The organism is Stenotrophomonas sp. Steno-Z1 (genome assembly GCF_056393175.1).
Map to the genome: position 1 here is coordinate 112,038 of NZ_JBWJPB010000004.1, position 115,343 is coordinate 227,380.

At 68.4% G+C, this 115,343-nt stretch carries 90 protein-coding genes (1 of these 90 only partly in view); 39 read left to right on the forward strand and 51 right to left on the reverse strand.

Annotated features, from left to right (window positions below; all coding sequences use genetic code 11):
* The first annotated feature begins 36 nt into the window (after positions 1-36).
* The 4 genes from AC06FD_RS12975 (at position 37) to AC06FD_RS12990 (ending at position 8,192) form a co-directional block, all read left to right on the forward strand.
* A complete protein-coding gene (locus tag AC06FD_RS12975; protein ID WP_394164797.1) occupies positions 37-654 on the forward strand; it encodes a trimeric intracellular cation channel family protein in 618 nt (205 codons plus the stop codon).
* Positions 655-871: 217 nt separating this feature from the next.
* Positions 872-2,026 carry an MdtA/MuxA family multidrug efflux RND transporter periplasmic adaptor subunit gene (locus AC06FD_RS12980; protein WP_478078026.1) on the forward strand — a complete coding sequence of 385 codons (1,155 nt, stop codon included), beginning with the start codon at positions 872-874 and terminating at the stop codon, positions 2,024-2,026.
* Complete coding sequence (locus AC06FD_RS12985; RefSeq protein ID WP_478078027.1) at positions 2,023-5,130, forward strand: MdtB/MuxB family multidrug efflux RND transporter permease subunit; 3,108 nt, start codon at positions 2,023-2,025, stop codon at positions 5,128-5,130. Before AC06FD_RS12980 ends, AC06FD_RS12985 begins: the two co-directional genes overlap by 4 nt.
* On the forward strand, positions 5,127-8,192 hold the full coding sequence (locus AC06FD_RS12990) for an efflux RND transporter permease subunit (protein ID WP_478078028.1): 3,066 nt from the start codon (positions 5,127-5,129) through the stop codon (positions 8,190-8,192). Before AC06FD_RS12985 ends, AC06FD_RS12990 begins: the two co-directional genes overlap by 4 nt.
* Positions 8,193-8,470: 278 nt before the next feature.
* Here AC06FD_RS12990 and AC06FD_RS12995 read toward each other — a convergent pair whose 3' ends face one another.
* From AC06FD_RS12995 to AC06FD_RS13040, 10 genes are all read right to left on the reverse strand, one after another.
* Complete coding sequence (locus AC06FD_RS12995) at positions 8,471-8,764, reverse strand: hypothetical protein (protein WP_259210155.1); 294 nt, start codon at positions 8,762-8,764, stop codon at positions 8,471-8,473.
* 110 nt (positions 8,765-8,874) lie between these two features.
* The gene (locus AC06FD_RS13000; RefSeq protein ID WP_259210154.1) at positions 8,875-9,339 is read right to left on the reverse strand and encodes a hypothetical protein; all 465 of its coding nucleotides are present in this window, start codon (positions 9,337-9,339) and stop codon (positions 8,875-8,877) included.
* Positions 9,340-9,374: 35 nt separating this feature from the next.
* Positions 9,375-10,373: an RHS repeat domain-containing protein gene (locus tag AC06FD_RS13005; protein ID WP_478078029.1), complete on the reverse strand. Its 999-nt coding sequence runs from the start codon at positions 10,371-10,373 to the stop codon at positions 9,375-9,377.
* Complete coding sequence (locus tag AC06FD_RS13010) at positions 10,370-15,532, reverse strand: RHS repeat protein (protein ID WP_478078030.1); 5,163 nt, start codon at positions 15,530-15,532, stop codon at positions 10,370-10,372. The genes AC06FD_RS13005 and AC06FD_RS13010 overlap by 4 nt, the downstream gene beginning before the upstream one ends.
* Before the next feature lie 183 nt (positions 15,533-15,715).
* Positions 15,716-16,789, reverse strand: coding sequence for a 3-deoxy-7-phosphoheptulonate synthase AroG (gene aroG, locus AC06FD_RS13015; RefSeq protein ID WP_478078031.1), 1,074 nt, complete (start codon positions 16,787-16,789; stop codon positions 15,716-15,718).
* A 350-nt stretch (positions 16,790-17,139) separates the two neighbouring features.
* Positions 17,140-17,883 (reverse strand): DNA alkylation repair protein, encoded by a 744-nt coding sequence (locus tag AC06FD_RS13020; protein ID WP_478078032.1) that lies wholly within the window; start codon positions 17,881-17,883, stop codon positions 17,140-17,142.
* A complete protein-coding gene (locus tag AC06FD_RS13025) occupies positions 17,880-18,374 on the reverse strand; it encodes a MarR family winged helix-turn-helix transcriptional regulator (protein ID WP_478078033.1) in 495 nt (164 codons plus the stop codon). The genes AC06FD_RS13020 and AC06FD_RS13025 overlap by 4 nt, the downstream gene beginning before the upstream one ends.
* A 59-nt stretch (positions 18,375-18,433) precedes the next feature.
* The gene (locus AC06FD_RS13030; protein WP_259210144.1) at positions 18,434-19,057 is read right to left on the reverse strand and encodes a 2OG-Fe(II) oxygenase family protein; all 624 of its coding nucleotides are present in this window, start codon (positions 19,055-19,057) and stop codon (positions 18,434-18,436) included.
* A gap of 45 nt (positions 19,058-19,102) precedes the next feature.
* Positions 19,103-20,440: a HAMP domain-containing sensor histidine kinase gene (locus AC06FD_RS13035; RefSeq protein WP_478078132.1), complete on the reverse strand. Its 1,338-nt coding sequence runs from the start codon at positions 20,438-20,440 to the stop codon at positions 19,103-19,105.
* Positions 20,441-20,472: 32 nt separating this feature from the next.
* Positions 20,473-21,183, reverse strand: coding sequence for a response regulator (locus AC06FD_RS13040; protein ID WP_259210143.1), 711 nt, complete (start codon positions 21,181-21,183; stop codon positions 20,473-20,475).
* A 113-nt stretch (positions 21,184-21,296) separates the two neighbouring features.
* On the opposite strand from AC06FD_RS13040, the gene AC06FD_RS13045 reads away from it, so the two are divergent.
* Together AC06FD_RS13045 and AC06FD_RS13050 are read left to right on the forward strand one after the other, a co-directional pair.
* Positions 21,297-22,214 carry an aspartyl protease family protein gene (locus tag AC06FD_RS13045; protein ID WP_478078034.1) on the forward strand — a complete coding sequence of 306 codons (918 nt, stop codon included), beginning with the start codon at positions 21,297-21,299 and terminating at the stop codon, positions 22,212-22,214.
* Positions 22,215-22,307: 93 nt separating this feature from the next.
* Positions 22,308-23,474: a serine hydrolase domain-containing protein gene (locus AC06FD_RS13050; RefSeq protein WP_478078035.1), complete on the forward strand. Its 1,167-nt coding sequence runs from the start codon at positions 22,308-22,310 to the stop codon at positions 23,472-23,474.
* A 122-nt stretch (positions 23,475-23,596) separates the two neighbouring features.
* Here the strand turns inward: AC06FD_RS13050 and groL are convergent, their stop codons facing one another.
* Entirely contained in the window at positions 23,597-25,246 is a 1,650-nt protein-coding gene (gene groL / locus AC06FD_RS13055; RefSeq protein WP_259210140.1) for a chaperonin GroEL, read from the reverse strand.
* Positions 25,247-25,335: 89 nt separating this feature from the next.
* Positions 25,336-25,623, reverse strand: a complete 288-nt coding sequence (locus AC06FD_RS13060) for a co-chaperone GroES (protein ID WP_259210139.1) — start codon at positions 25,621-25,623, stop codon at positions 25,336-25,338.
* A 698-nt stretch (positions 25,624-26,321) separates the two neighbouring features.
* Between AC06FD_RS13060 and AC06FD_RS13065 the strand changes: the two genes are divergently transcribed.
* The 4 genes from AC06FD_RS13065 (at position 26,322) to AC06FD_RS13080 (ending at position 31,471) form a co-directional block, all read left to right on the forward strand.
* A complete protein-coding gene (locus tag AC06FD_RS13065) occupies positions 26,322-28,124 on the forward strand; it encodes an endonuclease (protein ID WP_478078037.1) in 1,803 nt (600 codons plus the stop codon).
* Between the two features lie 70 nt (positions 28,125-28,194).
* Positions 28,195-28,533: a divalent-cation tolerance protein CutA gene (cutA, locus tag AC06FD_RS13070; protein WP_259210134.1), complete on the forward strand. Its 339-nt coding sequence runs from the start codon at positions 28,195-28,197 to the stop codon at positions 28,531-28,533.
* Positions 28,533-30,896, forward strand: coding sequence for a protein-disulfide reductase DsbD family protein (locus tag AC06FD_RS13075; RefSeq protein ID WP_478078038.1), 2,364 nt, complete (start codon positions 28,533-28,535; stop codon positions 30,894-30,896). Before cutA ends, AC06FD_RS13075 begins: the two co-directional genes overlap by 1 nt.
* A complete protein-coding gene (locus tag AC06FD_RS13080) occupies positions 30,893-31,471 on the forward strand; it encodes a TlpA family protein disulfide reductase (RefSeq protein ID WP_478078039.1) in 579 nt (192 codons plus the stop codon). Before AC06FD_RS13075 ends, AC06FD_RS13080 begins: the two co-directional genes overlap by 4 nt.
* Here AC06FD_RS13080 and AC06FD_RS13085 read toward each other — a convergent pair.
* From AC06FD_RS13085 to AC06FD_RS13095, 3 genes are all read right to left on the reverse strand, one after another.
* Positions 31,468-32,763: an anti-phage deoxyguanosine triphosphatase gene (locus tag AC06FD_RS13085; RefSeq protein WP_449335122.1), complete on the reverse strand. Its 1,296-nt coding sequence runs from the start codon at positions 32,761-32,763 to the stop codon at positions 31,468-31,470. The two genes, AC06FD_RS13080 and AC06FD_RS13085, sit on opposite strands and share 4 nt — an antisense overlap.
* A gap of 261 nt (positions 32,764-33,024) precedes the next feature.
* The gene (locus tag AC06FD_RS13090) at positions 33,025-35,661 is read right to left on the reverse strand and encodes an excinuclease ABC subunit UvrA (protein ID WP_478078040.1); all 2,637 of its coding nucleotides are present in this window, start codon (positions 35,659-35,661) and stop codon (positions 33,025-33,027) included.
* A gap of 70 nt (positions 35,662-35,731) precedes the next feature.
* Entirely contained in the window at positions 35,732-38,296 is a 2,565-nt protein-coding gene (locus AC06FD_RS13095; protein WP_478078041.1) for a methyl-accepting chemotaxis protein, read from the reverse strand.
* 260 nt (positions 38,297-38,556) lie between these two features.
* Between AC06FD_RS13095 and AC06FD_RS13100 the strand changes: the two genes are divergently transcribed.
* From AC06FD_RS13100 to AC06FD_RS13110, 3 genes are all read left to right on the forward strand, one after another.
* Positions 38,557-39,357: an arylamine N-acetyltransferase family protein gene (locus AC06FD_RS13100; protein ID WP_478078042.1), complete on the forward strand. Its 801-nt coding sequence runs from the start codon at positions 38,557-38,559 to the stop codon at positions 39,355-39,357.
* Positions 39,358-39,509: 152 nt separating this feature from the next.
* On the forward strand, positions 39,510-40,361 hold the full coding sequence (locus AC06FD_RS13105) for an AraC family transcriptional regulator (protein WP_478078043.1): 852 nt from the start codon (positions 39,510-39,512) through the stop codon (positions 40,359-40,361).
* On the forward strand, positions 40,352-41,461 hold the full coding sequence (locus tag AC06FD_RS13110; protein ID WP_478078044.1) for an alpha/beta hydrolase family protein: 1,110 nt from the start codon (positions 40,352-40,354) through the stop codon (positions 41,459-41,461). Before AC06FD_RS13105 ends, AC06FD_RS13110 begins: the two co-directional genes overlap by 10 nt.
* 55 nt (positions 41,462-41,516) lie before the next feature.
* On the opposite strand, the gene AC06FD_RS13115 is transcribed toward AC06FD_RS13110, so the two are convergent.
* Positions 41,517-42,125, reverse strand: coding sequence for a M23 family metallopeptidase (locus AC06FD_RS13115; protein WP_478078045.1), 609 nt, complete (start codon positions 42,123-42,125; stop codon positions 41,517-41,519).
* A 164-nt stretch (positions 42,126-42,289) separates the two neighbouring features.
* Here AC06FD_RS13115 and AC06FD_RS13120 point away from each other — a divergent pair, with 164 nt between their 5' ends.
* From AC06FD_RS13120 to AC06FD_RS13145, 6 genes are all read left to right on the forward strand, one after another.
* Positions 42,290-42,433 carry a hypothetical protein gene (locus tag AC06FD_RS13120; RefSeq protein WP_259210122.1) on the forward strand — a complete coding sequence of 48 codons (144 nt, stop codon included), beginning with the start codon at positions 42,290-42,292 and terminating at the stop codon, positions 42,431-42,433.
* A complete protein-coding gene (locus AC06FD_RS13125; RefSeq protein ID WP_449335115.1) occupies positions 42,430-42,609 on the forward strand; it encodes a hypothetical protein in 180 nt (59 codons plus the stop codon). Before AC06FD_RS13120 ends, AC06FD_RS13125 begins: the two co-directional genes overlap by 4 nt.
* Before the next feature lie 55 nt (positions 42,610-42,664).
* Entirely contained in the window at positions 42,665-43,270 is a 606-nt protein-coding gene (locus AC06FD_RS13130; protein WP_478078046.1) for a biliverdin-producing heme oxygenase, read from the forward strand.
* A gap of 178 nt (positions 43,271-43,448) precedes the next feature.
* Positions 43,449-45,683: an ATP-binding protein gene (locus tag AC06FD_RS13135; protein ID WP_478078047.1), complete on the forward strand. Its 2,235-nt coding sequence runs from the start codon at positions 43,449-43,451 to the stop codon at positions 45,681-45,683.
* On the forward strand, positions 45,680-46,153 hold the full coding sequence (locus AC06FD_RS13140) for a response regulator (protein WP_259210116.1): 474 nt from the start codon (positions 45,680-45,682) through the stop codon (positions 46,151-46,153). Before AC06FD_RS13135 ends, AC06FD_RS13140 begins: the two co-directional genes overlap by 4 nt.
* Entirely contained in the window at positions 46,146-48,566 is a 2,421-nt protein-coding gene (locus AC06FD_RS13145; protein ID WP_478078048.1) for a hybrid sensor histidine kinase/response regulator, read from the forward strand. Before AC06FD_RS13140 ends, AC06FD_RS13145 begins: the two co-directional genes overlap by 8 nt.
* A 22-nt stretch (positions 48,567-48,588) precedes the next feature.
* On the opposite strand, the gene AC06FD_RS13150 is transcribed toward AC06FD_RS13145, so the two are convergent.
* Both AC06FD_RS13150 and AC06FD_RS13155 read right to left on the reverse strand, forming a co-directional pair.
* Positions 48,589-49,230: a response regulator transcription factor gene (locus AC06FD_RS13150; protein WP_478078049.1), complete on the reverse strand. Its 642-nt coding sequence runs from the start codon at positions 49,228-49,230 to the stop codon at positions 48,589-48,591.
* Positions 49,227-50,330, reverse strand: coding sequence for a sensor histidine kinase (locus AC06FD_RS13155; protein WP_478078050.1), 1,104 nt, complete (start codon positions 50,328-50,330; stop codon positions 49,227-49,229). Before AC06FD_RS13155 ends, AC06FD_RS13150 begins: the two co-directional genes overlap by 4 nt.
* A gap of 147 nt (positions 50,331-50,477) precedes the next feature.
* On the opposite strand from AC06FD_RS13155, the gene AC06FD_RS13160 reads away from it, so the two are divergent.
* From AC06FD_RS13160 to AC06FD_RS13170, 3 genes are all read left to right on the forward strand, one after another.
* Positions 50,478-50,900 (forward strand): DUF2141 domain-containing protein, encoded by a 423-nt coding sequence (locus AC06FD_RS13160; protein WP_478078051.1) that lies wholly within the window; start codon positions 50,478-50,480, stop codon positions 50,898-50,900.
* A 37-nt stretch (positions 50,901-50,937) separates the two neighbouring features.
* A complete protein-coding gene (locus AC06FD_RS13165; protein WP_478078052.1) occupies positions 50,938-52,461 on the forward strand; it encodes a carotenoid oxygenase family protein in 1,524 nt (507 codons plus the stop codon).
* 525 nt (positions 52,462-52,986) lie between these two features.
* On the forward strand, positions 52,987-55,797 hold the full coding sequence (locus AC06FD_RS13170) for a PAS domain-containing hybrid sensor histidine kinase/response regulator (protein WP_478078053.1): 2,811 nt from the start codon (positions 52,987-52,989) through the stop codon (positions 55,795-55,797).
* A gap of 33 nt (positions 55,798-55,830) precedes the next feature.
* On the opposite strand, the gene AC06FD_RS13175 is transcribed toward AC06FD_RS13170, so the two are convergent.
* Genes AC06FD_RS13175 through AC06FD_RS13195 form a run of 5 tightly spaced genes read right to left on the reverse strand, consistent with a single transcriptional unit; the run spans position 55,831 to position 59,986 of the window.
* Positions 55,831-56,532 carry a glycosyltransferase family 2 protein gene (locus AC06FD_RS13175; RefSeq protein WP_478078054.1) on the reverse strand — a complete coding sequence of 234 codons (702 nt, stop codon included), beginning with the start codon at positions 56,530-56,532 and terminating at the stop codon, positions 55,831-55,833.
* The gene (locus AC06FD_RS13180; RefSeq protein WP_394164055.1) at positions 56,529-57,116 is read right to left on the reverse strand and encodes a class I SAM-dependent DNA methyltransferase; all 588 of its coding nucleotides are present in this window, start codon (positions 57,114-57,116) and stop codon (positions 56,529-56,531) included. Before AC06FD_RS13180 ends, AC06FD_RS13175 begins: the two co-directional genes overlap by 4 nt.
* A complete protein-coding gene (locus tag AC06FD_RS13185) occupies positions 57,113-57,871 on the reverse strand; it encodes a PIG-L deacetylase family protein (RefSeq protein WP_478078055.1) in 759 nt (252 codons plus the stop codon). The genes AC06FD_RS13180 and AC06FD_RS13185 overlap by 4 nt, the downstream gene beginning before the upstream one ends.
* Complete coding sequence (locus AC06FD_RS13190) at positions 57,859-58,821, reverse strand: acyl-CoA dehydrogenase middle domain-containing protein (protein WP_478078056.1); 963 nt, start codon at positions 58,819-58,821, stop codon at positions 57,859-57,861. The genes AC06FD_RS13185 and AC06FD_RS13190 overlap by 13 nt, the downstream gene beginning before the upstream one ends.
* Position 58,822: 1 nt before the next feature.
* Complete coding sequence (locus AC06FD_RS13195; RefSeq protein WP_259210099.1) at positions 58,823-59,986, reverse strand: zinc-dependent alcohol dehydrogenase; 1,164 nt, start codon at positions 59,984-59,986, stop codon at positions 58,823-58,825.
* A gap of 153 nt (positions 59,987-60,139) precedes the next feature.
* On the opposite strand from AC06FD_RS13195, the gene AC06FD_RS13200 reads away from it, so the two are divergent.
* Complete coding sequence (locus AC06FD_RS13200; protein ID WP_394164053.1) at positions 60,140-60,304, forward strand: hypothetical protein; 165 nt, start codon at positions 60,140-60,142, stop codon at positions 60,302-60,304.
* A gap of 21 nt (positions 60,305-60,325) precedes the next feature.
* On the opposite strand, the gene AC06FD_RS13205 is transcribed toward AC06FD_RS13200, so the two are convergent.
* Complete coding sequence (locus AC06FD_RS13205; RefSeq protein ID WP_478078057.1) at positions 60,326-61,195, reverse strand: SDR family oxidoreductase; 870 nt, start codon at positions 61,193-61,195, stop codon at positions 60,326-60,328.
* Between the two features lie 98 nt (positions 61,196-61,293).
* On the opposite strand from AC06FD_RS13205, the gene AC06FD_RS13210 reads away from it, so the two are divergent.
* On the forward strand, positions 61,294-62,196 hold the full coding sequence (locus tag AC06FD_RS13210; RefSeq protein WP_478078058.1) for a LysR family transcriptional regulator: 903 nt from the start codon (positions 61,294-61,296) through the stop codon (positions 62,194-62,196).
* Positions 62,197-62,323: 127 nt separating this feature from the next.
* Here AC06FD_RS13210 and AC06FD_RS13215 read toward each other — a convergent pair whose 3' ends face one another.
* Positions 62,324-62,731, reverse strand: a complete 408-nt coding sequence (locus AC06FD_RS13215) for a hypothetical protein (protein ID WP_478078059.1) — start codon at positions 62,729-62,731, stop codon at positions 62,324-62,326.
* Positions 62,732-62,867: 136 nt separating this feature from the next.
* On the reverse strand, positions 62,868-64,856 hold the full coding sequence (locus tag AC06FD_RS13220; protein WP_478078060.1) for a PEP/pyruvate-binding domain-containing protein: 1,989 nt from the start codon (positions 64,854-64,856) through the stop codon (positions 62,868-62,870).
* A 164-nt stretch (positions 64,857-65,020) separates the two neighbouring features.
* On the opposite strand from AC06FD_RS13220, the gene AC06FD_RS13225 reads away from it, so the two are divergent.
* Positions 65,021-66,160: a hypothetical protein gene (locus AC06FD_RS13225; protein WP_478078061.1), complete on the forward strand. Its 1,140-nt coding sequence runs from the start codon at positions 65,021-65,023 to the stop codon at positions 66,158-66,160.
* A 268-nt stretch (positions 66,161-66,428) separates the two neighbouring features.
* On the opposite strand, the gene AC06FD_RS13230 is transcribed toward AC06FD_RS13225, so the two are convergent.
* Positions 66,429-67,199, reverse strand: a complete 771-nt coding sequence (locus AC06FD_RS13230; RefSeq protein WP_478078062.1) for an SDR family NAD(P)-dependent oxidoreductase — start codon at positions 67,197-67,199, stop codon at positions 66,429-66,431.
* Between the two features lie 79 nt (positions 67,200-67,278).
* Between AC06FD_RS13230 and AC06FD_RS13235 the strand changes: the two genes are divergently transcribed.
* Positions 67,279-68,202, forward strand: coding sequence for an AraC family transcriptional regulator (locus tag AC06FD_RS13235; protein ID WP_478078063.1), 924 nt, complete (start codon positions 67,279-67,281; stop codon positions 68,200-68,202).
* Positions 68,203-68,205: 3 nt separating this feature from the next.
* Here the strand turns inward: AC06FD_RS13235 and AC06FD_RS13240 are convergent, their stop codons facing one another.
* From AC06FD_RS13240 to AC06FD_RS13250, 3 genes are all read right to left on the reverse strand, one after another.
* Entirely contained in the window at positions 68,206-69,192 is a 987-nt protein-coding gene (locus AC06FD_RS13240) for an NAD-dependent epimerase/dehydratase family protein (protein WP_478078064.1), read from the reverse strand.
* Between the two features lie 28 nt (positions 69,193-69,220).
* Positions 69,221-69,769, reverse strand: coding sequence for a TetR/AcrR family transcriptional regulator (locus AC06FD_RS13245; protein WP_478078065.1), 549 nt, complete (start codon positions 69,767-69,769; stop codon positions 69,221-69,223).
* A gap of 72 nt (positions 69,770-69,841) precedes the next feature.
* Positions 69,842-70,297, reverse strand: coding sequence for a MarR family transcriptional regulator (locus AC06FD_RS13250; RefSeq protein ID WP_478078066.1), 456 nt, complete (start codon positions 70,295-70,297; stop codon positions 69,842-69,844).
* A gap of 104 nt (positions 70,298-70,401) precedes the next feature.
* Here AC06FD_RS13250 and AC06FD_RS13255 point away from each other — a divergent pair, with 104 nt between their 5' ends.
* Positions 70,402-71,664: an alpha/beta hydrolase gene (locus AC06FD_RS13255; RefSeq protein ID WP_478078067.1), complete on the forward strand. Its 1,263-nt coding sequence runs from the start codon at positions 70,402-70,404 to the stop codon at positions 71,662-71,664.
* Positions 71,665-71,928: 264 nt separating this feature from the next.
* Positions 71,929-72,333, forward strand: a complete 405-nt coding sequence (locus tag AC06FD_RS13260) for a tyrosine-type recombinase/integrase (RefSeq protein WP_478078133.1) — start codon at positions 71,929-71,931, stop codon at positions 72,331-72,333.
* Between the two features lie 230 nt (positions 72,334-72,563).
* On the opposite strand, the gene AC06FD_RS13265 is transcribed toward AC06FD_RS13260, so the two are convergent.
* The 6 genes from AC06FD_RS13265 to AC06FD_RS13290 all read right to left on the reverse strand — a co-directional run bounded on the left by AC06FD_RS13265 (position 72,564) and on the right by AC06FD_RS13290 (position 77,645).
* The gene (locus AC06FD_RS13265; protein WP_449335094.1) at positions 72,564-73,319 is read right to left on the reverse strand and encodes a hypothetical protein; all 756 of its coding nucleotides are present in this window, start codon (positions 73,317-73,319) and stop codon (positions 72,564-72,566) included.
* Between the two features lie 248 nt (positions 73,320-73,567).
* The gene (locus tag AC06FD_RS13270) at positions 73,568-73,945 is read right to left on the reverse strand and encodes a putative quinol monooxygenase (RefSeq protein WP_478078068.1); all 378 of its coding nucleotides are present in this window, start codon (positions 73,943-73,945) and stop codon (positions 73,568-73,570) included.
* Positions 73,946-73,995: 50 nt separating this feature from the next.
* Positions 73,996-74,664 carry a carboxymuconolactone decarboxylase family protein gene (locus AC06FD_RS13275; protein ID WP_478078069.1) on the reverse strand — a complete coding sequence of 223 codons (669 nt, stop codon included), beginning with the start codon at positions 74,662-74,664 and terminating at the stop codon, positions 73,996-73,998.
* Positions 74,665-74,890: 226 nt separating this feature from the next.
* Positions 74,891-75,244, reverse strand: a complete 354-nt coding sequence (locus tag AC06FD_RS13280; protein ID WP_478078070.1) for a cyclophilin-like fold protein — start codon at positions 75,242-75,244, stop codon at positions 74,891-74,893.
* Between the two features lie 137 nt (positions 75,245-75,381).
* Positions 75,382-76,590, reverse strand: coding sequence for an MFS transporter (locus tag AC06FD_RS13285; protein WP_478078071.1), 1,209 nt, complete (start codon positions 76,588-76,590; stop codon positions 75,382-75,384).
* Positions 76,587-77,645, reverse strand: a complete 1,059-nt coding sequence (locus AC06FD_RS13290) for an alpha/beta hydrolase (RefSeq protein ID WP_478078072.1) — start codon at positions 77,643-77,645, stop codon at positions 76,587-76,589. The genes AC06FD_RS13285 and AC06FD_RS13290 overlap by 4 nt, the downstream gene beginning before the upstream one ends.
* Positions 77,646-77,756: 111 nt before the next feature.
* Between AC06FD_RS13290 and AC06FD_RS13295 the strand changes: the two genes are divergently transcribed.
* Positions 77,757-78,650 (forward strand): LysR family transcriptional regulator, encoded by an 894-nt coding sequence (locus AC06FD_RS13295; protein ID WP_259210078.1) that lies wholly within the window; start codon positions 77,757-77,759, stop codon positions 78,648-78,650.
* A 33-nt stretch (positions 78,651-78,683) separates the two neighbouring features.
* Here the strand turns inward: AC06FD_RS13295 and AC06FD_RS13300 are convergent, their stop codons facing one another.
* Positions 78,684-80,729 carry a TonB-dependent receptor gene (locus tag AC06FD_RS13300; RefSeq protein WP_478078073.1) on the reverse strand — a complete coding sequence of 682 codons (2,046 nt, stop codon included), beginning with the start codon at positions 80,727-80,729 and terminating at the stop codon, positions 78,684-78,686.
* A 293-nt stretch (positions 80,730-81,022) separates the two neighbouring features.
* Between AC06FD_RS13300 and aroQ the strand changes: the two genes are divergently transcribed.
* The 4 genes from aroQ to accC are packed head-to-tail and all read left to right on the forward strand — an operon-like array spanning position 81,023 to position 83,815.
* Positions 81,023-81,472, forward strand: a complete 450-nt coding sequence (gene aroQ / locus AC06FD_RS13305) for a type II 3-dehydroquinate dehydratase (RefSeq protein WP_478078074.1) — start codon at positions 81,023-81,025, stop codon at positions 81,470-81,472.
* A complete protein-coding gene (locus tag AC06FD_RS13310; protein WP_478078075.1) occupies positions 81,469-81,894 on the forward strand; it encodes a lysozyme inhibitor LprI family protein in 426 nt (141 codons plus the stop codon). The genes aroQ and AC06FD_RS13310 overlap by 4 nt, the downstream gene beginning before the upstream one ends.
* Positions 81,895-81,948: 54 nt before the next feature.
* Positions 81,949-82,437 (forward strand): acetyl-CoA carboxylase biotin carboxyl carrier protein, encoded by a 489-nt coding sequence (accB, locus tag AC06FD_RS13315; protein WP_259210073.1) that lies wholly within the window; start codon positions 81,949-81,951, stop codon positions 82,435-82,437.
* Between the two features lie 10 nt (positions 82,438-82,447).
* On the forward strand, positions 82,448-83,815 hold the full coding sequence (gene accC, locus AC06FD_RS13320) for an acetyl-CoA carboxylase biotin carboxylase subunit (RefSeq protein WP_259210071.1): 1,368 nt from the start codon (positions 82,448-82,450) through the stop codon (positions 83,813-83,815).
* Positions 83,816-84,616: 801 nt separating this feature from the next.
* Here the strand turns inward: accC and AC06FD_RS13325 are convergent.
* The 4 genes from AC06FD_RS13325 to AC06FD_RS13340 all read right to left on the reverse strand — a co-directional run bounded on the left by AC06FD_RS13325 (position 84,617) and on the right by AC06FD_RS13340 (position 87,855).
* Positions 84,617-85,666 (reverse strand): hypothetical protein, encoded by a 1,050-nt coding sequence (locus tag AC06FD_RS13325; protein ID WP_478078076.1) that lies wholly within the window; start codon positions 85,664-85,666, stop codon positions 84,617-84,619.
* Between the two features lie 121 nt (positions 85,667-85,787).
* Positions 85,788-86,528: an alpha/beta fold hydrolase gene (locus AC06FD_RS13330; protein WP_259210067.1), complete on the reverse strand. Its 741-nt coding sequence runs from the start codon at positions 86,526-86,528 to the stop codon at positions 85,788-85,790.
* Entirely contained in the window at positions 86,528-86,899 is a 372-nt protein-coding gene (locus AC06FD_RS13335; protein WP_259210064.1) for a hypothetical protein, read from the reverse strand. The genes AC06FD_RS13330 and AC06FD_RS13335 overlap by 1 nt, the downstream gene beginning before the upstream one ends.
* Complete coding sequence (locus AC06FD_RS13340) at positions 86,896-87,855, reverse strand: hypothetical protein (protein ID WP_259210062.1); 960 nt, start codon at positions 87,853-87,855, stop codon at positions 86,896-86,898. The genes AC06FD_RS13335 and AC06FD_RS13340 overlap by 4 nt, the downstream gene beginning before the upstream one ends.
* A 171-nt stretch (positions 87,856-88,026) precedes the next feature.
* On the opposite strand from AC06FD_RS13340, the gene prmA reads away from it, so the two are divergent.
* The 3 genes from prmA (at position 88,027) to fis (ending at position 90,289) form a co-directional block, all read left to right on the forward strand.
* On the forward strand, positions 88,027-88,947 hold the full coding sequence (gene prmA / locus AC06FD_RS13345) for a 50S ribosomal protein L11 methyltransferase (RefSeq protein ID WP_259210059.1): 921 nt from the start codon (positions 88,027-88,029) through the stop codon (positions 88,945-88,947).
* Between the two features lie 53 nt (positions 88,948-89,000).
* Positions 89,001-89,903, forward strand: coding sequence for a DUF3426 domain-containing protein (locus AC06FD_RS13350; protein ID WP_478078134.1), 903 nt, complete (start codon positions 89,001-89,003; stop codon positions 89,901-89,903).
* A 110-nt stretch (positions 89,904-90,013) separates the two neighbouring features.
* Entirely contained in the window at positions 90,014-90,289 is a 276-nt protein-coding gene (gene fis, locus AC06FD_RS13355) for a DNA-binding transcriptional regulator Fis (RefSeq protein ID WP_038685853.1), read from the forward strand.
* A 27-nt stretch (positions 90,290-90,316) separates the two neighbouring features.
* Here fis and AC06FD_RS13360 read toward each other — a convergent pair whose 3' ends face one another.
* The 7 genes from AC06FD_RS13360 to AC06FD_RS13390 form a co-directional block, all read right to left on the reverse strand.
* The gene (locus AC06FD_RS13360; RefSeq protein ID WP_478078135.1) at positions 90,317-91,303 is read right to left on the reverse strand and encodes a phosphatidate cytidylyltransferase; all 987 of its coding nucleotides are present in this window, start codon (positions 91,301-91,303) and stop codon (positions 90,317-90,319) included.
* Positions 91,303-91,935 (reverse strand): lysophospholipid acyltransferase family protein, encoded by a 633-nt coding sequence (locus AC06FD_RS13365; RefSeq protein ID WP_478048405.1) that lies wholly within the window; start codon positions 91,933-91,935, stop codon positions 91,303-91,305. Before AC06FD_RS13365 ends, AC06FD_RS13360 begins: the two co-directional genes overlap by 1 nt.
* Before the next feature lie 36 nt (positions 91,936-91,971).
* Positions 91,972-92,400 carry a hypothetical protein gene (locus AC06FD_RS13370; RefSeq protein WP_478078077.1) on the reverse strand — a complete coding sequence of 143 codons (429 nt, stop codon included), beginning with the start codon at positions 92,398-92,400 and terminating at the stop codon, positions 91,972-91,974.
* A complete protein-coding gene (locus AC06FD_RS13375; protein WP_478078078.1) occupies positions 92,397-93,728 on the reverse strand; it encodes a phosphatase PAP2/dual specificity phosphatase family protein in 1,332 nt (443 codons plus the stop codon). The genes AC06FD_RS13370 and AC06FD_RS13375 overlap by 4 nt, the downstream gene beginning before the upstream one ends.
* On the reverse strand, positions 93,725-95,479 hold the full coding sequence (locus AC06FD_RS13380) for a bifunctional alpha/beta hydrolase/class I SAM-dependent methyltransferase (protein ID WP_478078079.1): 1,755 nt from the start codon (positions 95,477-95,479) through the stop codon (positions 93,725-93,727). Before AC06FD_RS13380 ends, AC06FD_RS13375 begins: the two co-directional genes overlap by 4 nt.
* Before the next feature lie 38 nt (positions 95,480-95,517).
* On the reverse strand, positions 95,518-96,123 hold the full coding sequence (locus AC06FD_RS13385; RefSeq protein WP_478078080.1) for a CDP-alcohol phosphatidyltransferase family protein: 606 nt from the start codon (positions 96,121-96,123) through the stop codon (positions 95,518-95,520).
* 76 nt (positions 96,124-96,199) lie between these two features.
* Positions 96,200-98,740, reverse strand: coding sequence for a tetratricopeptide repeat protein (locus AC06FD_RS13390; protein WP_478078081.1), 2,541 nt, complete (start codon positions 98,738-98,740; stop codon positions 96,200-96,202).
* A gap of 178 nt (positions 98,741-98,918) precedes the next feature.
* Between AC06FD_RS13390 and purH the strand changes: the two genes are divergently transcribed.
* The 3 genes from purH to purD all read left to right on the forward strand — a co-directional run bounded on the left by purH (position 98,919) and on the right by purD (position 102,742).
* Complete coding sequence (gene purH, locus AC06FD_RS13395) at positions 98,919-100,502, forward strand: bifunctional phosphoribosylaminoimidazolecarboxamide formyltransferase/IMP cyclohydrolase (protein WP_449336343.1); 1,584 nt, start codon at positions 98,919-98,921, stop codon at positions 100,500-100,502.
* A 17-nt stretch (positions 100,503-100,519) separates the two neighbouring features.
* The gene (locus tag AC06FD_RS13400) at positions 100,520-101,386 is read left to right on the forward strand and encodes a hypothetical protein (protein WP_478078082.1); all 867 of its coding nucleotides are present in this window, start codon (positions 100,520-100,522) and stop codon (positions 101,384-101,386) included.
* Between the two features lie 72 nt (positions 101,387-101,458).
* Positions 101,459-102,742: a phosphoribosylamine--glycine ligase gene (gene purD, locus AC06FD_RS13405; protein WP_478078083.1), complete on the forward strand. Its 1,284-nt coding sequence runs from the start codon at positions 101,459-101,461 to the stop codon at positions 102,740-102,742.
* A 438-nt stretch (positions 102,743-103,180) separates the two neighbouring features.
* Here the strand turns inward: purD and rpoH are convergent, their stop codons facing one another.
* From rpoH to AC06FD_RS13420, 3 genes are all read right to left on the reverse strand, one after another.
* Positions 103,181-104,056, reverse strand: coding sequence for an RNA polymerase sigma factor RpoH (gene rpoH / locus AC06FD_RS13410; protein ID WP_259210048.1), 876 nt, complete (start codon positions 104,054-104,056; stop codon positions 103,181-103,183).
* A gap of 1,066 nt (positions 104,057-105,122) precedes the next feature.
* The gene (locus AC06FD_RS13415; RefSeq protein WP_478078084.1) at positions 105,123-108,818 is read right to left on the reverse strand and encodes a hypothetical protein; all 3,696 of its coding nucleotides are present in this window, start codon (positions 108,816-108,818) and stop codon (positions 105,123-105,125) included.
* A gap of 1 nt (position 108,819) precedes the next feature.
* A protein-coding gene (locus AC06FD_RS13420; protein WP_478078085.1) for an Ig-like domain-containing protein crosses the window boundary here: on the reverse strand, positions 108,820-115,343 show its 3' portion. Its footprint extends 5,758 nt past the window's final position; only the last 6,524 of its 12,282 coding nucleotides appear in the window; its start codon lies off the right edge, out of view; its stop codon occupies positions 108,820-108,822.

Here is a 115,343-nt window from a genome sequence, read left to right on the forward strand (position 1 = left end):
TGCCGTCCCCCGCCTGACGCGTCCGGATGCTCTCCCATGCTGCTCTCCCTGATCTACCTCATCGCCATCTCCGCCGAAGCCATGACCGGCGCGCTCTCCGCCGGGCGCCGACGCATGGACCTGTTCGGCGTGGTCATCATCGCCTGCGTCACCGCACTGGGCGGAGGCTCGCTGCGCGACATCGTGCTGGGCCACTACCCGCTGGGCTGGGTGAAGCACCCGGAGTACTTGGGGTTCACCATCTGCGCGGCCTTGATCGCCACCTGGGTGGCGCGCTGGATGCACCACTTCCGCCGCACGTTCCTGGTATTGGATGGACTGGGGCTGATCTGTTTCACCCTGATCGGCTGTGCGGTGGCGCGCGATGCCGGCCACGCCGCGCCGATCGTGCTGATCGCGGGCATGTTGACCGGCGCCTTCGGCGGCGTGCTGCGCGATGTGCTGTGCAATGAGGTGCCGCTGATCTTCCAGAAGGAACTGTATGCGGTGATCACGCTGTTCACCGGTGCGGCGTACCTGGGCCTGCTGGAGCTGGGCGTATCGCTCAACGCGGCCACGCTGTGGTGCCTGGGCGGTGGCTTCCTGCTGCGCCTGCTGGCGATCCACTTCAAGTGGGAAATGCCGAAGTTCGTGTACCGCGACGAGGTGCATTGAACGGCACGTTCAATGCACTCTTCCATGACCAAGGTCATGTGAACGCAACGGGCCTCTCGCGGTACCATGGCGCCCCCGCCCCTCCCGGGACGGCATCCAGCCACGCTGCGGCATTCGACCAGCGGCCCCGCCAGACAACCCCCATTTCGCCTCACCTGCCCCCACGGGCCGGTACACCATGGACGCGCCGGCTGTTGGGCTTGCGCGCAGGATGCCCATGTCTGCTTCGCCGCCGCGCCGCCGTCTGTTGAAACCGCTGTTGGTCCTGGCCGTGCTGGCCGCCGCCGTGATCGCCTGGCGGGCCCTGTCGCCCGCCCCCGCCGCCGATCCCGCGCCTGCCGCCAACGCCACCCCGGTGCGCGTGGCCACGGTGGTGCGCGACGACCTGGTGGTGCGCCTGAAGGCACTGGGCACGGTCACCCCGTTGCACACGGTGAGCCTGCGCAGTCGCGTGGATGGCGAGCTGCTGCGGCTGTCCTTCCGCGAGGGTGAACACGTCAAGGCCGGCGACCTGATTGCCGAGATCGACCCGCGCCCGTACCAGGTGGCGCTGGCGCGTGCGCTGGGCACCCAGCAGCAGAACCTGGCCGAACTGGACAACGCGCAGACCCAGCTCAACCGTTACAGCGAACTGCAGGCCAGGCACTTCGTCTCCGCGCAGGACCTGAGCGACCAGCAGAGCAAGGTGCGCCAGCTGCAGGGCCGGCGCCAGACCGACCAGGCCGCGGTGGATGAAGCCCGCCTGCAGCTGCAGTACACCCGCATCACCGCGCCGGTGGCCGGGCGCATGGGCCTGCGCAACGTGGACGTGGGCAACCTGGTGCGCAGCAGCGACAGCGAACCGTTGGCCACCATCACCCAGACCACGCCGATCAGCGTGCTGTTCACCGTGCCCGAGCCGGACCTGCCGGCCGTGGTGGCGGCCGTGCGCGCCACGCCCGACCTCACCGTGGAAGCATGGGACCGCGAGGAGCGCACGGCGCTGGGCGACGGCGTGCTCGCCAGCCTGGACAACCGCATCGATACCGCCACCGGCACGCTGAAGCTGCGCGCGCAGTTCGCCAACGCCGACGAGGCGCTGTTCCCCAACCAGTTCGTCAACATCCGCCTGCAGGTCAGCAGCAGCGATGCGGTGGTGATCCCCAATGCCGCCGTGCAGTTCGGCAGCAAGGGCAGCTATGTGTACGTGATTGCCCCGGACAACACCTCGCACCTGCGCAACGTGGTGCTGGGCCCGGCCGATGGCGAGCGCGTGTCGGTACGCGACGGCCTCAAGGCCGGCGAGCGGGTGGTGGTGGAAGGCATCGACGGCCTGCGCGAAGGCGCCAAGGTGGAGGTGGTCAGCCAGGATCCGCCGCGGACCGGCGCATGAACCTGTCGCGCGTCTTCATCGAGCGCCCGGTGGCCACCACGCTGCTGATGGTGGCACTGCTGCTGTCCGGCGCGATGGCCTACCGGCTGCTGCCGGTGGCGGCGCTGCCGCAGGTGGACTACCCGATCATCCAGGTCACCACGCTGTACCCCGGCGCCAGCCCGGGGGTAACCACCAGCGCAGTGACCGCGCCGCTGGAGCGCCAGCTCGGGCAGATTCCCGGGCTGAAGCAGATGTCCTCCACCAGCTCGGGCGGCGCCTCGGTGATCACCCTGCAGTTCTCGCTGGAGGTCGCGCTCGGCGTAGCCGAGCAGGAAGTACAGGCGGCCATCAACGCCGCCGACAGCTTCCTGCCCGACGACCTGCCGGTGCCGCCGGTGTACCGCAAGGTCAACCCGGCCGACACCCCGATCCTGACCCTGGCGGTGACCTCGCAGGGGCTGTCGCTGCCGCAGGTGCACGACCTGGTGGACACGCGCATGGCCCAGCGCCTGTCGCAGCTGCCGGGCGTGGGCTTGGTCAGCCTGGCCGGCGGGCAGCGCCCGGCAGTACGCATCCAGGTGAACCCGTCGGCGCTGGCCGCCAACGGGCTGAGCATGGCCAGCATCCGCACCGCGATCGGGGCGGCCAACGTCAACATGCCCAAGGGCAGCTTCGACGGCCCCACCCGCGCGATCATGCTCGATGCCAACGATCAGATGCGTTCGGTGGCCGAATACCAGGCGCTGATCCTGGCCTACAAGGACGGCGCCCCGCTGCGGCTGGGCGATGTGGCCACGATTGAACACGGCGCGGAAAACCGCCAGCTGGCCGCGTGGTCGGGCACCACGCCCGCGGTCCTGATCAACATCCAGCGCCAGCCCGGGGCCAACGTGATCGCGGTGGTGGACCAGGTGCGTGCACTGCTGCCGCAGTTGCAGGCCTCGCTGCCCAAGGGCGTGGACGTGGCGGTGCTGAGCGATCGCACCGAATCGATCCGCGCCTCGATCCGCGGGGTGCAGCACGAGCTGCTGATCGCCATCGCGCTGGTGGTGATGGTCACCTTCGTGTTCCTGCGCAACCTGCCGGCCACGATCATTCCCAGCATCGCGGTGCCGCTGTCGCTGGTGGGCACCTTCGGGGTGATGCTGCTGGCCGGGTTCTCGCTCAACAACCTCACGCTGATGGCGCTGACCATCGCCACCGGTTTCGTGGTGGACGATGCGATCGTGATGCTGGAAAACATCGCCCGCCACATCGAGCGCGGCGCCACGCCGATGCAGGCCGCGCTGAAAGGCGCCCGGCAGATCGGCTTCACATTGATCTCGCTGACCCTGTCGCTGATCGCGGTGCTGATCCCGCTGCTGTTCATGGCCGACGTGGTGGGCAAGCTGTTCCACGAGTTCGCGATCACCCTCGCGGTGGCGATCGGCATCTCGCTGCTGGTCTCGCTGACGCTGACGCCGATGATGTGCGCGCGACTGCTCAAGGCCGGGCATGCCACCCGCCGTGATGCCGACGGCCAGGAATCGGCGCAGCAGGGCGACCCGTTCGACCGCGTGGTGGCGATCTACGACCGCCAGCTGCAGTGGGTGCTGCAGCGCCAGCCGCTGATGCTGGGTGCCACCGTGGCCACGCTGCTGCTCACCGCGGCACTGTACGTGTGGGTGCCCAAGGGGTTCTTCCCGGTGCAGGACGCCGGCTTGATCCAGGGCATCAGCGAGGCGCCGCAGTCGATCTCGTTCCAGGCCATGGCGCAGCGCCAGCAGGCGCTGGCCGATGCGTTGCTGGGGGAGGAGGACGTGGCCAGCCTGTCCTCGTTCATCGGCGTGGACGGCAACAACGCCACGCTCAACAGCGGCCGGTTGCTGATCGAATTGAAACCGCATGCGCAGCGCAGCAGCGACGCGCAGGCGATCATCGCGCGGCTGCAGCAGCGCGTGGCGCGCGTGCCGGGCATCACGCTGTACCTGCAACCCGTGCAGGAACTGGGCATCGAGGACCGCATCAGCCGCACCCAGTACCAGTTCACCCTGACCAGCCCCGACAGCGACCAGCTTTCGCAGTGGACGCCCCGGTTGCTGGCCCACCTGCAGCAGTCCGCGGCCCTGGCCGACGTGGCCAGCGACCTGCAGGACCAGGGCCTGCAGGCGCACGTGCTGATCGACCGGGTCGCCGCCGCACGCCTGGGCATCCAGGTGGACGCGGTGGCCGATGCGCTGTACGACGCGTTCGGCCAGCGCCAGATCTCCACCATCTTCACCCAGGCCAACCAGTACCGCGTGGTGCTGGAAGCGCGCCCGGACGTGGCCTTCGGGCCGGACGCCATCGCGCGCCTGCACGTGGCCGGGCCGGATGGCAAGCAGGTGCCGTTGAATGGCATCGCGCGCATCGAGCAGCGCCCGGCGCACCTGCTGATCAACCACGTGGGCCAGTTCCCGGCGGTGACGTTCTCGTTCAACCTGGCACGCGGTGCGTCGCTGGGCGAGGCGGTGCAGGCCATTGAAGGCGCGCGTGCAGCGATCGGCCTGCCCACCGGCGTGGAGCTGCGCCTGCAGGGCGCGGCCGACGCCTTCCGCGCCTCGCTGTCGAGCACGCTGTGGCTGGTGCTGGCCGCGGTGGTGGTGATGTACTTGGTGCTGGGCGTGCTGTATGAGAGCTTCATCCACCCCATCACCATCCTCTCCACCCTGCCCTCGGCCACGGTCGGCGCCCTGCTGGCGCTGCTGCTGAGCGGGCGCAGCCTGGACCTGATCGCGGTGATCGGCATCGTGCTGCTGATCGGGCTGGTGAAGAAGAACGCGATCATGATGATCGACTTCGCGCTGGAGGCCGAGCGCGAGTTCGGCCTCGCCCCACGCCAGGCGATCCACCAGGCTGCGCTGCTGCGCTTCCGTCCGATCCTGATGACCACGTTGGCCGCGCTGTTCGGCGCGATCCCGCTGATGTTCGCCAGCGGCTCCGGTGCGGAGCTGCGGCAGCCGCTGGGCGTGGTGATGGTGGGCGGGCTGATCGTCAGCCAGGTGCTCACCCTGTTCACCACGCCGGTGATCTACCTGTTCTTCGACCGCTTCCGCCGGCGCCCCGCCGAGGGTGCGGACGATGCGGCCGAGGCCCACGCGTGAGCCCGCTGGCGCGCGCGATCGGCTGGTTCGTGCAGCACCCGGTGGCGACCCTGCTGCTGTCGGTGGCGGTGGTGCTGGCCGGTCTGCTGGGCCTGCGGCTGCTGCCGGTGGCACCGCTGCCGCAGGTGGACTACCCGGCCATCAACGTCAGCGCCAGCCTGCCCGGGGCCAGCCCCGAATCGATGGCGGCCAACGTGGCCACGCCGCTGGAACGCGCGCTGGGCACGATACCGGGGTTGAGCCGGATCGACTCGGCCAGCACCCAGGGCTCGACCCAGATCGAGCTGCAGTTCGAACTGGGCCGCGACGTGGACAGCGCCGCGCGCGACGTACAGGCGGCGATCAACGCCGCCCGCGCGCAGCTGCCCAGCGGTATGCCGGGCATGCCCCAGTACAACAAGGTCAATCCTTCGCAGGCACCGATCCTGGCCCTGGCGCTGAGTTCGGACAGCCTCTCGCCCGGGCAGATCTTCGATGTGGCCTCCACGGTGATCGCGCAGAAGCTGGCACAGATTCCGGGCGTGGGCGAAGTGCAGGTCGGCGGCAGTTCGCTGCCGGCGGTGCGCGTGTCGCTGGACCCCAGCGCGCTCAACCAGCAGCGCATCGCACTCGATGACGTCGCCGCGGCCATCCGCACCGCCAACGCGCTCAAGCCGCTGGGCAACGTGGCCAGCCAGGGCCGGCAATGGCAGCTGGAGGCCAGCCTGCAGCTGCGCACGGCCGCCGAGTACCGCGACCTGATCATCGCCATGCGCGAGGGCCGCCCGGTGCACCTGCGCGACGTGGCCCAGGTCGGCGAGGGCGTGGAGGACCGCTATGCCAGCGGCTTCCACAACCAGCGCCCGGCGGTGTTGCTGATCGTCAGCCGCCAGCCCGACGCCAACATCATCGAGACCGTCGACGCCATCCACGCGCAGATGGATACGCTGCAGGCGCTGCTGCCCGCCAGCGTCGACATGCAGGTAGTGATGGACCGCTCGCCGGTCATCCGCGCCACCCTGCACGAGGCCGAACTGACCCTGCTGCTGGCCATCGCCCTGGTGGTGCTGGTGGTGCTGGCCTTCCTCGGCCACTGGCGCGCGGCGCTGGTGCCCACCCTGGCCATTCCGGTGTCGTTGCTGGGCGCACTGGCGGTGATCGCGCTGCTCGGTTTCTCGCTCAACACGCTGTCGCTGATGGCGCTGATCGTGGCCGCGGTGCTGGTGGTCGACGATGCCATCGTGGTGCTGGAGAACATCGCCCGCCATCGCGAAGAAGGCGCCTCGCCGATGGACGCCGCCCTGCGCGGTGCCGGTGAAGTGGGCGCCACGCTGTTGTCGATGAACATCGCGCTGGCGGTGGTGTTCGTGTCGATCCTGTTCCTGGACGACTTCGTGGAGAAGCTGTTCCGCGAGTTCTCGCTGACCCTGGTGGCGGCGATGGGCGTGTCGCTGCTGGTCTCGCTGAGCCTGACCCCGATGCTGTGCGCGCGCCTGCTCGGGCGTGAGCGCCCGGGCACCGGCAACGTGCTGCAGCGGGGCGGCACGGCGTTGTTCGAGCGACTGCGGGACGGCTACGTGGCCAGCCTGGAGAAGATGCTGCGCTGGCTGGCCGTTCCGCTGCTGCTGTTCGGCGCGGTGATCGGGCTGAACGTGTGGCTGTTCCAACAGGTGCCCAAGGGCATCGTGCCCAAGCAGGACACCGCGCAGCTGCGTGGTTTCGCGCGCGGCGACGACGGGCTGTCGTTCCAGGTGATGCAACCCAAGATCGATGCCTACCGCACGCTGCTGCTGGCCGACCCGGCCATCAGCGACATCATCGGGTACATCGGCGGGCGTAGCGGGGTCAACAACGCCTTCATCATGATCAAGATGAAGCCACTGGCCGAGCGCAAGGTCTCCAGCCAGCAGGTAATCGACCGCCTGCGCGCCAACATGCCGAAGATTCCCGGCGGCGGCATGTTCCTGTGGGTGGACCAGGACATCAAGCTGGAGGGCAGCGGCGACAGTGGCCAGTACGAGTTCCAGCTGCTGTCCGGCGAGCTGGAGCCCCTACGGCAATGGGCGCCCAAGGTGGCCGACGCGCTGCGTGCGCTGCCCGAACTGGTGGACGTGGAATCCAAGGGCGACGAGGGCATGCGCCAGGTGGTGCTGGACATCGACCGCGACGCCGCCGCCCGGCTCGGTGTGGACATGCGCATGATCGCCTCGGTGCTCAACAACGCCTTCAGCCAGCGCCAGGTGGCCACGCTGTACGACACGCTCAACCAGTACCGCGTGGTGATGGAACTGGACCCCCGCTACACCCAGGACCCGTCCACGCTCGACCAGATCCACGTGATCGGCAAGGACGGCCAGCGCCTGCCGCTGTCGTCGATCGCCAGCTGGTCCTACGGCATGGCGCCGGACCGCATTTACCACAGCCAGCAGTTCGCCTCGGTCTGGATCGAGTTCGCCCTCGCACCCGGCGTGACCCTGGACCAAGCGGTGAAAGCCGTGGACCGCGCGATGGCCGGGATCATGCTGCCCACCCATGTGCAGGCCAGGCTGAGTGGCGAGGCCGGTGGCTTCGAAACACTGCGCGAGCGCCAGCTCTGGCTGATCGTCGGCGCGATGCTGGCGGTCTACCTGGTGCTCGGCGTGCTGTACGAGAGCTTCGTGCAGCCGCTGGCGATCCTGTCCACCCTGCCCTCCGCCGGCGTGGGCGCACTGCTGGCGCTGATGGCGTTCGGCAACGAATTGAACCTGATCTCGCTGTTGGGGTTGTTCCTGCTGGTAGGCGTGGTGATGAAGAACACCATCCTGATGATTGACTTCGCGCTGTCGGCCGAACGCGAGCGCGGGCTGTCCTCGTATGACGCCATCTCCGAAGCGGCACGGCTGCGCTTCCGGCCGATCCTGATGACCAGCGTGGCGGCATTGCTGGGCACGTTGCCGCTGATGCTGGCTACTGGCGAAGGGTGGGAGATGCGGCAGCCGCTGGGGATCGCGATCGTGGGTGGGTTGCTGGTGAGCCAGTGGCTGACGTTGTATACGACGCCGGCGATCTATCTGGCGTTGGCGCGGTTGCGGCGCACTGCGTGATCACCGGGCAGGCGACCCACTGTGGGTAGAGCCATTCCGCACCCCGTCAAACGCTCATGAGGGCATCCAACCAAGGCAACCTCCATTCCTCGCGGTAGCTCTTCTTCAACAGGCATGAGACAGGCACATCCGCCCCTTCGCCTGGGAAATCGCGCGCACGAAAGGCGGTCAGTCGATAGTCGTCGTAAGGCAGGTCAAGGCCCTCCGCGATGTATCCCATCGCCGTGCTTCCGTCCGCCAGCGTTTTCTCGTATCGCTTGAATCGACTTGAATCCACTTCAACCCCCGTGGATACCGAGGATAGGGTCAGCCCCTGCAAGGTCGGATGCTGGGCTCCAGATCCGGACGCCGGCACCAGCAGTACGCAGGTAGTAAGGGCTTCCTCTCACAGCAGGAGCCGCCCCGCTGAACGTCCCCATCATATCCACGCGCAGCCAAGTGTCTTCACTGCCGCATCGGGCCGGCTCGAAGTCGACGTAGGTGTAGTTCCTGAAGACAGCCCCGGTCAACGTGACGACAACCGCCAGGCATACCGCAACTACCGACATCGCGACACCTGCGTTGATCTTCATGGCGCCTCCTGCCTCCTGGTTGTTGAACGGCACACGGTGCATCCGCGCCTTGCACAGCATGGGTGCTGGCGATGAGCGTCATCTCAGCCGAACCGGAGGTGCACAACATCTTATCGGGGATTCCCGTCTGGGCCGATCCTCCCTACCGGAATGCCGACATCGCCCCAACCCTCTCGCTTCGTAACCCTGACGTCGGGCTCAAAGATACTTACCTCATCGAAGCCCCCAATTGCAGGCCCCTCCTTTCCAACGACATCCGCGTACATCACGCCAGAAACCGAGGTATAGACGTAAAGGCTCCTCTCCACCTCATCCATCTTCTTGATAGTTGAAAGGTTGATTAAAATTCTATCAAAGTAATCACCGTCCCGATAACTGGCCTCATTGCGATAAAGGTAAACATTACCATCGGACACTGCGACGTACCCATAGGTAAACAGATATCTTCCGACATATCTTTCAGGGTTCGCAGCGATCCTTGAAAATGACGTCTGGCATCTCTCAGAGAACCTCCAAGGACACTCGCCAGGAATCGCGGTCCTGAGCGACATAAGGATACAGAAGAGAAAGACCATCAACACTATGACAATGAGTAAAACCGATCTAGCTTTCAAAGAACCTCCTCGACACCTTCACCCGGGGAATTTTTAAACAGACGCATGGCCGGCGTAGACACATAACCTGTGCTGTTGCGGGTTATGTTGAACTGCACATCACCCCCAGAGAATGGGACATGCGGCAACCCTGATATATCCTCAAGAGGATGGGTATGGATATTGTATCCACCGTTCGTGACGGCACCGCCAACCTCTGCGCCCACGCCATCAATTCTTCTAAACTTGGATCCCACCTCAACTTCGTCAGTGCCAAACCCTTCAAGGCGCCTGACAATGTCAGCTCCGAACTCGACCCCGAGCCTCGTCGATGCTGGCTGAAAGACCTTCATGAATACCTTCGCGAATTCATCTGGGGTCTTTCTGCTTATTGTCCTCACCGTTGGCATGACTTTTTTTACAACAGCAACTGCAGCGTTGTACCTGGACTGAGCGGACGCATTGGTGAATTTTCTCAATCCATCGTTGATGAGCGAACTAGCGTTACTCTCTGACGTCCCCCCCATGCCCGGAACATTAGTCATTGAGGCGCCACCAAGTCCCACGTGACTACCGATTGACCTGAAATCCGTTCCCGCGCGACCATCGGGATCAACAAATCGATACGGGTTGCTGTCTGCATACCTATATCGGTTGAACTGTTTAACTGGATTACTGTGCGCCGTCACCGGATCAACAGACAAGAACCGCCCGACTTCCGGCTCGTAGTACCGCTGCTGCATGTAGTTCAGCCCAGTCTCGGCATCCTCCACATGACCGGTATAACCCGGCCCTCCGGCCAAAGGCCGGTTGATCACCTCACCGTACGCACCATAGACCGTGCGCTCAATCACCACACCGCTCGCGTCCGTCACAGCCACCGGCGATCCCAGCGCGTCAGTATGGATGTACTCCACCACCTCGGCTGCGTCAACAAGTGGCGCCGCGCCAAGCACCAGCAACAACGCCCCGACAGTGCAGCTCATCAGCTTCCCTGCATCGAAGGCGCGGCTCATAGCATCTGCTCCGCAACGAAGGGATCGGACCAGGCGGAACAGCCGGCAGCATTGCAGGCCCTCACCCGGAAGGGCGCACTACTCGACGCCTTGTTGACCTCCATGACACAGCTCATTTCCGAGGTACTGCAGGTGGCTGGACCATCCAGCTCAAAGCCGAGCGAACTGCCGGCGTCGCCCCAATAAGCGCTGTAGCGGGTCTTGAATCCCGAGATACGTTCGTACCAGACCCATAATCCGAAGGGCACTGGCGGCGGCATCTGCACTTGCACTTGCATCGTACCGGACCAATCGGTGCAGCCGGCCTCGTTGCACGCGGCGACCCGATACTGGTGTGTGCCCTCAGGCCGCCAGTAAAGCGCTCGCTGGGTCGCACCCTCATCGTGGATGGTCGCCCAGCCCGCGCCCTGCAATGCCTCCTGCAATTGGTATGTGGTTGCCCAGCCGACGCCGTTCCAGCTCACCGTGTAGTTGCCGGAATTGTCGGTACCAGGACCGGCCAACTGAGGCGTGCTATCTGGGCGCAGAATCACCGTGGTGCCAACCGTTGGTGAGTAGTTGCTGCACCCAGCCGCGTTGCAGGCCTGCAGACGATACGCATAGCCGCCCCGGCCCAGCCCTGTGATCGTCGCCTGGCCGTTGCCCATGCCTCCCTGCAGCACCCAGCCACCACCACTGGCACTCTGTTCCAGGCTGTACGCGGTCGCCCCGGACACCAACGGCCAGGTCAGTGATACCGTGCCCCCGACACTTACCGAGGAAACCGCGAGGCTCGGCGCAGGCGGCGCGTAGAACACGTTCACCACGGCTTCGGCCGAGAGCGGTCCGCAAGCGGAACCATTGCAGGCCTGCGCCGTGTACCGGTACTGGCCAGCAGCACGTCCGGCAAAGCTCTGACTGGTCTGCGCAGCGTCCACGACAATTTGGTAGGCGCCGCCATTTGTGCTTTCACGCAGCACGTAGCGCGTCGAACCACTGACTGCCGACCAGGTTGTCACGTAGCTCCCATTAGCGGCTTGCGCGGGTGCTGTAAGCGTCGGTGCAGACCCCGGTGGATTGGGTACATCCACCGAGGCAGTGGTCGACCAGACGCCACACCCGCCGTCGCTGCACGCGCGAACGCGGTAGAGATAAACGCCAGGGGTTCGGCCACTCACACTGAAGCTGGTGGCATTGCTGTTCAGCAGCGGACTCCATGCCGAGCCGAATTCCTCCAGCTCGTAGCGCGTTGCGCGGGTAACGGCCGTCCAGCTGACGGTATAGCTCGCCGCGCCGCTTGCAGGCACGCTCAGGCTGGGCACGTTGGCCGGCGCCGTATCACGCTTGACCCGGGCGACCAGACTACCGGCCAGACTTACATACGATGTTGCAACACCAGTGCGGTTGTCCTCCTGGTAGCGCAGTTGGCCGTCCTGACCGTACAACGAGACGATCATGCCTTTACCGGGCGCATCGGACAGCACCCGTCGGCCCTGCCAGTCATATCGATAGGCCTCGGTGCCGGTTGCTCCGCGCAGACGGTTGCCGTAATCGAACGCGAACGGCTGACCGTTCTTGATGCTCACATTGCCCTGTGCGTCGTAGCCAAGGCCCATGACCGTCGCACCACCGGTCATGACGTTGGTCAGGCGATTGGACGCGTCGTAATAGTACGAAGTCTGTTCAACACCCGCACCGCTGGTGCGCACCAGCGAGGTACGGTTGTCGAGCGCGTCCAGACCGAACGCCTCCTGACGCAGGTTGATCAGGTTGGCATTGGTCAGCCGGTCAAGCGCGTCATACTGCATGTCCCGGTTGCCGCGATACTCCCCCGGGGTGGTATACGCATCACGTATGGCGGTGGTATTCCCATTCGCATCGTAGCTGAAGGTCTGATCGATGACGCCCGCATCCGTGGACCGCGCGGGCGTCTGCCGCAGGTTCTGCTGCAGCACATGCGTCACACCGTTCCCATAGGTGAATGACTTCAGCCCGCCGTTCGGGAAGTAGCTGACCTGGGTGGCGTAGCTGCCTGCCTGACTCGGCTGCCCCAGCGCGTTGGGCGAGAAAGGAACACTCAACCCGTTGGGATATTGCAGCGTAGAAAGCGAGCCATTGGCATCGTAGCCATAGCCCAACGACAACGTGGCGATACCCGGCTGCAGCTGGGTTTCGGACGTCATCATGCGGCGCTTGTTGTACGTGAAGCTGTTGACCACGTAGTTGGCGCGTGCATCGTTGTAGGTGGTCACCGTATCGGCCAGTCCGTCTGCGGTGTAGGTCCAGTCCTGATCGCCATTGCCATCGGGGAAACGCAAAGTCAGCAGGCGATTGCGGCTGTCATAGCTTCGATCAATCCGGCGCCCGGAGCTGTTGGCCAGAGCGGTATCACACGACGCGGTGGATACCAGGCTCAGGCCAGCGGCCGTCCAGGCGATATTGCCCGCACCGTCATAGCTGCTGACCGTCGCGCCCGTCTCCGGCTCGACCACCTTGCACAGTTGCTGGTTGCCGTCATAGACATAGCGCCGGGTCAGCGATTTGTCGCCCGTCTGGTTGCGGCGGGTAATTGCCACAGGCTTGCCAAGTACATCCCGCTCGACCTGGGTGATCACGCCCTCCGGTTGCTGGACCTCAATCGGAGCGCCGGTGTCGGGCGCATCAAAGGTCTGGAACGAGGTAGTCGTTGCATGGCCGCGTGGGTTGGTGACGCGCTGGCGATAGCCGGGTAGATAGTCGGTGAGGGTTACCAGATCGCCCAGTTCACTGTCCTGCACAAGCCCGGTGACACGCCCAAGCACGTCATAACTGGTATAGATGCCGACGTCGCTTTGGTCCGCCGACGACGGATAGGACGCAAACACTATCTGGCCGCGATGATTGTAGGCTTGGCGCTTGAACCGCTGGGTCGCACCTTGGCTGGCCAGGTCATACTCGTGCGTGACGATAGGCCGCCATAGCGCGTCGTAGTAGGTAATCGTACGCGCGTTGCCGGTTGCTGCCGTACGCCGCCAGTGGCCTGCAGGAAGTCCGTATTCCGCCCCAGGAATCGCCTCGTAGACCTGCGTGGTCGAATTCCACGCAACGTTGTCTGCCCCCGGGTGGTCGATCTGGGTGATCCTGCCCATGCCGTCGTAGCCGTACTGCGTGGTGAATCCGTTTTGATCGCTGGTGGAGCGTATCCATCCCGCGTCATCGACCGTGGCCGTCTGCTGGGTAGCGTCGGGGAATCCAACCGTCTGTGGGATGCCACGCTTCCAGTTGGTAAGCGTGATCGTGTTGCCGCGCCCGTCCTTCACCGATGCCAGCGTGCCATCGGCGTGGTAGCCGAGCTCGTGCCTGAGCTTGCCGAACTGGTACTCAGCCGTCGCCCGTGCCAACGTGTCGTATTGCGTGCTGGTGGTGCTGATGCCGTTGACGGACGAGGAGGAAACCTGGCCCAGCACCCAATGCGCAGGGAAGTCTGCATAAACCGTGGTCACCTGTCTGCTGCTGCCTCCTGTCGCGGTACTGGACTGGTTGACCGTGGTCCGACGCGCCAAGGCGTCCAGGCAAAGCGTCGCTCCACAGACAGCCACTTCGGAAACGAAGTTGGCCCCATCCCGTGTGGTGACACTGCGTTTGAGTGGGCGCAACAAGGCGGTACTCCATTCATTGCCCATACCGACCAGGTCAAGGCCCACCGCCACCGGGAACTTCTGCTGGCTTGCTTCGGCGGCCGATACGTAGGTATTTGTCTGCGTCTCCAGAATGATGCCCGCGGTATCGCCTCGCTGCACCGCCAGCAGCTGGCCTTCGTTCAATCCGATGTCCGTGCCGTACTGGTAGCGAGTGAGGGTGCCTTCTGGCCCTCGAACGATATTGAATTTGGTGTTTTCGTTCTCATCCCAGGAAGGCTGTCCCCACTCGTAGGACCAGTTCATCGTCGGAAGGCCCGGGCCACTGACGACCTTACTAGCAAGGGTGAACGACCAGTTGTAGTCCGGCACCCGCTTGTACCAGTAGGTTGGCGACTCCACCACGCAAGACTCAGGCACGTTGCTGCGATAATGCTGCCTGACCTCAAGCGTGTAGCTCGCTTGGGCACCCGAAGGCGCGACAATCGACAACCCGTAGCTGCCGCTCGGGTCGGCCAGAGATTCCGGACAGCCCGACGGATCACCTTCGAGAGGCGGTGTCCATGCGGGCGGATTGATGACCAGCGCACCCGTGGAAGCGTAGCTCCATGCGCTGCCATCTGGCTGGCGGACCGAGGCAAGCTTGGTGCCGGCGTAAGCGTAAGTCCATGTACCGACGCTGCTATTGGCTGTTACGATGTTGGCGCCGGAGTATTCCAGCGTAATCTGGCGACCGTCGTTTGCGGTGATGGCGGTGAGCTTGTCACCGCTATAGGTGAAGTTGACCCAGTTCCCGAAGCGGTCCTCGACGCGCGTGGCCAGAAGGTAGATGACCTGCCGAGCAACGTTGGTGCCGTTGCCGCGCCTAAGGCTGGCGTGCGGCTTACTGATACCCCAATCGAACTGGTAGCGCATGCCGTCTGGTGAGATGGCGATAAACCCTTGGCCCGGATAGCCATTGGCCGTTGCAGGCTTGCACTGGAAGCGCCAGAAGTCTTTGGTGATCCACCCAACGGTGCCTGCAGGCCCAGCCGGCACCTTTTCGCTGGGATTGATCAGCAGGGTGCGGCTGCCTCTACCGGGCACGCTAACCTCATAGCCGTTCCAGTAGTCCTCTGGACCGGTGAAGCCGGCCAGCGCCGGCTCCTGTGGCAGGCTGCAGCGCTGATCGACAGTACCACCGGCCGGTCGCCATCCGCCGGCTGCGGCGGCAAAAACACCCGACATAAAGGGCACATCGACGTCCCATTCGCCAAAGCCAAGCAGGTGCTGGCCGTTTAGGCGGGATCGATCATCCACATTGAGTTTGCGTCGCAACTCCACCGGTAGGCCGCTGTTTCCCGGGATGCTGATGTCAACGTTCTCAAACGTGGTGCTGCCGTTGAACAGGCTAACCTGCTCGCCAAACAGTGTATCGGCGGACAGTACGCCCAGGTCTTTTGCACCGTTTATGCGCTCGATGGAACGCTCGTGCAGGCCGTAGGAGCCGGGTGTTTGTGCGTGGGCGAATCCGAAAGACAACGCGAGGCCGAGCCCGGCCAAATACCGTGCGACGTGCTGCATCAAGTTTTCCCCTGAGCCATTCCCTGCCGCCCCAGTTGCTGGGGCAGCTAGCGAGGAGCGTTGTAGCAACGAAACTGAATCGTTGTCAAACGAGCCGGTGCAAGCGGCGCCGGGTCCGCGCTGCAGCCACCCATGGGGTGGCTCTACGGGATCGATGTGCCTGTCCGATCACACGGCGACACGTTACGCCGCTTTGCTGACCCGCGCCGCGCGCCGCGCGCGCACCGCTTCGGCCAGGCTCTCCAGCACGGCCAGCGAGCTGTCCCAGCCGATGCAGCCATCGGTGATGCTCTGGCCGTAGGTCAGCGGCTGGCCCTCGACCAGGTCCTGGCGACCGGCGACGAGGTGGCTTTCCACCATCACGCCCACGATGCGCTCTTCGCCGTTGGCCAGCTGTGCGTTGATGTCGGCGATGACCTTGGGCTGGTTCTCCGGATTCTTGCTGCTGTTGGCGTGGCTGGCGTCGATCATGATGCGGGCGGCCAGGTGCGACTTGGCCAGCGTCTGGCTGGTCGCTTCCACGTGCGTGGCATCGTAGTTGGGCGTCTTGCCGCCGCGCAGGATGACGTGGCAATCCGGATTGCCGGCCGTGGCCACGATGGCGGTACCGCCTTCCTTGGTGACCGAGAGGAAGTGATGCGGGTTGGAGGCCGCGCCGATCGCGTCGGCGGCGATCTTGATGTTGCCGTCGGTGCCGTTCTTGAAGCCCACCGGGCACGACAGGCCCGAGGCCAGCTCGCGGTGCACCTGGCTTTCGGTGGTGCGTGCGCCGATCGCGCCCCAGGCCACGAGGTCGGCGATGTACTGCGGCGAGATCACGTCGAGGAATTCCACGCCTGCCGGCAGGCCGAGCTTGTTGATGTCGCGCAGCAGGCCGCGCGCCACGCGCAGGCCCTTGTTGATGTTGAAGCTGCCGTCCAGGTCCGGGTCGTTGATCAGGCCCTTCCAACCCACGGTGGTGCGCGGCTTTTCGAAGTACACGCGCATGACGATTTCCAGCTCGTCGGCGTAGGCATCACGCAGCGGCTTGAGGCGCTGGGCGTATTCGATGGCGGCGACCGGGTCGTGGATCGAGCACGGGCCGATCACCACCGCCAGGCGGTCATCGCGGCCGTGCAGGATCTCGTGCAGGGCCGCGCGCGAGGCGCTGACCGTGTCGGAGGCTTCATCGTCGCAGGGCAGCATGGCCAGCAGTTGGGCCGGCGGGGTCAACGGTTCGATCTTGCGGATGCGCAGGTCATCGGTGTGCGGGGGCATGCGGGGAAACTCCTTGGAAGTGGGGGTCCCCAGCGCGACGGCAACAAAAAAGCCGCCAGGTGCGCTGGCGGCTTTCGGGAATGCGTCTGAAGGTTTCTTCAGGGTGAGCGCATGCCTTCCTCCGCCGGTGGCTTCGGAAAGTAATACCAAAAGTAGGCGTTGGCGGGGCGTGCGTTCATTGGGGAGTATTGATAGCACAGGTTTTGTGCGGCGCAAAATGTTTCATTCGCAACTGGGGTGCTTGGTTGGGGGAATTGCAGGTGAGTGGAGCCGGCCGAGCGACGGTTGCGGGTGGAGCCAGCCGACCAACGGTCGGCTCTACGGTGGAGCCAGCCGACCAACGGTCGGCTCTACAGGGAGCGTTGGGCGCGCTTGCGGATGTAGGTGTTGGCGGGGTGGTCGGCGTGGCGCTGCTGCCATGCAGCGCAGCGTTCGCGTACCCAGTCGGGCTGGCTCTTGCCGGCATCATTGAGCCAGTTGCCCACCGAGTCCTGCACGTAGCGCGATTCATCGCAGCACAGCGCGTCGAGCAGCGCGTGCGCGTGCTGCGGCGCCTGCTTCAGCAGGGCGATATGCGCGGCCCATACGCCACGCGGACGCAGTGCTTCGCAGGCGAAGCGGCGGACGTTGGGCGAGGCATCGGCCGTCCATGGCTGCACGTGGGCCAGCACCCGCAGCGGGTCTGCGGCGATGTGCGGGCGTACGGCCAGCCACGCCCATTCGCGTACGCCGAAATGCGGGTCGTCGGCCAGCGCGCGCAGCGCGTCGAGCTTGTGTTCCAGCGACAGGCGCGGGTCGCTGCCGATCAGGTAGCAGGCCCAGCCACGCACGGTGTCGCTGCGGTGGTCGATCCACTGCGCCGGATCGCCCAGGGCGTGCGCACGCAGCAGCGTGGCCGCGCCCTGCATGCGCAGGGTGATGCCGCTGTTGGCCGCCTTGCGCATGTTGGCCACTGCCGCCGCCGGCAGCGACGGCGCGATGCTGGCCAGCAGCCGGGCGAAGTCCACCGCCAGGATCTCGGCCAGGTGGGTCGCTTCGGCCTCACCCCCGTCGAGCTGGGCGCGGCGTTCGCGCGAGAGCGCCTGCTTCTTCATGCTGCCTGCCCCGCATCGGTACGCGCCCAGATGCGGCACAGCATGCCACTGAGCAGGGTGCGTTCGTCATCACCAAGGTCGGCGAACAGGCTGCGGATCCACTGGGTGTGCTGGTCGAATAGGGACACTGCCAAGGCCTCGCCGGCCGGGGTCAGGCAGACGTTGACGCGGCGCTTGTCGTCCGGGTCGGCGTGCCGGTCCAGCAGCCCGTCGCGCTCCAGCCCGTCCAGCAGCCCGGTGATGGTGGCGCGGGTCACCCCGGCGCGCTCGGCGAGCTGGTGCGGCGACAACGGCGCTTCGGCCCCCTGCAGCAGGAACAACAGCACGAAGCGGCCTTCGCTCAGGCCCAGCGGGGCCAAGCGGTGCGCACAGTCCTGGTCGATCGCAGCGGCCAGCGACAGCAGCTGGAAGCACTGGGCCAGGCCATCGGGCTGCGGGTGGCCACGGCGCTGCATCTCGGCCAGGAACGCCTGGTGTTTCAGGGCCAGCATGGAGGTTCCGGAGGATGATTAGGCGCCTAATCATACCCTGTGCCGCGCGCAACGTGAGTTCAGCGCGCCGGCGGCGGGGCGGCGTCGAAGAACATCAGGTAGACCAGGCGACCGTTCTCGATGCGGTCGCCGAACGCGGGGCCGGCGGTGTGCCACAGCCACGGGCGCAGCAGCACCAGGCGGTTGAAGCGCATCGGCACGCGCATGGTCATTTCCCACTGGCTGTCGTCGGCGCTGTCGCGCTCGATGATGTCGCGGTGCATGGCCGCGCGGTCTGGATAGCCGTGCCGCGCCAGCTCGGCCTCGTCCAGCGCCAGGCGCTCGGTGCCGGTGCGGCGATGGCGGAAGAATTCGGTGCCGCCCTGGCAGTCTTCAGGCGCACTGAGGTAGAGGATGCCCGACCAATGCGAGCGGTCCACGTGCACCTTGGCGCGGCCCACGTCATGGGCCAGGGTGATGCGGAACTTGCCGTGCGACTGCAGCGGCGAGACCACGCGCAGCGGTTCGTTGACCAGGCGGGACGCGGCATGCGCCAGTCCGTCGATCTCCAGGCGCTCGATCGAGTTGCGGCCGGGGAAGGCACCGTCCTGCTCGGGATAGGTCAGCTGCAGTGCGGCGTTACGCAATCCCTGGGCATCGGCGGCCGCCAGGAAGTCGTCGACGACAATCATGGAAGTAGGCATGCCGAGAGCCTAGCGGTGGCGCTCGACGCCAGCAAGGCGCCTGGGTCACGTATGCCGCCCGGCAAGGCTGGGCCCGGCCGGTTGCGCGAGCGGAAGGCAGATCCGCGCGACCAGGCCGCCGCCGTCGCGCGCCAGCAGGTGCAGCTCGCCGCCATGCTGACGCGCCGCGCCCTGCGCGACGGCAAGACCCAGGCCGATGCCGCCGGTGCTGCGGTTGCGCGAGCCCTCGTGGCGCTGGAACGGCTGCAGCAGGCGTCCCTTGTCGGCGTCGGCGATACCGGGACCGCGGTCGGCCACCTCCAGCATCACCACGCCATCGCCTGCCTCCAGCCGCAGCTCGGCCGCCCCCGCATAGCGGACCGCGTTGTCGATGAGGTTGTCCAGCGCGCGCCGCAGTTGCAGGACATCCACGGCCAGGCTGACGTGCGCGGCATGCGTGAGGCGCACGTCGGCGCCGCGCGCCTGCGCGTGCTGGGCGCATTCCTCCAGCAGCAGGTGCAGCGCGGTGGGGTGGCGCTGCGCGGGATGCAGTTCGCCACGCGCATAGTCCAGCACCTGGTCGATCATGCTGGTCATGCGCGCGATGTCGGCCACCATGCGCTCGGCCTGGGCCGGTGGTGCGCTGTCGGCGCGCAGGCGCAAACCGGTGAGGGGAGTGCGCAGGTCGTGGGCGACGGCGGCCAGCATGCGGGTCACCTCATGGGCCTGGTCACGCAGGCGCTCGCGCGCCGCGTTCATCGCCTCGGCCATCACCTGCACCTCGCGCGGCCCTTCCACCGGCAGGCGCGCGGTGGACTGCAGCGACAGGTCCGCGCTGGCATCGGCCAGGCGGCGCAGCGGGCCGGTCACGCGCAGCGCCAGCCAGGCCGCCAGTGGCGCCAGCAGGACCGCGCCGGCCAGCAGGGCCAGCAGCACCTGGCGCCGCCATTGCAGCAGCGCACTGTAGTCGGCGCCCACCACCGTCCACTGGCCATCGGCGTGCTGCACGGCCAGTTCGAACGCCGGCCACAGCAGGCCCGGCAACAGCAATGCCTCTTCCACCGTGGCACGCTGCTCGGGGCCGCTGGCCAGCAGTTGCCCCTGCTTGATCACCTGCACCTGCACGGCGGTGGGATCGGTGCTGCGCTGCCAGACCGTGCGTACCCGCGCGCGCGGCACGCCCAGGCGAGCGGCCACCACGCTGCTCATCCAGTCGTTGTCACGGCCGGCGGGCGGCTGCGCTTGCCGCCAGCGGCGCAGGCCGAGGTCGGCCGCGGCGCGCTCGCCGGCCATCACCTGCACTGCCTGATGCAGGTTCATCTGCGGCGCGGCGGGGCTGGGCAGCGCCCACACCACGGCGAAGCTCACCGCCTGCGCCACCAGCAGCGTGGACAGGGTCAGCAAGGCCACCCAGGTGGCGGTGCGCCAGGGGCGGCTCATCGGCGGGACACCGGGGCTGCGAAGCGATAGCCCTCCCCGCGCAGGGTCTGCACCAGCGCGTCGCCGCCCGTGGCGGCCTGGGCGAGCTTGCGGCGCAGGCGGCTGACCGCCAGGTCGACGGCGCGATCGAACGGTTCACTGTCCTCGCCACGGGTCAGGCGCAGCAGCTGCTCGCGGCTGAGCACGCGACCGGCGCGTTCGGCCAGCACCCGCAGCAGCGCGAACTCGCCGCGGGTGAGGGGCACCTCGGCGGCCTGCGGGGTGAGCAGGCGATGCTGCTCCAGCTGAAGTTGCCAGCCCTCGAAGTGCAGGGTGGTGGACGGCGCCGCCCCCTCTTTCCTGTCGGCGCGGCGCAACAACGCGCGCACGCGGGCCAGCAGTTCGCGCGGGTCGAACGGCTTGGCCAGATAATCGTCGGCGCCCATCTCCAGCCCGATCACGCGGTCGGGGGTGCTGCCCATCGCGCTGAGCATCAGGATCGGGATGCCGCTGGGCTGCAGGCGTCGGCAGACCGACAGGCCGTCCTCGCCCGGCATCATCCAGTCCAGCACGATGAGGGCGCTGCGTTGCTGGGCCAGCAATGCATCGAGCATGGCCGCATCGGCCGCCACCCGCACCTGGTAGCCGTGCTGGCGCAGGCAGTCGGCGATGGCGTCGCGGATACTGGCGTCGTCGTCCACCACCACGATGTCGATTGCTGCAGGCATGCGCCGATTATGGCGCGGGTTTGTATCGGGACTGTATCGGCACGCGTGCCAGCACGACATCGCGGCGATACAGCCAGCGGGTGTCATGTCCTTTCCCCAACGGAGACCGCCCCATGCGCATTACGCCCCTGCTCGCCCTCGCCTGCCTGGCCACCCTGCCCGCGCAGGCCGCCACGGCCACCCATGAAATCCCGATGTGGATGCAGGGTGGCCACCCGACCGTCGCGGTGCGGCTGGGTGACAGCGTGGAGCCGCTGCACTTCGTGATCGACAGTGCGGCCGGGGCCACGGTGATGGACCAGGCCACGGCGCGACGGCTGGGACTGGATGACCCGGAAGCGGCAGGCGTCGAGGTGGAAGGCGCCACCGACAGCAGCGCGGTGCTGCGCCGCACCCGCAGCACCCGCTGGCAGGTAGGCACGCTGTCATTCGAGGCCGCGACCATGCAGACCGACCTGAGCCGGCTGGGCAAGGACGGGCGCCGCATCGACGGCATCCTCGGCAACGACGTCACCAACCGCTTCGATACCACCTTCGATATCGCCGGCCAGCGCGTGCTGCTGCAGCCGCCGGGCCCGATGCCGGCGGACGCCGGGTGCGTAGCCAATGCCGTGCCGGTCCGCGACGCGAGCATGCAACGGTTCGGCTTCATACCGGTGCAACTGGGCTCGACGGCGGTGGAGGCGATCGCGGTGGTGGACACCGGCGCGGCACAGACCGTGCTCAACAGCGCCGCGGCCAGTGCGCTGGGCCTGCGCACCGATGGCAGCGATGCGCGCGTGCGGGTGCGCGAAAAGGGCACGCGTGGGCTGGGCGACCGCGTGATGGAGACCTGGCTGGCCACCCTGCCGGGCCTGCGCATGGGCCGTTGGCAGCACGCCCCGCTGGAGGTGCGGATCAGTGAACTGCCGGTGTTCGCCTCGCTGGGATTGAAGGAGCGACCGGCATTGATCCTGGGGGCCGATGCGATGGCCGATACGCGGGTGCAGATGGGCAGCGGCGCGGCCTGGATCTGCCTGCGGCGCGGGTGACCGGGCCCGGCCGGTGGTCACGATGACCGCCGGCACTGTGCCGGCGGGGCCGCCGCGGTAGCATGCGCCACACCTCCCGCTGGAGTGCCGTGCATGCGCCTGTTCGCCGTGTTGCTCGCCGTGGTGGCCCCCGTGACCGCCCTCGCTGCGGCCCCGCCCGCCCCACCACCGATGGCCGACGCCGCTGCAGTGGAGGCGGAAATGGCGCGCTTGATGCGCGCCACCGGGGCGCAGGGGTGGGCCGTGGCGGTGGTCGATCAGGGCAAGGTGGTGCAGCTGCATGCGGCCGGAAAACGCAACGCGGCCGGCGACCCGCTGACGACCGACACGGTGATGTACGGCGCGTCGCTGACCAAGATGGCCTTCGCCTACATGGTGATGCAGTTGGTGGACGAGGGGGTGCTGGACCTGGACCGGCCGATCGGCGCGTATTTGGAGCGCCCGTTGCCGGATTACCCGGCAGAGAAGCAGTACGCGCCCTGGCCGGACCTGAAGGACGACCCGCGCTGGCGACGCCTGACCGCGCGGATGCTGCTCAGCCATCGCAGCGGATTCGCCAATTTCGCGTTCCTGGAGCCGGATGGAAAGCTGCGCCTGCACTTCGATCCAGGCACGCGCTACGCCTACTCCGGCGAAGGCCTGATCCTGCTGCAGTTCGTCCTGGAGCGCGGCTTGGGCCTGGAGGTGGGCGCGGAGATGCAGCGGCGGGTGTTCGACCGCTTCGGCATGACCCGCACCAGCATGACCTGGCGCGCCGACTTCGCCGGCAACCTGGCCGACGGCTGGACCCAGGACGGCCGCACCGAACCACACGACGAACGCAGCCGGGTGCGTGCGGCGGGCTCGATGGATACCACCATCGCCGACATGGCCCGCTTTGCCGCCGGCTACGTACGCGGCGAGGGACTGTCGGCCAAGGCGCGGGCAGCGCTGGTCCGCGCGCAGTGGCCGATCACCACGGCCAGCCAGTTCCCGACCCTGCAGGACGCGCTGGCGCCCGCGCAACGGCGCCGCGACCTCGCCGCCGGGCTGGGCGTGGTGGTATTCCAGGGGCCGCAGGGGCGCGGGTTCTACAAGGGCGGCCACGACGATGCGGTGGGCAACACGCTGGTGTGCGTGGCGCGGCGCCAACGCTGTGTTGTGGTGCTGGGCAACGACGTGCGCGCCGAAGCGGCGTTTCCTGCGCTGGTGCGGTTCGTTCTGGGCGAGACCGGCGTGCCGTGGACGTGGGAGTACGGGGGCAAGGCGTTCGTGGAGTGACGTCGACAACAAAAAACCCCGCCTTCCGGCGGGGTTTTTCGTCGTGCGTTGGCGGATGGTGGTACCGACCACGGTCGGTACCTACCGCTCCGATGTGTGCCGACCGATGGCCGGCCTCTCCATCAGAAGTCCATGCCGCCCATGCCGCCCATGCCACCCATGCCGCCGCCCGCTGCGCCAGCGCCGTCATCCTTCTTCGGGGCTTCGGCAACCATGGCTTCGGTGGTGATCATCAGGCCGGCGATCGAGGCCGCGTTCTGCAGCGCCGAACGGGTCACCTTGGTCGGGTCCAGGATGCCGAATTCCAGCATGTCGCCGAATTCGCCGGTGGCCGCGTTGTAGCCGTAGCTACCGGTGCCTTCCTTGACCTTGTTGACGATGACCGACGGCTCTTCGCCGGCGTTGGCGACGATTTCGCGCAGCGGGGCTTCCATCGCGCGCAGGGCGATCTGGATGCCGTGGTTCTGGTCTTCGTTGGCACCCTTCAGGCCGGCCAGTGCGGTGACCGCACGGACCAGGGCCACGCCGCCGCCCGGGACCACGCCTTCTTCAACGGCTGCACGGGTCGCGTGCAGGGCGTCGTCGACGCGATCCTTCTTTTCCTTCATTTCGATTTCGGTCGAGGCGCCGACCTTGATCACGGCAACGCCGCCGGCCAGCTTGGCCACGCGTTCCTGCAGCTTTTCACGGTCGTAATCGGACGAGGTGTCTTCGATCTGGGTCTTGATCTGGGTCACGCGCGCATCGATGTTGGCCTTCTCGCCGGCACCGTCGATGATGGTGGTGTTTTCCTTGGAGACCTGCACCTTCTTGGCGCGGCCCAGGTCCTTGATCGTCGCCTTTTCCAGCGACAGACCGATTTCCTCGGAGATCACGGTGCCGCCGGTCAGCACGGCCATGTCTTCCAGCATCGCCTTGCGACGGTCGCCGAAGCCCGGTGCCTTGACGGCCACGACCTTGACGATGCCACGGATGGTGTTGACGACCAGGGTGGCCAGCGCTTCGCCTTCGATGTCTTCGGCGATGATCAGCAGCGGCTTGCCGGCCTTGGCGACGCCTTCCAGCACCGGCAGCAGGTCACGCACGTTGGAGATCTTCTTGTCGTGCAGCAGCACGTAGGGATCGTCCAGGTCGGCGGTCTGCGACTGCTGGTTGTTGATGAAGTACGGGGACAGGTAGCCACGGTCGAACTGCATGCCTTCGACGACGTCCAGCTCGTTGTCCAGGCCCGAGCCTTCTTCAACGGTGATGACGCCTTCCTTGGTCACGCGGCGCATCGCTTCGGCGATGATGTTGCCGATCGACTCGTCGGAGTTGGCCGAGATCGTACCGACCTGGGCAATGGCCTTGTCGTCGGCGGTCGGCTTGGAGATGTTCTTCAGCTCGGCGACGGCGGCGATGACGGCCTTGTCGATACCGCGCTTGAGGTCCATCGGGTTCATGCCGGCAGCGACAGCCTTGGCGCCTTCGCGGATCAGGGCCTGGGCCAGCACGGTGGCGGTGGTGGTGCCGTCGCCGGCGTCGTCGTTGGTGCGGGAAGCGACTTCCTTCACCATCTGGGCGCCCATGTTCTCGAACTTGTCAGCCAGTTCGATTTCCTTGGCGACGGACACGCCATCCTTGGTGATGGTCGGGGCGCCGAAGCTCTTCTCGAGCACGACGTTGCGGCCCTTCGGGCCCAGGGTGGCCTTCACGGCATTGGCGAGCACGTTGACGCCGCGCACCATGCGCGAGCGGGCATCTTCACCGAAACGAATATCTTTGGCAGCCATTGCGATTACCTTTTATGGAGAGCCGGGCCAAGCCCGGCTGCTTGAATGGGGGAAATTGCGGACGCGCCGGCACGGGCCGGCGGCATCACTCAGCCGACGATGGCGAGGATGTCGTCTTCGCGCAGGACCTTGTACTCGACGCCTTCAGACTTGTAGCTGCTGCCGGCGTACTGGCCGTAGATGACCTTGTCACCGACCTTCAGCGACGGCGCGCGGACGCTGCCGTTGTCCAGGGGCTTGCCCGGGCCGACGGCCACGACTTCACCCTTGGTCGACTTTTCCTTGGCGGAATCCGGAATCACGATGCCGCCGGACGAGATTTCGTCGGCTTCGATCGGCTTGACTACAACGCGGTCATGAAGCGGCTTGATGCTCATGTGAGACCCTTTTAAGTTGTTGATTGGTCTAGGAAAGTCTGGCGATGTTAGCACTCGCACAAGGCGACTGCCAGCCACGCTCACGAAAAAACCCGGCAGTGCGGGTACGGAGCAGAGATGGTGCTGGGTGCGCGCCTTTCAAGGGGCAGGGTCGAAATTTTTCCGGGCTGCGTGTGGGTTCAAGGGCAAACGCAAAGGCAAAGCTTCCTGTGCCCGTTCGGGACTGCCGCGAGCGTGAGGGCCCCGTAGCGGCCGGTAGGCCCCTGGCGTAGTGTCCCCCGGCCTGCGGCCTCCTCCTTGATTTTGCCCAGGAGCCTACCGGCCGCTACGGGGCTCGGCTTGCGGAAACAAGCGGGAAAGCCGGCTTCTGACTTTGGTCGGTGGGTCGGGCGATGGGCCCGCATGCCCTTGGAGGCGAAATAAAGGAGGAGGGGGCGGCCGCAGGCCGACGCCGGGGGACATTTGCCGGAAAGGGTATGGGGGCCCAGCGCCCGATCCACCGACTCCCGCTTGAGGCGAAATAAGGGGGAGGCGTCGCCGGAAGGGTATGGAGCCCCAGCGCCCGGCCTACCTCCCCCACCAACCGCCATTTTCTTGACGCACGTCCCACTGTGGGAGGCCGATTACGACACATCGATAGATGTGTCATCTGGATTGATTAGATTCGGCCGGCGATACCCAATCACAAGGAGACGTAGATGAGGTTGCTCACACCGCTGTCCCTGGGGTGCCTGCTGGCGTTGGCCGGCACCGCCCAGGCGGATGTATTCATCAATGAACTGCACTACGACGACAGCACCGCCGCCGGCGACGTCGGCGAGGCCATCGAGGTGGTGGCCACCGGTGGCGAGGACCTGTCCAGCTACCGGCTGTACCTCTACAACGGCAGCACCCCGTCGGCGGCCACCGTGTACGCCAACAACCCGGTGCCGGCCGGCAGCGCGGCCAGCTGCGGCAAGGCCAGCATCGCCACGGTCAGCTACCCGAGCAACGGCATCCAGAACGGCGCCAATGACGGCATCGCGCTGGTGGATGGCAGCGGCAAGGTGGTCCAGTTCATCAGCTACGAAGGCACCATCACCGCCGCCGGTGGTCCGGCCGCGGGCCTGACCAGCCAGAACATCCCGGTCAGCGAGAGCAACAGCACCGCCCCGGGCACCTCCCTGCAGCTCACCGGCAATGGCAGCCAGTACGCCCACTTCACCTGGGCAGCCCCGGGCGCGCAGACCTTCGGTGCCTGCAACGCCGGGCAGACCTTCAGCGGCGGCGGTGGCACCGGCCCGAACACCCCGCCCTCGGTGAGCACCACCACCCCGGAACAGGGGGCCAGCACCTTCCCGGCCGCCGCCGACCTGGGCGTAACCTTCAGCGAAACGGTCAGCCTGGCCAGCGGCGCCTTCGTGCTCAGCTGCGGCCAGTCCGGCACGGTGCCGCTGACCCACGCCAGCAGTGGCAGCCGCTTCACCCTGTCCACCAACACCGCCCTGGTGGCTGGCGAGGCGTGTCGCTTCGATATCCGCGCCAGCCGCATCACCGATGCACAGGGCGCGCATCCGGCCGCCGACACCCGCATCGCCTTCACCGTGGCCAGCGGCACTGGCAACCCGGACCCGGGCAACCCCGATCCCGGCAACCCCGGCACGCCGGGCGAGTACTACTCGCGGGTCAACACCAGCAACCCGAGCCAGCTGCGCTGCTCGCTGCACGAGACCATCAAGGGCCACACCGCCTACCCGTACAGCGGCTCGGGCACCAGCACCTGGACCATCCTGGAGATCGCCGACGAGGATCCCAACAACAGCGGCAAGATCCTGGACGCCTACCGCAACCGCAGCTACACCAAGGTGAGCGGCCGCGCGGGCACCGGCAGCGGCCTGACCTACAACCGCGAGCACACCTGGCCCAATTCGCTGGGCTTTGCCAGCACCACCGGTGACAAGGGCCTGCCGTATGCGCCCTATACCGACACCCACATGCTGTACCTGACCGACGCGCAGTGGAACGCCGACCGCGGCAACAAGCCGTTCGGCAAATGCGACAGCAACTGCGGCGAACGCGCCACCGAGGCCAACAACGGGTTCGGCGGTGGCAGCGGCGGCTACCCGGGCAACTCCAACTGGGTCCGCACGCCGGACGGCAACACCGGCACGTTTGAAGTGTGGGGCCACCGCAAGGGCGACATGGCGCGCGCGGTGATGTACATGGCAATCCGCTATGAAGGGGGCAAAGACGCCAAGACCGGCCAGTCCGAGCCGGACCTGGAACTGACCGACGACCGCAGCAAGATCGTCAAGACGTCGGCCTCGCCGGCCTACATGGGCCTGCTCTCGACGCTCATCGAGTGGCACCTGGCCGACCCGCCGGATGCCGCCGAACGTGCCCGCAATGAAGTGATCTACAGCTTCCAGGGCAACCGCAACCCGTTCATCGACCACCCCGAGTGGGCGACCCCGGGCCTGTTCACCTCGGCCAAGCCGAGCACCTGCCAGCTGCTCAACTGAGCCCCGCCGACCGGCGCCGCAACGGCGCCGGTCGGACCATTGGCATCCCACGGTCCTATACTCGGCGGTCATGTCGATCGCTGATCCCGTATTCATTCTGTTCACCACCTGCCCCGACGCGGCGACCGCGGCGCGGCTGGCGCGTGCGCTGGTGGAAGAACGCCTGGCGGCCTGCGTTACCCGCCTGGACGCGGCGCACGCCACGTACCGCTGGCACGGGGAGATCTGCGAGGACCACGAGGTCCAACTGCTGATCAAGACCACCGGCAGCCGCCTGGACGCGGCCATCGCGCGCGTGCAGGCCCTGCACCCGTATGAACTCCCGGAGTGCATCGCGGTCGAAACCCGCGCTGGCCTGCCGGCGTACCTGGATTGGATTCGGGCACAGACCCGAGAGGAAATTGATTGATGACCCTGTTTGGTCGTGTTGCCGCGCTGTGCGCGTTGTTCGTGGTGTCCCTGCCGGCGCTGGCTGTCAGCGAGAAGGACCTGCTGCCGGTGGACGAGGCCTTCGGGCTGAGTGCGCAGGCGCGGGATCGCGACCGCATCGAGATCAGCTGGAAGATCGCGCCGGGGTACTACCTCTACCGCCATCGCACCACGGTCAAGGCCGACGCCGGCTTCGCCGCCGAGGCGCTGCAGATGCCGGCCGGCAAGAAACACCAGGACGATTTCTTCGGCGAGGTGGAAACCTACCGCGAACGCCTGACCGCGGTGCTGCCGGGCAAGGCCGCCGACGGCACCGACACGGTGACGCTGGAGATCCGCTACCAGGGCTGCGCCGACGCTGGCGTGTGCTACCCGCCGCAGAAGCGCAGCGTCAAAGTGACGTTGCCCGCCGGTGCGGGGAGCAGTGCAGCGGTGGCTGCGGCGGCACCGGCCACGGGCTCGCCTTTCAACAACCCGTTGGCCGGCAACAGCGGCGGTGGCCTGCGCCTGCCGGGTACCAGCACTGCCCAGGCACTGCCGCTGCCGTCCGAGCGCGCCTTCGGCTTCGATGCGATCGTCGACGATGGCAACACGGTGCTGCTGCGTTTCAGCCCGGCACCGGGCTATTACCTGTACCGCGACCGCACCTCGCTGAAGCTGGAAGGCGCCGCCGGCCTGCGCGCGGACAAGCCGTTGTGGCCCGCGGCCAAGTCGCACCGCGACGAACACTTCGGCGACGTGGCGGTCTATTTCGACCAGGTGGACGTCAAGTTGCCGCTGCGCCGCAGCCGCCCTGAGGCGGTCGACACCACCCTGGTGATCACCTTCCAGGGCTGCCAGACCGACGGCATCTGCTACCCGCCGATGACGCGCCGGGTGAAGCTGTCGCTGCCCGCCGGCAAGGTCAACGCCAGTGCCGATGAAGCCGCGCACAGGAACGACGTGATCGCCCCGCTGCCGGGCAAAATCACGCGTACCAACGTGCGCGAGCGCGACACGGCCGGGATCGCCACCCAGCCGATGCTGATCCGCCCGAACGAGACGGCGCCGGCGGCGATCGATGCCGGCGTGGCGCCCGACGCCAGTGCCGACAACGCGCAGCGCACCCGCCCGCCGGGCGACGACGCCGCGCCGACGACCTTGATCGGCGCACTGCTGCTGGCCCTGCTGGGCGGCCTGATCCTCAACCTGATGCCGTGCGTGCTGCCGATCCTGTCGCTGAAGGTGCTGGGCGTGGCGCAGAGCGGTGAGAGCCGCCAGCGCGCGCGCAGCCATGCGCTGTGGTACACCGCCGGCGTGCTGGTGGCGTTCGCGGCGATCGGCGCGCTGGTGCTGGCGCTGCGCGCCGCCGGCCAGGCGGCCGGCTGGGGCTTCCAGCTGCAGCACCCGTGGTTCATCGCCGCGCTGGTGTACCTGATGTTCACCGTGGGCCTGAGCCTGTCCGGCGTGTTCACCCTGGGCGGCAGCCTGGGCGGGATGGGCCAGTCGCTTGCCGCGCGCAGTGGCCCGGTCGGCGACTTCTTCACCGGCGTGCTCGCCTGCGTGGTGGCCAGCCCGTGCGTGGCGCCGTTCATGGGCCTGCCGCTGGCCTACGCGTTCACCACCGATACCGTGCCGGCCCTGCTGGTGTTCCTGGCACTGGGCCTGGGCCTGGCGCTGCCGTTCCTGCTGATCGGCTTCATCCCTTCGCTGGCCAAGCGCCTGCCGCGCCCCGGCGCCTGGATGGAGACGCTCAAGCACGTGCTGGCCTTCCCGATGTACGGCACGGCCATCTGGCTGCTGTGGGTGCTGGGCAAGCAGCGCGGTGTGGATGCGATGACCCTGGTGCTGGGCGGGCTGGTGGTACTGGCGCTGGCGCTGTGGTGGTTCGAGCGCAGCCGGTGGCGCAGCCACCGCGTCGGCAGCCTGCTGGCCGTGCTGCTGCTGCTCGGCGCGTTGCTGCCGGTGTGGGGCGTGACCCGGCTGGCGCCACCGGCCAAGGCCGCGGTGGCCGCCGCCGACAACGTGGTGGCGTACTCGCCGCAGATGCTGGACCGGCTGCGCCAGGACAACCGCGTGGTGTTCGTCAACATGACCGCCGACTGGTGCGTGACCTGCAAGGCCAACGAACGCGCGGTGCTGGGCACCAACGCCTTCCACGACACCCTGCGCCGCACCAACGCGGTGTACATGCGCGGCGACTACACCAACGTGGACCCGGACATCACCGCGTTCCTGGATGAACACAAGGCCGTGGGCGTGCCGCTGTACGTGGTGTACGGCCCCGGCGCGCCGCCGACCGTGCTGCCCACCGTGCTGACCCAGGCCATCGTGGAAGAAGCGCTGCTGCGGACGGCACGATGAGCCTGCGGCCACCCCACCGGACGGTGCTGGTGGCCGCGGTTGCCGCCGTGGTCGGGATCGGTGCCGGGGTGTGGTTCTTCGACCGCGCCGCGACGCCGTCGCCGCCGAGCGTGCGCTCCCCGGCGTCTGCCGCGGGCATCGGCGATCCGCTGCCGGCGATCACCCTGCCGGACATCAACGGCCGGCCCGTGGACCTGGCCACCTTCGGCGGCCGCGCACTGCTGATCAACGTGTGGGCCAGCTGGTGTGGCCCGTGCGTGGAGGAGATGCCGGCGCTGGCGGCATTTTCCGCCGCGCAACCGGCCGGCGGCGTGCAGGTGCTGGGGCTGGCCCTGGACACCGAGGAGGGCGTGCGCGGATTCCTGGCCCGCGTGCCGGTGGCCTACCCGATCGTGCTCGATACCCCCGGCCCGACCGATGCCAGCGTGCGCCTGGGCAATCGCCAGGGGCTGCTGCCGTATTCGGTGCTGGTGGATGCGGACGGGCGCATCCTGAAGCAGAAGCTGGGGCCGTTCCAGGCCGGTGAGATCGAGGCGTGGGCGGCACCCGAGCGCGCCCCGCCCGCCGCCCACTAGAGCCGGTCGAACACCGACCCCGACGAGGGGGTGAATATCTTGTGGTACAGGCGGGTGGCGTAGTCGTCGGTGGTGCCGGCGAGGTAATCGCAGATGGCGCGCATCCCGTACTGCCGGTGCTCGCCCTGCTGCTTCTCCGGCAGCAAACGCGTGGGGTTGTTGGCGATCGCATCGAACAACCGGATCACCATCTGCTGGCCCTTGTACTCCAACGTCTGCACCTCGGCGGTCTTGACCACCTTCTGGACGACGAAGCTCTGGAGCAGATCGAGCTCGGCGCGTTTGGGCGCTTCCATGCTTGCCGAGAGACCGAACAGGCGGTTGGCGAAGTGGCCGTTCTCGATGATCGAGCAGCTGCGGATGAAGTAGCCGACCAGGTAACTGATGGCATGCTTGCGCTCGCGGCTGCAGCCGGAGAACAACTCCCGGGTGATCCAATCGATTTCCTGCGCCAACGGATAGCGCGCGGCGTCGTCCTTGATCCGGTCATGGACGTGGGTCCGCCACTGCTGCTCGCTGACGAAGCGCAATGCGATGGCATCCTCAAGATCATGCACGCCGTAGGCGATGTCGTCGGCCAGCTCCATGATCGATGTGTCAAAACCCTTGTGACAGGACTTGGCGTGCCTGCCCTCCATTTTCTGCACGGCCATGAATGTTGCGCGCTCGCCCGCAGCAAGGGGTTCCAGCACGAAATCGACCGATACCGCGTCGCAATCAAAGACGCACTTGGGAGGCTTATAGGCGTCCAGATTGGACGGCGCGTCACGCCCACTGTACTTGTCCGCATTCACTACTGCCGAATGTAGTACCGGGTACTTGATCAGGCCCAGCAATGTCCGCCGCGTGAGATTGAGGCCGGAGTGAATCGAGTATTCACCCAGCTTGGTGGCGATCCTGAGGGTCTGCGCATTACCCTCGAAGCCCCCTTCGTTACGCATGCAGTAGTTCAGCGCGACCTCGCCACCATGCCCGAAGGGCGGATGACCGATATCGTGCGCGAGCGCGATCGCCTCCACGAGCTGCAGCGATGGAAGAAATGCCTGGTAGTCCTCATAGGCAGGATCGCCCTGCAACTGCTCGACGATGCCGCTGGCAATCTGCGCGACCTCGATGGAATGGGTCAGGCGAGTACGGTAGAAATCGCTCTCGCCCAGCCCAAGCACCTGGGTCTTGCCCTGGAGGCGACGAAAAAAGGCTGAGTGGATGATGCGCGCCCTGTCGCGCCCGTACTGGTCCCGATGCGGATCGTCCTGCCCCGTTGCATCCTGCCGCCGCGCCCAGATTTCCATGTCCACCTCTCATTCCAACAGATGGCGCGAAGCTAGCATTCCACGCGCGGTCAAACGCCTGCCACCGCGCAGAATCCCACAATTCCTATGCCGCGCATCGCCTCAGCTCCACCCGCACGCAACGAATCCCAGGTCGGGCCGCTCGCGGCGCCCGACCCACCGACGGAAGTCAGAGAGCCTCGCTCCTCGCCCGTACCGCAAGCCGAGCCCAGTCGCGCACGACAGACCCGACCGAAGACACAGCCCAATGGGACGAAAACCTTATTTGAACCAGCGCCGCAGGTAACGCGCAGTCGCGCCGGTGGTGACGCGGCTGACCTGCGCAGGCGTTCCAGCAGCGACGATCGTACCGCCCTGCTCGCCCGCGCCCGGGCCGACGTCGATCACCCAGTCCGCATCGGCGACCACGCGTAGATCGTGCTCGACCACCACCACCGTGTTGCCGGCGTCGACCAGCCCGTGCAACTGCGCCATCAGCTTGTCCACGTCGGCCGGATGCAGGCCGGTGGTCGGCTCGTCCAGCACGTACAGGCTGCTGCCGTGCTGGCTGCGCTGCAGTTCGGTGGCCAGCTTGATCCGCTGCGCCTCGCCGCCGGACAGTTCGGTAGCCGGCTGGCCCAGCCGCAGGTAGCCCAGGCCGATATCGCGCAGCAACTGCAGCGGGCGCTGCACGGGTGCTTCCTCGGCGAAGAACAGCAGGGCTTCCTCGACCGTCATCGCCAACACCTGCGCGATGTTGCGGCCGTTCCATTCCACTTCCAGGGTCTTGGCGTTGTAACGCTGGCCGTGGCAGGTCGGGCACGGCGCGTAGACACTGGGCATGAACAACAGCTCGACATGCACGAAGCCTTCGCCCTCGCAGGTATCGCAGCGGCCTTGGGCCACATTGAAGGAGAACCGCCCGGCGCTGTAGCGGCGCGCCTTGGCCATCCGCGTGCCGGCGAACAGCCGACGCACGTGGTCGAACAGGCCGGTGTAGGTGGCCAGGTTGGAGCGCGGGGTGCGCCCGATCGGTTTCTGGTCGACGTTGACCAGCCGCTTGATCGCCTTGGCGCCGGCGTGCAGGCGGCCACGGGCGCGCTCGATGCTGCTGGGCACCGGCAGCTCGCTGTCCACCTCTTCCACCACCGGCTCGTCGCCGAGGTGCTCGCCGACCAGCTCCACCAATGCCTGGCTGACCAGGCTGGATTTGCCCGAACCGGACACACCGGTCACGGCGGTGAACGCCCCGAGCGGGAAGCGGGCGTCCAGGCCGTGCAGGTTGTTGCGGTGGATGCCGCGCAGTTCCAGCCAGCCCGCCGGCGTGCGCGGCGTGCGCCGTTCTCCGCGACCGGTCTCGAACAGGTATGGCGCCGTTACCGACGCCTTGACCGTGCGCAGGCCCTCGGGCGGCCCGCTGTAGAGCACCCGCCCGCCGTGCTGGCCCGCGCCGGGACCCACGTCGACCAGCCAGTCCGCGCGCCGCAGCATCTCCAGGTCGTGCTCGACCACGAACAGCGTGTTGCCACCGGCCTTGAGCTGGTCCAGCGCGCGGTACAGCGCCTCGCCATCGGCCGGGTGCAGGCCGGCAGTGGGCTCATCGAGCACGTACACCACGCCGAACAGGCTGGAACGGATCTGCGTGGCCAGGCGCAGGCGTTGCAGCTCACCGGGCGACAGTGTCGGGGTGGCGCGGTCCATCGACAGGTAGCCCAGGCCCAGGTCCTGCAGGGTGCCGATGCGCTCGACCAGGTCGTGGGCGATGCGCTGGGCGGCAATGCGCTTTTCCTCGGACAGGTCCGGCGTGCGGCGCACATCGCTGCCGCCCACATGCGAGGGCCCCCCGGCGGCCGCGCGCGCCTGCAAGGCCTTGCGGCCCGCCGCGCGGCTGCGCGTGGCCGCCGTGGTGGGCGCATCGAAGCGGCCCTCGGCGGCCGGGCGCAGCGCTTCGGCCATGGCACTGAGCGAAAGCTGCGACAACGCGCCGATATCCAGCCCGGCAAAGGTCACCGACAGCGCTTCGCGCTTGAGCCGCTTGCCGTCGCAGACCGGGCACGCGGTGCCGACCATGTAACGGGCCACGCGCTTTTTCATCATCGCGCTCTGCGTGGTGGCGAACGTGTGCAGCACGTAGCGGCGCGCACCGCTGAAGGTGCCCATGTAGCTGGGCTCTTCCTTGCGGCGCAGCGCGGCGCGGGTTTCGGCCGGGGTGAAACCGGCATACACCGGCACCACCGGCTGTTCTTCGGTGAACAGGATCCAGTCGCGCTGCTTCTTGGGCAGGTCGCGCCACGGGATGTCCACGTCGTAGCCGAGGGTGACCAGGATGTCGCGTTGGTTCTGCCCGTGCCAGGCCGGTGGCCAGGCGGCGATGGCGCGCTCGCGGATGCTCAGCGACGGGTCCGGCACCATCGACGCTTCGGTCACTTCATACACGTGGCCCAGCCCGTGACAATGGGGGCAGGCACCCTGCGGCGTGTTGGGCGAGAAGTCCTCGGCATACAACATGGGCTGCTTGGCCGGATACGTGCCGGCCCGCGAATACAGCATGCGCAGCAGGCTGGACAGCGTGGTGACGCTGCCCACGCTCGAGCGCACGCTGGCGGTGCCGCGCTGTTGCTGCAGCGCCACCGCCGGTGGCAGGCCGTCGATCGCATCCACGTCGGGCACGCCGACCTGGTCGATCAGCCGGCGCGCGTAGGGCGACAGCGATTCCAGGTAGCGCCGCTGCGCCTCGGCATACAACGTACCGAAGGCCAGCGACGACTTGCCGGAGCCGGAGATGCCCGAGAACACCACCAGTGCATCGCGCGGGATGTCCACGTCGACGTTCTTGAGGTTGTGTTCGCGGGCGCCGCGGACGCGCACGAACGCGGCCGCGGCGGCGGAAGAGGGGGCGGGCTTGCGACGAGTGCTCATCCGCGCAGGATAGTGAGCACCGACGCACGCGGCCAGTGAAGGCAGGTGAGTGCCAGGTGTACGGCAGCGGCTACACGGCCGCCAGTCGCGCCGGCGGCCGTGCTGCGGGCGTGGCCAGCACGAACGCGGCCACCGCCTCGGACAGCAGCGCGGCCTGGCGCTCCATGGCATGCGCCGAGGCCGAGGCCTCCTCCACCAGCGCCGCGTTCTGCTGGGTGCTGCCGTCCATCTGCAGCAGCGTCTGCCCGACCTGCTCGATGCCGGCGCTCTGCTGCTGCGAGGCAGCCGAGATGCTGGCCATGATCGCGCTGACCTGCTGCACGCTGCCCAGGATCTGGCCCATGGTGGCACCGGCCTGGTCTACCTGCCGGGTACCGGCGGCCACGGTGTCCACCGAGGTCTCGATCAGGCCCTTGATCTGCCGCGCGGCGTCGGCGCTGCGCTGGGCCAACAGGCGCACCTCGCCGGCCACCACCGCGAAACTGCGGCCCTGCTCGCCCGCGCGCGCCGCTTCCACCGCCGAGTTCAAGGCCAGGATGTTGGTCTGGAAGGCGATCCCGTCGATCACGCTGGTGATGTCGGCGATGCGGCGGGAAGCCTGCGCGATCTCTTCCATGCGCGCCACCACCTGGGCCACCGACGCACCGCCCTGCTGGGCGATTCCGGTGGCCTGCACCGCCAGCCGATTGGCCTGCTGGGCGGCATCGGCGTTCTGGCGCACGGTGGCGGTGAGTTCCTCCATCGAGGAGGCGGTTTCTTCCAGGTGTGCGGCCTGGCGCTCGGTGCGCCCGGCCAGGTCCTGGGTGCCGGACACGATCTCCCCGGCCGCGGCATTGATCGCCAGCGAGGCCTGCTGGATGCGGGCAACGATGTCGGTGAGCTGTTGCACGGTGGCGTTGGCGTCGTCGCGCATCTGCGCGAACACGCCATCGAACTGGCCCTGCATGCGGACCCGCAGGTCGCCCTGGGCCAACGCGGACAGCAGCGCCTGCAGCCCGGAAAGATTGCCCTGGAAGTTTTCCAGCAGGCGGTTGATGCTCACGGCCAACGTCAGCACGAAGCCCTGCTTGCCAGCCACCTCGATGCGCCCGTGCAGCTGGCCGCGCGCGGCCGCGTCGACCAGCGCGGCCACTTCGGTTTCCACCGTGGTTTCCAGCGCGCGGCTGCGCCATTCCACCGCGGCGCCCAGGCACTGCTCGTGGTCGATGATCGGGGTGACCACCAACTGGTAGCGCGTGCCGGCGTGTTCGATCTCGTGCGTGGCCGGCGCGTTGCCCCCGCCGGTTGCCTCGATCCGGGCAAAGGCCGGATGCAGTGCCGACGCGGGTCGCCCGCGCCAGTCGGCATCGGTGGTCGCCAACGCGGCCAGCAACGCACGGTTGAGCAGGGTGATGCGCCCTTCCGGGTCGATCACCATCACCCCCGTCTGGGCGCTGTCCAGGGCCTGGCGCGCACGCGCGTTGTCGCGTGCGGCGGCGCGCTCGGCATCGATCCGCTCGCGCAGGCGCTGCTGCATGTGGACCAGCCGTTGCGCGAGCTGGCCGATCTCGTCGTACGGGTTGTGCACGGTGAGCACGCTGTCCAGGCGGTCCTCGGCGATGTCCTCGGCGAAACGCAGGGTATCGGCGATCGGCCGGCGTACCGCGCGCAGCACCAACACCAGGCTGGCGATCAGCACCGCGGCCACCAGTGCCAGGGTGAGGCCGAATACCACGGTCATCGCACGTGCCTGTCCCTGTTGCCGGGCGCGTGCCGCGTCCAGCGCCAGGGTCTGTGCGCGCTGCAACCGCTGCAGCGCCGGGGCGATCTGCGCGGCGCTCTCGGCCAGGGACTGGGCCTCCACGTCCAGTCCCACCCGCGCCGCAGTGTAGGCCAACAGCGCACCTTGATACGCGTCCATGCCCGCACGCAGGGCGTCCTGGCGGGCCGCGGGCAGCGCGGCGGCCGACAACGCCAGCTCGAACGGCAGCTTGGCTTCGCTGGCGCGGTCGGTATGCGCCGAATCACCGCTGAGCAGCAACAGGGCCTCCTGGCGCCGCATCGCCTGCCAGTGTGCCGCCAGTGCCGCCGGTGCGGCGTCACCGAGCTGTGCGTCCAGTGCAGCGGCGCTGGCCTCCAGCTGCGCGCGCAACCCGTCCTCGCCACGGCCCATTTCGTCGGCGCGTTCATTGAGGGTGGCGATGCCGTCGGCAAAGGCCTGCACGCGCTCTGCCAGGCCGCGCAGCGCAGCGGCGCTGCCCGGGTCGTGCGGCGTGCGCTGCAGCGATGCCAGCGAGCGTTGCAACTGCCGTTGGGCCTGGTGCAATGCACTGCGGTCGGCATCGTCGAAGCTGATCGCATAGCGGGTCTGCAGGCGCCGCGCCTCGGCGACCTCGGTGGCCAGCGCGGCGGCCTGCGCCGCGTCCTGCTGGTGGGCGGCGAAGGTCGCTGCGGCGTGGGCGCTGTCATAGCGCGTCCAGGCGTAGACGAGGGCGACCACCAGCAGGCCGCTGCCGCAGACCACCAGCGCGGCCTTGAGCTTGCGTGCGACACTGAAGCGGCGCAGCGAGGCGGCCAGCGCGGCCAGCGGTCGGAACGAAGGGTGTTGGCCCAGGCGGGCAAGCGCAGGCAACGGGCGGCGGGGAACGACCGACATCACGTACTCCAGGCGGAAAGACGCATCGGTATCGGCCGGCCGGGCGCGGACTTTAGCGACAGGTTCAACCGGCGACCCGCGCGTGCCGCCGATGGCCCGTTGTAGCGGGCGCAGGCGACGGCACGATGACGGCGGGCGGTCTGGCGGTGCCGGCGTTCAGCCACCCGCCGCCTCGTGCCTTGACCTCAACCGTGGTTGAGCCGGCACAGTGCACGCACCTTCCCTGCGATGGCCTGCCGATGGATCCGCACGTTCTTGCCATGTACCTGTCCCGGCTCGGCATGGACGGCATGCCGACGCCCACCCTGGCCACGCTGGCCCAGCTGCAGGCACGCCACAACGCCTGTTTTCCGTTCGAAACGCTGACCACGCTGCTGCGCGATGCGGTCGCCATCGACCTGCCCAGCGTGCAGCACAAGCTGCTGCAGGAAGGGCGTGGCGGGTATTGCTACGAACTCAACGGGATGTTCCTGGCGCTGCTGCACGCCGTGGGCTTCGACGCCCGCGCGATCAGCGCGCGGGTGGTGATGGGCCAGACCACGGACACGGCGACACCCCGCACGCACATGCTGGTGCTGGTGCGCATCGAGGGGGTGGAGTACATCGCCGACGTGGGCTTTGGCGGCACTACCCCGACCGGCCCGTTGCGGCTCGACCACCGCTTTGCGCAGGCCACGCCACACGCGCGCTACCGGCTGGACCTGCAGTCACCCTATTACCTGCTGCAGGTCGAGATCGGCGGGGAATGGCGGCCGCTGTACCGGTTCGACCTGGCGGTACAGGAACCGGTCGACCATGTCCTGGGCAACTGGTACGTCTGCACGCACCCGGCCTCCTCGTTTCCCGGACAACTGCGGGCGGCGCTGGCCGGCCCGGGCTGGCGGCGTACGCTCGGTGCGGGGGTCTACAGCGTGCATCGCATCGGGCGGCCGAGCGAGCGCCGCCCGCTGGCGGACGTGCAGGACGTGCTGACGGTGCTGCGCGATGCCTTCGGGATCACCGTCCCCACCCATCCGCGCCTGCACGATGCGATCGCGGCATGGTTGCGCGGCGTGGCCTGACGGCCAGGTGCAGGCGGGTGCGGCAGGCGGCTCAGGCCAGGGGGGAGCTGGCGCCGGGGATGGCGGCGGGGAAGCGGCCACCGCAAGAACGGCCAAGCGGGCCCGTGCGTGCTCGGCTACGCTGCGGGCCTGTCCATCGACACGGAGCCGGCATGAGCGCGGCGCACAGGGCCCTGTGGTACATCGAAAGCCATCATGCCGAGCCGATCGGGCTGGCCGACGTGGCGCGGGTGGTGGGGCTGTCGCCGTTCCACCTGTCGCGGTTGTTCCAGGCTGCCACCGGCACGGCGCTGGTGCGCTACCTGCGGGGCCGTCGCCTGAGCCAGGCGGCACGCCAACTGGCCGGCGGTGCCGAGGACATCCTCAAGGTCGCGCTGGATGCGTGCTACGCCTCGCACGCCACGTTCACCCGCGCCTTCGGCGAGCAGTTCGGCCGCACGCCCGAGCACGTGCGCGCGCACGGGCTGGGCGACATCGCGCTGGTGGAGGCGATCAAGCTCGATGACGTGGTCGTGCCGTGCGCGCAGCCGCCCCGGATCCAGACGGCCGGGCCGCTGCAGGTGGCCGGGATCGGGGCGCGCCACCATGCCGCGTCGGTGGCCGGGATTCCCTCGCAGTGGCAGGCGCTGGCGCTGCAGTGCACGCATGCGGGTGCCGTCCGCTACGGCGTGTGCTGCAACAGCGATGCCGAGGGCGGCTTCGACTACATCGCCGGCATCGAGGTGGCGGACGCGTCCGCAGTGCCGCCAGGATGGCAGCGGGTGCGCATACAGGCGCAACGCTACGTGGTGGCCTGGCACGCGGGCCATATCTCCGCGATACGCTCGACCTGGTACTGGCTGTTGAACCACTACCTGCCCATGGCCGGGCTCAGCCTGGCCGACGGCCCCGAACTGGAGCGCTACGACGCGCGCTTCGACGCCACCACCGGCCACGGCGGCATGCAGATCTGGCTGCCGCTGGCCGACCCCACATCCTGCAAGGAAACGACCGCATGCGCCTGATCGTAGCGCTGCTTTGCCTGCTGCTCTGCATGACCAGCACCGCGGTGGTTGCCGCACCGCCCCCGGCACCGGTGGGGGAGCGCCATGGCGTGGCCCAGCTTGCGAGCGCCGCGGTGCGCGATGCCGGCCAGCGCGATGCGGTGCGCTACACCGTGTGGTATCCGGCCACGGCCGATGCCCGCGAGCTGCCGATCACCATCGGGCCGGCGGAGGCACCGTTGTTCGAGGTCGGCCGCGCCGCGGCCGATGCCGGCATCGCGCCCGGCCAGCTGCCCACCGTGCTGCTGTCGCACGGCAATGGCGGCAGCGCGCGGATGATGGGCTGGTTCGGCACCGCGCTGGCACGCGCCGGCTACCTGGTGATCGCCGTGGACCATCCCGGCAACAACGGCGTGGACGCGATGACGGCGGCCGGCAGCCTGCTGAGCTGGGAGCGTGCCGAGGACCTCAAGGCCGCACTGGCGGCGGTGCAGGCCGACCCGCAGCTGGGGCCGCACGTGGATGCCGGCCGGCTGGGCGTGGCCGGCTTCTCGGCCGGCGGCTTCACCGCGCTGGTCGCGGCGGGCGCGCGCGTGGACCTGGCGCAGCTGATCGCGTTCTGCCGCGCCCATCCGGACGATGGCGTGTGCCGGCCGCAGCAGGAATCGCCGGACATGACGCTGGAGGCGCGTATCGCCACCGCCGCAGCGCCCGCGCTGGCGCCTTACATGGCCGCCTCGTCCGCAGACCACCGCATCCCCGGCGTACGCGCGGTGTTCGTGATGGCGCCGGCGATCGTGCAGGCATTGACCCCGGCGCACCTGCGCGCGTTGCCGCAACCGCTGTCCATCCTGGTCGGCGATGCCGATGACGTCGCGCCGCCGGTGAGCAACGCCGAGGTGCTCGCCGCGCTGGTCCCGGAGGCCGGCCTACGGGTGCTGGCCGACGTGGGTCATTACGATTTTCTGGCGATCTGCACCCCGGCGGGCCAGCGGGCGATGCCGCCGCTGTGCAGCGGCACGGCCTCCCGCCAGGCCACCCACGCCGCTGCCATCGCGCAGGCGATCCATCTGTTCGGGGAGGCGCTGGCGCCGGTGAACGACACGCCGCCTGCGCGCTAGAGCTGGTGACCAGGTGGCCTGGCCCGCACCGGCCCGGCCGGAGCGGCCGCTGCGATCATGGGTCCTTCGGCGGCGTGCCGGTTGCTGCCGGCGTCCACGCACGCAGCAACGGCAAGGGGTCGTAGGCACCGTCGGCGCCGTAGATGCCCCAGTGCAGGTGCGGCGGCGTGCCCTTGGCGTTGCCACTGTCGCCCACGTAGCCGAGCAGCGTGCCCGCCTCCACCACCTCGCCACGTGCCAGGCCCTCGCGCCAGCCCTCCAGGTGCGCGTAGTAGTAACGCTCGCGCGCCGGGCCCAGCACCCAGACCTGGCGCCCGCCCAGCCCGCCGTCGCGGATGTCGGCCACCACCCCCGGCCCGGCGCTGCGTACCGGCGTGCCGCGCTTGGCGAAGATATCCACCCCGGCATGGGTGCGATCGCGCCCGCGTGGCGCGCCGAAGGTATCGGCGATGCGCCGGGCGGCCACCCCCTCGACCGGTACCGGCAGCGCGCTCGGCGCCGGCATCCGCGACACCGTCCACAGCGCCCGCGGCAGCTGTGCCCAGCGGCTGTTCCAGAGCATGCCCACCGCCAGGGCGCACAGGGCCAGGACGAGCAGGCGCAGCAGCCAACGGCGCAGGCCGCGCGCGGGGGACGGTGGATCGGGACGCAGATCAGGGGCCATCGTGACTCCAGCAGGCGGCGGCGGAGGGCCGCGGCTAACCACCACGAGGGTACAAAGCCACTGTGGGGCGGGCATGAAGTGATGCAGGCGGTAGCCCAGGATGGACGGGGGCTTCACGGGGAATCTGCTGAACTGCAGCTGTCGCCCGTGAATATCGACACATCATGAACACCGCATTCAAGATTTTCCTGCTGGTCGGCGCCGTGCTGTATGGGCTGCCGGGGCTGGTGTGGTGGATCAATCACCGCCGCGCCATCCGCGCCCGGCGGGATGTGCCCGCCCTGGGTGCCGACAGGTCGCCCACGTGAGCCTGACCAGCACGCAGCGCCGCATCCTGGAGGACATCAACGCCACCCGCCCGGTCTCGGACGAAGAGGCGAACTGGGCGGTGACCGCCGGCTATGCCGCGCAGGCCGAGGATGGCGATATCGATCTCACCCAGGAAGGCCGCCGCCAGGTAGATTCCAGCCAGTTGCAGCGCTGAGGTCCGGCGCGGGCGCGTTGGTAGCATGCCCGCTGCACTCCTACCCGCCCTACCCGTGCCCGTTCCCCACCCGATCCCGCTGCCCGATCCGCCGCCGGCCCTGTCGCGCGCGCAGCGCCTGAAGGCACGCACCGACCAGGCCCATCGCCGCGTGGACGAGCGCATCCTGGGCCTGGGCATCTTCGACAGCCGCGCTGCGTTTGCACGCTTCGTCCGCGTGCAGCATCGCCTGCATGCCGATGTGCAGGGCCTGTACGCGTGCCTCGTGCTGTTGCGGCAGCTGCCGAGCCTGGCGGGACGGCAGCGGCTGTCGCTGATCGAACGCGACCTGTCCGACCTGGACGTGCCCGTCCCCGGCCCTTCTGCCGCGACGCCGGACCTCGGCACGCTCGCCCATCGCCTGGGCTGGCTGTACGTGGTGGAGGGCTCAGCGCTCGGTGACGCGGTGCTGCTGAAGATGGCCGCCCGGCTGGGCCTGCACCAGGATTTCGGCGCGCGCCACCTGGCCCCCGCAGCACAAGGGGTTGCCGCGACATGGCGACGCTTCGCCGCCGAACTGGACGCCATCGTGCTTGAGCCGCCGCAGGAAACCGCCGTGCTGCAGGGCGCGGAGGACGCGTTCGCCCGCGTGGTTCACCACGTCGAGGCCGAATTCCGCTGACGCCACCGTCGTCACGCCGCCGCCCAGGCGCGCCCGTTCGTCACCGGTAGCCGCCCCTCAGTATGCCAAGCTATGGGGCTGTTCCACGCCGCATCGGCGTAGGCGCTGCCGCCGGGCCTTGCCTCCGCGGTCTCGCCGGAGCGGTTCTGTTACGAAGGCAATGGGTGGAGTCAACAGCATGTCATCACGCAATTCCAGCCACATCCCCCTGGATCTGAGCAGTTGTGCCAGCGAGCCGATACGCACGCCGGGCGCCATCCAGCCCTACGGGATGATCCTCGTGCTGGAGCACGGCAGCCTGACGGTGAAGGCGCGCGCGATCGCACGCGCGGCGGTGCTGGAGGCATACGGCGATCCGCTGGGGCATCCGATCGACCGCGTACTCGGCGGTGCGCTGGCGCACTGCCGCCCCCTGCTGGACGCGATGGCCGCCGGAACCACGCAGTTCCTGGGCGCGCAGGCCATCGGCGCCCACGGCGTCCACCAGGTGCTGGCGCACCGCGTTGGCGAAGACGTCATCGTCGAGCTGGAGGAGCCCGTGGCGGGCGAACCGGGCTCGCTGGAAGACCTGTACCCGTCGATCCGCCGCTTCATGGAGGCGATCGAACGCGCGCCCACCCTCGCCGAGCTGTGCGACATCGCCGCGACGCATATCCGCCAGCTCACCGGGCTGGACCGCGTGCTGGTGTACCGGTTCGACGAGGACTGGAACGGCGCGGTGGTGGCCGAGGACCGCAACGACGTGCTGCCCAGCTACCTGGACCTGCGCTTCCCCGAGTCGGACATCCCGGCGCAGGCGCGCGAGCTTTATCGCCAGAACCGCGTCCGGCTGATCGCCGACAACAACTACCAGCCGGTGCCGTTGGTGCGTGCCGCAGGCGACGCCGCCGCGCCGCCCACCGACCTGAGCCCGGTGTCGCTGCGCAGCGTCTCGCCGGTGCACCTGCAGTACATGCGCAACATGGGGACCGGCGCCTCGATGTCGGTGTCGCTGCTGCGCGAAGGCCAGCTGTGGGGGCTGATTTCCTGCCACAACCAGCAGCCACGGCGGGTGCCGTACCACGTCCGCACCGCGTGCGAGTTCATCGGGCAGATCCTGTCCCTGCAGATCGCGCTGAAAGAGCGCGCGCTGGGCGTGGAGCAGCGCATCGCCCGCCGCGCCATCCAGGTGCGCCTGCTGGCGCGCATGGCCGGCGACCAGGATTTCATGGCGGCCCTGGGCCGCGACCGGCACAGCCTCCTGGCACTGACCGAATCGGCCGGCGCGGCGATCGTGCACCGTGGCGAATGCATCCTGCATGGCGAGTGCCCCAGCCAGCCTCAGGTGATGCAGCTGGTGCAATGGCTGGCCGCCCAGCAGCACGAGGGCGACCTGTTCTTCACCGAGCGCCTGCCCTCGCTATGGCGGGAGGCCGACGCCTTCGCCGACGTGGCCAGCGGCGTGCTGGCCATTTCCATCTCGCAGGTGCACGACAGCTTCGTGCTGTGGTTCCGCCCGGAAGTGGTGCGCACCGTGCGCTGGGGGGGCGACCCGCGCAAGGAGGCCACCGGCATGCTCACCCCGCGGACCTCGTTCGAAGGGTGGAAGGAAACGGTGCGCCGGCAATCGCTGCCTTGGAACGCCGTCGACCGCGACGCCGCGCTGGAACTGCGCGCGGCCATCGTGGACATCGTGCTGCGCAAGGCCGAGGAAATGGCCGCGCTCAACGAACAGCTCCTGCGCAGCAACAAGGAGCTCGAAGCGTTCTCCTACTCGGTCAGCCACGACCTGCGTGCGCCGTTCCGCCACATCGTCGGCTATTCCGAACTGCTGTGGGCCTCGGCCAGCGAAAGATTGAACGATTCAGAAAAGAGATTCCTCGACACCATCGTCGAGTCTGCACAATCTGCCGGAACACTGGTGGATGACCTGCTCAGCTTCTCGCAGATGGGCCGGTCCACGATGGGTCAGATTTCCATGGACATGACCGCCCTGGTCGAAGATGTCCGGCACAAGCTGGACATGGAATACGCCGGCCGCTCGATCCAGTGGCAGGTGCCGTCGCTGCCGCGCGTGCAGGCCGACCCCGGCATGCTGCGGCTGGTCTGGCAGAACCTGCTGGCCAACGCGATCAAGTTCACCCGCGATACGCCGCAGCCGATGATCGAGGTGGGCCACCAGCGCAGCGACACCGAGGACGTGTTCTTCGTCCGCGACAACGGCTGCGGGTTCGACATGCGCTACGTCGACAAGCTGTTCGGCGTGTTCCAGCGCCTCCACCATTCGGACGAATACGAAGGCACCGGCATCGGCCTGGCCAATGTGCACCGCATCATCACCCGCCACGGCGGCCGCACCTGGGCCGAGGGCGAGGTGGGCAGCGGGGCGACGTTCTTCTTCACCATCCCCTTTGCTACTGGAGACAACCTATGAGAGATCTGCGACCGATTCTGCTCGTGGAAGACAACCCGAAAGACGCTGAGCTGACCATGGCCGCCCTCGCACGCTGCCAGCTGCTGAACGACGTGACCCATGTCCGGGACGGCGTGGAAGCGCTTGAGTACCTGCGTTGCCAGGGCCAGTACGAGGGCGCCCTGCATGGCGGCCCGGTGGTGGTACTGCTGGACCTCAAACTGCCCAAGCTCAACGGACTGGAAGTCCTCAAGGAAATCCGCTCCGACGCCGCATTGAGCAGCACGCCCGTGGTGATGCTGACCTCCTCGCGCGAAGAGCAGGACCTGATCCGCAGCTACGAACTGGGCGTGAACGCCTTCGTGGTCAAGCCGGTGGACTTCAAGGAGTTCCTGGAGGCCATCCAGGGCCTGGGCATGTTCTGGGGCATCACCAATCAACCGCCGCCGCACGGAACCCTGTTCGGCGCCAAGAGCAGAAAAGATGGCTGACGCTGCACCGGGTACACCGATCCGCATCCTGATGGTCGAAGACAACGCGCTGGATGCCGAACTGATCGCACTGCAGCTCGGCCGCGCCGGGCTGCCGTTCACCGTCGAACGCACCTGGACGCACCAGGGCATGCTGGACGCGCTGCGCGGCGGCGGGTTCGACGTGATCCTGGCCGACCACGTGCTGCCCGGCTTCGATGGCGACGCCGCGCTGGCACTGGCCTGCGAGATCGCCCCCGGCATTCCCTTCATCTTCGTCTCCGGTACCCTCACCGAAGAGTTGGCGGTGAAGGCGCTCAAGCGCGGCGCGCGCGACTACGTGGTCAAGGCGCGCCTGCAGCGCCTGCCCGACGCCATCGTGCGCGCCATTGGCGAGGCCGAAGAACGCCGCCGGCTGCTGCAGGTGGAAGCCGAGCTGCGCGACAGCCACCAGCGGATGCGCCTGATCACCGATTCGCTGCCCGCGCTGATCGCCTATTTCGGCCAGGATCACCGCTACCGCTTCGCCAACCAGGCCTATTTCGAGTGGCATGGTCGCGAGCCGCAGAGCCTGGTCGGCATGCACGCCCGCGAGATCGTCGGCGACGCGGCCTTCGAGAAGATGCAGGCACACCTGGACAAGGTGCTGCAGGGTGAGAAGGTGAGCTTCGAAACGCTGTCCCAGCGTGGCGGCGCCACGCCGCGGCATGCGCAGGTGGACTGCGTGCCCGAACTGGGTCCGGACGGCACGGTCATGGGCTACTACGCGATGGCCCGCGACATCAGCGACCTGAAGCAGGCCCAGGCGCTGCTCACGGCCAGCAACGAATCCCTTGAGCGCCAGGTGGCCGAGCGCACCTCGGCCCTGCACCGCAGCGAGAGCCGGCTGCAGGCGCTGTTCGAATCCAGCTTCCAGCACCAGAACCTGCTGACCCTGGATGGCCGGATCATCGACACCAACTCCGCCTCGCTGGCCGCCATCCTGGCCACCAAGCAGGACGTGCACGGTGCGATCTACTGCGAATCGGCGTGGTTCGCCGATACCGAGGGCGTGCCCGCGATCGTCTGCCAGGCCGTGCTGGACGCGGCGGCCGGGATCGCCTCGCGGCACGAGCTGGAACTGCGCCTGCCCACCGGCAAGCGCGCCTTCGAGTTCTCCTTCCGGCCGCTGCTCGACCACCAGGGCAAGGTGACCGCGGTGGTGTCCGAAGCGGTCGAGACCACCGCGCGCCGCCAGGCCGAGGAGGCCCTGCGCCAGAGCCAGAAGATCGAGGCCGTCGGCCAGCTCACCGGTGGCATCGCGCACGACTTCAACAACATCCTCACCGTGATCGCCGGCAACGTGGAATACGCCCAGCTGTTGATCGACCGGCTCGGCGACAGCGCCGGCAACGCCGGGCGTGCGCTCGACAACGCGCTCAAGGGCGTGATGCGCGCGGCCAACGTCACCCAGCGCCTGCTCGCCTTCTCGCGCCGCCAGCCGCTGCGCAACCTGCCGGTGGACCTCAACGCGCAGGTCAGCGACATGCAGGACATGCTCAAGCGCTCGCTGGGCGAACTGGTGCAGCTGGAAATGCTGCACAGCCCGGACATCTGGTGCGTGGAGATCGATCCCAGCCAGCTGGAGGCGTCGGTGCTCAACCTGGCCGTCAATGCCCGTGACGCTATGCCCGAGGGTGGGCGGCTCACCATCGAGGTGGACAACGCCCACCTGGACGATGATTTCAGCGCGCAGAACCCGGACGTGCCCCCGGGCCAGTACGCGATGGTGCGCGTGCGCGACAGCGGCCACGGCATGTCCGCCGAGACCGTGGCCCGGGTGTTCGAGCCCTTCTTCACCACCAAGGAGGTGGGCCGCGGCACCGGCCTGGGGCTGTCGATGGTGTATGGCTTCGTCAAGCAGTCCGGTGGCCATGTGCTGCTGGATTCCGCCCCGGGCGCCGGCACCACCATCACCATGCTGTTCCCGCGCTCGGCCGCGCCGCTGCCCGACAGCCGGCCGCTGGAAGAACCGCGGCAAGGCCTGTACCAGGTGCTGGAAGACACCACGATACTGGTGGCCGAGGACAACGACGACGTGCGCGCCTACACCGTGGAGACCCTGCGCCAGCTCGGCTACCGCGTACTGGAAGCACACGATGGCCCGTCCGCCATGCGCCTGCTGAAACGCACCGACGTCGCCGTGGACCTGCTGTTCTCGGACATCGTGATGCCGGGGATGTCCGGCTGGGAGCTGGCCAAGCGCGCGCTGCAGCACAAGCCGGAGCTGCATGTGCTGTTCACCTCCGGCTACCCGCGCGACATCGATGCCAGCGGCACGGTCGGCAGGAACATCGCGATCCTGCCCAAGCCGTTCACCCGCAGCGACCTGGCCGGATCGATCCGCCTGGCGCTGCAGGACGAGGGCGCCGGCACGGCGGCCGGGTCGCCGTAGCGCGGCGATCCGCTGCCGTTCCTTAGATGACGCGCAGCGTGATCGCCTTCAACACCGCGCGGGTGCGGTCGCGCGTGCCGAGCTTGTCCAGGATGGTGGACACGTAGTTTTTCACCGTGCCCTCGGCCAGGAACAGGCTGCGCGCGATCTCCTTGTTGGAATAGCCGCCGGCCAGCAGCCGCAGGATCGCCACTTCCTTCTCGCCGAAGGTATCGCTGGGCGGTGCCTCGTCGTGGAAGCGATAGCGCGCACGCACCGGGTCGGTACTGACCGGCTGCAGCAGGGTGTCGCCGCGTGCAACCCGCACGATCGCCTCGTGCAGGTCTTCCGGTGCGGCATCCTTGAGCATGAAGCCCTGCGCGCCGGCCTCGCTGGCGCGCAGCAGCAGGTCGCTTTCGTCGAAGGTGGTCAGCAGCAGCCACGGCGTGCGGTCGCCACGCGCGCGCACCTGCTGCAACGCGTGGATGCCGTCCAGGCCGGGCATGCGGATGTCGCTGAGCACCACGTCCACCGGCTGGGCCAGCAGCCCATCCAGCAGCGTCTGGCCGTCATCGGCCTCCAGCACCACCTGCACGCCCAGGCCCTGGAGCAGCGCGCGCAGGCCCGCGCGGACCAGCGCCTGGTCGTCGGCCAGGGCCACGCGCAACGCCGTGGCCGCGCTCATGCCGGCAACCGCGCGGTGAGGTGCATGCCGCCGGCGTCGGTCCGGGCCAGTTCCAGCGTGCCGTGCAGCTCGGCGAGCCGCTCGCGCATGCCGGTGATGCCGTTGCCTTCGCGGATGCGCTCGGCGCGCTGGCCGTCGTCGCGGATGTCGATGCGCACGCCGTCGTCCTCGTTGTCGATGTCCAGCCATACCGTAGCGGCATCGCCATGCCGGGCGGCATTGGTCAACGCTTCCTGCGCCAGCCGCAGCACCGCGTCGGCGACCATGGGGTGGGTGATGCGCACGCGCGCGTCGATGCGCACGCGCAGGCCCGGGCGTGGGAACGGCGCCGCCAGCGCCTGCAGCGCAGTGGCCAGGTCCAGGCCGAGCTCATCGCGCATGGACTGCACCACGCGGCGGATATCGCCGAGCAGCTCACCGGACAGGCGTTCGGCCTGCACCAACGGCTCGCGGCCGGCCAGCGCGGGGTCGGCGGCCAGCGCGCGCAGGTTCAGGCGCATCGCGGTGAGCGTGTGCCCGGCCACGTCGTGCAGCTCGCGCGCCAGCCGCAAGCGCTCGGCGTCGCGGGCACCATCGGCCAGCAGGGTGCGCGTGGCGAGCAGGTCCGCGTTGACCCGCGCCAGCGCATCGCGGGCCTGCTCGGCGCTGCGCGCGTAATGCGCGGTGAGCGCGGCGAACGCCTGGAAGCCGGCGTAGATCGCCACGATCAGCAAGGGCTGGGTGAAGCCGCTGTGGCGCAGCACCAGGTACAGGACCACGTTGAGCACCACCGTGGTGGCCAGCACCACGCGCGGCGACCAGTGCTCGGCCAGATGCGCCACCAGCACCACCAGCAGCACCGGCACGGTGCCCACGCGCGGTTCCAGCCAGGCCAGCCACAACGCCAGCAGTGCCTGCACCACATCGCTGGCCAGGCGCAGCGGGGTGCGCGGTGGCAGGTGGTCGTAGGCCAGGAACAGGGCGATGAACACCCCGAGCACGGCCCAGCGCAGCGCGCCGTCGGCGTCGGAGGGCAGGCCCAGCGACAGCCCTACCCCCATGATGGTGAGCAGGCCGGCGAGGCTGAGCGGGCTGATGAGGGTGCGCAGGAAAGCAGGCATGTCCGCATGCTGCCCGTGCAGTGCCCCATGCGGCAATGGCCCGCGTGCAGAAAGTGACTTCCGGCACTGCGGATCGATGACCACTGGGCATGGGGCCGCGCCGCACGGCCGGGCAGACTGGCCCCACACCCAACCCGAGCCACCGCCATGATCCGCAACGCCCTGTTCTGCCTCCCGTTCGCCGGCCTGCTGCTGGCCGCCTCCGCCTCGGCCGGCGACCTGCAGGTGGACCTGCACGGCATCCGCGTCCATACCGGCACCGTGCGTCTGGCGGTGGTGGATGGCACGGCCGGCTGGGAGGGCAAGGCCGCGCCGGTCCAGGCGCAGCGCCTGGCGCCCAGCGCCGATGACGCGCACGTGGTGTTCAAGAACCTGCCGGCCGGCGACTACGCCGTGCTGGTCACCCACGACGAGAACGACAACGGCACGCTGGACACCAACATCGTTGGCATCCCGGTCGAGGGCTACGGCTTCAGCAACAACCCGCAGGTGCAGCGCAAGCCCACCTTCGACGAAGCCCGCGTGCACGTGCCGGCCGACGGCGCGGCGATCAGCATCGCGCTGCGCTGATTGCCCGCCGTCCTCCCCGCCAACCTTGAGACCCCGCATGGACCGCCGACGTTTCCTCCGCTCGCTGCTCTCGGCCACCACCACCGCCCTGCTCGGCGCCACCGCGCTGCGCAGCCTGCCCGCCTTCGCCGGCGATGCCGCCAGCTTCGCCGCCGCCCGCCAGCAGCATCCGTGGCTGACCGGCTGGCGTAGCGTCGACAGTGAAACCCTGGGGCCGGCCACGGTGCCCCTGCAGGGCCGCCTGCCGCAGGGCCTGGCCGGCACGCTGTACCGCAACGGTCCGGCCTGGACCGAGCGCAACGGCTTCCGCTACGACCACTGGTTCGATGGCGACGGCATGGCGCACGGGTGGCACTTCAACGGCGATGGCACGCTCACCCACCGCGCGCGTATGGTGGCCACGCCCAAGTTCACCCGCGAGGAGAAGGCCGGGCGCTTCCTGTACCCGGCCGCCGGCACGGTGGTGCCGGACATGCAGCCGGTGCGCAACAACGACGACGCCAACGCCGCCAACACGTCGGTGATCAACATCAACGGCCGCCTGTTCGCGCTGTGCGAAGCCGGCTCGGCCTTCGAACTGGACCCGGATGAGCTGACCACGCTCGGCCCGACCGCCTGGCGCCCGGACCTGGCCAGCGTGCCGTTCTCGGCGCACCCGCTGGTGGACCGCGACGGCACGGTGTGGAACTTCGGCTCGCTGTCGCTGCTGGGCGGCACCGGCCTGCTGGTCTGGAAGATCGGCGCGGACGGCCAGCTGCGCTCGGCCAGCGTGCTGGACACGCCGTTCATGGGCTACCTGCATGCCTTCGCCATGACCGACGCGCACCTGGTCTTCATGCTGATGCCGTTCGACTACAGGCAGGGCGGCGGCGCGTTCTTCGAGCGCCTGGCCTTTGCCCCGGACCGCCCCTGCCGCATCGCCGTCGTGCCCAAGGCCGCCCCGGACAGCGCGCAGTGGTTCGAGGCCGCGTTCACCGCCGCCTACCATTTCGGCGATGCCTACCAGCGCAACGGCCGCATCGTGATGCGCACCGTCCGCCACGACGACATCAACGAGGCGCGCTCGCCCATGCAGGCGGCCATGGCCGGCGATGCCGCGCACGCGGCCAACTCCAACGCATCGCTGCGCGAGCTGCACCTGGACCTGCGCACCGGCAAGGCGCACTGGGAAGACACCGGCATCACCGGCATCGAGTTCCCGCTGTTCGACACCCGCAGCACCGGCAGCCGCGGCGCCCGCCTGTACGCACCGGCCATGCACGGCGACACGAGCGCGCCCTACTTCAACGCGGTGGCCAGCTACGACGTGGACCGCGGCCGCCGCGAGGTCTACCGCTACGGCCGCGACATCCTGGCCGAGGAGCACGTGTTCGTACCGCGCCCCGGCAGCCGCAGCGCCGACGACGGCTGGCTGGTCGGCACCCTGCTGGACGCGGCCAGCCAACGCAGCGGCATCGCCGTGCTCGACGCCCGGCGCATCGACGAGGGCCCGCTGGCGCAGGCGTGGCTGCCGTACGCGGTGCCGCTCGGCTTCCACGGCACGTTCGCCGCGCACGGCTGACGGCAGCGGCGCACCGCTCAGCCGGCCGCGCCGCCGCTGAAGGCGTCCTTCGACCGCAGCTCATATGGCGCTCGGGCCGCGCCCCGGGCGCACCTGCGTTGTGCTCGCCCACCACGAGGAAGAGCACAGGAAGCGTGTCGGGACACTGCGGCTGGCCAGCGCCCTGGCCTGGGCCGGCACGGCCCCCGCCGCCACCGCAGCGCGGGCGCGCGCGGCGACGGACTTCTTCACGGACCCGCAACCCGGCGGCACGGTCCTGTCGCCCAGGTGAAACGCGCGAGCGGATGTGCCCGAGCCAGCAGGCACCGCGACCCGCCCACGGCTTGCAGGAGCCAGAACCGGGGCGTCACCGCGTCGGTGCACGGAAGGGAAGCCGCACGCCGCCCGGTCCCGCTGCGCCGGCCGGGGCCGTGCCGTGGTTCCCCATGCGCGGGCGGCGGCGCTACTCTAGGTCGCCTCCTCGCCTCGCCTCGCTGCATCTTCCGGGTGAACGCCTGGCTCCTCCCCTTTCACCGCGAGTACCCCGTGAGCGCTTCGCATTCTTCCGATCCACCAGGCGAGCGTGACACCGAGCGGGTCAACATGGCGCTGGCCGCCGGCGCCATCATCGGCACCTGGTTCTGGGACGTGGCCCAGGACAGCCTCACCGTCGACGATGCGCTGGCCCGCGTGCATGGCCTGGACCCGGCACTGGCCCGCACCGAGCTGCGCCTGGAACAGGTGGTGGCCGCGGTGCATCCCGAGGACCGGCCCGGCCTGGCCGAGGCGATCGCCGAGGCCGTCCGTCGCGGCGGCCGCTACGCACACCAGTACCGTACCCGCAGCGCGGATGGACAGTACCGCTGGATCGAAGCCATCGGCCGGGTGGACCTGGATGCCGAGGGCAAGGCCATCGGTTTCCCCGGCGTACTCATCGACATCGACGAACGACGCCGGGTGGAAGCCGAGCGCGACCAGGCGCAGACCCTGCTGCGTTCCTTCGTGGAGGCTGCGCCCGGCGTGGTCTACGCCAAGGACCGGCAAGGCCGGATCCTGATCGGCAACCGCGGCACCACCGAGCTGATCGGCAGGCCGCCGGAAGCGTACGTGGGCCGCACCGATGCCGAACTGCTCGGCGACCCGGTGCAGGCCGCCACGGTGATGGCGACCGACGAGCGGGTGATGGCCAGCGGGCAGAGCGAGCAGCTGGAGGAAGAGGTCAGCTTTCCCGATGGCCGGCGCGCGCACTGGCTGTCCACCAAGTCGCCCCTGCGCGATGCCGACGGCAATGTGGTCGGGCTGATAGGCACCTCGCTGGACATCACCGCGCGCAAGGTGGCCGAAGCGCGCCACCTGGAAGTGGAGGAGCGCTACCGGCTGGCCGCCCGCGCCACCAACGATGCGATCTGGGACTGGCGCATCAGCGATGGCCAGGTGGTCTGGAACGAGGCGCTGGCCACCCTGTTCGGGCATGCGCACAGCGAGACCGACGCACAGTGGTGGCTGGACCACATCCACCCCGACGACCGTGCGCGGGTGGACGCCGACATCCATGCCGTCATCGACGGCGACGGCGACGCGTGGTCGGCCGAATACCGGTTCCGCCGGGCCGATGGCAGCTACGCCGCCGTGCTCGACCGCGGTGCGATGCTGCGGGGCGCCGCCGGTGAGCCGGTGCGGATGATCGGCGCCATGCTCGACCTGTCCGGGCGCAAGGCCGCCGAGGCCGCCCTGGCCGACAGTGAAGAGCGCCTGCGCCTGGCCACCGAGGCCGGCGACATGGGCTTCTGGGACGTGGACCTGGTGCACGATGTGTTGATCTGGCCGGCACGGACCAAGGCGATGTTCGGCATCTCGCCAGACGTGGCCGTCTCCATGCGCGACTTCTACGGCGGCATCCACCCGGACGACCTGGCCATGACCAGCGCCGCGTTTGCCGCCGCGGCCGACCCCGCGCAGCGCGCGCGCTACGACGTGGAGTACCGCACCATCGGAAAGGAAGATGGCGTGGTGCGCTGGGTCGCCGCCAAGGGCCAGGGCCTGTTCGACGGCGATCGCTGCGTGCGCGTGGTGGGCGTGGCCATCGACATCAGCGCACGCAAGGCCGCCGATGCGCGCCTGCACGAATTGAACGAGCGCCTGGAAAGCCGCGTGGCCGAGGAAGTGGCCGAGCGCACGCGGGTGGAAGATGCGCTCCGGCAAAGCCAGAAAATGGAAGCGGTGGGCCAGCTGACCGGCGGCATCGCGCATGACTTCAACAACATGCTGGCCACGGTGATCGGCCCGCTGGACCTGCTGGCCCTGCGCCTGGGCGACAGCGACCCGCGCGCCACGCGCTACATCGACATGGCCATCGACGGCGCCAGCCGCGCCGCCCAGCTCACCCAGCGCCTGCTCGCGTTCTCACGCCAGCAGCCGCTGCAGCCAGTGCAGCTGGACGTGAACCAGCTGGTGGCCGGCATGTCGGACCTGCTGGTGCACTCGCTGGGCAGCCGCATCCATCTGGACACGGTGCTGGCCGACGACCTGTCGCCGGCGTTCGCCGATGCCAACCAGCTGGAGAACGTCATCCTCAACCTGGCCGTCAACGCGCGCGACGCCATGCCGGAGGGCGGTCATCTGCGGGTGGGCACCGCCAACTGCTGCATCGATGCGCCCGGCGACGACGCGCATCCCGACGTACCGCCCGGCCGCTACATCATGATCAGCGTGGCCGACAGCGGCCACGGCATGCCGCCGGAGGTGATCGCCAAGGCCTTCGATCCCTTCTTCACCACCAAGGGCGTCGGCCAGGGCACCGGGCTGGGGCTCTCGCAGGTGTACGGGTTCGTGAAGCAGTCCAGCGGCCACCTCAAGATCGCCTCGCAGGTGGGCCAGGGCACCACGGTAAAGGTGTACCTGCCGCGCCCGGTCGCGGCGATGGAGGCAGGCGACGCAGGCGATGCGGGCGGCGCGCAGGGGCCGGAGGGCACGGCAGCGCCGGGCGGCGACCGCGAGTTGATCCTGGTGGTGGACGACGAACCGGCCGTGCGGCAGTTCTCCATCGACGCCCTGAGCGAGATGGGCTACCCCGTGCTGGCCGCCGATGGCGCTGCCACGGCGTTGGCACTGCTGGATGCGCATCCGGCCATCGCGCTGCTGTTCACCGACGTGGTGATGCCGCAGGTCAACGGGCGCGAGCTGGCCGACGAAGCGCTGCGGCGGCGGCCGGACCTGCGGGTGTTGTTCGCCACCGGGTACAGCCGCAATGCGCTGGAGCGCGACGGCGTGCTCGACCCCAGCGTGCAGGTGATCGGCAAGCCGTTCACCCTGGACGAACTCGCCACGCGGATACGCACGGTGCTGGCCAACGCCTGAGGCGGCTGCCGCACCGGCGTTGCCGCCGCCTCGTCAGCGCAGCAACGCCGGCGTCGGCAGCAAGGCCGTGCCTGCGTCCAGCACCTCGCGTTCCAGCGCGCGCAGGAACCCACTGAAGCCCTGCGGCGCCTTCGCCGCACGACGGGCGCTGGTGGCCACCGCCGGTCGCGCATGCCAGGCGATGCTGGCGCGGCTGCGCTGCAGCGCCTGCACCAGCGCCACGTCCTCGCCGGTGGCCAACGCCGCGAAGCCTCCTGCCGCCAGGTAGGCCGCGGCACTGACGCCCAGGTTGGCGCCATGCACGTGGCCGTGGCCGTCGCGGGCCACTTCCCGGCAAGCGAAGGCCTCGCGCACGGCCTGCGGGTAATCCAGCCAATCCACCACGTCCACCACCCCGCAGAAAGCGTCGGCACCGCAGCGCGTCTGCTTCAACAGCCACTCCGGCGGCACCAGCGTGTCCGCGTCGGTGCTGGCGATCCAGCGCGCGCCCAGCGCCAGCGCGTGGTTGGCAGCCGCTGCCCGCGCCGCGCCCACGCAGCGCGCGTCCACGGTGATGGTGGCCGCCCCGAAGGAGGCGGCCACGGCCTCCGTGCCGTCGCTGCAGTCATCCAGGGCGACCACCGCCACGACCGGCTCACCCTGCAGACGCGGATGCGCGCCGGCCACGTTGATCGCCGCCAGGCAGCGACCGATGTCCGCCACCTCGTTGTGGGCCGGGACGATCACCGCGATCACCGCAGGCCCTCCTGCTGCGCCACGCTGATCGGCTGCGTGCTCCAGCCCTGCAGGAGCAGGTCTTCATCCTGGTAGGTGAACGCCTCCCGCAGCGTGGCCGACAGGGCGCGGTGCACCTGCGGCGTGGTTGTGCGCGCTTCGTCGAACGGATGCCGCCAGTGGCAGGCCAGCAACAGCCCGTCATCGGCAAGGCTGGCATGCAGTTGCCGCGCCATCAGCGCCAACGCCGTCGTGTCCAGGTAGTAGCCGACTTCGCTCACCACGATCAGGTCGAACCTGCCCGGCGGCCAGTCACCCGGGTGGTCGGCGCGTTGCAGCGTCACCCCCGGCCACGCCTGCGTGGAGATCGCGGCCTCGGCCAGCGCCTCGGCGCTGATGTCGGTGCCCAGCAAGGCATCGCAGCGTGCGGCGAGCGCGGCGGTGAGCACGCCGTTGGAACACCCCAGCTCCCATGCGCTGGCATAGCGCAGCCGGGGCAGGCACGCCAGGGTGAGCGCGCGCTTGCGCGCCTCGTACCAGCGGCTGCGGTAGTGAAAGGGGTCTGGCTGCTGGTACAGCTTCTGGAAGTAGTCGGCGGTACTCATCCGATCAGCACCTCGAACGCGCGCCGGAAACGCGCGGTCACGTGCGCCGGCAGGATCGGCTCGCAGTCCAGGCCCTCCACTGCGCCGGTCTGGGTGGCAAATGCCTGCATCGCGTCGTGCTTTCTTGCCTGCGCTGCGCGGCTCATCGGAATGCGCATCGCGCCCGGCCAGGGGCCGGTGGCGGCGCGTGGATCCAGCCAGTGCCACGCCCACACCGGGTACTGCAGGCTGCGAATGCCACGCCCGCGGGCCGCCGCCTGCGCCGCACGCCCGGCCGCGTCATGGTCGGGGTGAGCGTCACCCACCCACGGCGCCACCAGCAGGTCCCCGGGCAGTGCCTGCGCGGCCAGTTGCGCGGCCAGCTCGGCCTCGTGGGTGGCCACGCTGCCGTCGGGCAGGCCGAGCGGGGTCACATGGGTGGCGTCCAGGCCCAACAGGCGCATCGCCGTGGCCAGCTCATGCCGGCGTGCATCGCGCAGGCGCGCCGCCGGCCACAACGGCGCATCCGGGTAACAGGCTTCCCCGTCGGTCACCGACACCACGTGCACCGCGATGTCCTGGGCCAGCGCAGCCTGCATCACGCCGGCGCACGCAAGCACTTCGTCATCCGGGTGCGGCGAGACCACCACCAGGCGGCGCACATCCCGCAGCACGCTGGCCGCGTCGTGTACCGGCAGCGCCTCCAACCAGGGGCAGGCGGCCCAGTCGGTCTCCAGGCTGCCCTGTCCTTCAATGCGTGGTCCTACAGCGTCCACGGCCCCTCCTGCGTCTGGACCGCACGGCCCAGTTCGGCCCAGTCACGGTCGGCATGGCTCTGCCGGATGAACACGGTGAGGTCGCTCCAGCGGCGGGCATGTGCGGCGTCCAGGCACATCGGCGCCGGGCCAAGCGCGCGGCCCACGGCATCGAGTACCTGCGTGCAGCTGCGCTCGACCACGCTGCGCACGCGGATCACATCGGACTGGTGCGGCTGCGACGGCATCGCATCGATCCACGCTGCCAGCTCGCGGATGAGCGCGGCGGTGGCCTGCAATGCCATGTCCACCTGTCCCAGCAAGGCGGCGGTCTGGCCGTCCCCGGCCACCCGCGGCGAGCGTTGCAGGGGCGCGGCCAGGGCCGCCGCCGCACCGTACCAGCACGCGGCGATGCCGGCCCCGCCATGCCAGAAGCCGGGGCGCGCGAGGTAGCCACCGGGTTTGCCGACGGCGACGGCAGGCACGTCGGTGAACTGCACGCTGCCGCTGGGAATGCGGCTCATCCCGGTGGCATGCCAGGTCTGCGGCTGCAGCAGGATGCCCGGCGCGTCGACGCGGATGCGCAGCAGCTGCGCACCGTCGTCACTGCGCGCGGTCACCAGCGCCTCATCCACCAGCCCGGCGCCGGAGCACCACGGCTTGGTGCCGCTGACCGTGCCGGTGGCCGGGTCGAAGTGCAGCGTTGCCTGCGGTCCTTCCGCCGCCCACACCGCCGCCAGCGCATCGGGCGGCAACGGCGCGGCGTGCAGATCGGCAAGGATCGCCTGCGCGTCGTAGTGCGCCTCCACTACCTTGGCCACGCACAGGTCATGCCCGGCGATGCCGGCAAGCGCGCGCCAGCGCTCCAGCGTGTGCCCGCGCCCCGGCAGCGGCAGCGAGGGCTGCCGGGCCAGCACCTCGCGCGCATCGGCCTCCAGCGCGGGCGCGGCATGGTCGGAAAGCCGGTCCATGTCAGGGCGTGAGGATCACCTTGCGGCAATCCTCCTCCTTGCGATCGAAGATCTCATAGCCGCGCACGGCGTCTTCCAGCGACAGGCGATGGGTGATGATCACGCCCGGGTCCAGCGCGCCTTCGCCGATGTAATCCAGCAACTCGGGCATCAGGCCCTGCACGTGGGTCTGGCCCATCTTGAAGGTGAGGCCCTTGTCGAACGCATCGCCGAGCAGGAAGCCGTGCAGGTAACCCGCATAAACGCCCGGAATGCTCACCGTGCCGCAGCGCCGGGTCGCGGCGATGCACTGGCGGATCGCCACCCCGCTGCTGCCTTCCACTTTCAGCGTGGTCAGCGCCGACTCCAGCGCGCTGCCCTCGGCTTCAAAGCCTACCGCCTCGATCGAGGCATCCACGCCGCGCCCGTTGGTCTGGGTGATGATGTACTGCGCCGGGTCTTCGATCTTGCTGAAGTCCACCGGAGTGACGCCATAGGTCTGTGCCGCGAACGCCAGCCGGTACGCGAGATGGTCGACCATGAAAATGGTCTCGGCACCCAGCAGGCGGCAGCACGCCGCCGCCATCAATCCGACCGGACCGGCGCCGAAGATCGCCACCGTGGCCCCGGGCTTGATGCCGGCATTGATCGCGGCCTGGTAGCCGGTGGGCAGGATGTCGGACAGGAACAGCACCTGCTCGTCCGGCAGCGCATCGGGTACGCGCAGCGGCCCCACGTTGGCCTTGGGCACGCGCACGTACTCGGCCTGTCCGCCGGACACACCGCCATACAGATGGCTGTAGCCGAACAGCGCCGCCGGCGGGCGGATGCCTTTCTGGTTCAGCGCCGCGCCCTTGCCGGTGTTGGTGGTCTCGCATGCCGCGTGTTCAGCCAACTTGCAGTGGAAGCACTCGCCGCAGGCAATCACGAACGGCACCACCACGCGATCACCCGGGCGCAGGTCGGTCACGCCGCTGCCCACTTCCTCCACCACGCCCATGAATTCATGGCCGAGCACATCGCCGGTATGCAGATCGGGGATCTTGCCGCGGTACAGATGCAGGTCCGAGCCGCAGATGGCGGTCGCGGTCACGCGCAGGATCAGGTCGTCCGGCGCGGCCAGCGTGGGGTCGGGAACGGTGTCCACCCGTACGTCCTTGCTGCCGTGGTAGGTCAGTGCGCGCATCGGTAGGTCCTTGCATAACGTAGGACCTACACATACCGGTGAGGGCGTCCCCCTGCGGTGACCGCCATGTGCTGGGAATGTGCAGCCGGCCCAGACACGGTGCTCACCGGGAGGCGCGCAACGTGGCCTGGACGCCTCTCGATGGACACTGCCATGACCAAGCTTCCCCTCAATCCCGGCGCCGACGTCGACGACCAGGACAAGGCCCACACGCCCGACAAACTTCGCAATGACGAGGCGAGGTGGAAGGACAAGGACATGCCCGAGGCCGAACACACCGCCACGCCCGAGGACTACGAGCGTCCGCCGAAGGGCTGAGGCGCGCGGGTGGCGCGCCGGTCAGGCCGTTGCCGCCACCGCCGTGGCGAAGTCACGGTAGCTGCGCAACGGGCGGCCCAGCCGCTGGGTCAGCCGCGCCACGTCGCCCGCCTCGGGCACCATGCCGTCACTCAGGAAGCGCTCGGCCATCTGCCGCATGTCGTAGGCCATCCAGGCCGGCATGAACCGGCGCAGGTTCTGCTCGAACGGCGCCGTGTCATCGCCACCGTACGCGATCGTGCGCCCCAGCACCTCCGACCAGATGCCGGCGATATCCACCCCGGTGAGCGTATCCGGGCCGACCAGGTTGATGCGGCTCAGCGCGCTGTCGTGCACCGCCTGGTCCCGTGACAGCAGCTCAAGCGCCGCGATCTCGCCGATGTCAGCTGCGTCGATCATCGCCAACCCCTTGCTGCCCACCGGCATCGGATACACCCCGTAGCCCAGCACGACGTCCTTGATGGTCAGGTCGTTGTCCATGAAGTAGGCCGGGCGCAGGACCGTGGCACTGAAGCCCATCTGTTCGAGCATGCGTTCCACCCCGAACTTGCCGGCGAAATGCGGCACGTTCACGTAGCGGTCGGCGTGGATCACCGACAGGTACACCACCCGCTGCACGCCGGCGTCGCGCGCTACGTTGAGCGTGATGAGCGCCTGGGTGAACTCATCGGCCACCACCGCATTGAGCAGGAACAGGGTCGACACGCCCTTGAAGGCCTCGCGCAGCGCATCGACGTCAAGCAGGTCGCCCTGCACCCGCTCCACTGCGTCGGGCAGCTGCGCCGTGTCCGGATGACGAACCAGAGCGCGCACCGTCGCGCCCCGCGCGATGAGGTGATGGATCACGTGACGGCCGACGGTGCCGGTGGCGCCGGTAACGAGAATGGTCATGGTGTTGCTCCTGCAGGGTTGGGAGGCCCCATGGTTGTTGATCCACTTTCGAGCCGATAGCCCGTATATTTGGACCACCCGTCTCACTGGTGGAACACATGGACCTGCTCGCCCTGGCTGACTTCACCCTCGTGGCCCGGCATGGCGGTATCGGGCGTGCGGCACGGGCCGCCGATCGGCCCAAGGCCACCCTGTCCCGGCGCGTCGCCGAGCTGGAGCGCGATCTGGGCGTGCGTCTGTTCGAGCGCGGCACCCACGTCCTCAGGCTGACCCAGGAAGGGCGGGCGCTGTTCGAACGGACCGAGGGCCTGCTGGCCGAACTCGGCGACGCCGCCACCGCGATCGCTTCCGGCGGGCTGTCGCCCACAGGCAGGCTGCGGGTCAGCGCTCCCCTGTTGTTCTCGCAGATGGCGCTGGGGAAACTCGCCGCCGAATTCACCCTGCGTCATCCCGCCATCCGCCTCGACATCACCACCGAAGACCGCCCGGTGAACATGGTGGAGGAAGGCTACGACCTGGTGATCCGGGTCAACCCGGACCCGGACGACACCCTGATCGGCCGGGTGTTGATCCGCGATCGGCTGGTCGCGGTGGCCAGCCCGCGGCTGCGCCGCCCCTCGCCGGGCGAGGTCGTGCCGGTGGTCGCGCGCGCCTCCGCCAGCGAGTCCGCCTGGCAACTGACGACCGACGCCGGCGATTGGCAGGTGCAGATTGACCCGATCCTGCGGCTGGGCTCGTTGATCATGATCCGCGATGCGGTGCGCACGGGCGTTGGCGCGGCGCTGCTGCCGCTTTCGCTGGTCGCCAACGACCTGGAGGCCGGCGTGCTGGCGCGATGGGGCGACGCGAAGACGCCGCCGATCGAGATCTGGGCGCTGTATCCATCGCGTCGTCTGTTGAGCGCACGCGTCACCGCATTCCTCGACGTCCTCAAGGCGGCATTTCCGCTGGGTCACCCGGAAGAGCTGGCGCGCTACATGCTGGCCGACGTCCCCTCCTGAGGGCATCGTCCATCTGTCGTGCAGGGGCTGGAACGCGGGCAGCACCGCAGGCAGCGCGCCATCGGTTTGCTTGACGTCGCTGCGCACGCGTCGGCAAACCTCGCCTGCTCGTGCGCACCGATCACTGTCAGACCCGGAATGCGCGGGGCGCGGTTGCAGGTCCGCTGTCGGTGATGCGATCAAGCAGACGCTGCAATGGCAACGGCGTCTCGTGGTCCGCAGCATCCACCAGCGCGCCCTCCCGGTCCGCGGCCAGGAGCGCGTTCGCATCGCAGGGCGCTGGCTGGTCGAGCGCGCATAGCGGCACCGACGTGGTATCCAAGAACACCATCGGTTGCATCGCGTGGCCCCGAAGCGTCCGTTCCGTCCGGTCTGGTCCATGCCCAAGGCAGGTCCGCACGAGCCCGGCCTGGAGCGCATCGTCGGCCGTCTGGAACGCGGCGCGTTCGGCGCGCTCCGGCAGGGCGTGCGTCACCCGTGGCCACGGCAACGCCGTGACCGACGCCAGCGCGAGCAGGCCTGCGACTGCCAGCACGCGGTACAGCTGGATACCCCGCGGGGAAACACGTGGGTCGGCAGACAGGGTGCCGGCCCATGCGTTGAACGAGGATCAGCCTTCCGTTGCCCTGTGCGTGTCACGGATCGAATGGACCCCCGAGACGTTCTCGCCGCTATCGCGTGCTCCGGTCCACGTACGGCCGCGACTGCAGTATCAGCACCTCATCGCCGACCACGGCCCACTCGATGTCCTGGTCCACGCCGCCCAGCGCCTGCTTGGTGGCGGCGCCCACCTTGGCCAGGCGCGCGATCAGCGCGTCGGTGAGTACCTGGCGGGAGCCTGTGATGGGCACCTCGCGCACCCCACCAGCGGCGCTGGCCACCAGCTGGGTGTCTTCGGCCGAGCGGCTCAGCACCTGCACCGCCTTGGACCAGGCCGAGTACATCACCTGCTCGGCCTGGCGCTTGCCCTCCACCACGCGGATGCCAAGCCCGCGCTTGGCCGAGATGTAGGTGATGTGGCGGCGGCCCGCGTCGAAGGGATCGCGGGTGATCATCACGCCCGAGCTGTCCGACGGCGCAGCCCGTTGCACCAGCACCGCCATGGCCACCGCATCCTGGCGCAAGCCTGCCGCGGCGCGTGCTTCGTACGCCTCGAAGTTGTAGACCGACGCCCACACCGTCTGCACGGCCTTGGTCACGGCCTCGGCGCGGGTCACGTTGGGCACGGTGGTGTACAGCCCGGCACCGCTGAAGCCGGGCAGGTCCTCGGAATTGGACGAACTGCGCACGAACACCGCCCCACCCTGCAGTTGGCCGCGCCATTGGCCCTCCAGCGTGCGCACGAAGGCGGGATCGGGCACGGCGGTGGCGATCTCGGTGCGCAATGCCGCCAAGGCGGCACGCCGCACGTCCGGGTCGGTGCCGAAGCCCGGCCGACGCTGCAGTTCGCGCAGGCGCTCGGCCACCTGCAGGCGCTGCACCATCGCCTGGTAGTGCGAGAACGGTACGCAGAACCCATCCGGCACGCGCGCGGCCGGCGGCAGCACGGCCTTGAGCGTGCCGAGGTTGGCCGCCTTGACGCCGCAGTGGCTGCTGTCGCGCGCGCGCAGGGCGGCCAGCGGCTTCATCGCGACCACGCTCAGGTCCGGGCGCGGCAGGTTGGCCGCCACCGGGCGGTGGGCCGTGGTGGATGGGGTCCTGGCCGGGCGCGTCAGCGGCGTCACCCGGTAGTCGTTGTGGGTGACCTCCAGTGCCACCCAGCGTCCGTCGTACTGGCGCAGGGCATCCTGCGCGTCGCGGATATACACGTTGGGAATGCCCCAGCCCTTGGCGAGCAGGTTCACGTGCGACAGCAGGGTGGACGGGCGCTGCGTCACCAGGCCGGCCACCGGCGCCAGCGCGATGGGCACCTCGTCCAGTACCGGGATGTCGCGCGGCGACAGCGTGCGCAGCTGCGCCTCCGAGCGCACGATGCGCAGCCGCCCCTCGGCACGACCGGTGTTCAGTGGCAGGAAACGCTGTTCGCGCAGCAGCGCCTCCTGGCTCACGTGGGCCAGCCCCACGGCGCTGGCCACCTGCTCGTGCTGGGTGGAGTTGGTCTTGAACCGGATCGGCTCGCGGAACGACGCGCGCACCACCGCATCGGTCTGCCGCAGCAGGGCCGCGCTCAGCACGTCGCCCTCCCAGAACTCGTAGGTGTACCCCGGCAGGTCGCGCTGCCAGCTGAGCGTGCCAAACAGGAAGCGCCGCTGCGGGTCGCGGTACTGCGCGTTGAGCGTGGCTTTGTCCAGGCTGCGCACCAGCCGCTGGCGGCGCACGAACTGCTCGTGCAGCGCGAACCGCGGCGTGTTGATGTAGTAGATCCGCGCGGCATCCTGCCGGTCGATCACGAAGATCAAGTGCGGCATCTCCAGCGCGGTACCGGCATTGTAGACCCGGGCCAGCGGCATGAACTGCGCGCGGCTGTCGATCCGCGAGAGATAGTCCGGCCCCTCGCTCGGCTGCGCGGGAGCCGCGTCACTGCCCTGGCGATGTTCGTAGGGAGACGGCTTGCGCGCGGTCTGCGCCAGCGCGGGTACGACCCAGCACAGCAGGAAGAGCATCGCCATCCATGCCCGCGGCGACGCCAGGCCGGCAAGGTGCGTACGGGATCGGTCCATGATGCCGGTGCGGGAGTTGAAGTGGGGCGATCATAAGCCAGTCACGCCAGTCGTGGACGGCGCGACCGATTGAGGCGCACGCCGGGCCACGCTATCGTCTCCCGCCTTGCTTCGCCCCACCTCGATCACGTCAGGATGACTTCACCGATGACACACGTCCCCCGATGCCAGCCCCGGTCACGCCCCGCCGCCGTGCCGCACGGGCTGCGGCCCTGCTCGGTCTCATCGCGGTCGCCTGCGCCGCCAGCGCCACGGCCGCCGAGAAGATCAAGATGCATCGCAGCGGTGCTGGCACGCCCGGCCCGGACGGCTGGCTGGAGGCGACCTCCAGCGGCGGCAGCTTCTCGGTGCGGCTGCCGTGCCGCTTCAACGATCTGACCGCCACGCCCGGCTCGGGTAATGTGGTCCGGGCGGATGTGCTCGGCTGCGTGGGCGATGGCGTGAAGTTTGGCGCCACCCGTGTCCAATACCGCGATGCAGCGCTCGCCGGCACCTACTTCGAAGGCTTCGCGGCGGCCGGCGCATTGCCTGGCGCCTCGCTGGACCGGGCGCCGTATCGGGACCACCCCACCATCACCCGCCAGCTCGACACCGGCAGCACCTGTACGCTGGTCCGCATCGTGCACGGCACCCGGGACAACATCCTGATGACCGTCGAGGCAGCGCCGGCGCACTGCAGCAGCGCCAGGAAGATGGGGATGCAGTTCCTCGACTCCCTGGTGCCCGGCACCCCCAGCACCGATGACACGGCCGATACCGCCGGAACGGGAACCGGCACCGTCGCCACCGCCGCCGCGGTGGGTGCCCCGACGCTGTCCGAGTGCCCGCTCGATGCCGAGCTTGCCGGCGCGCAGGCCGTTGCCGCGTTCGGCGCGCTGCCACGGGACGTGGAAGAGAAGATGCCAAGCGACACCTGCAAACCTGCCACGACCGCCTCGATGATCATGCGGCGCGACGGCATCTGCACGATCGGCGGACAGCCCATGACCTTCGCCAGCCTGATGACGCTGGAGGCGACTGGCGCACCGGTCTCGATGATGTTCATGACCGCCTACCGCGACGACGCCCATGCAGCACTGCAGGCCGCCCTCGAACAGCGCTACCGCACGCAGCCGGCATCGACCTACCCGCGCTATGCACCCGCGCACCGGCAGCCGACCAGCATCGTGTCGCAGCCAGGTGGCACGCTGCTGCTCTTGGGCAGGTCGCCACCGAAGACATCGGGCGAGGCGACGACCAGCGTGTTCCAGTTCGCACCGACCAGCGCGGATCTGGTCAATCGCAGCACCACTACCTGCCGCTGAGCCAGGCCGCCACGGCAAAAGATTGGAACATTGCGCCGACGCAACTGGGACAGGGTGGAAACAATCAACCGGCCTTGCCGCTGGTGATGCTCATTGCCGCCTCGGCGGTCGACAGCTTCATTGAGGGTGCCGTGGTAAGCGAACGCTGTGCAGAACCCGCGTCAGAGTGATGGCCAGGCAGACCACTGCGCGCCGATTGATTCCTTCTGACGCCCATTTCGTCCGCGTCCGCTTCCGGCCAGAAGCGGACATTTCCAGGCCACCTCGTCTACAGGAGCATTCCCCCCGAGGCCTCAATGCGCTGACCGGTGATCCAACGACCACTTCCCGCCAGCAGCATTGTCACGGCCTTGCCGATGTCGTCGGGGCGACCGGTGCGTCCCATCGCCGTGTGCTGTGCCACGTACTGGTTCACAGCATCATCGTCGCGCACAGCACCGCCGAAGAAGTCGGTCTCGGTGGCGCCAGGGGCCACGGAGTTAACCGCGATTCCCCTCGGCCCCAGCTCCAGCGCGAGATAGCGGGTCGCGGTTTCCAGCGCGCTCTTCATGGCCGCGTACGCCAAGCTGCCCGCAGCCACATGCCGGGTCAGGCTGGTGGAGATGTTGATGATGGCGCCGCCATCGGCCAGCTGAGGCGCCAGCAACTGGGTCAGCAGGAGTGGCGCCTTGAAGTGCACGCGGTACAGCAGATCAATGTCATCGCCACGGATCTCACCAAACGCTGATGGTGCGTGCAGCCCTGCATTGTTCACCAACTGGTGGAAGTGGGATGCATCCCAGCGCTGCAGTTGCGCCCGCACAGCCGCCGCGAAGGTCTCCAGCGATCCAATGGCGTCCAGATCCAGCGGCAACATCGCGGCGCGCACGCCACAGGCTTCAATCTGGCGTAGGGTCTCGGCGGCCTGCACCTGCTGATGCTGGTAGGTGATCATCACATCGCTGCCCTGCCTGGCCAAGTGGAGGGCAATGCTGCGGCCAATGCCACGGCTGCCGCCGGTAACCAGGGCGATCGTGCGGGGTGTGTGTACGTTGTCCATCGTGGCTTTGTCTCGCGAACCGGGGCATGACATGCTGCACCCACGGTTCCGCCTGCACTTGCCCAATCGCGTACGATCCTTGCCCGATTTCCCTGCCATCGAAGATCACCAGGCCACGTTGCGTGCATTGGCACTGCAGGCACAGGCGGTGCTGCGCGCACGCAGTGCAGATGAGTCGCCGCTGCTGGAACTTCTGCCTGGTGCCTGGCTGGCGCGTACAGGGTCTACACGCGTGCCGGCCCCGGCCCTGTACCGCCCCGCGGTGGGAGCGGTGCTGCAGGGGGCCAAGCAGGTATGGGTAGACGATGCGGTACTGGAGTACCGCGCCGGCAATGCATTGCTTACCCGCCAGCCGGTTCCCGCTCGCGGGATGGTGTCCCGTGGCGACCACCACACGCCGTTCCTGGGGCTGGTGGTGGAGCTGGATACGGGCGTCCTGCGGCAGTTGCTTGGCCAGTTGGGCAGCCCACCTGCAGGCGAGGCCCCGCATCCTGCGCCGTTCAGTGTGGTTGCACTGGATTGGCCGGTACTGAAGTGTCTGCAGCGTCTACTGGCGCTGGCCCTCGATACGCCCGACGCCCAGCGGCTGCTGTGGCCCGGACTGCAGCACGAGCTGCTGTTTCGCCTGTTGCAGGGTGAAGCAGGGCCGGCGCTGCTGGCGATGGCCCAGCCCTCCCCCTTGGCACGCCGTATGGCGAGCGCCATTGGCCACCTGCAACGCAGCTTCAGGCAACCACTCGATGCAGCAGCGCTGGCCAGCCGTGCAGGCATGGGCAGCGCACTGTTCTATCGGCATTTCCGTACGGCAACGGGTCTGTCACCGCTGCAGTACCAGAAGCAGCTGCGCCTGATCGAGGCACGCCGCCTGCTGCAGCGGGGCGGCACCAGCATCTCCGCCACCGCGTTCGCCGTGGGCTACGAGAGCCCTTCCCAGTTCAGCCGCGAGTTCAGTCGGCTGTTCGGCCACGCACCGCGCGAGGCTCTTCCGCCTACCGCTCGGTGACCATCAGCCTTGCTCGGCCACGTGGCGCTTGAGCATCGCGATCCCGGCGTCCAGCGTAACCACCGGCCGATAGCCCAGTTCGCTGCGGGCACGGCTGTCGTCCAGTGTCACTTCCACGGCAGAGGACGCAAATTCCTGGCGAGTCATGGGCGCACGCAGAGGCAGTCGCAGCCTGCGGAACAGGTCGTCCAATCCGATGAACACGCGCAGCAACGCGCGGGGAACCTGTTTGTCTGGCGGCTGTACGCCATGGGCCTGCAATTGGGCACCAATCAGGCGCCGGAATGCCACCGGCGCACCATCGCAGACGTGGTAGATGCGTGCGCCAGCGCCACGGGTCAGCGCGCAGCTGACCGCTTCGGCCAGGTTGTCCACGTGCGTGGACGAGGTGAGGTAGTGCCCGCCATCGATCCACGCAAAGCGCCCACTGCGTACGGCCTGCAGCAGGTATGGCATCGCGGTGGTGTTGTCGCGGCCCCAGACGAAGCGCGGTCGCAGCACCTTCACCGCGAACTGTGGCGTGGATAGCGCCAGCGCTACCCGTTCCGCTTCAGCCTTGCTGGCACCGTAGATGCCTGCTGCGCGCGACGGGTAGGGATGGTCTTCGCGCGCCTGATGCAGGGGCGCACCGCGGGTCAGCGCCGATTCGCTGCTCAGCACGACCGCCACCGGCACACCCGCAGCACGGGCAGCGGTCAGCACGTTGCGGGTGCCCTCCACATTGGTCTGCCACTGGCTGGGCGAGGCATTGCGGTGGTCGGTGTCGGCGGCTGCGTGGATCAGCGCCGTGCAGCCTTGCATCGCCACAGCGATGCCCGGGTCGAGCAGATCACCCTGTACTGGTTGGGCGCCCAGCGCCTCTACAACTGCCGCGGCGTGGGGGCTGCGCACCAGCGCACGTACGTGGTGGCCGTCTGCACACAGGCGGCGAATCAGATTGCGGCCCACGTAGCCGCTTCCTCCGGTCAGGAAGAGGGTGGAAGAACTCATCAGGGTTACCTCGGGGGAGAGAACGGATTCAGCGCGGCGGCGTGTCGATCAACGCGCCAATGTCCTGCAGCAGCTGCTGCCGCTGCGCGGACGGCCACTGCACGTAGTCCAGCGACTCCAGCAGTTTCATGCCTTCCAGCGCGAGGTAGGCCAGCAACGCGCTGCGCGGGTGCGTGGCTTGCTGCTGGATCTCGGCCAGGATCTGCGCCTGGTTCTGCTGGATGGGCGCGCGCAACTGCGGGTCCTGCGCCATGGCCGCGCACAGCGCAAGGGCCACCGGCTGGAATGCTTCGGGAAAGGGTTGCTCGGCCGCAGCAAGTCGCCCACGCAGCACCGCATCCTGCTCGAAGCCCTTGGCCGCCTCACGGTTGAAGGCGTTGTCGCGGGCGACCGCACGTTCAACCACCGCCTGGATCAGACCGGCTTTGGACTGGAAGTCATAGACCACCGAGGCCTTGCTGACCCCGGCTTCGGCGGACACCGCATCCAAGGTCAGCCGCGCTGCCCCCACCTGGGCGACCACGCGCTCGGCGGCATCCAGGACGTGCTGCGGATCAATGCTTTTGCGGCGACCCATCGACCGACTCCATATTTAACCATCCGGTCGATTATAAATATGGACGCGATGTTGTAAAGCCCGGCGCGCGGCCTACAGCGCGTCGTAGAGTGCGCCCAGCTGGCCCAGGATCTGCGTGGCCGCCGACAGATCGGCGTCGGAGTACTGCGCCAGCGCCTGCTGCATCCACTGCTGGATGTTCGCTTCACGCTGCCGGTGCCGCGCTCGACCGGCGGGCGTCAGCTTCACCCGCACCTTGCGGCGGTCGTCGGCCGCCTCCTGCTTGTCCACGTACCCGGCCGCCACCAGCCCCTTCAGCAGCTGGGTCACGGCTGCGGTGGAGGTTTCAGTGCCCTCCGCCAACGCCGTCACCGACAGGGGCCCGCGCTCGTCCAGCAGTTTCAGAACCCGGGCGTGCGTCATCGACAGCGCACCGGCCTCTCGCGTGGCACGGCCGCGCAGGCGCGCGTCGGCCGCGCTGAGCTGGTAGGCCGCACGGGCAAGGGCGGCGAACGCCGGGCGTTCGGCAGGCGGGACAGCATGAACCATGACAGACCAAGGGCTGGGCAGGGTTTGACAGGATAGCGCACGGAATTTAGTTTAGTACTTAGCGAATGGCCATCGCGCTTCCGTCCTTTCCTGGAGACACCGCAATGAGTTCACGTTCCGAAGCACAAAGCTGGGTGCTGGATATCGCCCTGGCCCAAGGCGGGTTCGACGCCCTGCATCCCGAAGCGAAGGCAACCCTGGTCCAGCTGGGCCACGACCCTGCCGACTTCGACCGGGTGTTTTCCCTGGTGAAGAGCGGCGCCATGCTGCCCAAGGCCTGGGCCACGGTGGCCGGCGAGATCGAGCGCAAGGCAGCGCATTACGACCGTGATGGCCACGCGCAGACGGCGGCCGACCTGTACGTGCGTGCCGCGGTCATGTGGGGTCGCGCGCAGTACTCCATCTTCGACGCCGCAGATCCGCGCAAACACGCTTTCCGCGAGCATGCCAACCATGCCGTCGCCCGCATCGGCGCGCTGCGCCAGGGTCGCGTGCGCCGCGTCGAGATTCCGTTCGAGGGCAAGACGCTGTACGCCCTGCTGCACCTGCCCGTTGGCCCGGTCCAAGGCGCGTCTGCAGTCATCCTCGGCCCGGGGATGGACATGATCAAAGAGGACTACATCTACGCCGCCGATCGCTACTACACCTCCCGTGGCGTGGTCGCGCTGTCCATCGAAGGACCGGGCCAAGGTGAGACCCGCGCCAATGGCCTGGTGGTGACGCTGGACAACTATGAGCGCGCCATCAGTGCCTACATCGACTACTTGGCCTCGCTGCCGGAAGTGGACGCAGACCGCATCGCGATGTTTGGCATCAGCATGAGCGGCTACTGGGGTCATCGCGCAGCCACCTGCGAGCCTCGCTTGAAGGCATTGGCCAGCTTCGAGGGTGTCACCGGCGACTTCGCCACGATCTTCGAGCGGGCCCAGCCCACCTTCAAGACCAACTACATGTACATGTCCGGCCATACCGACGCGGCCACGTTCGGCCGCGAACTGGCCGAGCGCATGCCGCTGGCCAACCAGGTCGCCGGGATCCACTGCCCGGTGCTGGTGGGCATAGGCGAGTTCGACGAACTGACACCGCTGGCCGACGCGATCGCCAACTTCGAGCGCATCCGCGCACCGAAGGAGCTGCGCGTATACGAAAACGAGTTCCATCCGTTGGGTGGCGTCGCCGCTGAAATCTTCCGCTATGGCGCGGAGTGGCTTGAGCGCGTACTGGCAGGTGAGCTGAGCGAAGCCGGTCGCGATGTACGTCACTACGTGCAGCGGGACGGCACCGTCAGCGATGGAAGCGCCGACCCACGCTGGTGGCTTGGGCAGGTGCCTCCAGCCATTGCTCAGCTCCGTAAGTCGGAAGACTGACTGACATTTGAGGGGCCAGGTAGCCATTGAGCTCCCGGTCCTTCTTAACTTTGGCGCGGCGTTGGCGGCCGGGAATGACCCACCTCAGCAAAGATCATGAAGGCAGGCCCGGTACAGACTCTGAACTTGGATCCTCCTATGCCATCTCATTTCAGACCGTGGAACAAAGGAAAGCTGGTCGGCCCAAAGGCACCTCTCAAACTCAGTGAAATCTGGTCGATTAGCGTGCGCCTACAACTTACCGGTCGCATTCGTGATCTGGCGATGTTCAACCTAGCGATCGACTCAAAACTGAGAGGGTGTGATCTGGTCAGCCTACGGCTGCGAGATGTATCTCATGGCTTGACCATTGCCACGAGGGCCACCGTGCTGCAGCGCAAGACAGGCAGACCAGTGCAATTCGAGATGACGGAGTTGACGAGGTCCGCCCTGGCCGAATGGTCCCATCGAGCTCAGCTAGGGCTAGCATCCTACCTGTTCCCTGGACAGGGTGATGGTCACCTCTCCACACGCCAGTACGCGCGCATTGTCGCGACATGGGCCACAGCTATCGGACTCCACCGCCATAGCCACGGAACTCACAGCATGCGTAGGACCAAGGCATCACTGATCTACCGCCGAACAACGAACCTGCGCAGTTCAGATACTCCTTGGCCACACCAAGCTTGAGAGCACAGTGAGATATCTAGGGATCGAGGTGGAGGATGCATTAGAGATGGCGGAGCACACCGAAGCCTGAGGGACGGGAGCCGCGGCCCCCTCAAAGCACAACATGGGGCCGCTCCCGGCCAGAAGCGGACATCCTCAGGTCATCTCCTTCGCCTACAAGGGCATTCCTCCCAAGGCCTCAAGGCGCTGGCCGGGATCCAACCACTGCCTCCCGCAAGGTCGTCGGTTCCCTAGAATTCCGCTTCCTTGCTGGCAGCAGGTTGCAAAACTTGCCGCCCTAGCTCATTGCCGATGTTGAGGAACCCGATCCCGCCAGAGAGCCCTTGCGCTCGCATAGCCTGCGTTTGCACGACCGAAGAATAATCCGCGAAGAAATCGGGCTTGCGCCATTGCGCGGAAATCGAATCGCGACTGCCGCCCAGGTCGTTGTTCCAGGTCACGGCCCTCTGCGAACCGGGCGAACCGAACTTGCGCTTGAGCAGCTCCATCACGCGCGGCTCGGCCTCGAACCCCATGGTATTGAAGCGCAGGGCGATCACGCGCCCGTTGCGCAGCAACACCAGGCCGCCCGCACCTTCCAGGGAAAAAGCGTCGCCTGCGCCCGCGCCGATCGACATGCCGATCGGCGCAACCCACGCCGGTGCCTCAGTCGTGGCGAAGACCAGGTAACCGTATTCGCCTGGCGCGAATTCGGTATTGCCTACGGCCATGTTCGTCGTGCCGGGCGCGACGCACAACCCTGTTGCCGGTGGCATGGCTTTCAGCGGCTCCGGCGGCGGGGCCGTCAGCTTGTTGAACGCCCTCGCCCCCAATCCGACGTTGCTCCTGCGGGCAGCTGGAGCGGGTGAGGATAGTTCGCAAACAGGCAGCGTTAGTTGTGCCCCTAACTTGATGCCGAATATGTCAGTTTCCGCCGCAGATACCGAGACGGTGGACGACATGGTCAGTAAAACGACAAGAGAACCGGCGGCTGCAGTGAAACGCATGGGGCTGTAATCCAAGCTGGATCGTGGTGGAGGCGAGTATATGCTCGGTTGCTGCTCGACGCTGCGCTCGACCGCCAAGGCGCGGCCGACGACCCTCACCGAGTGACCGCTTCCGGCCATCAGCGGACTCCGATCACTTTCAGCAGATCGGCCAATGCAGGACTGCCGCGCCGACGTACTGACGGCGGAATGCCGCAATTGAAAGAGAGTCTTTGGCGTATCACACGCGTGCGCAGCCAGGTTCTCTACTATTTGATCTTCAACGCCGGCAGAAGAGGGTCAACATCAACCAACTCCAGCGACGTGACCATATGTAGCGTGCCGTTCTTGTACCTGAGGAAATGCGGACTCTTCACATGCTGTTCGTATGCCTGCCGACTCGCATAGATTTCAAGGATTGTCAGCCGGGTCGGATCTTCCTTGTCGAAGACCGCATACAGCGACAGCACGCCTGGCTCAAGGTCCATCGAGGCGCGAACCTCTTCAGCCAGGGCATCCCGATAGGCGGGCAGATGCTCTGCACTGACGGTGATCTTTGACAGCCTCGTCATCTGTGCCTCCTCCGCGCCAACACTGAAGGAGCATGCCGCCATGCCGATCAACGTTCCGATGATCGTCTTGTTCAATCCACCCTCCAATGTGCCTGTGCCACTCGACAAGGCGATCTTCCTGGACATCATTGCTGCCGGGCCTCGCGCTGGCGTTGAATGCCGACACGCACACGCTCCGCAGCCTCCCGGCCGAAGCGGGCTTCGAGCACATCTGCCAGCGTGTAGAGCTGCTCCGGGCGTAGCCCTATGTTCATGCTGATACCGATGTGGGCGTACAACTGAGGTTCCACGCCGGACAGGGCAGCCAGCATGCTGACGGTGGCCACCTCGCGGCTTTGCCAATCAAGGTTGTCGCGCTCGAAGATGTCGCCGAACAGGTGCGTACGCAGATATTCATTTGCCTGCGGTGCGAAATCGAACAACGGCCCTGACACCGGACCGCCAGCCAGCCGGGTCTGATTCGCGGTGCCTGCAGCGAGCAAGGCGTCGCCTTTGGGGATCGGCCTGCCGGGCTCGCGGCCGGCTTCATCCAGGATGCCCCGCCGCCTGCGCGACTCCGCCACCTGCATCAGTTCGCTCAACGCGTTCAGGCTGCGCGGAAAGCCCGCATAGGGATAGACCTGCACGAGGATCTCCCGCGCTTCAGCCAGGCTCACGCCCGCATCCAGGCCTTGATTCAACGCCTCCCGCAGGCCCGCCATGTTGCCGGCCGCGGCGAAGGCGCTGATCGGAATAATGCCGTGCTGGAGGGAATCCAGTTCGTTGGCAGAATCCCCGCTTGATTCAACAGTCATCGTTGCTCCTTCATGTACGAACGCCGTCTGTCCCCGAGCGGAGGCGAGCATCGCCGCACCCATCAGACCGACGAGACATCTTGACCGCCACGTCCAGTCAATCGCCTTGGTAGTGGACATCGGTCACCTTCTCCCCCTGCAGGGGCGTACCCCACTCCTGCACGCGAACTGGGCGGTGACGTACTCCGTCGAAGCCTTCATCATTGTGGTGTACCGCGTAGGCGACCTACGGCTGATCGGACTCAATGCGGACGTCTACCGGACCTTCCGTGCGAAGGACCTGCAGTCCTCCTTGGATTCGACCCAGTCGTATCAGTCCCTTCGAGTAGCCAAAGGGCCTGTGGAAAATCGCCAGGTTGCCCCACGGCGCATAAAAGGCGATGTCGCCTGCCACGGGCGTCATTCCCTCCGGCTCGCCCGCCACGCTGAGACGGCGCGGAAGCGGTGCGATTTTTTCGGTGGCGGCGTAGTCCTCAAGCTGCAGCGTCAGGGGCAACTGGGCGATGAACTCGCGTGCGGGGATACTGTCTTCCATGGCCGCCGACAGGGTCTGATCGTTGATGATCAGTCGAATCTTCATGGGCTGGAGCTCCGGGTTGGACGCTGCTTTCATGTCTGCGACGTCGTGATGATGGGGGGCGGCAGAGCATGCCGCTACTGCCCCGAGTGCAAGCAGCAGGGCGAGCGGCTTGCCCGTGATCGACGTATGACGCCTCATCAGCCCCGGCCCTCCACGGCCACCGCCGGCCCGGATGTGGGCACGGCGCCGGCCGCCGTGACATGGGCGAGCAGCGCGGCAATCAGCAGCAGGCCTGCACTGGCCAGGAACGTACTGGCAAAGCCGACGCTGTCGAACAGCAGCCCGCCGACGGTAGATCCCAGCGCGATGGAGCACTGCACCACTGCCACCATCAGGCCCCCGCCGGCTTCTGCGTTGTCAGTGAACGTGCGGGCCAGCCAGCTCCACCATCCCACCGGTGCGGCGGTGGCCAGCAAGCCCCATGCCGAGAGCAGCGCGGCGGTCGGCCAAAGATGGGGGCCCAGCGGAACCAGGGCCACTGCAATCAACGCCATCAACGCGGGGATGGTCACCAGCGTGCGGTGGAGTCCACGTCTGATGAATGCGCCGATGGCAAGCGTGCCCACGAAGCCGCTTGCGCCGATGGCCAGCAGCAGTAGCGGAACGGCCGCGGTTCCTGCACCGGTCACCCGTTCCAGAAACGGTCGCACATAGGTGAACAAGGCAAACTGCCCCATGAAGAAGGCACCACAGGCAATCATGCCCAGCGCCACCTCGCGCCGACGCAACAGCGCGATCACCCCGCCATGTGATTGCCGGCGCTCCGCGGCCATGGAAGGCAGGCAAACCCACTGCCACGCCAAGGCGATGGCAGCCACCGGCAGAAGGCACAGGAAAGCGCCGCGCCATCCGATCATGCCGCCCAGGTAGCTGCCCAATGGCGCCGCCACTACCGTTGCCAGCGCGTTGCCGCTGTTGAATATCGCCAAGGCGCGCGGGACCTTCGCCGCCGGTACCAGCCGCATGGCCGTGGCGGCAGACAGCGACCAGAACCCACCGATCACCACGCCGACCAGCGCACGGCCCGCCATGTAGACCGGATAGTTCGGCGCCAACGCTACCACCCCACCCGACACCGCCATCAATGCGGTCAGGGTGAGCAGCAACGTTCGTCGGTCTATGCTGCCCGCCAACCGGGAAATCGACAGGCTGGTCAGCACCGCAAACGCACCCGAAATGGCAATGCCATACCCGGCAAGACCTTCGGTCACGCCCAGATCTGCCGCCAGGGGCGTGAGCAGGCTCACCGGCATGAATTCAGAGGCGATCAACGCGAAGACGCACAGCGTCATCGCGAGCACGCCGCCCCAGTTGGCGCGGTCTGCAATGGCGTCGGTGCGGCTCATTTCCCTGCCAGGCCACGCTGGAAGAACGTCGCCAATTTGTCGAAGGGAATCAGGGTGGTGCGGTCATACAGGTCCACGTGGCCCGCACCCTTCACCCAGTAGAGCTCCTTGGGCTCCCCCGCCCTTCGGTAGGCGTCTTCGCTGAACTCGCGGGAATGGGCGGCGTCGCCGGAGATGAACAACATCGGCCGGGGCGAGATGGTTTCAATGTCGTTGAAGGGATAGAAGTTCATGAATTTGACCAGGCTGCTGAACAGCGGCTGGGTCGTCAGCTCGGCCGTGTCGCCCTTGGGCGTGTAGGCGCCGCGCGGGGTGCGGTAGAAGTCGAAGAATTCGCGCTGGATGGCAGGCGTGTCGGCATCGAGTTCGTTCACCGTGCCGGGCACGAACACGGGCGCCCCGCCCTTGAATTCGGCCAGGCGCTGGTCGGTTGCGGACTGGATGACCTTCTTGCGCTGTTGCAGCGACTGCCCGTTGTTCAGCCCCTGCCGTGCCGCCGCCCCCATGTCGTACATGCTGACCGTGGCAATGGCCTTGATGCGCGGGTCGATCTTGGCGGCGCTGATCACAAAGCTGCCGCTGCCGCAGATACCCAGGCCGCCGATCCGATCCGGGTCCACGGAGGACTGCGTGCTCAGGAAGTCCACGGCCGCACTGATGTCGTCCGAATAGATTTCCGGCGCCACCAGGTGCCGCGGAGTACCGTCGCTCTCGCCCCAGAAGGAAAGATCGATCGCCAGCGTGACGAAGCCCTGCTCGGCCAGCTTCTGCGCGTAAAGTTGCGCGCTCTGCTCCTTCACCGCGCCCATCGGGTGGCCAACCACCACGGCGGGGGCGCGGCTACCGCGAGGCAGGCCCCTGGGGCGGTACAGCGTGCCCACCACCTCCATCTGGTACTGGTTGTGGAAGCTGACGCGCTCACCCGTCACCGTCGGGCTCCGGTAGAAGTTGTCCGCCCCGGTGGCACGGGCCGCCACCGGCACATCAGCGGCAAACGCGGGCAGCGGAAGGAGGTGGCCGGCGAGCAGCGCCAGCAGCAACGTGGTGGGTTTCATGCGAGGGCGGCCTCGGTTGGGGGACTCAGGGCGCCACGGTAAGCCCCGTCGGCTAGGCCGATAAGCCGGCTTAAAGTTGATGCATTGTTGAGTTGAGCTCACAATTGATCCATGAGCGCCGTGAAGACCCATGATCTGCAAGCCTTTCTGGTAGTGGCCCAGGAGCAGAGCTTCACCAAGGCGGCCGTTCGCCTTGGGGTAACGCCCTCTGCGCTGAGCCATTCGATGCGGTTGCTGGAAGAACGCCTGGGCATCCGCCTCCTGGCCCGGACCACGCGCAACGTTTCGCCCACCGAGGCGGGCGAGCGCCTGATGCGCTCCATCGCGCCGCACTTCGAGGCCATCGGTGCCAGCGTGGAAGCGCTGGGCGACCTGCGCGACCGGCCAGCCGGAACGCTACGGATCTCCTGCACGGATGATTCCATGCAGACGATCATCCGACCGCGGCTTGCCGGGTTCCTGGCCGAGTACCCGGACATCACGCTTGAGTTGTACGTGGATTACGGCTTCATCAACGTGGTGGAACAGCGCTTCGACGCCGGCATCCGGCTCGGAGAGGCGCTGAGCAAGGACATGATCGGGGTCAGGGTCGGGCCGGATTGGCGCCTGGTGGTGGTTGGATCTCCCGGGTACTTCGAGAAACATCCCAAGCCCAGGAAACCCGCCGACATTACCCAACATCGCTGCGTGCACATCCGGCATCGCCCAACCGGTGCCATCTATGCCTGGGAGTTCGAAGAGAAGGGCAAGGAATTCACCGTACGTGGCGATGGACCGTTGGTCTTCAACAGCATGACCCACGTCATCAATGCCGCACTGGACGGCCTGGGACTGGCTTACGCGCCGGAACCGATGGTCGCCGAGTACATTGCGCAGGGCAGGCTGGTGGCCGTGCTGGACAAGTGGTGCGTGCCCTTCCCCGGCTACCACCTTTACTACCCGAACCGCCGGCAGCCCTCCCCCGCGTTTTCGGCACTGGTCGCGTGGCTGAAGCGGGATGAGTAGGGCTGCGTAACGGACGGGGCTGACCCTTTCCCGTCAAAGCCGCATGCTCACCCCGACGTGCACCGAGCGCCCGGCCGAGGGGGAGAACATGGCCTGCGGCTGGTCCCAGAAGAAGCTGTCCCACCACGCATAGGCGTATTCCCGGCCCGTGGCGTTCTTCACTTGTACGTCCACGCTCCACCTCGGGTTGATCGCATAGCGCGCGCTCAGGTCGAGCACGGCGAATGCGCCGTACTTGCCTGCGACGTTGCGCTCCTCCAGGTAATAGTCGCCCTGCGCCCTGCCCTGCATGCCCAGTTGCAGGGACGCCGTGGCCTGGTAGTCGACCCCGAGGGTGCTGATGTGGCGCGGCACCGCCGCCACCTCGCGCCCCTGCAGCGACACCACGCCGCTACGTCCATCGCGGGTGATCTTCGCTTCCTGGTAGGCGTGTGACGCCCACACCGTCCAACGGTCGCCCAGCGGCGCACTGGCCTGCAGGTCCACCCCGCGGCGGCGGGTCTGGCCAAGCACCACGGTGGTACCGGTGGCGGGCATGTTGGATATCTCGTTCTCCGCGTCCTGCTGCCACACCGCAACACGCGCCTGGCTGCCCGCGAACGGCACGAACTTCACGCCGGCCTCCTTGCCGGTATTGGTGGACGGCTGCACCGCCGCCTGCCCCGCGGTGAGATACGCCGGCGCGGTCGATCCGGTAAGTACCTGGAAGGTGCGCCCCCAGTTCGCGTAGACGTTGATCGTCGGTCCCAGCGCATACACCACGCTGAGCTTGGGCTGCCCGATGGTGCCGTAGCGCTGGAGCGGGCCGCTGACGCCGCCGGGCAGGTGGGTGCGGCCGTCGAAGCGGTCCACGCGGTAGGCGGACACGATCTTCAGCGCGTTGGCGGGCTGGTAGATCGCCTGCGCGTATGCGCCCCAATGGGCGAATGTGTGGCGGTCGTCGCTCTGGATGCGTGCGGGCAGCGCGCTGAAATCCGTCGGTTCGCTGTAGCTGAAGCGCTGGCGAAGGTAGCCGTTGTCCTGGTGCTCGTAGTTGATCCCGCCGTCCAGGGTGAAGGTGTCGTGCGCGCGCCAGGTGAGCGTGCCCAGCATACCCACCTGCGTTTCATCCCAGACACGGCGTTGGCGTGGCGCGTTGCCGGTGCGCAGGTCGCTGAAGGTGACCTGGCGGTCGTCCTCGTAGCGGTTGTAGTAAATCCGGGTGGCGGCGGACAGGGTATCGGCCAGCCGAAGATCGGCATGCAGCACCACTTGGCGCATGTGGCGGTCATCAGCGTCGTTCGCGTTGCGCCGTGCCGACCCGCGGCGATTTGCCTGAAGCTCGGCGGCGGTCATGAAGCCGGGCTCCTCGGCCTGGTGGTGGTAGGCGCGCGCGGTGAGCCCGATGCGCATGCCGTCATCCACGTTGCCGTAGTACCACTTGCCGCCCACCGTGTACTTGCGCGAAGTGTCATGGTCGCGATAGCCGCCCGATGCCTGGGTGCCGACGAAGTAGTTCTGCGCCACGCGATTGGCCTCGCGCCCGATCGCCAGCTGCGCATCCCGGGTGGCGTCGCTGCCGTAGGCAAGGCGGCCATCGGTGTAGTTGCCGCCTTGGCGGGTACCGAAATTGACGTTGCCGCCGATGTTGTGCAGGCCGTAGCGTGGGTCGTTGGTGCCGCGAACCACCTCGATGTAGCTGATTTCCAGCGGGAACAGCATGTCGATGAAGCGCTGGTTGCCGCTGTTGACGTTGCTGGGCACGCCGTCGATCAGGGTCTTGATGGCGTTGAGGTAGCCCTCGCCATTGAACGCACGAAAGCTGACCTTGCCGGACTCGGCGCCCTGGCGGGTTTCGGTGAGCTGGATGCCGGGCATCTGCCCCAGCAACTCCCAGCTGTGCTGCACGTTACTGTCCTCGATCCGGTCGGCCCCCAGCACGTCCACCGACGTCAGCACCTGGTGCGCAGTGAGCTGGCCCTCGCTGCGCTGGCGCACATCGACCGTGCCAAGCGTCAGGGCGGAATCGGCGGACTGCGCGTAGGCGCACGGCGCAAGCGTGGCGGCCGCAAGCGCGGCAGCAAGACGATGGGGGGTCATGGGGAACGGAATCAGCGGGAAAGGCGACAAGGTGCGATGTTATAACGTATCCAACACCAATCCCGATAGTGCGCTCTGGGCACGGTCCAGCACGCAGGGTGTGGCCGGTCTCCGGCCAGTCTGCCGGGGACCGTTGACGTGCCCGGCCCGATGCGGGTCCGACGCAGGCGCAGTGCCCGCACAAGGATTACGGCCAAAATTCAAACGTTCGATTGAAACGCGCGTAACTTCGCCGAACTGGACACGATCAGCAGGTTCCGCCAGACTTCGCCCTTTCCCGCTTCGTGGTCCCCATGGCGAAACTGCTGGTCCTGCATGGCCCCAACCTCAACCTGCTCGGCACACGCGAGCCGGGGGTGTATGGGCACACCACGCTGGCGCAGATCGACCAGGCCCTGCTGGCCCAGGCGCAGGCCGCCGGGCATGTGGTGGAGCACCTGCAGTCCAACGCCGAACACATCCTGGTGGACCGCGTGCAGGGCGCCCGTGAAGACGGCACCGCCTTCATCCTGATCAACCCCGCCGCGTTCACCCACACCTCGGTGGCCCTGCGCGATGCGCTGGCCGCGGTGGACGTGCCGTTCATCGAGATCCACCTGTCCAACCCGCACGCACGCGAGCCGTTCCGCCAGCACAGCTACTTCAGCGACAAGGCGGTCGGGGTGATCTGCGGCTTCGGCGCGGACAGCTATCGCTATGCGATGGATGCGGCGTTGACCCGGCTGGCGGCCACCGCCGCGTGACGACCTTGCCGCGTGCCCTGACCAGCGTGTTGCTGTGGGCCGGCCTGTGCGGCGGCGCCCTGGCCGCCGACCGCAGCGCCGAGGGCATCGATTGCGCGCAGCCCGGCGGCACGATGGAGAGCGACCTGTGCGCCTCCGATGTGGCCAGCGAAGCCGACGCCGCACTCAACACGGTGTACGCCCAGGCGCGCCTGCAGTTGCGCACGCAGGCCGCCGAGGGTGCCTGCACCCACTGCGCGGAAGCGGAGAAGCAACTGGTACTGGCCCAGCGTGCCTGGATCCAACTGCGCAATCACGACTGCGACGCGGTCTACGCCTTCAACGCCGATGGCACCTCGCGCAATGGCGCGCAGATGCGCTGCCTGACCACGCTTGCCAACGATCGCATCGCCCAACTGCGCACCTTCTACGAATTACGTTGACCCGAGCGCAACGCGCTTCCCACCACACTGACACCACGAGCTAAAGAGGCCTCTATGGATCTCCGCAAAATCAAGAAGCTGATCGACCTGCTGGAAGAGTCGAACCTCGCCGAAATCGAAATCAAGGAAGGCGAAGAGTCCGTGCGCCTGTCGCGCGCACCGGTCTCCGGCTACGGCATGATCCAGGCCCAGCCGCAGATGATGATGGCCCCGGCCCCGGCCCAGCAGGCCGCCCCGGCGATGCCGATGCAGTCGCCCACCGAAGCCTCCACCGGCGGCACCGCCAAGCCGGGCAACGCCCTGCCGGACGGCCACGTGCTGCGCGCGCCGATGGTCGGCACGTTCTATGCCTCGTCCTCGCCGGACAAGCCGGCCTTCGTGTCGGTCGGCCAGGCGGTGAAGGCCGGCGAAACGCTGGCGATCATCGAAGCCATGAAAATGTTCAACCCGATCGAGGCCGATGTCTCCGGCACCATCGTCGCCATCCTGGGCGAAAACGGCCAGCCGGTCGAATTCGACCAGCCGCTGTTCGTGATCGGCTAAGGATCCGTCCATGCTCGACAAAGTCGTTATTGCCAACCGAGGGGAGATCGCGCTGCGCATCCTGCGCGCGTGCCACACCCTGGGCATCCGCACGGTGGCCGTGCATTCCACGGTCGACCGCAACCTCAAGCACGTGGCCATGGCCGACGAGTCGGTCTGCATCGGTCCGGCACCGTCCTCGGAGAGCTACCTCAACATCCCGGCACTGATCGCCGCGGCGGAAGTCACCGACGCCCAGGCCATCCACCCGGGCTACGGCTTCCTGTCGGAGAACGCCGACTTCGCCGAGCGCGTGGAAGAGTCCGGCTTCATCTTCATCGGCCCCAAGGCCGACACCATCCGCCTGATGGGCGACAAGGTGGAAGCGATCCGCGCGATGAAGGCCGCCGGCGTGCCGTGCGTGCCCGGCTCGGGCGGCCCGCTCACCGACGACATCGTGGCCAACACCAAGATCGCCCGTGAGATCGGCTACCCGGTCATCATCAAGGCGTCCGGCGGTGGCGGCGGTCGTGGCATGCGCGTGGTGCATGCCGAGGCCTCGTTGAAGGCGGCGATCGAGACCACCAAGTCCGAAGCCAAGGCCGCTTTCAGCAACGATCAGGTCTACATGGAGAAGTTCCTGGAGAATCCGCGCCACGTGGAAATCCAGGTGCTCGCCGACGGCCAGGGCAACGCCATCCACCTCGGTGAGCGCGACTGCTCGATGCAGCGCCGTCACCAGAAGGTGGTGGAAGAAGCGCCGGCCCCGGGCATCACCGAGGAAATGCGCGAGCAGATCGGCAAGGTCTGCGTGGAAGCCTGCATCCGCATCGGCTACCGCGGCGCGGGCACCTTCGAGTTCCTGTTCGAAGACGGCCGCTTCTACTTCATCGAAATGAACACCCGCGTGCAGGTGGAACATCCGGTGACGGAGATGGTGACCGGCATCGACCTGGTCTGCGAGCAGCTGCGCATCGCCGCCGGCCAGAAGCTGAGCATCAAGCAGAGCGACGTGGTGCTGACCGGCCACGCGATCGAGTGCCGCATCAACGCCGAAGACGCGGAAACCTTCGTGCCGAGCCCGGGCCAGATCACCGCCTTCCATCCGCCGGGTGGCCCCGGGGTGCGCGTGGATACCCACATCTACAGTGGCTACCGCGTGCCGCCGAACTACGACTCGATGATCGGCAAGCTGATCGTGCACGGCCCGGACCGCGAAACCGCGATCGCGCGCATGCGCGTGGCGCTGAGCGAGATGGTGGTGGACGGGATCAAGACCAACGTCGCGCTGCAGCAGCGGATCATGCGCGACAAAGGCTTCCAGGCCGGTGGGCAGAACATCCACTACCTGGAAAAGCGCCTGGCCGAACGCAAGAACAAGTCGATTGCATTGACCTGATCGAGCAGTAACGGCGGCACGGCAGAAAGGCGGGGATTTCCCCGCCTTTTTGTTTGGTTCGTCGCGTAGATGCAGCGCACGCACGGAGTGTTTCCTGCTCGGGGATCGGCGGGTCGGGCGCTGGGCGCCCATGCCCTTTCCGGCGACGCCTTCGGGGTCGGCCCGCGGCCGCTCCCCTGTTCTTATTTCGCCTCAAGCGGCAGTCGGTGGGTTCGGCGCTGAGCCCCCATGCCCTTTCCGGCGAATGTCCTCCGGCCGCGGAGCGGCCTCCCCCTTTATTTCGCCTCCAAGGGCATGGGGGCCCAGCGCCAAACCCACCGACCCGCCTGCCGTCCACCTGCTTGGCACAGCCGAGCCCCGTAGCGGCCGGTAGGCTCCTGGGCAAAATAAAGGAGGAGGCCGCTCCACGGCCGGGGGACACTACACCAGGGCCTACCGGCCGCTACGGGGCCCTCACGCGCGCGACTAAAACGATCAAAGATCGCCAGCCGATCCAGCATCGCCGGTACTGCCCGTCCACACGCAAAGCGTTGCTCTCACTCCGCAACCGCGCCTGCACCAAGGCGCTCCCCTCACAGCAGAGAAGAACCTTTGTTCGCCTGTGTGAAACGACACCGGGCCGCACGATGGCGGCCCGGCAGTCTGTGTTGCCCGGCGGGTAACGACCGTCGGTCGATACCCGTTACCAGGCGCGCTGCGTCAGCGCAGCAGCGCGATCAGCAGCAGGATCGGAATCGGAATGCCCAGGAACCACAGCAGCAGATATTTCATGGTGAATCCTCCTCGTTGAACGTGTGCGGGTTACAGGTCGCGGCGGCGACCGCCCCAGGTGGCGAACAGACTGGCGCTGAAGGCACCAACCAGCAGCGTGATGAACAGCCACAGCGCGGCGTAGGCGGTGGCCTTGCGGGCGTCGTCGGCGGCCTGCTTGGCATCGGCCTTGGCCTGTTCCAGACTGGCGCGCAGGCGGGCCTGCATGTCGGTCACGCGGGCCTGCGCCTCGACCTGGCTCATGCCGGTCTGGTTGGCGACCAGCTGCGCCAGGTACTGCGTGTCGGCCGGATCCATCGTGTTGGACTTGAGGCTGTTGACCACGATCCGGTTGACCTCGGCGCGCACGTCACCGCCACGGCCCGGGCCCGGGCCGCGTTCACCGCCCGGCATCGGACGCGGCGGCGGCGGCGGCATCACGCCAGCCTGCGGTGCCGGGGGCGCGGCGGCCGGATCGGCCGGCGGCGCGCCCATCGGTGCAGCCGGTGCACCCGGGTTGGCGCGGAACAGCCCGTCCACCCAGTACTGCAGATCGCCGTTGTCGCTCGACGCGGCGGGGCCGGCGACGGCGGCCAGGCCACCCGCCGTGGTCGCGGCGGCACCTGCCGTTGCACCGGCTACCTTGGCGCCGGCACCGAGCACGCCGCCGATGGCGGTGGTGAGCAGCCCGGCGGTCAGCAGGGTGGCCACCGACCACGACAGGAAGCCGTGCGCGGTGTCGCGGAAGTACGTCTCATCGCCGTGCAGGTTGCTCCACTTGTTGCGCAGCCGGCCGGCGAGATAACCGCCCAGCCCGGACGCCGCGATCGCGGTCAGCGTCAGCCAGGCGATGCTCGACCAGCCGAAGGTCTCGGCCGACACGCCCTCATACGACCACGGCGAGACCGACGACAGGCCCAGGCCCACGCCCAGGATCAGCAGGACCAGCGAGAGGGCCGCCGCGGCGGCGGCACCGGCGAAGATGGCGCCCCAGGAGACGGCGCCATCGTGCGCGGGCGCGACGACGGGCGGCGGCGTGACCACCGCGACAGTCGCGGCGGCAAGGGGTTCGGATGCGGCGTAGTCGCCTCGGGTGTTCATGCGTCAAGTTCTCCGGCACGTGCGCTGCGGATGCAGCCAATACGCGCAGGCTGCGCGTCACGCCGTGAATTGCCCGAGAGCCATAAGCGAAGGCCGCGTGGACGCGATCACAACACGCCGGTCACGCGCGCTGGCACGCGTCCTGCGCGAAGGCGGCCATCACCGCGGCGGCCGGGCCCGGTCGCGCCTGCAGCAGCAGGTGCGGGCCATCCAGCCATTGGCTGGCCTGCGCCGGCAGCAAGGCCGACAGGTGGCGCTGGCAACGCGTGGGCAACAAGCGATCCTGCACCGCATGCAGGCAAAGTGTCGGCACCGTCACCGCGGCTGCGCGCGCCGCCACATCGACGCCGAGCGCGGCCATCGCACGGCCGCGCAACACATCGGCAGCGACGCTGGCCAACGCGGCCCGCAGCGCATCGCGCAACGCGGGCGTGCTCCAGCGGCCAAGCAACATCCACGACAGCGCGGGCATCGGCAATGCGCGCACCGGGGCCCAGTACAGCAGCGACTGCAGCCGTCGCCACGCCAGCCAGGGCGAGCGCGCGAACGTGGTGGATAGGATCAGGCCGCGCAGGCCCGGTGGCGGTGCAGCGGCGATCGTGAGCGCCAGCGGCCCCGAGAACGATTCGCCCAGCAGCACGTAGTCGCCATCGGTGGGCAGCGCCTGGCGCACCAGGTGGGCCAGCGCGGCGTAATCCAGCGTGCGGTCGACCGGGTAGGCAATCACCGTGACCTCCACGCCCAGCCGCCGCATCGCGGCGCGGAACGCGGCGTGCTGGCTGCCGGTCGCGTCCAGGCCAGGCAGCAGCACCAGCCGCAGCGGGCGCGTGGTGGCCACCACGCCCGCCTCGGCGTGCGGCATCAACGCGCGACGTCGGCCGCGGTGACCTGGCTGTTCTTGACCGGCGCAACGCCCAGCGAGGACGTCGGGTCGACGATCACCATGGTCTCGGTGGACCCATCGGGCCAGACCACCTGGAAGGTGCTGCCGGCCGGCAGCGAGGCGAACGGCATGCCGCTCTGCGCGCGGTACACCGCGGCCACCTGGCTGGCGCCGGCGCGGCGCACGTCTTCCGGTGCCTTGACCGAGGTCAGCTGCACCTTGGACAGGCTGCGATAGCGGTCCTCATAGGTATCGATCATCACCAGGCCCACCGCCCCGGCCGAGTACGCCACGAACAGCGCCACCCAGAACCAGAACTTGGCGCCATGCAGGAATCGACGGTAGTTCATCGCCCGTTCCTCTGCTTGATCAGCTTTTCAACCAACGTCTTCATTTTCCCCGCACCTTGCCGCGATACCGCAGCGTCATACACGAAAGTGGCAAAGTCCTGCCCACCGTCCTGCGAACAGATCCCTCCGTTCGCGCAGAAATTGTTCATCAACACACTGTCCGCCCCACACGCCATGCCCAGTTCGCAGGCGGCCAGCCGCCAGGCCAGCTCACTGAACTGGTCGCCGGCCACCAGCCCGTCCAGGGCGCGGTCGCCGCTGGCGCGCTGGCCCATGCCGGTGGAGAGCGCCATGTAGGCTTCGGGGTCGCGCGAGTCCATCACCCGCTCCACCAGCCCGCGCCGGTAAGCAGGCGTGTTCTGCAGCGGCTGGCCTTCGGCAAACAGCGAGGCTTCGGCGGCGAGGTTGCCCGCCTTGGCCGCCTGCAGGCGCTGGGTGAGGATCAGCTGGCGGCCCAGGCCGTCGCTGGAGACGAAGCCATCGCAGCGTCGCGCAACGCGCTCGCGCGCCTGCACCATGATGGGCGAGGCGGTCATGCCCATCCCGCTCAACAGCGCGTTGTCCAGTTGGTAGCCCCCGGGGTCCATCGCATAGGTCGCGCAATAGTCGTACACCCGGCTGACCATCCACGCCGCTTCGGCATTGCCGTTGGCTGCCTGCAGCTGCAAGCGCTGGGCGTAGGCGAACAGATCGGTATCGCCTTCGATATCGGCGCGGATGTCCAGCGGCAGCCCCGACGGGATCGCGTTGCCACGCTCGGCGGTCAACAGTTGGCGCGCCAACTGCTGGGCCTGCGCCGGGGCACTGGCCAGCGCGACCACGGGCGCCGCGTCCACCGCGGCCGGTGCCGGATCGGCATGCCGCACGTGGCCACCGGCGCGATATCCCACCACCCCCAGCAACGCCAGGGCCGGTACGACCAGCATCCAGGTTTTGAGGGTGGGCACGAGCGCCATGCGCAGGACCGGAAGCTGCCGGCGAGGCAACGGAATGCCAAGTCTAGCAAGCGGCCCGAACGCTGTCTGAATCGGCCGCCGGTGCGCGTCTCGCCCACCCCGGAGACCGTGGATGGGCCACGGGGCCCACAATGGTCTAGCATTCACCGTTTTCCGCAGGTAGCCCCGCCCATGCCGTTCCTGGAACTCACCCTCCGCTGCAGCGAATCCACCCAGCCCCGCTACGAGAATGCGCTGGATGATGTCGGCGCGCTGGCGGTGACCCTGCTCGACGCCGATGCCGATACCAGCAACGAGCGCGCGATCCTGGAACCGGGCGTGGGCGAGACCCCGCTGTGGAACGACCTGGTACTGAGCGCCCTGTTCCCGGCCGAGACCAACGCGCTCGCGCTGCTGGCCGCGCTGGAAGCCTTCGACCCCGGCCTGGACTGGTCCGATGCGAGTTTCCGCGCGGTGCAGGATGAAGACTGGGAACGCGCGTGGCTGGACCAGTTCCAGCCGATGGCCTTCGGCGAGCGCACCTGGATCGTGCCGTGGAACCACGACCTGCCCGAGGCCGCCCAGGGCGACGATGCCGCCGTGATCCGGCTCGACCCGGGCCTGGCGTTCGGGTCGGGCACCCACCCCACGACCGCGCTGTGCCTGCGTTGGCTGGATGGCCTGGCGGGCGAAGGCGCGTTGCAGGACCAGACCGTGCTCGACTTCGGTTGCGGCTCGGGCATCCTGGCGCTGGCCGCGCTCAAGCTCGGCGCCGCGTCGGCGGTAGGCGTGGACAACGATCCGCAGGCGGTGATCGCCACCGGTGACAACGCCGAACGCAACGGCCTGCAGGACCGGCTGCAGGTGTACCTGCCGGCCGACGAACCGGCGGCCACCTACCCGGTGGTGGTGGCCAACATCCTGGCGTCGGCGCTGGACGCGCTGGCCGAAGTGCTGGCGGCACGCGTCGCCGCCGGTGGCCGGATCGCGCTGTCGGGCATCCTGCATGGGCAGGAGCAGGAACTGCTGGTGCGCTATGCGCCGTGGTTCGAACAGCTCGAGACCGCGCAGGACGATGACTGGATGCGCATCACCGGCGTGCGCCGCGCGTAAGTCGGCTTGAACGTGATTGAATGGGCACGACCCTGCTGCCCGGCCCCGACCCGATGACCGAGCCCACCCCGCCGCCACGCCGCCCGCTGGCCACGTTCCTGCGTGCCAGCCAGGCCGACACGCCCGCCGTGGATCCCCCCGTGGAGCCCGCGTCGCCGTCGTCGCCCGACACCGACGCGCCCGCCGTGGCCGATCCGCTCGCCGTGGCGCCGATCACCGTGGGCAAGGACTGGGCGCAGACCGTGGCCGTGTTCGATCCGCCGGCAGACGAGCGTGACGTCGTCGACGACGCGCGCGCGTTCCCCGATGACGTGCCCGAGGCGGCCACCGCCGCCGCGCTCGACGCGTGGGCGGCGCGCAGCGATGCAGCTCCCCTCCGAACGCTGGCCGACGAGGCGACGGTGGCGGCCACCGCGACGGGCGACGCCCCCGCACCGGCACGTGGCGGCAGTGCGCCCAGCTTCATGCGCCTGCCGGTGGCACGCCTGCACACGCCCCGCTGGCAGTGGGGCGTGCTGGCGGGGTTGGTGGTGCTGCTGGTCATCCAGATCGCCGTGGCCGACCGCGCACGGCTGGCCGCCGACGCCGGCAGCCGACCGTGGATCGCCGCGGTCTGCGGCGTGCTTGGCTGCACGTTGCCGGCCTGGCAGGAGCCGGCGGCGTTCAGCATGATCAGCCGCGACGTGCGGCCGGTGCCCGGCCAGGCCGGCGCACTGCAGGTGCAGGCCAGCTTCCGCAACGATGCGCGCTGGGCCCAGGCGTGGCCGTCGCTGCGCTTGTCGTTGTCCGATGCCGATGGCCGCGTGATCGGCACCGGCGTGTTCGCCCCGCACGATTACCTGGACCGTTCGCTGGACGCCAACAGCGTATTGGAACCGGGACAGAGCGCGCAGATCGCCTTCCGCGTGCGCGAGCCGGCGTCGTCCACCGTCGCATTCACCTTCGAGTTCCTGTAACCGGTTGGCACCGCCAGCGTGGCAGCCCGCCCGCGCACGCGCTAGACTGGCACCCTACAATTCTCCGCCCGGGGCTGCTGTCCGCCCCGGCATCTGCACCGGGAACCTCCTTGAACGCTGTCCTTTCTCGTCCTGACAATAGTCGTGGCGCGCCGAAGCCACCGCTGCGCGAACACGTGGCCCAATCGGTCCGGCGCTACCTGCGGGACCTGGATGGTTGCGATGCCGACGACGTGTACGAGATCGTCCTGCGCGAAATGGAAATCCCGTTGTTCGTGGAAGTGCTCAACCATTGCGAAGGCAACCAGAGCCGCGCCGCGGCGATGCTGGGCATCCACCGCGCCACGTTGCGCAAGAAACTGAAGGAATACGGCATCGCCACCTGATGCCGTGCATCGGCCCGCGGTCGATGCCTACGCGCTCCAGAAATACCGCACCAGGTGGAAGAACACCGGCGCGGCGAAACACACCGAATCCAGCCGGTCGAGCATGCCACCATGGCCCTCGATCATGTGGCCCCAGTCCTTGATGCCGCGGTCGCGCTTGATCGCCGACATCACCAGGCCGCCCCAGAACCCCATCAGGTTGACCACCAGCGACATCCCGAACGCCTGCCACGGCGAGAACGGGGTCAGCCACCACAGCGCCGCGCCCAGCGCGCTGGCCGACAGCACGCCGCCGATGAAGCCTTCCACCGTCTTGGACGGCGACAGCTTCGGTGCGATCAGGCGCTTGCCGATCAGCTTGCCCCAGATGTACTGCAGCACGTCCGAGGACTGCACCACGATCACCAGGAAGGCGAACAGCAACAGGTTGCGCGCCGGCTCCACCCCGGCAAGTCGCAGGTTGAGCAATGCGGGCACGTGCGAAATGCAGAACACGCAGATCATCAGCCCCCACTGCACCTTGGACGTGCGCTCCAGGTAGTCGGTGGTGTCGCCGCCGATGGTGGCCAGGATCGGCAGGAACAGGAACGCGTAGACCGGAATCAGCAAGGTGTACAGGCCGTACCAGTCGGTCCACACCAGCCAGTACTGCCACGGCAGTACCACGTAGAACGCCGCCAGCAGGGCGTAGTAGTCGCCGGCACGGGTGGGCGTGAGCGTGATGAACTCGCGCAGTGCGAACAGCGACACCACCGCGAACAGCAGCACCACCCCGGTGCGCCCGAAAAAGAACGCCAGCGCCACCACCGCCGCCATCACCCACCACGCGCGGATCCGCGAGACCAGGTTGGCCAGCACCGTGCTGGGCGCATGCCGGGCGCGCCAGCGCAGGGTTTCGGCGATGACCGTGGCCAGCACCAGCACGGCGGCGATGCCGGCGAACAACAGCCGGGTCTGCGCATGCGTGGACAGCTGCGCCACGTCGCTGGCCAGGCTGGACAACAGCAGCGGCATCATGCGCGCTGCCTGCGCGGCTGCGGATCCAGCGCCATCAGCGAGACCCGCGCGCGCTCCAGGAAACGGTCCTTGTCTTCGTCGGCCTTCAACCGTAGCGGCTCGCCGAAGGTGGTGGTGCACAGCAGTGGCAGCGGCAGCCAGCGGCCCTTGGGCATCACCCGCTTGAGATTGTCGATCCACACCGGCACGAACTCCAGCTCCGGGCGTTGCCGGGCCAGGTGGTAGATGCCGCTCTTGAACGGCAGCACGCCCTCCCCGGTGTTGCGCGTGCCTTCCGGGAACAGGATCAACGAATTGCCTTCGTCCACCGCCTGGCACAGGCAGGCGATCGGATCGTGCTCGCGCCTGGTCGCATCGCGTTCGATCAGCACGCCGTTGAACACGGCGTGGATCAGGTAGCGGCGCAGGCCATCGCGCTGCCAGTAGTCGGCCGCGGCCACCGGCCGCACCTGGCGGCGCAGGGTGATCGGCAAGGCCGACCAGATCAGCACGAAGTCGCCGTGGCTGGCGTGGTTGCCGTAATACACGCGATGGTCGCTGGAGGGCGCACAGCCCTGCCACAACGCGCGCGCGCCGGTCAGCGCGCGGATCGCGCCGCTGCAACCGCGTGCCACCAGGTCAGCCAGCATGTCGCGCGTTCTCCTTGTCTGCATCCATCGTACGGTTCATGCGGCCATCCGCAGCCAGAGTGCGGCCAACAACGTGGCCGCCTGCAGCAGCACGCACACCGCCTGCCCGCGCAGCAGGCGGCACATGCCCTGCCAACGCAGCGGCCAGTCACGCGGGGACGCTGCCGCCTGGCGCAGGCCAAGGGCATGCAGCGCGGCGTCGATCGGGTCCGGTGCCGCATCCGGGTGCGCCTGCAGCAACCCGTCCAGCAGCGCACGGTCAAAGCCGATGCGTACGGCGAAACAGGCCTGGCCCACGCCTGCCAGCAGGCTCAGCAGCGCGGCACCAGCCACCGCGGATGCACCCGTCGGCAGCACCACCAGCAGCGCCAGCGCGGCAGCGGCCAGCAAGGTGGAGATCACCGCCGGCACCCGCGCCTGGCGCAGCAGCGCGGCCATCGCATGCACCTGCATGGCCATGCTCACGCGCGTACCCCCGGTAACCCGGTGGCACGCGGCAGCTGCACGGCCTGCGCGATCGCATCGCGATGGCGCTCGTGCAGCACGATCCAGGGGCAGTCCAGGCGGAGCAGTTTGATCGCGGCATCGGCGCTGTCGGCGTGCCCGCTCTGGCACAGCCAGGTGGCCAGCGCGGCGGCGCTGCGCGAATACCCCAGTGCGCAGCACACCAGCACCTCGCCACGCCGGTGCCCATGCGCGATCGCCTCGGCGGCGCGGCGCAGTTCCTGCGCGGTGGGCGTGGCCAGGTCCAGCATCGGCACGCCGCGGTAATGGCGCACCTTGGCGCGGAACGGCAGCTCGGCGCTGACATCCACCACGGTCGGCATCGCCAGGGTCGCGCCCGCCTCCGGCATCCGCCCCAGCCATACCCCATCGATCACCAGCTGCGGCTGCGGCGCGTGCCGGGTCCACCAGCGCGAGTTCCACCACGCCGCCAGCAGGTAGGGCGCCAGCAACCAGCATGCGGCCACGCTCAGCCGCCCATCCTCCTGCTTCTGGAACACTGCCGTGCCCAGCGCGGCGTAGCCCAGTGCCACCATCGCCAGCGACAGCGCCGGCCAGCCCAGCCACAGCACCCAGCCGCTGAAGGTCAGCGCCAGCGAGGCGCACAGCGCGCTGCCCAGGCCGTACAGCGCGGCCAGCCGCCAGCGCGCGCCGTCCTGCGCCCACTGCCAGTGCGCCAGCGGGGAGCGGCCGTGCGCCGGCCACACCCAGACACACAGCCAGCCCACCGCCACGCCGGTGGGGACATCCACGAAGTGATGCTGCCAGGTGGTCAGCACCGACAGCCCGATCAACGCGAACCACACGTGCAACGCCGCGCGCCACCAGCCACGCAGGTGCTGCTGGTAACGCACCCACAGCACCACCAGCAGCACGATGTGCAGCGAAGGCGCCTGGTTGAACGGCTTGTCGAAACCCAGTAGCACATCGAACAGCCAGCCAAACACACCGGCGGTTTCCGGCCGTTCCAGGCTGAAGCGCAGCGGCCACAGCAGGAAGCACGCCACCGACAGCAGCTGCGCGGTGAACAGGCGCCGCGCATGCATGTCCAGCTCGGCGCGGTGGCTGCAGATGAAGAACGAGGCCACGTAGAACAGGTCGATGGACCAGTACGGCACGATGGTCCAGGCCTGGAACGGGATCTTCGCCTCCCAGTCGAACACGATCGAGGGCACGTACGGCAGGCGCCCGGCCCAGGCGTTGGCCAGGCCGTAGCTGAGGAAGAAGAACGGCCCCAGCACGGCCAGCCAGAGCAGTGCACGCCGCCATGGCCGCGTGCCCTCGGTCATGGCATCACCCGCCGCGCCAGCGACACGGTGAAGATGCCGAAGCGATCGATGCGCTGGGTGACCTTCTCGAAGCCGGCCAGGCGCACCAGCTCGTCCATCTCCTGCTGGGTACGGCGGCGCATCACCCAGGCCGCGCCTTCGCGGTGGCTGGTGAGGGCGCGCGCGATGAACTCCAGCTGCGGGTGCCATGGCTGGCCGGTATAGACGAGGTAGCCGCCTTCGCGCATCGCCGCGGCGATGCCCTGCAGCGAGCGCAGCACCGCATCGTTGTCGGCAAACAGTTCGTACAGGCCCGAGACCGTGGACAAGGTGGGTGCGATCGGCAGCGCCGCCAGCGAGGCCGCGTCGAACGCATCGCCCTGCTCGAAGGTGGCGATATCGTCGGCGCCGAAGGCGCTGATCAGCTTGCGCCCGTCGCTGACGTTGCGCGCGCTGAAATCGCGCAGGGTGATGGATTCGGCGCGCTGCTCGCCGTGCGCCAGCGCGTCCAGCACGTAGCGGCCATGCCCGGCGGCCACGTCCAGCACCCGCACCGGGCGCCCTTCGCCGTGCAGGTGCAGGGCCGCCAGTTGCAGCAGCTCGCGCACATGCGTGCGGCGGATGCGGATGCCGCGCCAGCCGATCGCGTCCAGGTAGTTACGGTCGATCATGCGGCCCAGCGGCCCGCGTCCGCGGGCCTCGTCGCGGTAGATGTAGTCCAGCGTGCTGCCCGAATCGAACCCGCTTTCCAGGCCCAGCGCGATGCCCTCGGAGAGCGTGCCACCGAAGCGCAGACCGGCCCGGGTGAAGCGCCAGTACGCATCCTTGGCGCTGTTGCGCTCGGGGGGCCAGGACAGGATCTCCGCTTCGTCGAAGGTGGCGCCATGACGGTGCGCATCGCGCAGGCTGGGGCGGACCAGCGGCTGGGCGAAGCGCTCCCCGAGGAAGCGACGGATCGCCGCGATCGCCGGCGCGCGATCACGCTCGCCCAGGGTGTCGTGGAAGAAACCGGGCAGCAGGTGGCGTTCCTTGACCGGCGAGGACAGCCGCTCGTAGAAACGGTCCTGCGGCGCGCGGTGGACCACGAAGTCCGAGCCGGACACCAGCAGCTGGGTCGGCACGGTGATCGCCTGCGCATCGCCCACCACCCGTTCGGCGGCCTCGTACAGGCCGAGCAGCACGCGCACCGAGATCGGCCGGGTGATCAGCGGATCGGTGCGGTAGCTTTCCACCCGCTCCGGGTCGTGGGTGAGCCATTGCGGCTTGACGTAGCTGTTGACGAAGAAGTTGCCGCGCAGCATCTGCATCAGCTTCAGGCCCGGCACCGCCAGCGGTACATACAGCTTGACCTTGAACGCCGGCGAGGCCAGCACCAGTGCGCGCAGCGCGGGCGCATAGTCGTGCACCCAGGTCGCGGCAACCACCGCGCCCACGCTCTGGGCGATGATCGCGATGTCCTGCACGGCGATGCCATGCTGCTGGCCGATGTGCGCGATGAAGCTGTCCAGGTCGCGCACCAGCGCCTCGAAGCCCGGCGCGTCGCCGCGCTCGCCCGGCGATTGGCCATTGCCGCGTGCATCCCAGGCGAACACCTCGGTGTCGGGCAGGTCCAGTTCGTCGACCAGGTGGGCCACCCGGCCGGAGTGTTCATGGCCGCGATGGAGCAGCACCACCGCACGGCGGGGTGCAGTCGATCCGCTGCCCGCCCAATGCCGGTAGAACAATGGCTGGCCATCGAAACTGTGGAACTGCAGGTGGTGCTGTGCGCGCATGCGTCACTCCGTTGTGCAGCGAGCGGGATCCGGCCAGGTCAGCCGGTCTCCGCCAATCCGTGTTTAACGCGTCGCCAGCCGGTGAGCACGCACAGTGCCGCCGCCGCCCACGCGATCCCGCCCACGACGGCGCCGTCGATCCAGCCCGGCGCCAGCAGCACGCCCAGCAGGCCGATCACGAACGCCCGGTCGCTCTTTCCCATCGGCCCGTCGTAGCGCCGGCTGGCCCCCACCATCAGCCCCAGGACGCCAGCGTACTCGCAAACCGCGGCCATCCACGTCAGGGTCCACAACGCGGCCGGATTCACCCCCGGCACGCTGAGCAGGCTGAGATACAGCGCGGCATCGGCGAGGAGGTCGCACAGTTCATTGAGATATGCCCCCAACCGCGACTGCTGGCCGAATTCGCGCGCGAGCATGCCATCCACGGCGTTGAGCGCCATGCGCAACAGCATCCACAGCGGCAGTGCGAGGTACAGCAGCGGCTGCGCCGGCGCCCACCACCACACGGCCGCGGCCACCAGCAGCGAGACCAGCGCGGCGGCCACGGTGACGGTGTTGGCGGTGACGCCCGCGCGATACAGGCCGCGTACACCCGGGCGCAGCAGGTCCTGGAAGCGCCCCTTCAATGCATAGATCGACATGCCGTACCGTCCTCCTGACCGTGGCTAATCTACCTGCCCGCACAGGGGCAGGGGAATGCTGTACGTCGGTATCGACTCACCCCGCCACCAGCAACTGCCGCCAAAGCTGCAGGAAGCGGTCGGAGTACCAGTAGCCCTCGCTGCGCATCAACTGCTCCGGCAGCCCGGCGGAAAGCACGTAACGCTTGGCGAAGCGCTGCTCGAACTGGCGCTTCAACCGGGCCAACTGCGCCGGATCGCTGTCCAGCATCGCGCAGGCCAACACGCCCAGCCAGCCGTCCACCTCGTCCGGCTCGCGGGTAAAGGCCTGCTCGAACAACTGCCTGGCGTCCTGCGGCCGCCCCAGGTCCAGCAGCATGAACCCATAGTTGCGCTGGGCCTCGATGTTGTCCGGCTGCGCCTGCAGCAGCTGCTGCATGCGGCTGGCCGCCTCGCCGGTGCGGCCCAGGTGGAACAGCAGGTAGCCGGCGTGTTCCAGCAGCTCCGGGTCCGGTTGCGCCCGCGACGGCTGCGCGCGTTGCAGCGCGTCCAGGCGCACCCACGCCGCCTCGAAGTCGGGCGTGGCCGCCGCCGGGTCGCCAGCCGACAAGGCCATCGCGGCGCGGTTGAACCACGGGCGGTAGTCCTCCGGCGACTCCTCGATCGCGGCCTGCAGCGCGGCGCGTGCGCCGGCAGCATCGCCACTGTCGGTGAGCGCGCTGGCCAGGTTGAGATGGATGCTCATGCGCTGCTCGCGCTGCCCGGCGGCGTCCAGGTCCGGCGCCGACGGCAGTGTCAGCGCGGTGCGGTATTCCTGCACGGCCTTGCGCGGCTGCTTGAGCTGCTGCAGGTACAGGTTGCCCAGGTTGAAGTGCGCGTCCAGGCGCTTGGGCTGCAGCCGCATCGCCGCGCGGTAGGCATCCACCGCCAACGCATGCTGGCCGCTGTCGCCCAGCGCATTGGCCTGGTTGAGGCGCAGGCCGTAGTTGTCGGGGAAGCGCGCCACGCCGTTGCCGGCCACCACCGCCGCCTCGCGGCTGTCGCCCAGCTGCAGCAGCATGGCCGCGTAGTTGATGAAGGCATCCGGCGACAGGTTGCCGGGCAGCGTCACCAACTGGGCGTAGTAGCGCCGCGCCGTGTCGGTCTGCCCGGTGCGGCTGTAGTGGAAGGCCAGGCGCTGCTGGATGTCCAGGTTGCCCGGCTCCAGTTGCACCGCCCGCAACAGGTCCTTCTCGGCCGCGGCATCATCGCCCAGTTCGTGCAGGACGTTGGCGCGGTTGAGCAGGCCGATGGTCTTGAGCGGGGCACGCTGGAGGTAATCGTTGAACGTGTCCAGCGCACGCTGGTGCTGCCCCAGCCGGGCCTGCGCCACGCCCAGGTTGAGCCAGGCGGTATCCAGGCCGGGATCCCGCCGTACCGCCTGCGCGAACAGGTCCGCCGCGGCCTGCCATTGCCCTGCCCGGCTCTGCGCCTGGCCCTGGTTGAACAGCAGCTGCGCCTGGTTCTCTGCCGGCAGCGTACCGGCCTGCGCCGCCACGGCCGCGCTGTCGCCCTTGCCGCCCTTGCCCTGCAGCGACAGCCGGTTGGTCAGCACCCTCGGGTTGCCCGGGTCCTTTGCCAGCGCACGGTCGTAGGCGGCCAGCGCCTCGCGCGTGCGGCCCAGCCGCTCCTCGACCACGCCGATGTTGAGCCAGGTATCGGCATCGTCCTTGCCCAGCGCCAGGGCCGCCTTGAAGTCCTGCAGCGCCCCGGCCGCATCCCCCATGTCCAACCGGGTCACGCCCCGGTTGTAGGGATACAGCGGTTCGCTCGGCGCCAGCCGCATGGCCTGGCCATCGTCGGCCAGCGACTGGCTGGAACGGCCCAGCGCGTGCTGGGCCAGTGCGCGGTTGCCGTAGTAGCCGGCCACCTGCGGCGACTGCGCGATGGCCTGGTCCAGCAGTTCCAGCGCGCGCCGTGGCTGGCCCAGGTGGTGATACGCCTGCGCGGCGTGGAACTGGATATCGGCCTGCTGGCCGGTGCCCTCGGGGTCGTCGCGGTAGGCCTGCTCGTAGGCGGCGAACACCTCCAGCATGCGCGCGTTGTCGTGCTGCTGGTTGAGCAGGAACAGGTAATTGCGGAACAGGCTGCTGGCGTGGCCACCGGCCTGGAGCGCTGCCGCGTAGTCGGCCAGCGCGCCCGCGGTGTCCTCGCCCTTGGCCTTGGCGGTGCCCTGCAGCTGCAGGCTTTCGGCATCGGTCGGGTCGACCTGCAGCGCCTGGGCGGCGGCGGCCAGTACCCCGGCATTGTCCTCGGTCGCCGCAGCGATGTACGCCTTCAGGCGATACAGGCGGGCCTGCCGCGGGTCCACGGCGATGGCCTGGTCGATCAGCCGCCGGGCCCCGGCCCAGTCCTGCGCCTCGTAGGCCGCGTTGGCCTGCTGCTCCAGGTCCTCGGGGGCCGCCCCGTCGGCATCGACCGCTGCGTCGGCGTCCGTCGCGTCCCGCGCCGACGCCGCTGCGGTTGCCACGTCCACCACCTCCACCTCTACGGGCGCATCGGCCACGCGGGCGGCATCCTGCGCCTGCGCGGCGCCCATCAGGCTGGCCCACGCCGCGACGCCGGCAAGCAGCGGCACTTTCCATGTTGCTGTCGACACGATCTTGACCTGCAAATCCCTGGCAGAGCGCGCAGCCTACCCCAGTGCCACAGCCTTGCGGGGGCCGGTTACAGTGCCGGATGCGGCCAGCCGGGGCCAATATCGGCCGGCGGCGCCCCTCGCCGGCCCCCACCGCCTACAATATCGGCCCCGCTCCGCTGCCGATTGCCCTGTCCCCATGACTGCTGATCTGTTGCCCGTTCGCCGGGCCCTCCTGTCCGTCTCCGACAAAACCGGTCTGATCGACCTGGCCCGCGCCCTGGCGGCGCGCAACGTGGAGCTGCTGTCCACCGGCGGCACCGCCAAGGCGATCCGCGAGGCCGGCCTGGCAGTCAAGGACGTGGCCGATGTCACCGGCTTCCCGGAAATGATGGACGGCCGGGTCAAGACCCTGCACCCGCTGGTGCATGGCGGCCTGCTCGGGCGTGCCGGGCTGGATGAAGCGGTGATGGCCGAACACGGCATCGGCGCGATCGACCTGCTGGTGCTGAACCTGTATCCGTTCGAGTCGGTGACGGCCAAGGCCGACTGCACGCTGGAGGACGCCGTGGAGAACATCGACATCGGTGGCCCGGCGATGCTGCGTTCGGCCGCGAAGAACTTCGCGCGCGTGGCGGTGGCCACCGACCCGTCGCAGTACGCCGACCTGCTGGCCGAGCTGGAGGCCAACGATGGCCAGCTGTCGGCAGCCAGGCGCTTCGCTTTCTCGGTGGCCGCGTTCAACCGCGTGGCGCAGTACGACGCGGCGATCAGCAACTATCTGTCTGCCGTCACCACCACCGACACCGCCGTGCCGGTGCGTGCCGAATTCCCGGCGCAGATGAATTCCAGCTTCGTGAAGGTGATGGACCTGCGCTACGGCGAGAACCCGCACCAGAGCGGCGCGTTCTACCGCGACCTGTACCCGGTGCCGGGCACGCTGGCCACGTTCCAGCAGCTGCAGGGCAAGGAACTGAGCTACAACAACCTGGCCGACGCCGATGCGGCGTGGGAATGCGTGCGCCAGTTCGACGCGCCGGCCTGCGTGATCGTCAAGCACGCCAACCCGTGCGGCGTGGCCGTGGGTGCCGGCAACGGCGATGCCTACGAACTGGCCTACGCCACCGACCCGACCAGTGCGTTCGGCGGCATCATCGCCTTCAACACGCCCCTCGATGCGGCCACCGCGCAGGTGATCCTGGACCGCCAGTTCGTGGAAGTGCTGATCGCCCCGGACTTCGAGCCGGCCGCGCTGGCATACGCGCAGAAGAAGGCCAACGTGCGCGTGCTGCGCATCCCGCATGGCGATGGCCGCAACAACTACGACACCAAGCGGATCGGCTCGGGCCTGCTGGTGCAGTCCTCGGACAACCGCGGCATGCGCCGTGACGAACTGAAGGTGGTCAGCACGCTGGCGCCGACCGAGAAGCAGTTCGCCGACCTGCTGTTCGCCTGGAACGTGGCCAAGTTCGTCAAGTCCAACGCCATCGTCTACGCCAAGGACAACCGCACCATCGGTGTCGGCGCCGGCCAGATGAGCCGGGTGTACTCGGCGCGCATCGCCGGCATCAAGGCCGCCGATGCGAACCTGGTGGTGGAAGGCTCGGTGATGGCCTCCGATGCATTCTTCCCGTTCCGCGATGGCATCGATGCCGCCGCGGCGGCCGGCATCAAGGCGGTGATCCAGCCGGGTGGCTCGATGCGCGACAGCGAAGTGATCGCGGCCGCCGACGAGCATGGCCTGGCCATGGTGTTCACCGGCGTGCGCCACTTCCGCCACTGAATCAAGGAGCGACACGGATGTCTGCCATGCCATTGAAGTCCCTGCTGGCGCTGGCGATCGGCGCCAGCGCAGTGCTGGCCGGCTGCAAGCCGGCCGCTGCACCTGCCCCGGCGCAGCCGACCGCACCCAGCGCAGCGGCGGCCGCTCCGGCCACCGCTGCCCCGCACGTCAGCCGCACTGCCCGCCTGCAGGCGTTCCTGGCCCAACGCTACGGCAAGGACGCGCGGCTTTCCGAGGGCTGGCGCGGCACGTGGACGCAGGACGGCCAGGCGCGCGCCACCGACTGGACGGTGTGCGCCGAGCAGCCGGTGGTGAGTGGTGACAGCTGGCAGCAGTTGCTTGCCGTGTGTGGCGAGCTGGTCGAGGGCGGCCATGCCGACCCCGGCACGATCGACTTCTACGTGCTGCGCCCGGCCGCGGACGGCTTCGACGTGGCGGCCGAACTCACCGGCGGCACCTATGGCAGCAGCGGCCGCCCGGGCACGGTGGAGATCATCCGTGCCGGCAGCGATTTCTACGGCTTCCGCAACGAGAGTGGCTGGTATGGCCAGGGTTACGCGCTGCAATCGCAGGCGTTGATCCTGCCCGGCCCGAACGGGCTGGTGGACACCGGCAGCGTGCGCAGCCACATCGACAACACCGCCGCCTACGACTGCGATGACGCCGAGCAGGCCGACGACTGCCGGACCCGGACCTTCAACCTCGATTTCGCCCTGCGCATGGACGACAGCGACCGCAGCGCACGGACCTGGCCGCTGGTGATCGAGGAGACCGGCATCGAGTGCGGTGGCAGGCAGGTGCGGCGCGAACATCGCTTCACGCTGGACCCAAAGACCTGGACCTACGCCTTCCCCGATACCCTGCAGCGCGAAGGCTGCCAGTAATGCACCGGCGCGGTGCAGGCGCGTCCTGCACGGCGTAAAATCGCGGTCCTGCTCCCCTCCGCGAGAACTGCATTGAAGATCCTGGTCATTGGCGCCGGCGGCCGTGAACACGCCCTGGCCTGGAAGCTCGCCCAATCCGCGAACGTGAGCGAGGTCCTGGTGGCGCCCGGCAACGCCGGCACCGCCACCGAGGCCAAATGCCGCAACGTGCCGGTCAAGGTCACCGACCTGGACGGCCTGCTGGCGCTGGTCGCCGACGAAGGCATCGCACTGACCGTGGTCGGCCCGGAAGTGCCGCTGGTGGCGGGCGTGGTCGATCGTTTCCGCGCGGCCGGCCACCGCATCTTCGGGCCCACCGCCGCCGCCGCGCAGCTGGAGGGCAGCAAGGCCTACGCCAAGGACTTCCTGGCCCGCCACAACATCCCCACCGCCTTCTACGCGGTGCACACCGAGGTGGCGCCGGCGCTGGCGTATGTCCGCGAGAAGGGCGCACCGATCGTGGTCAAGGCCGACGGCCTGGCCGCCGGCAAGGGCGTGATCGTGGCGATGACCCTGGCCGAGGCCGAGGACGCGGTGCGCGACATGCTCTCCGGCAATGCGTTCGGCGATGCCGGCGCGCGCGTGGTGATCGAGGAGTTCCTGGACGGCGAGGAAGCCAGCTTCATCTCGATGGTGGACGGCACCACCGCGCTGCCGATGGCCACCTCGCAGGACCACAAGCGCGTGGGCGACGGCGACACCGGCCCGAACACCGGCGGCATGGGCGCGTACTCGCCGGCCCCGGTGGTGACCGAAGAAGTGCATGCGCGGGTGATGCGCGAGGTGGTCAACCCGACCGTGCAGGGCATGATCGCCGACGGCATTCCGTTCACCGGCTTCCTGTATGCGGGCCTGATGATCGACGCCAGCGGCGCGCCGAAGGTGATCGAATTCAACGTGCGCTTCGGCGACCCGGAAACCCAGCCGGTGATGCTGCGCCTGCAGTCGGACCTGGTGGACCTGCTCGACGCGGCCATCGATGCGCGCCTGCACGAGGTGGACGCGCAGTGGGATCCGCGTCCGTCGCTGGGCGTGGTCATGGCCGCATCGCCCTACCCGGAAACGCCGATCACCGGCGATGTGATCCACGGGCTGGATGCGGTGCCGGCGAGCGCCAAGGTGTTCCATGCGGGCACGGTGCTGGACGCGCAGGGCCAGGTGCTGAGCGCCGGCGGCCGGGTGCTGTGCGTGGCGGCGCTGGGCGACAGCGTGGGCGCCGCCCAGGCCAACGCGTATGCCGGCGTGGCGGCGGTCAGCTGGGCCAACGAATTCCACCGCAGCGACATCGGCTGGCGGGCGATCGCGCGGGAATCGTAGATCCACGCCATGCGTGGACGAACGCAGCCTCCAGCCTCGATTCCGCATGTCACGCCACACCGAAAAAAGAAGAAGGGCCCGGCATTGCCGGGCCCTTCATCGTTCTCGGGCCATCGCCCGCCAACCGTAGATCCACGCCATGCGTGGATGAACGCAGCCTCCAGCCTCGATTCCCCATGTCACGCCGCACCGAAAAAAGAAGAAGGGTCCGGCATTGCGGGGCCCTTCCTCGTTCGCAGGCCATCGCCCGCCAACCGTAGATCCACGCCATGCGTGGATGAACGCAGCCTCCACCCTCGATTCCCTCATGTCACGCCACACTGAAAGACGAACCGCCTGGCATTGCCGTGTCGGAGAGATGGGCGATGAGACAGCGCCACCGGAACAGAAAAGGCCCGGCAGTGCCGGGCCTTCTGTTCACACCATTGCCACCGCGTATTACGCAGTAAACAGCGCCTTCATCTTCTTCAGTGCGTTCGCTTCGACCTGGCGGATGCGTTCGGCCGACACGCCGTACTCGTCGGCCAGCTCCTGCAGCGTCACCTTGCTGTCCGCGTCCAGCCAGCGACGGCGGATGATGTCGCGCGAGCGCGCATCCAGTTCGGCCATGCCTTCGCGCAGCAGCTGCAGCTTGTTGTCTTCGCTGTCGGCACGCTCATAGGCCATGGACGGGTCTTCCGCGTCGGCCACCAGGTAGGCGGCCGGCGACGGCGGGGCGTTTTCATTGTCCTCGTCGCTGGGCGCGTCGAAACCGATATCACGACCGGACAGGCGCGATTCCATTTCGAGCACTTCGCGCTCGGACACGTTGAGGTCCTTGGCCACGGCGCTGACTTCGGCCGCGTTCATCCAGCCCAGGCGGGTCTTGGACTTGCGCAGATTGAAGAACAGCTTGCGCTGCGCCTTGGTGGTGGCGACCTTGACGATGCGCCAGTTCTTCAGGATGAACTCGTGCATTTCCGCACGGATCCAATGCACCGCGAAGGACACCAGGCGCACGCCCATGTCCGGGTCGAAGCGCTTCACCGCCTTCATCAGGCCGATGTTGCCTTCCTGGATGAGGTCGCCCAGCGCAAGGCCGTAGCCGTTGTAGCCACGGGCCACGTGCACCACGAAGCGCAGGTGGGAATGGACCAGTTCGCGCGCGGCGTCCAGATCCAGCTCGTCGCGGAAGCGACGGGCCAGATCCTGCTCGTCATCGACCGACAGCACCGGGATCTGGTGCACGGCACCGATGTAGGCGTCCAGCGAACCGAGCGCACTGGGGATCGGGAGATTGTTTGCCACAAGGGCAGTAGAGGTGTTCTGGCTCATAGCACTCATCTTAGCAGTCCGGGAATTGGACTGCTAAAGGGGAAAGAAGTTCCAGCGTTCTGTTGATGGGACGCTGGCACCGATCACCCGACTAACGTACCGCGAAATGATGACAGTGGCGAGGGGGTCGGGAGGGCTGCAGATAGTTGTTTAGTTTCAATAGCTTGGATTGCAATGCGCGGGGGCGGGCTGTGGATTTCTGCTGAACGCGGTGTCTGGCACGGCCTATTCAGGCGGGTAAGGTTGTCCGGCATTCAGCCCCCGGCATCGCGGGGCCTGCGGGCTGTGGTCCGGGGCCGTGGGAGGGTGGGGTCGGGGTTGGCCGGCGGCCCATCCAGGCGTGGCCTGGATCTACGGACGTCGCTGGGCGGGTCGGGGTTGGTCGGTGGCCCATCCAGGCGTGGCCTGGATCTACGGGTGCTGGGCCGGTCGGGGTTGGTCGGTGGCCTATCCAGGCGTGGCCTGGATCTACGGACGTGGCCGCGCGGTCAGGGTTGGCCGTGGCCGGCATGGCCTGCATCGACATCAGCCCACCCACCGAAGCCGCCATCTCCTGTAGTGCCACGCCATGCGTGGCAGGCCAGACAATGACGAAGACAGATGCGTGGCAGCCAGACAATGCCAGCTTGGTCGATGGCCCAGCCGAGCATGGCTCGGCTCTACCAACAGCCCACCCGCCGAAGCCGACCGCCGAAGCCGCCATCTCCGGTAGTGCCACGCCATGCGTGGCAGGCCAGACAATGACGAAAACGAATGCGTGGCAGCCAGACAATGCCAGGTTGGTCGGTGGCCCAGCCGAGCATGGCTCGGCTCTACCAACAGCCCACCCGCCGAAGCCGACCGCCGAAGCCGCCATCTCCAGTAGTGCCACGCCATGCGTGGCAGGCCAGACAATGACGAAGATAGATGCGTGGCAGGCCAGACAATGACGAAGATAGATGCGTGGCACGCCAGTCAATGACGAAAACGAATGCGTGCCAGCCAGACAACGCCAGCTTGGTCGGTGGCCCAGCCGAGCATGGCTCGGCTCTACCAACACCCCCCCACCGAAGCCGACCGCCGAAGCCTAGTAATACCCCGCCATATTCAAGAAGAACCCCTTCTGGTCATACCGCAGCTCGGTCATGTCATCGCTGAACTCGGTGAAGTTGTACCCCACCCCGACCTTGAAGTTCTCCCCTACCCGCCGGTCCAGCCCCACCAGCCAGCCCTTGCGCACGCCACCGTCGCGCACCTTCAGCCAGCGGTGTTCGGCCAGCCCTTCCCACTTCTCGAACAGGCGATAACGCAGCTGCAACGCGGCGAAATCGGCGCGGCTGTCCAGCCAGGCCCCTTCACCGCGGCCGGTGCGGTAGTCGCCCCAGCGGGAGGCCAGCTTGCCGGCCAGTTCCCAGCGCGCGCCGAGCTGGCGGATGCCTTCCAGCGACAGCACCTGCGAGCGCTGGTCGTACAGGTTGCCGCCTTCCTGGCCCAGCGAGGCCACGTCGTAGAGATAGGTGAACTTGCCGAAGCCCGCCCAACCGGTGCTGTCGTGCGGTCGCCAGGCAAAGCCGACGTTGGTCTCCACCAGCTTGGCGTCGGCCAGCGGATTGATGCGATCGTCGGTGTCGGCGTAGTTGGCGCGCAGCGCGAAGCGCCAGTCTTCGTTGAGCTTGTACAGCAGCCGGTTGGTGGTCACCCACTGCTCGCGCTGTTCGGCCCCGCTGTCGCGCCGGTACTCCAGCTTGCTGCTCCACTGCGCCACCGCATCGGTACGGCCGCCGCTGACGCTGTAGGCGCGGCGGTCGATGCGGCCGGCGCTGGAATCCAGTTCGCCGTCCATGACGGTGAAGCCCAGGTTCCAGCCCTGTGCGGGATAGAAATCCATGCCGAAGGTGTGCACCAGCCCGGCGCTGTCCTGGCGGCGATCCTTGAGGTACTGGCTTTCGTTGTAGACGTTGACCTGGTTGCTCAGGCGCCAGCGCTGGCCCAGCGTCCAGCCACTCTGCAGGCCGGTGTCGAACAGCGGATCGGTGCCGGTGCGGTCGGTGCTGTAGCTGTAACTGCCGTACAGGCTGTGGTCCGGGGCCATGCGGTACTCGGCATCCACCTTGGCCCCGTGGCCGCGGCTGCCACCACTGAGCTCGGCGCCGACGCTGCTGCGGTCGCCGAACAGATAGCGCGCGCCCAGGGTGAGCAGATCGTTCTTCTCGTACGCGCCGCCATCATCGTCCAGCGTGACCTGGCCGGTGCCGTACAACTCCCACGAGGACCCGAAGCGCTGCCGATAGCCAACCGCCGCCAGCAGCGCGGACACGTCCTGCAGTGCCTGTTCTTCGCGCACGCGACGCAGTTCGCCAGTGAGCTGGCCGTCGTTGCCCAGCCGCCACTCGGCGGTGAGCTGGCTCTGCTCCAGCGCCAGGTCGCCCTGCTCGGTGCGGGTGTGCCGGCCATACAGGCTGAGATCGTCGGTGAGGTAGCCGAGGAACTCCGCGCCGTATTCCTGGATGGGTTGGCCGGTGTCCTGGCGGGCCACCGAGAAGCCGGCGTCCACATCGCGCCACCAGGCACCCAGGCTCCAGTCGCGGCGGGTCCAGCCCAGCTCGCGCAGGTTGGCCCGCGCTTCCACTGCGCTGGCGGTGCCGGAGCGCCGGCCTTCGTACGGGTTGCGGCGGATGAAGCTCAGGCCGCCGTTGTCCGAATAGAACACCGGTGCAGCCGTGGCGTCGGTACGGGTCTGCTCGACCTTCAGGTAGGTACCGCGCCCGGCCTGCAGGGTGAGGTCGGCGCCCTTGAGGCTGTAGTTCTCGCCGCTGCGATTTTCGTCGATCCAGGTGCCGCCGATGGCGACGTGGTCGCCGATCCACTGCCGCCCACGCGCACCGTAGGTGACGTCGTCGCTGCTGAAGCCCAGCGGCACGTACTCGTAGTCCACCAGCAACAACTGGTCGTAGCCATCAAGCGGCATGTCGCGCGTGATGCTGCGGACGTTCTCGCGGGTGAGCTGGGCCAGCGGCCGGGTCAGGATCAGGCGACCCTGCAGGTTGTCGATCTCGTAGTCCACGCCTTCCTGCAGGGTGGCGCGGGTTTCGGTGCGGCCGGTGGTGCGGTCGCGCACTTCCAGCACCACCTGCTCCGAGCCGGGCAGCACGTCGGTGTGGCGCAGGTAATAGAGGCTGCCGCCGGTACCGAGGAATTCGCTGTGGCCCGGCGCGGACTGCGCCTCGGAGCCGAACAGCTTCAACTGCGAGCGTGCATCACCCAGCGGCGTGGCAGCCAGCGAGCGCCAGTTCAACGCGCCGCCGTACAGCGAGCGCACGTACTGGCCATACTCGGTGCCGGTGATGCCGGTGGCGTAGTTGCCCCACAGCGCCTGGCTCTGGTCCCAGTCCACGCGCAGGTAGAGGCGGCCCTGCGTGTCCACGTCGCGATAGGTGGTGGAGTCGTCGCCGTACACCGGGTAGTACAGGTCCGGGTCGAGGCGGCGGAACACATCCTGCGCGTCGGCGTCGGAGAAGTCGCGGAACAGGTACTTCAGCTCGCGGTCCTGGGTGTCGGCCTGCGCGGTCACCAGGTACTTGCCGCGCATCTTGCCCTTCAGATAGAACGCCAACCGCCCTTCGCTGAGGAAGCCATCGGTGTCGCGGTCGTCGGCCGCCAGCGGCTGCACGTTGCCGCTGGCCGTGTTCCTGGACAGGGTCACGTCGGCGATGCCCACCAGGAACAGATAGCGGCCGGTGACATCCACGTCCAGCTGGCGTTGCGCCGCGGGGGCGTCGCGCGATTCCACGCGGACGTCGTAGCGGTGCTGGCCGACCGGCTCCAGGAACTCGGCAGCGAACTTCTGCTCCAGGTCGACCGGGAAGTCCTGGCCGTTGATGCGCACGCGGCTGTTGGGCTCCAGGTTGCGGCCGTACAGGCGCACGCGCGAGCCATGGATGGGGATGTTCTGCAGGCGCAGCGTGCTTTGGCCGTAGATGCTGTTGCTGACCTGCAGGTCCTGCGCGCTGTCGCCATCCAGGGCTTGGCCCAGGGTCTTCTGCACGTTCTCGCGGGTCACCTGCAGGCCGCGGTCGAAGTCGGCCGGGGTCACCAGCTGGATGCGCTGGAGGCGGGTTTCATCGAACGCGCCACCGGCACCGTAGGCACGGGCCACGTAGATCAGGTCGTCGCCGGTGCGCAGCTTGATCTGCGCCGGCAGCTCGCCATTCCACTCGGCATCGCCCACGTAGTCCACCGGCAGGTCGATGCGCGCCAGCGGGGTGACCAGGTCGGTGTCGGTGCCGCGGTACAGGGTCACCTCCAGCTTCTGGATGAAGGAGGCGTAGTTGTTGTAACTGTGGAAGCGCAGCGGGCGGATCACCCGGCCATTCTCGAATGGCACGGTGGCCGCGGCCTGCACGCTCAGGCTGGGCGGGACCATGGTCGGGTCTTCGGTCGCCCAGACCACGCCGCCGTTGGGCAGCTCGGCCATGAACTGGCCACCGGGCGCGGCCACGTCCGGCGTGGTGGACGGGCCTGCCGGCACCGTGCCGGCCGCGCGCGGATCGGCGTGGGCCGGCAGTGGCAGCGGCGCCGGGTCGGCATCGTCGCCGATGCGCAGCAACAGCCCGTCATCATTGCGGCAGCTGTCGCCCTCGCAGCGGATCGGCGCCGCAGCGCTGGCCGGCGTGGGCTGCTGCGCGAAGGCCGGCGCGGCGAGCAGCAGCAGCGCAGCGAGGCGGGCAACGCGGCGCACGAGGGGCGCGGTGGTGGGGGTCGGGCTCAGGGTGTTCTCCATCATGTCAGCGCCCCTCCCTGCCGGTGCGGTCCGTGCCAGGCAGCGGCGCGGGTGGATCGTCGAGTTGCAGGTGGTGCAAGGTGCTGCCGTCGGCGGCCACGATCTCGATGCGGCTGGCAGCGGCCACCGCCGCCGGCACCCGGCTGCGCAGCGCGGCCTGCAGGACCTGCGCGCGCTGCCGCGCCAGTGCCTCCTGGCCGGCGCTGGCGGTGAGCAGCAGGCGGCCGCCACCGCGCGCGACCAGCGCCTGGGCAGCCTTGTCCAGGACCGGGCCGCGATCGGCCTCCAGTCGGGCGCTGCCCGGCGCGAACAGCGCCTCGCCCAGTTCGATCCGGGCCGCTCGCATGGGCAGGGCCGGGCCCGGGGCGGCGGGCCCCAGTGAGCCCTCGGGCAGGCGCACGCCGAAGTCGAAGCGCGCCGGCAACCCGGGCGTGATGCGCCGTACCAGCGGGTTGGGCGTGGTGAAGCGGGTGCCGGCAGGCAGCGTGGCCGGGTCCACCTTGAGGATGAAATTGCGCCCGCGTGCCTGCCCGCCGGGGATGCCCACCAGGTGATAGCGGCCGAACGCGTCTGTCTCCATCAGCAGGCCTTCCACCGCGGCCACGCGCACGCCCGGGATGCCGCGTTCGCCGTCATCCTGGATGCCATTGCCGTTGCGGTCATCGAACACGCTGCCGATGATCAGGCTCTCGTCGAGCAGCGGATCGGTGGTCACGTCCACCTCGGCCGAGGCGACGTTGCCGATGGTGCGGTTCTCGCCATCGATGGCGGTGACGCGGTTGGTGTGCACGCCGGTGCCCGTGCCCGCGCCGACGCGCAGGTAGTACACCACCGTGGCGCGTTCGCCGACCGGCACGTCGATGCCGTCGATGCGCAGCGGCTGCACGCCGCTGGTGCGTGCATCGTTGTCCGCATCCTGCACCGCGAAGCCACCGCGCACGAAGGTGAAGCCCGGCGGCAGCGTATCCAGCAGCGTGGCGCCGTTGGCATCGACCTCACCCACGTTGTCGATGGTGACGGTGTAACGCACCAGGTCGCCGATCTGCGCACTGCGCTTGGCCGCCACCTTGGTCAGGCGCAGCACGGCCTGCTGGCCGGCCACGGTGACCGCGACATTGGCCTCGGCGCACATCGGGGTCGGGATGGACACATCGCAGACGCGGTAGCGGAAGCTGTCGGTGCCGGCGAAATTGGCCGCCGGCGTGTAGGTGCACAGGCCGTTGCTGCATTGCACGCTGCCGTGCGCGGGTGCCGCCGCGACCTGCAGCGAAGCCCGATCCAGCGGCGCGCTGCGGGCGCTGTCATTGGCCAGCACGTCGATCACCTGCGGCCCGGCGGTCTGGGCGGTGATGGCGTCGTCGGACAGGGTCAGCACGTTCGGCTCGACCATCACCGTGACCGTGGCACCCGCGCACATCGCCGGGTCCGCGACGTCGCAGACCTCATAGTCGAAGCGCTGCTCGCCCGAGAAGTTGGCCAGCGCGGCAAAACGGATGCGCGCACGCGGCAGCACCGTGGCGGTGCCATACGGCGGCGGCGCTGTAATGGTGACGGTGACGGTGTCCGGATCGATCGGCGTGCCGTTGACGCGGTCGTTGCCGAGGACGTCGATTTCGATCACCCCGTCCTGCGGGATCTCCACGCGATCATCCGTGGCATCCACGCCGGGATCGCCGGCGATCACGGTCACGGTCACGGTGCCGGTGTCGCAGACGGTCGGCTGGCTGACCAGGCAGATCGTGTAGGGGGTGCTGTAGCTGCCTGCCGCCAGACCGGCGGCCACGTCCACCCAGCCGTCGGCACTGAAGGTCAGCGCGCTGGTGGCCACCGGGGCGAAGCTCACCTGGGCCGGGTCCAGCGGTGCGGTGTTGAACGTATCGTTGGCGAAGACGTTCAGCAGGCGCGTGCGCCCGGCCGGGCCCACCGGCCCCGCACTGTCGTCCACCGCCAGCAGCGCGCCGACCGCGCCCTGCACGCGCACGGTGGCGATGGCGGTGGTGCAGTTGGTCGGCACCCCGTTCTCGCAGAGCTGGTACGCCAACTGGACCTGGCCCGGCTGCACCCCGGCCGCGACCATGATCTGGCCCAGGTTGTTCATCGTGTAGCCCGGGGTGCTGCCGGTCAGGCTGGCGACCACGCTGCCCACCGGCGGCGGGGAGACGTTGTTGTAGCTGTCGTTGTCGAGCACGGAGCGGGCGATGGTGTCGCCCACGGCCGGGTCCACCGGCGTGCTGGTGAAGTCATCGTTGACCGCCAGCACCACGTTGGCCGAGCCGGCCAGGGTGAGGGTGACGCTGGCCGTGCCGCACTGCGCGCTGTACGGCGCCGGCAGGCACACCTGGTAGGTGAAGCCGACCGGCCCGGTGGTGCCCGACGGCGGGGTGTAGCTGAAGCTGCCGTCGGCGTTGAACACCAGGCCGGCGACGGCACCGCTGGTCAGCGTATACAGCGCGCCCACCGGTACGTTGTCATTGCTCGACACGTTGCCGGTGGTCGGGCGCCCGGCCGGCGTGGTGACGGCATCGTTCTGCGGTGCCGGGGTGATCACCAGGGTGACGCTGGCGGTGGTGCAGTTGGCGGACGCGGCCGCTTCGCAGATCTGGTACGTGAGCAAGGTGGCGCCGGAGGCGACGCCGCTGGCCACGCTGATGGTGCCATCGGTGTTGACGGTGATCCCTGCCGGTGCGCCCACCAGGCTCAGCAGCACATCGCCGGGCGGCGGCGGGCTGACCCCGTTGAGACGGTCGTTGGCCAGCACGCTGCTGGACGAGCCTGCGCCCGGCAGCACATCGGTCAGCACGTCGTCGCCGGCCACCAGCGTGCCGGTGTTGATGTTGATGGTGACCGTGGCGGTGCCGCAGGTACCCGCATACGGTGCGGGCAGGCAGGCCAGGTAGGTGAAGCCAACCGGGCTGGGCGTGCCCGCTGGCGGGGTGTAGGTGAACGCACCGGTGCTGGCCAGCGCCAGCCCGGCCGGCGCGGTGCCCTGCACGGTGTAGACCGCCGCGACCGGCATGGCGTCGTTGCTGGCCACGCTGTTGCTCAGGGTCTGCCCCACCTGCACCGAGAAGGCATCGTTCTGCGGTGCCGGGCTGATCACCACGGTCACGCTGGCGGTATCGCAATTGGTCGGCGCGGCGGCTTCGCAGACCTGGTAGGTAATGGCGGTCGCACCGGAGGTGACGCCGGTGGGCACGCTGATCCTGCCATCGGTTGCAATGCTGAAGCCGGCCGGCGCGCCAACCAGGCTCAGCACGACGTTGCCGGCGGCCGGCGGCGAGACCCCGTTGAGGCTGTCGTTGGCCAGCACGCTGGCGCCGGACGTGGTGCCGGGTGCGACCCCGGTGAGGGTGTCGTCGCCCGCGACGAGCTGGCCGTTGTTGATGTTGATGGTGATGATCGCCCGACCGCACAGGCTGGCGTTCGGGGCCGGCAGGCAGACCTGGTAGGCCACGCTCACTGGACCAATCACGCCGATGGCGGGGGTGTAGCTGAAGCTGCCATCGGGGTTGAACAGCAGCCCGCTCGGCGCAGTGTCCTGCAGGGTGTAGAGCGCGCCGGGCGGGGTGTTGTCGTTGCTGGCCACGCTGTTGGCCAGGGTCTGCCCGGCCTGCACGGCAAAGGCATCGTTCTGCGGTGCGGGGGTCACCACCACGGTGACGCTGGCGGTATCGCAGTTGGACGGCGCGGCCGCTTCGCAGATCTGGTAGGTGACGGTGGTCGGGCCGGACGTCACCCCACTGCCGACGCTGACGGTGCCGTCGGGATTGAGGGTGAAGCCACCCGGTGCGCCGACCAGGCTCAGGATCACATCGCCGGCGGCCGGCGGCGACACGCCGTTGAGGCTGTCGTTGGCGAGCACGCTGGTGGCCGTGGTCGCGCCGGGCAATACGCCGACCAGGCTGTCATCGCCGGCGCTCAACGTGCCGTTGTTGACGTTCAAGGTGACCGTCGCGATGGCGCACAGGCTGTTGTTCGGGGCGGGCAGGCAGGTCTGGTAGGTGAAGCCCACCGGCGACACCGCGCCGACCGGCGGGGTGTACGTGAAGCTGCCGTCGGTCGCGAACGTGAGCCCCGCCGGCGGCGTGCCCTGCACCGCCCAGGTCGAGCCGGCCGGCATGCTGTCGTTGCTGGCCACGCTGTTGCTCAGCGTCTGCCCGGCCTGCACCGAGAACGCGTCGTTCTGCGGGGTCGGGCTGACGATCACGGTGACGCTGGCGGTGGCACAGTTGCCCGGCGCCGCCGCTTCGCAGACCTGGTAGGTCAGCGTGGTGGGCCCGGCACTGACGCCGGTGGCCACGCTGAGGGTGCCGCTGGGTGTGATCGCAAACCCGGCCGGCGCGCCGACCAGGCTGAGCACCACGCTGGCCGGTGCCGGCGGCGAGATCCCGTTGAGGCTGTCGTTGGCCAGCACGCTGGCGGCCGAGGTGGTGCCCGGCGCCACGCCACTCAGGGTGTCGTTGCCGGCAAGCAGGGTGCCATTGGCGATGTTGAGGGTGACGTTGGCCGGGGCACACAGGGACGTCGGCGCCGGCAGGCAGGCCTGGTAGGTGAAGGTGACCGGGCTCGGCGTGCCGACGCCCGGTGCATAGGTGAACGACCCGTCCGGATTGAACACCAGGCCGGTCGGCAGCGGGCCCTGCACGGCGAACGTCGCACCGACCGGCATGCTGTCATTGCCGGCCACGCTGTTGGCCAGGGTCTGCCCGGCCTGCACGGTGAACGCGTCGTCCTGCGGCGTCGGGGTGACGATCACGGTGACGGTGGCGGTGTCGCAGTTGCTCGGCGCCGCCGTCTCGCAGATCTGGTAGGTGAGCGTGGTGCTGCCCGACACCACGCCGGTAGCCACGCTGATGGTGCCGGCGGCGCTGATGGTGAAGCCGGACGGCGCGCCCACCAGGCTCAGCTGCACGTCGCCCGGTGCGGGCGGGCTGACCGCGTTGAGCGTGTCGTTGGCCAGCACGCTGGTGCCGGACGTACCGCCGGCGACGATGCCGCTGAGGGTGTCGTCAACGGCCACCAGCGTACCGGTGTTGACGTTGAGCGTGACCGTGGCGGTGTTGCACAGCGCGGCATTGGGCGCGGGCAGACAGGCCTGGTAGGTGAACGTCACCGGGCCGGTGGTGCCCAGCGGCGGCGTATAGGTGAACGTGCCGTCCGCGTTGAACGCCAGGCCGGCCGGCGCGGCGCCCTGCAGCGCCCACGTGGACCCAGCGGGCAGGCTGTCGTTGGCGCCGACAGTGCCGTTGCTGAGGGTGCCGCCGACCTGCACCGCATACGCATCGTCCTGCGGTGCGGGCGCGATCACCAGCGATACCGTGGCGGTATCGCAGTTGGACGGCGCCGCGGTTTCGCAGATCTGGTAGGTCAGCGTGGCCGGGCCGGAGGTGACCGTCAGCGGAACGCTGATCGTGCCGTCGGTGGCGATGCCGTAACCGGTGGGTGCACCGACCAGGCTCAACTGCACGCTGCCCGGTGCGGGCGGGGTCACGCTGTTGAGCGCATCGTTGCCCAGCACGCTGGGCGTGGCTGCGCCCGGGGCGATGCCGACGAAGCTGTCATCGCCGGCGACCAGCGTGCCCAGGTTGACGTTCACGGTGGCCGTGGCCAGGCCGCACACCCCCGCATTGGGCGCGGGCAGGCAGGCCTGGTAGGTGAAGGTGATCGCGCCGGCGGTGCCCACCGGCGGGGTGTAACTGAAGCTGCCGTCGGTGTTGAACACCAGCCCGTTCGGCGGCGTGCCCTGCACCGCCCAGCTCGACCCGGCCGGCATGCTGTCGTTGCTGGCAACGCTGCCGCTGGCGATCGTGCCGCCCGCCTGCACCGCGAACGCATCGTTCTGCGGCATCGGCGTGACCACGAAGCGGATCGTGGCGGTATCGCAGTTGGTCGGCGAGGCGGCCTCGCACACCTGGTAGGTCAGCAGCGTGGCCCCGGCAGTCACTCCGGCCGGCACCTGCACGGTACCGTCGTTGTTGATCACGTAGCCGGCCGGCGCACCGACCAGCAGCAACTGCACGCTGGCCGACGCAGGCGGGGTCACCCCGTTGAGCGAATCGTTGGCCAGCACGCTGGGCGTGTCCGCGCCGACGCTGACCGGGGCGGCGAAGGTGTCGTCGTTGGCCACCACCGCATTGACGCTGATGGTCAAGGTCGCGGTCGCCGTGCCGCACACCGCGGCATCCGGTGCCGGCAGGCAGGCCTGGTAGGCGAAGGTGACCGGGCCGATGGTGCCGGCCGGCGGCGTGTAGGTGAAGCTGCCGTTGCTGTTGAACACCAGGCCCTGCGGCGGCGATGCCACGCTCCAGCTGGAGCCGGCGGGCATGGCGTCGTTGCCCGATACGTTGCCGCTGTTGGGCTGGCCGGACTGGACCGTGATCGCATCGTCGACCGGCGTCGGGCGCACCACCAGCGCGATGCTGGCGATGGCGCAGTTGTTGGCGGCCGCGGTTTCGCAGACCTGGTAGACCAGCGCGTTGGCGCCCGTCGGCGCGTTGGCCGCGACGGTCAGCGTGCCGTTGGGATTGA

What these genes read in the sequence shown, in the direction of transcription:
- AC06FD_RS13205 (WP_478078057.1), bottom strand. Translation starts at nt 61,195, where the DNA reads ATGACCATTCTCGTTACCGGCGCCACCGGCACCGTCGGCCGTCACGTG.
- AC06FD_RS13285 (WP_478078071.1), bottom strand. Translation starts at nt 76,590, where the DNA reads ATGAGCCGCACCGACGCCATTGCAGACCGCGCCAACTGGGGCGGCGTG.
- AC06FD_RS13180 (WP_394164055.1), bottom strand. Translation starts at nt 57,116, where the DNA reads ATGAGTACCGCCGACTACTTCCAGAAGCTGTACCAGCAGCCAGACCCC.
- AC06FD_RS13050 (WP_478078035.1), top strand. Translation starts at nt 22,308, where the DNA reads ATGCGCCTGTTCGCCGTGTTGCTCGCCGTGGTGGCCCCCGTGACCGCC.
- AC06FD_RS13010 (WP_478078030.1), bottom strand. Translation starts at nt 15,532, where the DNA reads ATGCAGCACGTCGCACGGTATTTGGCCGGGCTCGGCCTCGCGTTGTCT.
- AC06FD_RS13200 (WP_394164053.1), top strand. Translation starts at nt 60,140, where the DNA reads ATGACCAAGCTTCCCCTCAATCCCGGCGCCGACGTCGACGACCAGGAC.
- AC06FD_RS13080 (WP_478078039.1), top strand. Translation starts at nt 30,893, where the DNA reads ATGAGCCTGCGGCCACCCCACCGGACGGTGCTGGTGGCCGCGGTTGCC.
- AC06FD_RS13290 (WP_478078072.1), bottom strand. Translation starts at nt 77,645, where the DNA reads ATGAAACCCACCACGTTGCTGCTGGCGCTGCTCGCCGGCCACCTCCTT.
- AC06FD_RS13325 (WP_478078076.1), bottom strand. Translation starts at nt 85,666, where the DNA reads ATGAACACCCGAGGCGACTACGCCGCATCCGAACCCCTTGCCGCCGCG.
- AC06FD_RS13400 (WP_478078082.1), top strand. Translation starts at nt 100,520, where the DNA reads ATGTCTGCCATGCCATTGAAGTCCCTGCTGGCGCTGGCGATCGGCGCC.
- AC06FD_RS13335 (WP_259210064.1), bottom strand. Translation starts at nt 86,899, where the DNA reads ATGAACTACCGTCGATTCCTGCATGGCGCCAAGTTCTGGTTCTGGGTG.
- AC06FD_RS12985 (WP_478078027.1), top strand. Translation starts at nt 2,023, where the DNA reads ATGAACCTGTCGCGCGTCTTCATCGAGCGCCCGGTGGCCACCACGCTG.
- AC06FD_RS13350 (WP_478078134.1), top strand. Translation starts at nt 89,001, where the DNA reads ATGACCGAGCCCACCCCGCCGCCACGCCGCCCGCTGGCCACGTTCCTG.
- AC06FD_RS13240 (WP_478078064.1), bottom strand. Translation starts at nt 69,192, where the DNA reads ATGAGTTCTTCCACCCTCTTCCTGACCGGAGGAAGCGGCTACGTGGGC.
- AC06FD_RS13040 (WP_259210143.1), bottom strand. Translation starts at nt 21,183, where the DNA reads ATGCCTGCAGCAATCGACATCGTGGTGGTGGACGACGACGCCAGTATC.
- AC06FD_RS13000 (WP_259210154.1), bottom strand. Translation starts at nt 9,339, where the DNA reads ATGGTCTTTCTCTTCTGTATCCTTATGTCGCTCAGGACCGCGATTCCT.
- AC06FD_RS13155 (WP_478078050.1), bottom strand. Translation starts at nt 50,330, where the DNA reads ATGCCTGCTTTCCTGCGCACCCTCATCAGCCCGCTCAGCCTCGCCGGC.
- aroQ (WP_478078074.1), top strand. Translation starts at nt 81,023, where the DNA reads ATGGCGAAACTGCTGGTCCTGCATGGCCCCAACCTCAACCTGCTCGGC.
- rpoH (WP_259210048.1), bottom strand. Translation starts at nt 104,056, where the DNA reads ATGAGCCAGAACACCTCTACTGCCCTTGTGGCAAACAATCTCCCGATC.
- AC06FD_RS13385 (WP_478078080.1), bottom strand. Translation starts at nt 96,123, where the DNA reads ATGTCGATCTATGCATTGAAGGGGCGCTTCCAGGACCTGCTGCGCCCG.
- AC06FD_RS13120 (WP_259210122.1), top strand. Translation starts at nt 42,290, where the DNA reads ATGAACACCGCATTCAAGATTTTCCTGCTGGTCGGCGCCGTGCTGTAT.
- AC06FD_RS13140 (WP_259210116.1), top strand. Translation starts at nt 45,680, where the DNA reads ATGAGAGATCTGCGACCGATTCTGCTCGTGGAAGACAACCCGAAAGAC.
- AC06FD_RS13145 (WP_478078048.1), top strand. Translation starts at nt 46,146, where the DNA reads ATGGCTGACGCTGCACCGGGTACACCGATCCGCATCCTGATGGTCGAA.
- AC06FD_RS13340 (WP_259210062.1), bottom strand. Translation starts at nt 87,855, where the DNA reads ATGGCGCTCGTGCCCACCCTCAAAACCTGGATGCTGGTCGTACCGGCC.
- accB (WP_259210073.1), top strand. Translation starts at nt 81,949, where the DNA reads ATGGATCTCCGCAAAATCAAGAAGCTGATCGACCTGCTGGAAGAGTCG.
- AC06FD_RS13300 (WP_478078073.1), bottom strand. Translation starts at nt 80,729, where the DNA reads ATGACCCCCCATCGTCTTGCTGCCGCGCTTGCGGCCGCCACGCTTGCG.
- AC06FD_RS13230 (WP_478078062.1), bottom strand. Translation starts at nt 67,199, where the DNA reads ATGGACAACGTACACACACCCCGCACGATCGCCCTGGTTACCGGCGGC.
- AC06FD_RS13210 (WP_478078058.1), top strand. Translation starts at nt 61,294, where the DNA reads ATGGACCTGCTCGCCCTGGCTGACTTCACCCTCGTGGCCCGGCATGGC.
- AC06FD_RS13375 (WP_478078078.1), bottom strand. Translation starts at nt 93,728, where the DNA reads ATGACCGAGGGCACGCGGCCATGGCGGCGTGCACTGCTCTGGCTGGCC.
- AC06FD_RS13360 (WP_478078135.1), bottom strand. Translation starts at nt 91,303, where the DNA reads ATGCCGCTGCTGTTGTCCAGCCTGGCCAGCGACGTGGCGCAGCTGTCC.
- AC06FD_RS13085 (WP_449335122.1), bottom strand. Translation starts at nt 32,763, where the DNA reads ATGGAAATCTGGGCGCGGCGGCAGGATGCAACGGGGCAGGACGATCCG.
- AC06FD_RS13075 (WP_478078038.1), top strand. Translation starts at nt 28,533, where the DNA reads ATGACCCTGTTTGGTCGTGTTGCCGCGCTGTGCGCGTTGTTCGTGGTG.
- AC06FD_RS13045 (WP_478078034.1), top strand. Translation starts at nt 21,297, where the DNA reads ATGCGCATTACGCCCCTGCTCGCCCTCGCCTGCCTGGCCACCCTGCCC.
- aroG (WP_478078031.1), bottom strand. Translation starts at nt 16,789, where the DNA reads ATGCCCCCGCACACCGATGACCTGCGCATCCGCAAGATCGAACCGTTG.
- AC06FD_RS13250 (WP_478078066.1), bottom strand. Translation starts at nt 70,297, where the DNA reads ATGGTTCATGCTGTCCCGCCTGCCGAACGCCCGGCGTTCGCCGCCCTT.
- AC06FD_RS13135 (WP_478078047.1), top strand. Translation starts at nt 43,449, where the DNA reads ATGTCATCACGCAATTCCAGCCACATCCCCCTGGATCTGAGCAGTTGT.
- AC06FD_RS13005 (WP_478078029.1), bottom strand. Translation starts at nt 10,373, where the DNA reads ATGAGCCGCGCCTTCGATGCAGGGAAGCTGATGAGCTGCACTGTCGGG.
- AC06FD_RS13160 (WP_478078051.1), top strand. Translation starts at nt 50,478, where the DNA reads ATGATCCGCAACGCCCTGTTCTGCCTCCCGTTCGCCGGCCTGCTGCTG.
- AC06FD_RS13225 (WP_478078061.1), top strand. Translation starts at nt 65,021, where the DNA reads ATGCCAGCCCCGGTCACGCCCCGCCGCCGTGCCGCACGGGCTGCGGCC.
- AC06FD_RS13090 (WP_478078040.1), bottom strand. Translation starts at nt 35,661, where the DNA reads ATGAGCACTCGTCGCAAGCCCGCCCCCTCTTCCGCCGCCGCGGCCGCG.
- AC06FD_RS13150 (WP_478078049.1), bottom strand. Translation starts at nt 49,230, where the DNA reads ATGAGCGCGGCCACGGCGTTGCGCGTGGCCCTGGCCGACGACCAGGCG.
- AC06FD_RS12995 (WP_259210155.1), bottom strand. Translation starts at nt 8,764, where the DNA reads ATGAAGATCAACGCAGGTGTCGCGATGTCGGTAGTTGCGGTATGCCTG.
- AC06FD_RS13195 (WP_259210099.1), bottom strand. Translation starts at nt 59,986, where the DNA reads ATGCGCGCACTGACCTACCACGGCAGCAAGGACGTACGGGTGGACACC.
- AC06FD_RS13165 (WP_478078052.1), top strand. Translation starts at nt 50,938, where the DNA reads ATGGACCGCCGACGTTTCCTCCGCTCGCTGCTCTCGGCCACCACCACC.
- AC06FD_RS13415 (WP_478078084.1), bottom strand. Translation starts at nt 108,818, where the DNA reads ATGATGGAGAACACCCTGAGCCCGACCCCCACCACCGCGCCCCTCGTG.
- groL (WP_259210140.1), bottom strand. Translation starts at nt 25,246, where the DNA reads ATGGCTGCCAAAGATATTCGTTTCGGTGAAGATGCCCGCTCGCGCATG.
- AC06FD_RS13280 (WP_478078070.1), bottom strand. Translation starts at nt 75,244, where the DNA reads ATGAAGATTCGACTGATCATCAACGATCAGACCCTGTCGGCGGCCATG.
- AC06FD_RS13220 (WP_478078060.1), bottom strand. Translation starts at nt 64,856, where the DNA reads ATGGACCGATCCCGTACGCACCTTGCCGGCCTGGCGTCGCCGCGGGCA.
- AC06FD_RS13095 (WP_478078041.1), bottom strand. Translation starts at nt 38,296, where the DNA reads ATGTCGGTCGTTCCCCGCCGCCCGTTGCCTGCGCTTGCCCGCCTGGGC.
- AC06FD_RS13260 (WP_478078133.1), top strand. Translation starts at nt 71,929, where the DNA reads ATGTTCAACCTAGCGATCGACTCAAAACTGAGAGGGTGTGATCTGGTC.
- AC06FD_RS13265 (WP_449335094.1), bottom strand. Translation starts at nt 73,319, where the DNA reads ATGCGTTTCACTGCAGCCGCCGGTTCTCTTGTCGTTTTACTGACCATG.
- cutA (WP_259210134.1), top strand. Translation starts at nt 28,195, where the DNA reads ATGTCGATCGCTGATCCCGTATTCATTCTGTTCACCACCTGCCCCGAC.
- AC06FD_RS13110 (WP_478078044.1), top strand. Translation starts at nt 40,352, where the DNA reads ATGCGCCTGATCGTAGCGCTGCTTTGCCTGCTGCTCTGCATGACCAGC.
- AC06FD_RS13025 (WP_478078033.1), bottom strand. Translation starts at nt 18,374, where the DNA reads ATGCTGGCCCTGAAACACCAGGCGTTCCTGGCCGAGATGCAGCGCCGT.
- AC06FD_RS13020 (WP_478078032.1), bottom strand. Translation starts at nt 17,883, where the DNA reads ATGAAGAAGCAGGCGCTCTCGCGCGAACGCCGCGCCCAGCTCGACGGG.
- AC06FD_RS12975 (WP_394164797.1), top strand. Translation starts at nt 37, where the DNA reads ATGCTGCTCTCCCTGATCTACCTCATCGCCATCTCCGCCGAAGCCATG.
- AC06FD_RS13030 (WP_259210144.1), bottom strand. Translation starts at nt 19,057, where the DNA reads ATGCCTACTTCCATGATTGTCGTCGACGACTTCCTGGCGGCCGCCGAT.
- accC (WP_259210071.1), top strand. Translation starts at nt 82,448, where the DNA reads ATGCTCGACAAAGTCGTTATTGCCAACCGAGGGGAGATCGCGCTGCGC.
- AC06FD_RS13100 (WP_478078042.1), top strand. Translation starts at nt 38,557, where the DNA reads ATGTACCTGTCCCGGCTCGGCATGGACGGCATGCCGACGCCCACCCTG.
- purH (WP_449336343.1), top strand. Translation starts at nt 98,919, where the DNA reads ATGACTGCTGATCTGTTGCCCGTTCGCCGGGCCCTCCTGTCCGTCTCC.
- prmA (WP_259210059.1), top strand. Translation starts at nt 88,027, where the DNA reads ATGCCGTTCCTGGAACTCACCCTCCGCTGCAGCGAATCCACCCAGCCC.
- AC06FD_RS13065 (WP_478078037.1), top strand. Translation starts at nt 26,322, where the DNA reads ATGAGGTTGCTCACACCGCTGTCCCTGGGGTGCCTGCTGGCGTTGGCC.
- AC06FD_RS13245 (WP_478078065.1), bottom strand. Translation starts at nt 69,769, where the DNA reads ATGGGTCGCCGCAAAAGCATTGATCCGCAGCACGTCCTGGATGCCGCC.
- AC06FD_RS13255 (WP_478078067.1), top strand. Translation starts at nt 70,402, where the DNA reads ATGAGTTCACGTTCCGAAGCACAAAGCTGGGTGCTGGATATCGCCCTG.
- AC06FD_RS13365 (WP_478048405.1), bottom strand. Translation starts at nt 91,935, where the DNA reads ATGCTGGCTGACCTGGTGGCACGCGGTTGCAGCGGCGCGATCCGCGCG.
- AC06FD_RS13330 (WP_259210067.1), bottom strand. Translation starts at nt 86,528, where the DNA reads ATGCCGCACGCCGAGGCGGGCGTGGTGGCCACCACGCGCCCGCTGCGG.
- AC06FD_RS13060 (WP_259210139.1), bottom strand. Translation starts at nt 25,623, where the DNA reads ATGAGCATCAAGCCGCTTCATGACCGCGTTGTAGTCAAGCCGATCGAA.
- AC06FD_RS13105 (WP_478078043.1), top strand. Translation starts at nt 39,510, where the DNA reads ATGAGCGCGGCGCACAGGGCCCTGTGGTACATCGAAAGCCATCATGCC.
- AC06FD_RS13380 (WP_478078079.1), bottom strand. Translation starts at nt 95,479, where the DNA reads ATGCGCGCACAGCACCACCTGCAGTTCCACAGTTTCGATGGCCAGCCA.
- AC06FD_RS13295 (WP_259210078.1), top strand. Translation starts at nt 77,757, where the DNA reads ATGAGCGCCGTGAAGACCCATGATCTGCAAGCCTTTCTGGTAGTGGCC.
- AC06FD_RS13275 (WP_478078069.1), bottom strand. Translation starts at nt 74,664, where the DNA reads ATGACTGTTGAATCAAGCGGGGATTCTGCCAACGAACTGGATTCCCTC.
- AC06FD_RS12980 (WP_478078026.1), top strand. Translation starts at nt 872, where the DNA reads ATGTCTGCTTCGCCGCCGCGCCGCCGTCTGTTGAAACCGCTGTTGGTC.
- AC06FD_RS13190 (WP_478078056.1), bottom strand. Translation starts at nt 58,821, where the DNA reads ATGGACCGGCTTTCCGACCATGCCGCGCCCGCGCTGGAGGCCGATGCG.
- AC06FD_RS13115 (WP_478078045.1), bottom strand. Translation starts at nt 42,125, where the DNA reads ATGGCCCCTGATCTGCGTCCCGATCCACCGTCCCCCGCGCGCGGCCTG.